This is a genomic window from Sphingobacteriales bacterium, assembly GCA_016699615.1.
Taxonomy (GTDB): Bacteria; Bacteroidota; Bacteroidia; order Chitinophagales; family JADIYW01; genus JADJSS01.
In genome coordinates, this window is record CP064984.1 from 1,885,343 (window position 1) to 2,000,685 (window position 115,343).

Annotated in this window: 115 protein-coding genes, 6 tRNA genes and 2 pseudogenes (2 of these 123 running past the window's edge); 82 read left to right on the plus strand and 41 right to left on the minus strand. The window is 29.7% G+C overall.

Features of this window, described 5'->3' with window-relative positions; all coding sequences use genetic code 11:
- A protein-coding gene (locus IPK18_08935) for a zinc-binding dehydrogenase (GenBank protein QQR97018.1) crosses the window boundary here: on the plus strand, positions 1–8 show its final stretch. Its footprint begins 1,006 nt before the window's first position; the window shows 8 of its 1,014 coding nt (coding positions 1,007–1,014); its start codon lies beyond the left edge, outside the window; the stop codon is at positions 6–8.
- 120 nt (positions 9–128) lie between these two features.
- On the opposite strand, the gene IPK18_08940 is transcribed toward IPK18_08935, so the two are convergent.
- Positions 129–950, minus strand: a complete 822-nt coding sequence (locus IPK18_08940; protein ID QQR97019.1) for a helix-turn-helix transcriptional regulator — start codon at positions 948–950, stop codon at positions 129–131.
- A gap of 116 nt (positions 951–1,066) precedes the next feature.
- Here IPK18_08940 and IPK18_08945 point away from each other — a divergent pair, with 116 nt between their 5' ends.
- The 4 genes from IPK18_08945 to dctP all read left to right on the plus strand — a co-directional run bounded on the left by IPK18_08945 (position 1,067) and on the right by dctP (position 4,352).
- Entirely contained in the window at positions 1,067–1,633 is a 567-nt protein-coding gene (locus IPK18_08945; GenBank protein ID QQR99321.1) for a sugar O-acetyltransferase, read from the plus strand.
- Positions 1,634–1,645: 12 nt separating this feature from the next.
- Positions 1,646–2,125 (plus strand): hypothetical protein, encoded by a 480-nt coding sequence (locus IPK18_08950; GenBank protein QQR97020.1) that lies wholly within the window; start codon positions 1,646–1,648, stop codon positions 2,123–2,125.
- A gap of 18 nt (positions 2,126–2,143) precedes the next feature.
- Positions 2,144–3,196, plus strand: a complete 1,053-nt coding sequence (locus tag IPK18_08955; protein QQR97021.1) for an alpha/beta hydrolase — start codon at positions 2,144–2,146, stop codon at positions 3,194–3,196.
- Between the two features lie 277 nt (positions 3,197–3,473).
- Entirely contained in the window at positions 3,474–4,352 is an 879-nt protein-coding gene (gene dctP / locus IPK18_08960) for a TRAP transporter substrate-binding protein DctP (protein ID QQR99322.1), read from the plus strand.
- An 81-nt stretch (positions 4,353–4,433) separates the two neighbouring features.
- Here the strand turns inward: dctP and IPK18_08965 are convergent, their stop codons facing one another.
- Positions 4,434–4,934 (minus strand): hypothetical protein, encoded by a 501-nt coding sequence (locus IPK18_08965; protein QQR97022.1) that lies wholly within the window; start codon positions 4,932–4,934, stop codon positions 4,434–4,436.
- A gap of 139 nt (positions 4,935–5,073) precedes the next feature.
- Here IPK18_08965 and IPK18_08970 point away from each other — a divergent pair, with 139 nt between their 5' ends.
- The 10 genes and pseudogenes from IPK18_08970 (at position 5,074) to IPK18_09015 (ending at position 12,877) form a co-directional block, all read left to right on the plus strand.
- Positions 5,074–5,907, plus strand: coding sequence for an SDR family NAD(P)-dependent oxidoreductase (locus tag IPK18_08970; GenBank protein ID QQR97023.1), 834 nt, complete (start codon positions 5,074–5,076; stop codon positions 5,905–5,907).
- A gap of 91 nt (positions 5,908–5,998) precedes the next feature.
- A pseudogene (locus IPK18_08975) lies at positions 5,999–6,821 on the plus strand (SDR family NAD(P)-dependent oxidoreductase).
- Between the two features lie 48 nt (positions 6,822–6,869).
- On the plus strand, positions 6,870–7,643 hold the full coding sequence (locus IPK18_08980; GenBank protein ID QQR97024.1) for a helix-turn-helix transcriptional regulator: 774 nt from the start codon (positions 6,870–6,872) through the stop codon (positions 7,641–7,643).
- A 69-nt stretch (positions 7,644–7,712) separates the two neighbouring features.
- Positions 7,713–7,955 (plus strand): DUF4918 family protein, encoded by a 243-nt coding sequence (locus IPK18_08985; protein QQR97025.1) that lies wholly within the window; start codon positions 7,713–7,715, stop codon positions 7,953–7,955.
- The gene (locus IPK18_08990; protein QQR97026.1) at positions 7,955–8,512 is read left to right on the plus strand and encodes a DUF488 domain-containing protein; all 558 of its coding nucleotides are present in this window, start codon (positions 7,955–7,957) and stop codon (positions 8,510–8,512) included. Before IPK18_08985 ends, IPK18_08990 begins: the two co-directional genes overlap by 1 nt.
- A 6-nt stretch (positions 8,513–8,518) precedes the next feature.
- Positions 8,519–8,968: a nuclear transport factor 2 family protein gene (locus IPK18_08995; GenBank protein QQR97027.1), complete on the plus strand. Its 450-nt coding sequence runs from the start codon at positions 8,519–8,521 to the stop codon at positions 8,966–8,968.
- A gap of 185 nt (positions 8,969–9,153) precedes the next feature.
- A tRNA-Asp gene (locus IPK18_09000) sits at positions 9,154–9,230 on the plus strand.
- 170 nt (positions 9,231–9,400) lie between these two features.
- Positions 9,401–10,510 carry a DNA-protecting protein DprA gene (dprA, locus tag IPK18_09005; GenBank protein ID QQR97028.1) on the plus strand — a complete coding sequence of 370 codons (1,110 nt, stop codon included), beginning with the start codon at positions 9,401–9,403 and terminating at the stop codon, positions 10,508–10,510.
- A 59-nt stretch (positions 10,511–10,569) separates the two neighbouring features.
- Entirely contained in the window at positions 10,570–11,571 is a 1,002-nt protein-coding gene (locus tag IPK18_09010; GenBank protein ID QQR97029.1) for an NTP transferase domain-containing protein, read from the plus strand.
- Between the two features lies 1 nt (position 11,572).
- Positions 11,573–12,877: a ribonuclease H-like domain-containing protein gene (locus IPK18_09015; protein QQR97030.1), complete on the plus strand. Its 1,305-nt coding sequence runs from the start codon at positions 11,573–11,575 to the stop codon at positions 12,875–12,877.
- Here the strand turns inward: IPK18_09015 and IPK18_09020 are convergent.
- Positions 12,874–13,365, minus strand: coding sequence for a hypothetical protein (locus IPK18_09020; GenBank protein QQR97031.1), 492 nt, complete (start codon positions 13,363–13,365; stop codon positions 12,874–12,876). The genes IPK18_09015 and IPK18_09020 overlap by 4 nt on opposite strands.
- A gap of 69 nt (positions 13,366–13,434) precedes the next feature.
- On the opposite strand from IPK18_09020, the gene IPK18_09025 reads away from it, so the two are divergent.
- The 7 genes from IPK18_09025 (at position 13,435) to IPK18_09055 (ending at position 19,209) form a co-directional block, all read left to right on the plus strand.
- Entirely contained in the window at positions 13,435–14,139 is a 705-nt protein-coding gene (locus tag IPK18_09025) for a geranylgeranylglyceryl/heptaprenylglyceryl phosphate synthase (protein QQR97032.1), read from the plus strand.
- 92 nt (positions 14,140–14,231) lie between these two features.
- Positions 14,232–14,570, plus strand: a complete 339-nt coding sequence (locus IPK18_09030) for an alpha/beta hydrolase (GenBank protein QQR97033.1) — start codon at positions 14,232–14,234, stop codon at positions 14,568–14,570.
- A gap of 17 nt (positions 14,571–14,587) precedes the next feature.
- A complete protein-coding gene (locus IPK18_09035) occupies positions 14,588–15,154 on the plus strand; it encodes an alpha/beta hydrolase (protein QQR97034.1) in 567 nt (188 codons plus the stop codon).
- A gap of 50 nt (positions 15,155–15,204) precedes the next feature.
- Positions 15,205–15,954 carry a hypothetical protein gene (locus tag IPK18_09040; GenBank protein ID QQR97035.1) on the plus strand — a complete coding sequence of 250 codons (750 nt, stop codon included), beginning with the start codon at positions 15,205–15,207 and terminating at the stop codon, positions 15,952–15,954.
- Positions 15,955–16,034: 80 nt separating this feature from the next.
- Entirely contained in the window at positions 16,035–16,550 is a 516-nt protein-coding gene (locus tag IPK18_09045) for a hypothetical protein (GenBank protein QQR97036.1), read from the plus strand.
- 86 nt (positions 16,551–16,636) lie between these two features.
- Entirely contained in the window at positions 16,637–17,818 is a 1,182-nt protein-coding gene (gene hflX, locus IPK18_09050; protein ID QQR97037.1) for a GTPase HflX, read from the plus strand.
- Between the two features lie 26 nt (positions 17,819–17,844).
- The gene (locus tag IPK18_09055; GenBank protein ID QQR97038.1) at positions 17,845–19,209 is read left to right on the plus strand and encodes a hypothetical protein; all 1,365 of its coding nucleotides are present in this window, start codon (positions 17,845–17,847) and stop codon (positions 19,207–19,209) included.
- Here IPK18_09055 and IPK18_09060 read toward each other — a convergent pair.
- Together IPK18_09060 and IPK18_09065 are read right to left on the minus strand one after the other, a co-directional pair.
- Positions 19,199–20,743: a hypothetical protein gene (locus tag IPK18_09060; GenBank protein ID QQR97039.1), complete on the minus strand. Its 1,545-nt coding sequence runs from the start codon at positions 20,741–20,743 to the stop codon at positions 19,199–19,201. The genes IPK18_09055 and IPK18_09060 overlap by 11 nt on opposite strands.
- Positions 20,724–21,905, minus strand: coding sequence for a hypothetical protein (locus IPK18_09065; GenBank protein ID QQR97040.1), 1,182 nt, complete (start codon positions 21,903–21,905; stop codon positions 20,724–20,726). The genes IPK18_09060 and IPK18_09065 overlap by 20 nt, the downstream gene beginning before the upstream one ends.
- 635 nt (positions 21,906–22,540) lie before the next feature.
- Between IPK18_09065 and IPK18_09070 the strand changes: the two genes are divergently transcribed.
- The 4 genes from IPK18_09070 to clpX all read left to right on the plus strand — a co-directional run bounded on the left by IPK18_09070 (position 22,541) and on the right by clpX (position 26,070).
- A tRNA-Leu gene (locus IPK18_09070) sits at positions 22,541–22,623 on the plus strand.
- 70 nt (positions 22,624–22,693) lie between these two features.
- Positions 22,694–24,067, plus strand: a complete 1,374-nt coding sequence (gene tig, locus IPK18_09075) for a trigger factor (GenBank protein ID QQR97041.1) — start codon at positions 22,694–22,696, stop codon at positions 24,065–24,067.
- 7 nt (positions 24,068–24,074) lie between these two features.
- Positions 24,075–24,749 carry an ATP-dependent Clp endopeptidase proteolytic subunit ClpP gene (clpP, locus tag IPK18_09080; protein ID QQR97042.1) on the plus strand — a complete coding sequence of 225 codons (675 nt, stop codon included), beginning with the start codon at positions 24,075–24,077 and terminating at the stop codon, positions 24,747–24,749.
- Positions 24,750–24,825: 76 nt separating this feature from the next.
- Entirely contained in the window at positions 24,826–26,070 is a 1,245-nt protein-coding gene (gene clpX, locus IPK18_09085; GenBank protein QQR97043.1) for an ATP-dependent Clp protease ATP-binding subunit ClpX, read from the plus strand.
- 83 nt (positions 26,071–26,153) lie between these two features.
- Here the strand turns inward: clpX and IPK18_09090 are convergent, their stop codons facing one another.
- The 3 genes from IPK18_09090 to IPK18_09100 all read right to left on the minus strand — a co-directional run bounded on the left by IPK18_09090 (position 26,154) and on the right by IPK18_09100 (position 29,055).
- Positions 26,154–26,492: a heavy-metal-associated domain-containing protein gene (locus IPK18_09090; protein ID QQR97044.1), complete on the minus strand. Its 339-nt coding sequence runs from the start codon at positions 26,490–26,492 to the stop codon at positions 26,154–26,156.
- Between the two features lie 21 nt (positions 26,493–26,513).
- On the minus strand, positions 26,514–26,702 hold the full coding sequence (locus tag IPK18_09095; protein QQR97045.1) for a hypothetical protein: 189 nt from the start codon (positions 26,700–26,702) through the stop codon (positions 26,514–26,516).
- Between the two features lie 148 nt (positions 26,703–26,850).
- Positions 26,851–29,055 (minus strand): TonB-dependent receptor, encoded by a 2,205-nt coding sequence (locus IPK18_09100; GenBank protein QQR97046.1) that lies wholly within the window; start codon positions 29,053–29,055, stop codon positions 26,851–26,853.
- Positions 29,056–29,221: 166 nt separating this feature from the next.
- Between IPK18_09100 and IPK18_09105 the strand changes: the two genes are divergently transcribed.
- Entirely contained in the window at positions 29,222–29,449 is a 228-nt protein-coding gene (locus tag IPK18_09105; protein ID QQR97047.1) for a hypothetical protein, read from the plus strand.
- Positions 29,450–29,700: 251 nt separating this feature from the next.
- On the opposite strand, the gene IPK18_09110 is transcribed toward IPK18_09105, so the two are convergent.
- Entirely contained in the window at positions 29,701–30,360 is a 660-nt protein-coding gene (locus IPK18_09110) for a thioesterase (protein QQR97048.1), read from the minus strand.
- 153 nt (positions 30,361–30,513) lie between these two features.
- Between IPK18_09110 and IPK18_09115 the strand changes: the two genes are divergently transcribed.
- The 8 genes from IPK18_09115 (at position 30,514) to IPK18_09150 (ending at position 37,762) form a co-directional block, all read left to right on the plus strand.
- A complete protein-coding gene (locus IPK18_09115; protein ID QQR97049.1) occupies positions 30,514–31,296 on the plus strand; it encodes a MotA/TolQ/ExbB proton channel family protein in 783 nt (260 codons plus the stop codon).
- 25 nt (positions 31,297–31,321) lie between these two features.
- Positions 31,322–31,963: a biopolymer transporter ExbD gene (locus IPK18_09120; protein ID QQR97050.1), complete on the plus strand. Its 642-nt coding sequence runs from the start codon at positions 31,322–31,324 to the stop codon at positions 31,961–31,963.
- Positions 31,964–31,985: 22 nt separating this feature from the next.
- Positions 31,986–32,558 carry a biopolymer transporter ExbD gene (locus tag IPK18_09125; GenBank protein ID QQR97051.1) on the plus strand — a complete coding sequence of 191 codons (573 nt, stop codon included), beginning with the start codon at positions 31,986–31,988 and terminating at the stop codon, positions 32,556–32,558.
- Between the two features lie 35 nt (positions 32,559–32,593).
- Positions 32,594–33,430: a TonB family protein gene (locus IPK18_09130; protein ID QQR97052.1), complete on the plus strand. Its 837-nt coding sequence runs from the start codon at positions 32,594–32,596 to the stop codon at positions 33,428–33,430.
- A 64-nt stretch (positions 33,431–33,494) separates the two neighbouring features.
- Positions 33,495–33,698: a hypothetical protein gene (locus IPK18_09135; protein QQR97053.1), complete on the plus strand. Its 204-nt coding sequence runs from the start codon at positions 33,495–33,497 to the stop codon at positions 33,696–33,698.
- Positions 33,685–34,551, plus strand: a complete 867-nt coding sequence (locus IPK18_09140; GenBank protein QQR97054.1) for a substrate-binding domain-containing protein — start codon at positions 33,685–33,687, stop codon at positions 34,549–34,551. The genes IPK18_09135 and IPK18_09140 overlap by 14 nt, the downstream gene beginning before the upstream one ends.
- A 79-nt stretch (positions 34,552–34,630) precedes the next feature.
- On the plus strand, positions 34,631–35,890 hold the full coding sequence (locus IPK18_09145; GenBank protein QQR97055.1) for a citrate synthase: 1,260 nt from the start codon (positions 34,631–34,633) through the stop codon (positions 35,888–35,890).
- Positions 35,891–35,959: 69 nt separating this feature from the next.
- A complete protein-coding gene (locus IPK18_09150; protein QQR97056.1) occupies positions 35,960–37,762 on the plus strand; it encodes an ATP-binding cassette domain-containing protein in 1,803 nt (600 codons plus the stop codon).
- Here IPK18_09150 and IPK18_09155 read toward each other — a convergent pair.
- Positions 37,759–40,221 carry a bifunctional UDP-N-acetylmuramoyl-tripeptide:D-alanyl-D-alanine ligase/alanine racemase gene (locus IPK18_09155; protein ID QQR97057.1) on the minus strand — a complete coding sequence of 821 codons (2,463 nt, stop codon included), beginning with the start codon at positions 40,219–40,221 and terminating at the stop codon, positions 37,759–37,761. The genes IPK18_09150 and IPK18_09155 overlap by 4 nt on opposite strands.
- 25 nt (positions 40,222–40,246) lie before the next feature.
- Here IPK18_09155 and IPK18_09160 point away from each other — a divergent pair, with 25 nt between their 5' ends.
- The gene (locus tag IPK18_09160) at positions 40,247–43,372 is read left to right on the plus strand and encodes a UvrD-helicase domain-containing protein (GenBank protein QQR97058.1); all 3,126 of its coding nucleotides are present in this window, start codon (positions 40,247–40,249) and stop codon (positions 43,370–43,372) included.
- Entirely contained in the window at positions 43,369–44,313 is a 945-nt protein-coding gene (locus IPK18_09165; GenBank protein ID QQR97059.1) for an aldose 1-epimerase, read from the plus strand. The genes IPK18_09160 and IPK18_09165 overlap by 4 nt, the downstream gene beginning before the upstream one ends.
- Here IPK18_09165 and IPK18_09170 read toward each other — a convergent pair.
- The 6 genes from IPK18_09170 to IPK18_09195 form a co-directional block, all read right to left on the minus strand.
- Complete coding sequence (locus IPK18_09170; protein ID QQR97060.1) at positions 44,310–44,711, minus strand: ATP-binding protein; 402 nt, start codon at positions 44,709–44,711, stop codon at positions 44,310–44,312. The two genes, IPK18_09165 and IPK18_09170, sit on opposite strands and share 4 nt — an antisense overlap.
- A gap of 102 nt (positions 44,712–44,813) precedes the next feature.
- Positions 44,814–45,890 (minus strand): glycosyltransferase family 4 protein, encoded by a 1,077-nt coding sequence (locus tag IPK18_09175; protein ID QQR97061.1) that lies wholly within the window; start codon positions 45,888–45,890, stop codon positions 44,814–44,816.
- Between the two features lie 6 nt (positions 45,891–45,896).
- On the minus strand, positions 45,897–46,415 hold the full coding sequence (locus tag IPK18_09180; protein QQR97062.1) for a gamma carbonic anhydrase family protein: 519 nt from the start codon (positions 46,413–46,415) through the stop codon (positions 45,897–45,899).
- Positions 46,416–46,602: 187 nt separating this feature from the next.
- On the minus strand, positions 46,603–46,839 hold the full coding sequence (locus tag IPK18_09185; protein ID QQR97063.1) for a type II toxin-antitoxin system RelE/ParE family toxin: 237 nt from the start codon (positions 46,837–46,839) through the stop codon (positions 46,603–46,605).
- Positions 46,840–46,842: 3 nt separating this feature from the next.
- Positions 46,843–47,073, minus strand: a complete 231-nt coding sequence (locus IPK18_09190) for a hypothetical protein (GenBank protein QQR97064.1) — start codon at positions 47,071–47,073, stop codon at positions 46,843–46,845.
- A gap of 36 nt (positions 47,074–47,109) precedes the next feature.
- Entirely contained in the window at positions 47,110–47,505 is a 396-nt protein-coding gene (locus tag IPK18_09195; protein QQR97065.1) for a helix-turn-helix transcriptional regulator, read from the minus strand.
- A 105-nt stretch (positions 47,506–47,610) separates the two neighbouring features.
- Here IPK18_09195 and IPK18_09200 point away from each other — a divergent pair, with 105 nt between their 5' ends.
- The 4 genes from IPK18_09200 to IPK18_09215 all read left to right on the plus strand — a co-directional run bounded on the left by IPK18_09200 (position 47,611) and on the right by IPK18_09215 (position 49,508).
- Positions 47,611–48,150, plus strand: a complete 540-nt coding sequence (locus tag IPK18_09200; protein QQR97066.1) for a hypothetical protein — start codon at positions 47,611–47,613, stop codon at positions 48,148–48,150.
- A gap of 20 nt (positions 48,151–48,170) precedes the next feature.
- Positions 48,171–48,437 carry a hypothetical protein gene (locus tag IPK18_09205; protein ID QQR97067.1) on the plus strand — a complete coding sequence of 89 codons (267 nt, stop codon included), beginning with the start codon at positions 48,171–48,173 and terminating at the stop codon, positions 48,435–48,437.
- A gap of 19 nt (positions 48,438–48,456) precedes the next feature.
- The gene (locus IPK18_09210) at positions 48,457–48,618 is read left to right on the plus strand and encodes a hypothetical protein (GenBank protein QQR97068.1); all 162 of its coding nucleotides are present in this window, start codon (positions 48,457–48,459) and stop codon (positions 48,616–48,618) included.
- A gap of 185 nt (positions 48,619–48,803) precedes the next feature.
- Complete coding sequence (locus tag IPK18_09215; GenBank protein ID QQR97069.1) at positions 48,804–49,508, plus strand: hypothetical protein; 705 nt, start codon at positions 48,804–48,806, stop codon at positions 49,506–49,508.
- Positions 49,509–49,552: 44 nt separating this feature from the next.
- On the opposite strand, the gene IPK18_09220 is transcribed toward IPK18_09215, so the two are convergent.
- Positions 49,553–50,443 (minus strand): DMT family transporter, encoded by an 891-nt coding sequence (locus IPK18_09220; GenBank protein QQR97070.1) that lies wholly within the window; start codon positions 50,441–50,443, stop codon positions 49,553–49,555.
- Positions 50,444–50,566: 123 nt separating this feature from the next.
- Here IPK18_09220 and IPK18_09225 point away from each other — a divergent pair, with 123 nt between their 5' ends.
- From IPK18_09225 to rnpA, 4 genes are all read left to right on the plus strand, one after another.
- Positions 50,567–51,883: a hypothetical protein gene (locus IPK18_09225; GenBank protein QQR97071.1), complete on the plus strand. Its 1,317-nt coding sequence runs from the start codon at positions 50,567–50,569 to the stop codon at positions 51,881–51,883.
- An 18-nt stretch (positions 51,884–51,901) separates the two neighbouring features.
- On the plus strand, positions 51,902–52,888 hold the full coding sequence (locus IPK18_09230; protein QQR97072.1) for a glycosyltransferase family 4 protein: 987 nt from the start codon (positions 51,902–51,904) through the stop codon (positions 52,886–52,888).
- A 93-nt stretch (positions 52,889–52,981) separates the two neighbouring features.
- Positions 52,982–53,137: a 50S ribosomal protein L34 gene (rpmH, locus tag IPK18_09235; GenBank protein ID QQR97073.1), complete on the plus strand. Its 156-nt coding sequence runs from the start codon at positions 52,982–52,984 to the stop codon at positions 53,135–53,137.
- Positions 53,134–53,532 (plus strand): ribonuclease P protein component, encoded by a 399-nt coding sequence (gene rnpA / locus IPK18_09240; protein QQR99323.1) that lies wholly within the window; start codon positions 53,134–53,136, stop codon positions 53,530–53,532. The genes rpmH and rnpA overlap by 4 nt, the downstream gene beginning before the upstream one ends.
- Before the next feature lies 1 nt (position 53,533).
- On the opposite strand, the gene IPK18_09245 is transcribed toward rnpA, so the two are convergent.
- The 5 genes from IPK18_09245 to gltB all read right to left on the minus strand — a co-directional run bounded on the left by IPK18_09245 (position 53,534) and on the right by gltB (position 61,612).
- Positions 53,534–53,677, minus strand: coding sequence for a hypothetical protein (locus IPK18_09245; protein ID QQR97074.1), 144 nt, complete (start codon positions 53,675–53,677; stop codon positions 53,534–53,536).
- Positions 53,674–55,251: a sodium-dependent transporter gene (locus IPK18_09250; GenBank protein QQR97075.1), complete on the minus strand. Its 1,578-nt coding sequence runs from the start codon at positions 55,249–55,251 to the stop codon at positions 53,674–53,676. Before IPK18_09250 ends, IPK18_09245 begins: the two co-directional genes overlap by 4 nt.
- Positions 55,252–55,318: 67 nt before the next feature.
- Positions 55,319–55,768, minus strand: a complete 450-nt coding sequence (locus IPK18_09255) for a GatB/YqeY domain-containing protein (protein QQR97076.1) — start codon at positions 55,766–55,768, stop codon at positions 55,319–55,321.
- Positions 55,769–55,935: 167 nt separating this feature from the next.
- A complete protein-coding gene (locus tag IPK18_09260; protein ID QQR97077.1) occupies positions 55,936–56,970 on the minus strand; it encodes a hypothetical protein in 1,035 nt (344 codons plus the stop codon).
- Between the two features lie 106 nt (positions 56,971–57,076).
- Positions 57,077–61,612 carry a glutamate synthase large subunit gene (gene gltB / locus IPK18_09265; protein ID QQR97078.1) on the minus strand — a complete coding sequence of 1,512 codons (4,536 nt, stop codon included), beginning with the start codon at positions 61,610–61,612 and terminating at the stop codon, positions 57,077–57,079.
- Positions 61,613–62,153: 541 nt separating this feature from the next.
- Here gltB and IPK18_09270 point away from each other — a divergent pair.
- From IPK18_09270 to IPK18_09300, 7 genes are all read left to right on the plus strand, one after another.
- Positions 62,154–62,453 (plus strand): outer membrane beta-barrel protein, encoded by a 300-nt coding sequence (locus IPK18_09270; protein ID QQR97079.1) that lies wholly within the window; start codon positions 62,154–62,156, stop codon positions 62,451–62,453.
- Entirely contained in the window at positions 62,441–63,289 is an 849-nt protein-coding gene (locus tag IPK18_09275; protein ID QQR97080.1) for an outer membrane beta-barrel protein, read from the plus strand. The genes IPK18_09270 and IPK18_09275 overlap by 13 nt, the downstream gene beginning before the upstream one ends.
- Before the next feature lie 17 nt (positions 63,290–63,306).
- The gene (locus tag IPK18_09280) at positions 63,307–63,645 is read left to right on the plus strand and encodes a P-II family nitrogen regulator (GenBank protein QQR97081.1); all 339 of its coding nucleotides are present in this window, start codon (positions 63,307–63,309) and stop codon (positions 63,643–63,645) included.
- Positions 63,646–63,664: 19 nt separating this feature from the next.
- A complete protein-coding gene (gene amt / locus IPK18_09285) occupies positions 63,665–64,954 on the plus strand; it encodes an ammonium transporter (protein ID QQR97082.1) in 1,290 nt (429 codons plus the stop codon).
- Between the two features lie 435 nt (positions 64,955–65,389).
- A complete protein-coding gene (locus tag IPK18_09290) occupies positions 65,390–67,735 on the plus strand; it encodes a PDZ domain-containing protein (protein ID QQR97083.1) in 2,346 nt (781 codons plus the stop codon).
- A 35-nt stretch (positions 67,736–67,770) separates the two neighbouring features.
- Positions 67,771–68,352 (plus strand): hypothetical protein, encoded by a 582-nt coding sequence (locus IPK18_09295; GenBank protein QQR97084.1) that lies wholly within the window; start codon positions 67,771–67,773, stop codon positions 68,350–68,352.
- A gap of 199 nt (positions 68,353–68,551) precedes the next feature.
- Complete coding sequence (locus IPK18_09300; GenBank protein QQR97085.1) at positions 68,552–69,910, plus strand: hypothetical protein; 1,359 nt, start codon at positions 68,552–68,554, stop codon at positions 69,908–69,910.
- 12 nt (positions 69,911–69,922) lie between these two features.
- Here IPK18_09300 and uvrA read toward each other — a convergent pair whose 3' ends face one another.
- On the minus strand, positions 69,923–72,805 hold the full coding sequence (uvrA, locus tag IPK18_09305) for an excinuclease ABC subunit UvrA (protein ID QQR97086.1): 2,883 nt from the start codon (positions 72,803–72,805) through the stop codon (positions 69,923–69,925).
- A gap of 122 nt (positions 72,806–72,927) precedes the next feature.
- Between uvrA and IPK18_09310 the strand changes: the two genes are divergently transcribed.
- Entirely contained in the window at positions 72,928–73,575 is a 648-nt protein-coding gene (locus IPK18_09310) for a dienelactone hydrolase family protein (protein QQR97087.1), read from the plus strand.
- A 67-nt stretch (positions 73,576–73,642) separates the two neighbouring features.
- Complete coding sequence (locus IPK18_09315) at positions 73,643–74,473, plus strand: septal ring lytic transglycosylase RlpA family protein (GenBank protein QQR97088.1); 831 nt, start codon at positions 73,643–73,645, stop codon at positions 74,471–74,473.
- On the opposite strand, the gene IPK18_09320 is transcribed toward IPK18_09315, so the two are convergent.
- The 4 genes from IPK18_09320 to IPK18_09335 all read right to left on the minus strand — a co-directional run bounded on the left by IPK18_09320 (position 74,470) and on the right by IPK18_09335 (position 78,239).
- Positions 74,470–74,802: a hypothetical protein gene (locus IPK18_09320; protein ID QQR97089.1), complete on the minus strand. Its 333-nt coding sequence runs from the start codon at positions 74,800–74,802 to the stop codon at positions 74,470–74,472. The two genes, IPK18_09315 and IPK18_09320, sit on opposite strands and share 4 nt — an antisense overlap.
- A 69-nt stretch (positions 74,803–74,871) precedes the next feature.
- Positions 74,872–76,290 (minus strand): amidase, encoded by a 1,419-nt coding sequence (locus tag IPK18_09325; protein QQR97090.1) that lies wholly within the window; start codon positions 76,288–76,290, stop codon positions 74,872–74,874.
- Positions 76,287–77,192, minus strand: a complete 906-nt coding sequence (locus IPK18_09330; GenBank protein QQR97091.1) for a bile acid:sodium symporter family protein — start codon at positions 77,190–77,192, stop codon at positions 76,287–76,289. The genes IPK18_09325 and IPK18_09330 overlap by 4 nt, the downstream gene beginning before the upstream one ends.
- A gap of 9 nt (positions 77,193–77,201) precedes the next feature.
- Positions 77,202–78,239: a TauD/TfdA family dioxygenase gene (locus IPK18_09335; GenBank protein QQR97092.1), complete on the minus strand. Its 1,038-nt coding sequence runs from the start codon at positions 78,237–78,239 to the stop codon at positions 77,202–77,204.
- 51 nt (positions 78,240–78,290) lie between these two features.
- On the opposite strand from IPK18_09335, the gene IPK18_09340 reads away from it, so the two are divergent.
- From IPK18_09340 to priA, 4 genes are all read left to right on the plus strand, one after another.
- Positions 78,291–78,854 carry a GNAT family N-acetyltransferase gene (locus tag IPK18_09340; protein QQR97093.1) on the plus strand — a complete coding sequence of 188 codons (564 nt, stop codon included), beginning with the start codon at positions 78,291–78,293 and terminating at the stop codon, positions 78,852–78,854.
- 76 nt (positions 78,855–78,930) lie between these two features.
- Positions 78,931–81,051, plus strand: coding sequence for a methionine--tRNA ligase (gene metG / locus IPK18_09345; protein QQR99324.1), 2,121 nt, complete (start codon positions 78,931–78,933; stop codon positions 81,049–81,051).
- A 30-nt stretch (positions 81,052–81,081) separates the two neighbouring features.
- Entirely contained in the window at positions 81,082–82,521 is a 1,440-nt protein-coding gene (locus IPK18_09350) for a DEAD/DEAH box helicase family protein (protein ID QQR97094.1), read from the plus strand.
- A gap of 20 nt (positions 82,522–82,541) precedes the next feature.
- Complete coding sequence (gene priA, locus IPK18_09355; protein ID QQR97095.1) at positions 82,542–83,519, plus strand: primosomal protein N'; 978 nt, start codon at positions 82,542–82,544, stop codon at positions 83,517–83,519.
- On the opposite strand, the gene IPK18_09360 is transcribed toward priA, so the two are convergent.
- Positions 83,520–85,136 (minus strand): hypothetical protein, encoded by a 1,617-nt coding sequence (locus tag IPK18_09360; GenBank protein ID QQR97096.1) that lies wholly within the window; start codon positions 85,134–85,136, stop codon positions 83,520–83,522.
- Positions 85,137–85,219: 83 nt separating this feature from the next.
- Between IPK18_09360 and IPK18_09365 the strand changes: the two genes are divergently transcribed.
- Positions 85,220–85,660: a YiiD C-terminal domain-containing protein gene (locus tag IPK18_09365; protein QQR99325.1), complete on the plus strand. Its 441-nt coding sequence runs from the start codon at positions 85,220–85,222 to the stop codon at positions 85,658–85,660.
- A 49-nt stretch (positions 85,661–85,709) separates the two neighbouring features.
- On the plus strand, positions 85,710–86,468 hold the full coding sequence (locus IPK18_09370; protein ID QQR97097.1) for a hypothetical protein: 759 nt from the start codon (positions 85,710–85,712) through the stop codon (positions 86,466–86,468).
- Here IPK18_09370 and IPK18_09375 read toward each other — a convergent pair.
- Complete coding sequence (locus tag IPK18_09375; protein ID QQR97098.1) at positions 86,465–86,893, minus strand: nucleoside deaminase; 429 nt, start codon at positions 86,891–86,893, stop codon at positions 86,465–86,467. The two genes, IPK18_09370 and IPK18_09375, sit on opposite strands and share 4 nt — an antisense overlap.
- 53 nt (positions 86,894–86,946) lie before the next feature.
- Between IPK18_09375 and IPK18_09380 the strand changes: the two genes are divergently transcribed.
- The 3 genes from IPK18_09380 to IPK18_09390 are packed head-to-tail and all read left to right on the plus strand — an operon-like array spanning position 86,947 to position 89,671.
- Positions 86,947–87,525: a TolC family protein gene (locus IPK18_09380; protein QQR97099.1), complete on the plus strand. Its 579-nt coding sequence runs from the start codon at positions 86,947–86,949 to the stop codon at positions 87,523–87,525.
- Between the two features lie 15 nt (positions 87,526–87,540).
- Positions 87,541–88,365, plus strand: coding sequence for a TolC family protein (locus IPK18_09385; GenBank protein QQR97100.1), 825 nt, complete (start codon positions 87,541–87,543; stop codon positions 88,363–88,365).
- A gap of 1 nt (position 88,366) precedes the next feature.
- Positions 88,367–89,671, plus strand: a complete 1,305-nt coding sequence (locus IPK18_09390; GenBank protein QQR97101.1) for an efflux RND transporter periplasmic adaptor subunit — start codon at positions 88,367–88,369, stop codon at positions 89,669–89,671.
- Positions 89,672–90,224: 553 nt separating this feature from the next.
- Here IPK18_09390 and IPK18_09395 read toward each other — a convergent pair.
- Together IPK18_09395 and IPK18_09400 are read right to left on the minus strand one after the other, a co-directional pair.
- On the minus strand, positions 90,225–90,806 hold the full coding sequence (locus IPK18_09395) for a YceI family protein (GenBank protein ID QQR97102.1): 582 nt from the start codon (positions 90,804–90,806) through the stop codon (positions 90,225–90,227).
- 101 nt (positions 90,807–90,907) lie between these two features.
- Positions 90,908–91,603 (minus strand): methyltransferase, encoded by a 696-nt coding sequence (locus IPK18_09400; GenBank protein ID QQR97103.1) that lies wholly within the window; start codon positions 91,601–91,603, stop codon positions 90,908–90,910.
- An 85-nt stretch (positions 91,604–91,688) separates the two neighbouring features.
- On the opposite strand from IPK18_09400, the pseudogene IPK18_09405 reads away from it, so the two are divergent.
- The 6 genes and pseudogenes from IPK18_09405 to IPK18_09430 all read left to right on the plus strand — a co-directional run bounded on the left by IPK18_09405 (position 91,689) and on the right by IPK18_09430 (position 97,478).
- Positions 91,689–93,444, plus strand: a pseudogene (locus IPK18_09405) (long-chain fatty acid--CoA ligase).
- A gap of 10 nt (positions 93,445–93,454) precedes the next feature.
- Positions 93,455–95,218 (plus strand): long-chain fatty acid--CoA ligase, encoded by a 1,764-nt coding sequence (locus tag IPK18_09410; protein QQR97104.1) that lies wholly within the window; start codon positions 93,455–93,457, stop codon positions 95,216–95,218.
- Positions 95,219–95,377: 159 nt separating this feature from the next.
- Positions 95,378–95,536 (plus strand): hypothetical protein, encoded by a 159-nt coding sequence (locus IPK18_09415; protein ID QQR97105.1) that lies wholly within the window; start codon positions 95,378–95,380, stop codon positions 95,534–95,536.
- On the plus strand, positions 95,529–96,137 hold the full coding sequence (locus IPK18_09420) for a hypothetical protein (protein ID QQR97106.1): 609 nt from the start codon (positions 95,529–95,531) through the stop codon (positions 96,135–96,137). Before IPK18_09415 ends, IPK18_09420 begins: the two co-directional genes overlap by 8 nt.
- On the plus strand, positions 96,130–96,438 hold the full coding sequence (locus tag IPK18_09425; protein QQR97107.1) for a hypothetical protein: 309 nt from the start codon (positions 96,130–96,132) through the stop codon (positions 96,436–96,438). Before IPK18_09420 ends, IPK18_09425 begins: the two co-directional genes overlap by 8 nt.
- Positions 96,435–97,478: a hypothetical protein gene (locus IPK18_09430; GenBank protein ID QQR97108.1), complete on the plus strand. Its 1,044-nt coding sequence runs from the start codon at positions 96,435–96,437 to the stop codon at positions 97,476–97,478. The genes IPK18_09425 and IPK18_09430 overlap by 4 nt, the downstream gene beginning before the upstream one ends.
- Positions 97,479–97,484: 6 nt before the next feature.
- Here IPK18_09430 and IPK18_09435 read toward each other — a convergent pair whose 3' ends face one another.
- The 4 genes from IPK18_09435 to mltG are packed head-to-tail and all read right to left on the minus strand — an operon-like array spanning position 97,485 to position 99,841.
- Positions 97,485–98,063 carry a YihY/virulence factor BrkB family protein gene (locus IPK18_09435; protein QQR97109.1) on the minus strand — a complete coding sequence of 193 codons (579 nt, stop codon included), beginning with the start codon at positions 98,061–98,063 and terminating at the stop codon, positions 97,485–97,487.
- Positions 98,033–98,422 (minus strand): YihY/virulence factor BrkB family protein, encoded by a 390-nt coding sequence (locus tag IPK18_09440; GenBank protein ID QQR97110.1) that lies wholly within the window; start codon positions 98,420–98,422, stop codon positions 98,033–98,035. The genes IPK18_09435 and IPK18_09440 overlap by 31 nt, the downstream gene beginning before the upstream one ends.
- 7 nt (positions 98,423–98,429) lie before the next feature.
- Positions 98,430–98,834, minus strand: coding sequence for an acyl-CoA thioesterase (locus tag IPK18_09445; protein QQR97111.1), 405 nt, complete (start codon positions 98,832–98,834; stop codon positions 98,430–98,432).
- Positions 98,834–99,841 (minus strand): endolytic transglycosylase MltG, encoded by a 1,008-nt coding sequence (mltG, locus tag IPK18_09450; GenBank protein ID QQR97112.1) that lies wholly within the window; start codon positions 99,839–99,841, stop codon positions 98,834–98,836. Before mltG ends, IPK18_09445 begins: the two co-directional genes overlap by 1 nt.
- 154 nt (positions 99,842–99,995) lie before the next feature.
- Between mltG and IPK18_09455 the strand changes: the two genes are divergently transcribed.
- The gene (locus tag IPK18_09455; GenBank protein QQR97113.1) at positions 99,996–100,760 is read left to right on the plus strand and encodes a DUF3943 domain-containing protein; all 765 of its coding nucleotides are present in this window, start codon (positions 99,996–99,998) and stop codon (positions 100,758–100,760) included.
- A 20-nt stretch (positions 100,761–100,780) separates the two neighbouring features.
- Here the strand turns inward: IPK18_09455 and purD are convergent, their stop codons facing one another.
- Positions 100,781–102,049 carry a phosphoribosylamine--glycine ligase gene (gene purD, locus IPK18_09460; GenBank protein ID QQR97114.1) on the minus strand — a complete coding sequence of 423 codons (1,269 nt, stop codon included), beginning with the start codon at positions 102,047–102,049 and terminating at the stop codon, positions 100,781–100,783.
- Positions 102,050–102,164: 115 nt separating this feature from the next.
- Here purD and IPK18_09465 point away from each other — a divergent pair, with 115 nt between their 5' ends.
- From IPK18_09465 to IPK18_09475, 3 genes are read left to right on the plus strand one after another with little or no spacing between them, the layout of a single operon-like run.
- Positions 102,165–102,569 (plus strand): hypothetical protein, encoded by a 405-nt coding sequence (locus IPK18_09465; protein QQR97115.1) that lies wholly within the window; start codon positions 102,165–102,167, stop codon positions 102,567–102,569.
- A 60-nt stretch (positions 102,570–102,629) separates the two neighbouring features.
- The gene (locus IPK18_09470) at positions 102,630–103,592 is read left to right on the plus strand and encodes a DUF898 domain-containing protein (protein QQR97116.1); all 963 of its coding nucleotides are present in this window, start codon (positions 102,630–102,632) and stop codon (positions 103,590–103,592) included.
- Between the two features lies 1 nt (position 103,593).
- A complete protein-coding gene (locus tag IPK18_09475) occupies positions 103,594–104,679 on the plus strand; it encodes a M48 family metallopeptidase (protein QQR97117.1) in 1,086 nt (361 codons plus the stop codon).
- A 27-nt stretch (positions 104,680–104,706) separates the two neighbouring features.
- Here the strand turns inward: IPK18_09475 and IPK18_09480 are convergent, their stop codons facing one another.
- Positions 104,707–105,696, minus strand: a complete 990-nt coding sequence (locus tag IPK18_09480) for a cation transporter (protein QQR97118.1) — start codon at positions 105,694–105,696, stop codon at positions 104,707–104,709.
- A 7-nt stretch (positions 105,697–105,703) separates the two neighbouring features.
- Positions 105,704–106,678: a polyprenyl synthetase family protein gene (locus IPK18_09485; GenBank protein ID QQR97119.1), complete on the minus strand. Its 975-nt coding sequence runs from the start codon at positions 106,676–106,678 to the stop codon at positions 105,704–105,706.
- Between the two features lie 66 nt (positions 106,679–106,744).
- On the opposite strand from IPK18_09485, the gene IPK18_09490 reads away from it, so the two are divergent.
- The gene (locus IPK18_09490; GenBank protein QQR97120.1) at positions 106,745–106,933 is read left to right on the plus strand and encodes a hypothetical protein; all 189 of its coding nucleotides are present in this window, start codon (positions 106,745–106,747) and stop codon (positions 106,931–106,933) included.
- Between the two features lie 2 nt (positions 106,934–106,935).
- A complete protein-coding gene (locus IPK18_09495) occupies positions 106,936–107,580 on the plus strand; it encodes a prolyl oligopeptidase family serine peptidase (GenBank protein ID QQR97121.1) in 645 nt (214 codons plus the stop codon).
- Here the strand turns inward: IPK18_09495 and deoD are convergent.
- From deoD to IPK18_09510, 3 genes are read right to left on the minus strand one after another with little or no spacing between them, the layout of a single operon-like run.
- Entirely contained in the window at positions 107,575–108,273 is a 699-nt protein-coding gene (deoD, locus tag IPK18_09500) for a purine-nucleoside phosphorylase (protein ID QQR97122.1), read from the minus strand. The two genes, IPK18_09495 and deoD, sit on opposite strands and share 6 nt — an antisense overlap.
- 3 nt (positions 108,274–108,276) lie before the next feature.
- Positions 108,277–108,939: a deoxyribose-phosphate aldolase gene (deoC, locus tag IPK18_09505; protein QQR97123.1), complete on the minus strand. Its 663-nt coding sequence runs from the start codon at positions 108,937–108,939 to the stop codon at positions 108,277–108,279.
- Positions 108,930–110,408, minus strand: coding sequence for an HTTM domain-containing protein (locus IPK18_09510; GenBank protein QQR97124.1), 1,479 nt, complete (start codon positions 110,406–110,408; stop codon positions 108,930–108,932). Before IPK18_09510 ends, deoC begins: the two co-directional genes overlap by 10 nt.
- Before the next feature lie 80 nt (positions 110,409–110,488).
- Between IPK18_09510 and IPK18_09515 the strand changes: the two genes are divergently transcribed.
- From IPK18_09515 to tuf, 7 genes are all read left to right on the plus strand, one after another.
- A complete protein-coding gene (locus tag IPK18_09515; GenBank protein ID QQR97125.1) occupies positions 110,489–112,450 on the plus strand; it encodes a hypothetical protein in 1,962 nt (653 codons plus the stop codon).
- Between the two features lie 6 nt (positions 112,451–112,456).
- Entirely contained in the window at positions 112,457–113,818 is a 1,362-nt protein-coding gene (locus IPK18_09520; protein QQR97126.1) for a 2-oxo acid dehydrogenase subunit E2, read from the plus strand.
- 205 nt (positions 113,819–114,023) lie between these two features.
- A tRNA-Thr gene (locus IPK18_09525) sits at positions 114,024–114,097 on the plus strand.
- Between the two features lie 48 nt (positions 114,098–114,145).
- Positions 114,146–114,227 (plus strand) — tRNA-Tyr (locus tag IPK18_09530).
- A 65-nt stretch (positions 114,228–114,292) separates the two neighbouring features.
- Positions 114,293–114,365: transfer RNA gene (locus IPK18_09535), tRNA-Gly, on the plus strand.
- Positions 114,366–114,407: 42 nt separating this feature from the next.
- Positions 114,408–114,479: transfer RNA gene (locus IPK18_09540), tRNA-Thr, on the plus strand.
- A gap of 62 nt (positions 114,480–114,541) precedes the next feature.
- Positions 114,542–115,343: the 5' portion of an elongation factor Tu gene (gene tuf / locus IPK18_09545; GenBank protein ID QQR97127.1), read on the plus strand. It continues 386 nt past the right edge of the window; the window shows 802 of its 1,188 coding nt (coding positions 1–802); it begins with the start codon at positions 114,542–114,544; its stop codon lies beyond the right edge, outside the window.

Consider the following 115,343-nt stretch of genomic DNA (forward strand, 5'->3'; position numbering starts at 1 on the left):
TGGAGTAATGGTGTTGTTTTTAAGTAACACTAATCAAATTCCTTATGGCTTTTTTAGAGGCGTTTAATTGAATTATTATGCCACAAATACACGAGTAAAATCATTCGGGAATTTGTGACACTTCAATACTAACTCAATCTTTCCCGATACTCTTTCGGTGTCATACCTATTAGTTTTTTTACATAATGTGTAAAGAATGAACGACTCGAAAAATTCATTTCATCGGCTATTTCCGAAATATTAAAGTTGTTATTCTGTAATAGTAAAACTATCCTATCTTTCGCACTTCGTTGAATCCATTCTGAAGCTGTTGTATTTGAATTTTGTTTACAAATAAAATTCAAATACTTAGCGGTTATGTGTAGTTGATCAGCATAAAATTGCACTTCCCGTTCCTGCATACAATGCACTAAAATTAAATTTTGAAAACGTTCGTACAAAGTCCCAGTTTGCACGGTTCGTTTTCTTCTTTGGTAAGCATTTGAGAAAATATTCCACATTTGAAATAAGAATAAATTCATTTCTAGTCGCAACACATCTTCATAAAAAAGATGTTTGCTTTCTAAATAACAATCGTTTAGCCGATTGAAATTTTTGAGCACCGTAACCTTGTCACTCGGCTTGTTCATTTTCTGAATAGGATTATCGCGAGAATACAGTTGAACGTCAATACTCCAGTTTCTGTCTGGTATATTATCCATTAAAAATTGCTTTTCTACCAACAAAACACTTGCTTCAAAATCCTTTGAAAATGAAATTTCCTTAACATCACTTTCTGCAAACCAAAATACAAAACCACCTTTTAAACATTCATATTTTCTGTCTTTAAATATAAATTCGAGTTTGCCTTTATGGCAGTAAATATGTGTTTGATAGAATGTTAGAAATTGCCTTGGCAAATCTTTTAATCTACCGACATCCATCAAGATAATTCGTTGCTTGCTTTCCATTTGAATTTAAATAATCATTGCGGTGCAAAATAGGTGATATTTGACATTATTATAGAAATATGTGTAACAAATGTAGCAAATTATCACTTTATCTTTGTAATAGAAAAATTTTAATGATGGAAACACAGAGCATAAACATATTTCAAAGGCTTTTAAATGGCGAAGCTGTTTCGTTTGGTGATAAAGATTATTTCCACATCGGAAATGCGTGTAACGAAACACGTAAGTTGTTAGTGCAATTGAACAGCGAAACAGATTTAGGAGAAATCAGGAAACTGTTAAGCCAAATTACAGGCTCTGAAATAGCAGATACTACAACCGTTTTCCCACCCTTTCAAATCAACTACGGAAAGAATACCAAAATCGGGAAGAATGTGTTTGTCAATTTCGATTGTACCATTCTCGATTTAGGAGGTGTTACCATTGAAGACAACGTAATGCTTGCCCCAAAAGTGAGTTTGCTTTCCGAAGGACACCCAGTTTCTCCCAAAGAACGTCAAACCTTGACAACAGGGAAAATTCACATCAAAAAAAATGCTTGGATTGGTGCTAATGCCACCATTTTACAAGGGGTTACTATTGGCGAAAATGTGGTTGTTGCAGCAGGAGCAGTCGTTTCTAAAGACGTTCCTGACAATGTCATTGTTGGCGGAATTCCTGCGAAAATTATTAAAGAAATTTAAAAATAATTTACAATGAAAACTCTACTTTTTACACTAATGAGTTTTTTGTGTTTGAGTATCTCGGCTTGTTCAAAAAATGATGGTAACTTAACTAATAATCCAACGGTAACAAACCCAACAGATAGCACCAATACATCAGAATCAATGAATTTAATAATCACCATCAATAACACGGCATTCACGGCGACATTACTAGATAATGCTTCTGCAAAAGCCTTTAAAGCACTCTTGCCCATGACGCTTACTATGAATGAGTTGAACAATAATGAAAAATATGCCGATTTGCCTAATAGTTTACCTACAAACGCAAGTAATCCGGGAATCATTCAAAATGGCGATTTAATGCTTTACGGCAACAATGTTTTGGTATTGTTTTACAAAACGTTTTCAACATCCTATTCCTACACCAAAATTGGGAAAATAGATAATACGGAGGGCTTAACAACTGCTTTAGGCACAGGCAATCCAACAGTAAAATTTGAATTAGAATAATCTTTAAAATAGTTTATAATGAAACATATAATCACAACCCTTGCATTGGTGTTCTTCTTTATGGGAACTACCTTTAGTCAGGCTCAACAATCAAAATCGAAAGAATCAAACAAAATGGAAAATATTGACCATTATACATTTCAACTCAATGAAAAAGTAACACGCAAAAAAGTAAACTTCAAAAACCGCTATGGTATTATTTTAGTTGGCGATTTGTACACCCCAAAAAATATAGGCGAACAAAAACTTCCCGCATTAGTGATATGCGGACCTTTCGGAACAGTAAAAGAACAATCATCAGGATTGTATGCCAACGAATTGGCAACAAGAGGATTTATAGTATTGGCTTTCGACCCTTCTTATACTGGAGAAAGCAGCGGGGAACCAAGAAACATTGCATCGCCCGACATTAGTACAGAAGATTTTAGTGCTGCCGTAGATTTTATTGGATTACAAAATGAAGTCGATAGAAATAAAATCGGAATTATCGGAATTTGTGGTTTTGGAGGTTTCGCCTTAAATGCTACCGCTGTAGATAAACGCGTAAAAGCCGTTGCTACTACCAGTATGTATGACATTTCACGTGTGAATGCCGAGGGCTATTTCGGTTCGATGACACCCGAACAACGCACAAAAATTCTGGAAGAAATGAGCTTGCAACGTTGGGAAGATGCAAAAAACGGTACACCAAAATATCCGGAAAATGGATTAGGGCAGACCAATGAAAAATCACCACAATTTGTAAGGGAATATTATGATTATTACAAAACAGATAGAGGTTTTCACGAACGTTCATTAAACTCCAATGGAGCTTGGACTGCCACTAATGCAATGTCCTTTATGAATATGCCATTGCTGACCTATATCAAAGAAATAGCACCAAGACCAATACTGTTAATTGCAGGCGAAAATGCACATTCACGATATATGAGCGAGGACACCTATAAAAACGCAACCGAGCCAAAGGAGCTACTGATTATTCCTAATGCTGTCCACGTAGATTTATACGATAAAATGAATAAAATTCCTTTTGATAAATTAGAATCTTTCTTTAAAGAGAATTTGAAGTAAAATTTAATACTTAAATATTGTCACTAATGCACGAATAAAAATAATTCATGTATTCGTGGCAAAATAAAAAATGAAAATTTAAATTTGAATACGGCTTCGCTATATAATTTTTAAACCTAAAAAAACTTACCTTATTCAAAATGAAATATTTCCTCACTTAATTTTGTTCATTTTTCTTAATATCTTTTTCTCAAGCTCAAAAAACATTGAAATACAGCGACCACGAATCGCCAAATGAAATGAGAACTTTGTTCTTGAAAAATGTTTTTTTCCTGCGATTGAAAAAGAGTCAAAAGGACGAATAAAGACCGATGCGTATTGGAATGGTGAACTTTCTATTTCTTATGATGCTTTAAAGAAAATTGGCGAAGGCGATACGATTGATATAACAACAATTGTTCCAGAATATGCAGCAAAAGAGTTGCCTCGTCTGCAAATTTTTAAAAGTTTTTTGGTAGGACCAAGTGGCAAAAAACAAGTATCATTCTTTAGAAAAATGTTTGAAACAGTTCCTGAATTCACAACAGAACTTCAGCAAAACAATGTGGTTCCGATATTTCTTTCCACAGGATATGGCGTTGGTTTTTTCAGTAAAAATCAAATCGACTCACTATCGGATTTAAAAAATAAAACTTGGCGAACTGCAAGTTTTTGGCATAGAGATTATCTTAAAAAATTTGGTTCCATACCTGTTTCAATTCCCTGGGGACCAGAAGTATATAAAGCATTTGAAGAAAACAGATTAGATGGTTTAATGGTAAACATAGATGGTGCTTATCAATTAAAAGTGTATGAACAAGCTCCGTATCTTCTGACATCAAAAAAGCTCTGGTTAGGACATCTTTATATTGTATCCATCAACAAAAATATTTGGGAAAGGTTAGAGCAAATAGATAAAGATGCCATACTAAGAGCTGCTGCGAAGTCCTATAAAAAATTGGGCAAAATAATGGATGAAAGCTACAAGGAACAATTAGTAAAATTGGCAGAAAAAGGTGTAAAATATAGAGTACTTTCAAAGAAAGAAGTAAAGGATTTTGAGAACAATATTCAATACAATTTGATACAACAAGATTGGATAAAAGAACAAGAATTAAAAAGTGTAAATGATTTGAATAGCATTTTAGAAAAAATGAAAAACATGTTAAGAAAATAGTTGAAATTAGACGCTAACAATTTTGTAAGCTATTTATATTTTCCACGAATATACAAATTTAATTCAATCAAATAGTTGAGCTTATTCAATTTTATATTCTTTTACCAATTCAAAATAGGCTGCGTTTCTTTTTGAATTATAGGTATCAAAAATTAACAGTATTAATACTAATAAAATAAACGCAATAGAAAATCCTTTCCAATAGTAGCTTTTTGTAAATACAGTTATCCAAATAAGTATAGTTGTGATAGTAGCAAATGCAATAAAAGCATAACGAAAGGTAACGTTCATTACCTTTTCCATTCTTATAATTTCTGATTCTTTCAATACAAGTTCTGTTTCCGATTGTCTTGTTGATAATTGTGCAATCTTTTGATTGTTGAATTTTAAAGCAGAGAAACCACCTACGACTAAAATAATACCAACGATAAACAAACCTGTGCCAAAACCTTTTGATATGGGATTTTCAAAAAATTTCAACCAAAGTAAAAGTCCAACTAATAGAAAAATGATTCCTATTGAAACAAAATAAGGTACTCCTAATTTCTCTCCATTATAATATTGATAGATATGTTGTAACATGGTTATATTTTTTTAGTTTCAAATTTAATTAATTTGCTTCAAATACACCTATGATTTTTATTAATACATTCGTGTCATTATTATATTAAATCAATCAGATAAAAATAACTTATTTATATTTGAAATAAGAAAGCAACAAATGAATAATGATAACAACAAAATATTTTTAGTTACTGGTGGCACATCTGGCGTAGGAAAAGCAACTGCCATTAGCTTAGTGCAACAAAATAATAAAGTTGTTATTATTGGTCGCAATGCACAAAATTGCGAAGCAACAATAGAAGAAATTGCACGACGAACAGGCAACAATAAAACAGAATATTTATTGGCAGATTTATCCTTAAAAACTTCTGTAAAAAAGGTTGCTGAAGATTTTAAAAACAAATACGACAATTTACATGTACTAGCCAATTGCGTAGGTGCTATGTTTTCAGAAATGCAATTTACTACCGAAAATATAGAAAGCAGTTTTGCTATCAACTACATGAGTCATTTTTGGCTAACCACCAACTTGTTAGATATTTTAAAAGCTAATCATCCTGCTCGCATTATTACCATTGGTGGCAATGCGCTATTTTTAAAAAATGCCAAATTAGATTTCGACAACCTACAATACACCAATAATTTCAATGGATTAAAAGCAGCAGCAAATGCCATGTATGCTAGATTATTTTTCACATTAGAATTAGCAAAAAGATTAGAAGGCACTAAGCTTACTGCTAATATCTTTAACTCTGGTCCAATTAAATCTAATCTAATGGCAAATGCACCATGGTATTTAAAAATAGCAACAAAATTATTCAAACCATCCGAAAAAGATGTTTGCGATATTGCAAGTTATTTAGCAACAACACATGAAGTAGAAAATGTATCTGGTTTATTTTTTAAAGAAGATAAAAAGATGATTTCATTTAACGAAAAATTGGACAGTAACATTGGAAATAGATTATGGGAAATGAGTGAGCAGTTATAAATTTGAACTGCTGAGCAAAATAAATTGAACTTGTAAGCAAAATCTATTAAAACAACACACCATAACTTTGTACTATTAAAAATAAAAAAAAATGGAAACAAAAGTTATTTTAATCACAGGAGCATCTTCTGGAATTGGCAGAGAAACAGCTATCTATTTAGCAAAAAACAACTATAAAGTATATGGCGTTGCTCGTCGTGTAGATAAGTTGGAAGAATTAAATAAGTTAGGTATTCAAACTATAGCAATGGATGTTACAGATGAAGCATCCATAAAAAATACTATTGATACTATCATCCAAAAAGAAGGAAAAATAGATGTTTTAGTAAACAACGCAGGTTATGGCGAATATGGTGCATTTGAAGATGTTTCAATAGAAAATGCGAAATACCAAATGGAAGTAAACGTATTTGGTTTGGCAAGAATTACGCAATTAGTTTTGCCTTATATGCGACAACAAAAAAGTGGTAGCATTATAAATGTATCTTCGGTTGGCGGAAAAGTTTCTAATCCTATGGGAAGTTGGTACCACGCAAGTAAATTTGCAGTAGAAGCATTAAGCGATAGCCTTCGCTTAGAAGTAAAACCATTTGGCATTAACGTAGTAGTGATAGAACCAGGTGGCATAAAAAGCGAATGGGGCAGCATTGCTTTTAGTAAAATGGTAGAAGCTTCTAAAGATTCTGCTTATTCAGAATATGCTAATAAAATGTACAACTTTGTAAAAAATATGGAGCAAAACAACAGCGCACCAGAGCCAATAGTTATTGCTGAATTAATTAAAAAAGCGATAGAATCAAAAATCCAAAAGCACGTTACGTAAAGGTGCTATGGCAAAACCAATACTTTTTATGAAATGGTTGTTAAGCGATGCCATGTTTGATAAATTAATCATGAATACATTCTATAAATAATTTGAGATGATGATTCAAAATAATCAAAGTTTTCTCGTAAGCAATATCTTGTTTAGTTGTGATAAAGCCAAAAAATATTCTGATGAGCAAGTTGTTCCTTACCATGTTTTAGGATATATAGTTTCTGGTAAATTAGAAATGAATTTTTCCAATACTAAGATTATTGCAGAAGTTGGCGATATTGCACTTATCAGAAAAAATGAATTGGTAAAAGTATTGAAAATTCCAGCTGAAAATGGACAACCATTCAAAGCCATCAATATTATTTTTAGCGATGAAATTTTGCGCAATTATGCATTGGCTCAAAAAATTTCTGTACAAGAAAAATACACAGGAGAACCAATTATAGATTTAAGTAATAATCGTTTTATCAGAGCATTTTGGAATTCTTTATTTCCTTATTTCGATGAGCCTAATAAGTTCAGCGAAAAAATGGCAGACATCAAAACCAATGAAGCTATTGAATTATTATTATCCAGCAATCCTGATATAAAAAATATTTTGTTTGATTTGAGTGAACCATATAAAATAGATTTGGAAAAATATATGGTTACAAATTTCACCTTCAATATTTCTATTGCAGAATTTGCGAGATTAACAGGACGCAGTATCTCAACTTTTAAAAGAGATTTTAAAAAAGTATTCGATGACACGCCAGAAAAATGGCTACTCAACAAACGATTAGAAGAAGCAAAATTTTTACTTCAAGAAAAAAATCAAAAACCTACAGAAGTATATTATCATGTAGGCTTCGAAAATTTTTCTCATTTTTCTAAAGCATTTAAAAATAGATTTGGTACAAATGCATCAAAATTTGGTTAGACAGATAAATAACATCATTCGTAGAATAACTTACCATAAAAAATGTAAATTTATTTGTAACATAAAATAATGAAAAACATTGCAGAAAGAATAATTACATTCAACAAGCAAATTAAAATTGATTTAGATACTTCTGAAATATATGTCTTAGGAAAGAAAAATGAAGATTTTATTACAAAAATAAATTCTGAAATTAAGCTATTTGATAGAATATGTATCTTAGAACATCCAAGGTATATTCAGCAGTATAAATCAAAAGAAAAACAATTGTATATTGATAAATATATTCTAACATTTGAAGGCAAATTATAATGCAAGAAAAACAGAAAACAATATATACTATTGGCCATTCAATACATAGCATTGAGCAATTTCTTGCCATGCTAAAATCTTTTGGTATAATGATGTTAGTAGATATTAGAAGTCTGCCTGGTTCACGAAAATTTCCGCAATTCGATAAAGAAAACTTACAAATTATTTTACCAGAAAATGACATTCAGTACCTTCATCTATTAAGTTTAGGTGGAAGACAGAAAGTAAAAAAAGATTCTAAAAATACAAGATGGCGCAATGATTCTTTTAGAGGATATGCTGACTATATGGAAACCGATAATTTTAAAAATGCAATTATAGAATTAGAACAAATTGCACAACAACAAGCTACTGCATATATGTGTGCTGAGGTACTTTGGTGGCGTTGTCATCGTTCTATGGTTTCCGATTATCTAAAAACTAAAGGCTGGACAGTTTTACATATTATGAGCGTTGCAAAATCAGAAGAACATCGTTATACTGCTCCAGCCAGAATTGTAGATAGCGATGTAGTTTATTATGATGAAAATTTATTCGATTCTAAAAATATTAAATAACTAAAAATGAATACAGAAATCACAAACAACTTAAATAACGAAAGAGAAATTCGTACAATAATTGACCTTTACGCAAATTATGCAGATACAAAACAAACAGATAAACAGGTAGCATTATTTGCTGATGATTATAAAATTGAAATTTACTATGATTCAACTTCTGATACACCAATACAGACAATAATAGGTAAAGAAAATTTAAAACAATTGTTTATAGATAGTTTATCGCCATTTCCTAAAACAATGCATTTTAATGGACAAAGCCTTATTGATATTAATTCTGATACCGAAGCTGAAGGAATTGTCTATTGTAGAGCATATCATTATAGCAAAATCGATGATACAGAAAAACTTATGATTGCACCAATTAGATATGAAGATATATACAAAAAAATAGATAATAAATGGTATTTCTTGAATAGAAAACTAAAAGTACAATGGATAGAAAACAGATAAATATATTCATGATACATGAGTCATTAATAAAAATATAATATCTGTTGAGTATTTCTATTTTATTGCTTTAAATAGATAATTTACCAAAGTAAATTTTATTTTCTTTAATTTTTAAAAATATCTAATGATTTGTTTTTTGAATTCAAAAATTGTTTTATATTTGCACTCGCTTTTAAGCAAAGCACGGTTCGGTAGTTCAGTTGGTTAGAATACATGCCTGTCACGCATGGGGTCGCGGGTTCGAGTCCCGTCCGGACCGCCAAAATTTGGAAACGCAGCAATTTTTGTTGCGTTTTTTTATTTAATAATTTACACCAATAAAAAAACATCTAAATTATTCATTTTGAATATGTTTTGAGCGTAGTTAATTTATTTCCTATATTTTTTACATAAAAATTTATGGATTTTTTGATTTTTTACGTCATTATACTGATGAGAGATGATTTATTATATGCGCTAGCACTGTACCAAACTGCAAACATAGGAACAAAGATTACACAGCAATTATTAACACACTTTGGTACTTTACCCAAAATATTCGAGGCATCATTCCAAAAATTGATACATGTAAAAGGATTTGCTGAAAAGTCTGCAACTGACTTTTTGAAAAATAAAACAGAAGCATTAAAAAGAGCAGAGAAAGAGATAAAGTTTATTGAGAAAAATAATATAGATGTCCTATTTTTTGATGACAATGAATATCCTACAAGGTTAAAAGAATGTCACGATGCGCCTTTTTTATTGTTTAGTAAAGGAGTTTATGATTTTAATACGCATAAAGTATTAAGTGTAGTTGGAACTAGGCATGCTACAGAATATGGTAGAAAAATTACCAATCAAATTATTGAAGAACTTGCAGCATTGGATGTATGTATTGTAAGTGGTTTGGCACTTGGAATAGATAGCGTTGCACACCAAAGTGCTGTAAAATATGAACTTCAAAATATTGCAGTATTAGGACATGGTTTAGATATTATCTATCCAAGTGTGAATAAAAATTTGGCAAATAAAATAATAGAAAATGGTGCTTTGCTTACAGATTTTTTTTCAGAAACCTTGCCCAATAAGCAACATTTTCCACGTAGAAATAGAATTGTAGCAGGTATGGCTGATGCTGTGTTGGTAGTAGAATCAGCAGAAAAAGGTGGCGCTTTGATTACAGCAGAAATTGCAAATTCTTATAATAAAGAAGTATTTGCAGTGCCAGGAAATATTGATAACACATATTCTGTTGGATGCAATGCGATAATCAAACAAAATAAAGCGCAATTAGTTACAAATGCAACAGATATTATTACATTATTAAATTGGGATATTGACTTTAAAAAACCAACTGAACATAAACAAACACAGTTGTTTATACAATTAAATGATGATGAAGAAAGTATATATCAACTTATACAAACACATAAAAAAATACATATTGATACAATACTGTCTAATATAAATAAAAGCATTAGTTATGTATCTAATATTTTACTACAATTAGAGCTAAAAGACTTAATAAAACCATTACCAGGAAAACATTATACCACAGTATAATTTTTTTAATACAATAGGAATCAAAATTTCTATATATTTATACGATATATTTTGATAGTATGATTGCAATAATTCCAGTAGCAGGCATTGGCACACAGCTGAGACCACATACATATTCTCAACCTAAGTCTTTAATTCCGGTTGCAGGAAAACCAATTTTAGGATACATTATAGAGCAATTAAAAGCAGTAAATATTAATGATTTTGTATTTGTGATTGGATATTTAGGCGAGAAAATTAAAGAATATGTCGAAGCAAATTATCCTGATATAAATAAAAAATATGTAGTACAAGAAAGTAGAGAAGGTTTGGGACAGGCAATTTGGCTTACAAAAAATAGCATTCCAAAAGATAGTGAAGTTATTATTGTACTTGGCGATACAATAATTGATGCTAACATAAATACAATCTTAGAATCAGAGAATTCTGTTTTGGCAGTAAAAAGAGTAGAAGATCCACGCAAATTTGGTGTAGCACAGATAGATGAAAGCAATAGAATAATTCAAGTAGCAGAGAAACCAAAAATACCAAAGAGCAATATGGCGTTGGTAGGTTTGTACAAGATAAAAGAATATGCAAGTTTGATAAGTGTATTAGAAGAAAATATTAAACAAAAAAATAAATCAAACAACGAATATTTGCTTACAGATGGCATACAACAACTAATAGCTAAGCATAATGTAGTTTTTGAAGCATTTAAAGTAGATAATTGGTATGATTGCGGACAAAAAGAAGTATTACTTCAAACGAATGCACTTTTGCTAAAACGCAACAAGAAAAAGAGTGTAAAAAATCTAAAAAATGTACATAATACAATTATTGTAGAACCAGTGATTATTGGAAAAGACACAATAATATCAGATTCAATTATTGGGCCAAATGTAACAATTGGAAATAATGCCGTAATTAGAAATAGCATTATCAAAGATTCGATAATTGGAGACTATACCAATTTGAAAAGTATTATGTTACATCAATCATTAATAGGAAATGATACAGACATAAAAGGCGCATCACAGTGTTTAAATATTGGAGATAATACAGAATTAGATTTGAGATAATATGTTTGCTGTAATAGATATTGAAACCACAGGCGGAAATCCAAGTGCAGAAAAAATAATTGAAATAGCAATTCTAATTTTTGATGGGAATAAAATTATACAAGAATATAGCACATTAGTTAATCCAGAAAAAACAATAAGTCCATTTATCTCAACATTTACAGGTATTACCAATCATATGGTAAAAGATGCACCAAAGTTTGAAGAAATTGCACAAACAGTTTTAGAAATTACGCATGGTCATATTTTTGTAGCACACAATGTAAAGTTTGATTATAATTTTATAAAACATGAGTTTAAACAAATAGATATAGAATATTCTCGAAGAACTTTAGATACAGTTTTGTTGAGTAGAAAAACATTTCCTCAATTTCGCTCACATAGTCTAGGAAATATTTGTAGAGATTTAGGTATTTCTATAGACAATAGGCATCGTGCGCTTGGAGATGCAAAGGCAACTGTAGAATTGCTCAAAAAAATAATAGCACAGTATAATGATAATTTTTTAGAAGAAGTAGTTCAAGACGATATAAAGAAACTCAATCTTCCACCAAATTTATCGCCAAAAGCAATAGAAAATTTATCAGAAGAAGCTGGCGTTATTTTTTTTCTAAATCAACAAAACGATATAATTGCTGTACATGCAGCAAAAAATATTAAAGAGTATCTATTTAAAATGTACAAGGAAAAATCTTTCGATAGATATAAAAAATTATTACACCAAGAAACACATGATATAAGTTTTGAAATAACAGGAAACGATTTGTTGGCAAATCTCTTGACAGAAAATTACATTCAAAAACATATACCTAGATACAATAAAGTACAAAAGCATTATAGTTTTAATGTTGGAATGTATATTGATATAGACGAAGAAGGTTATTATAAATTGTCTGTTAAAGTATTAGATGAAGAAGAAGAACCAATCATAAAATTTACATCAAAACTGAAAGCCGAACGTATGCTCAATCAAATTTTAAATGCATCACGATTAGGACCAATTTTTAAGAAAATAGATTCGAGATTTCATTACAATCAAAGATTAGAAGAAATATTAGCAAAATACAAATACCCACATCAACGATTTTTTATTTTTCTACATGGAAGAAGTGGACAAGAAAAATGTGCCATAAATATTGTGGATGGCAATCTAATCGGATATACCTTTTTCGAGCCTAGTTATATACAAAATGTTGAGGAATTAGTAGATTCTTTAAGACCTATTCAAGAATATAGCAATACCAAAAAAGATATAATTACTTACATTAGAAAGCAAGAAAAATATATACAGATTGTCCCTTATTAATACCCACTATCTTTAGAAAATTTGCTTCTAGCAGCACGCATCAAAAGCCAAATTATTCTAAATTGCATTAAAACTATCATCACTAAAACAGAAATAAAACTGATGAGCGTCAAGTTTTTTATCCAAAGTAATGAGTCTACACTAAGGTTGCTAGCGAGTGGAAAGCTTATATTTGGATTGAAATTAATAGAATAATCATCAATATTCTCAATATATAAATTGAATTCTCTTAATATAAAATAGGCGAATGGTAAGTTGAGTAATAATAGTAATATCTTAGCAAAAATGTTATTGAAAAAAAATGAAGTAGTAGGATACATTATCCATTTTAGATAAACAATGGCAACTACCAAACTAAAATATAAAGTATAAAAATAGGTTACGTCTATTTTATTTTGAACAGAAAATAAGATTATATAAGCAATAATTCCAGCCATTATAAACCACAGAATATCTAAAGCAAAAGTGTATTTGAAATTTTTAAACATAATCAGGTTTATAATTTATATTATCTGTTTTCAAAAATACAAGAAAAATCATATCTTCAAGCTAATTTTATGCAAAGTAAGAACATATATCAATTATTTAACCAGCAAAAAAAACAAATTGCAGTATTAATTGATCCTGATAAAGCACAACGCAATAATATTTTTTCTTTTATTAGTAATATAGATGAGTATGTAGACTACTATTTTGTTGGTGGTAGCTTACTATCTGAGCAAAATACAGAAAAAACTATACTCGAAATAAAAAAACACACAGCAAAGCCAATAGTTATTTTTCCAGGAAATGGCATGCAAATTTCTACACACGCTGATGCAATTTTATTATTAAGTTTAATATCAGGCAGAAATCCAGAATTACTAATTGGACACCATGTGCAATATGCATCTATACTACAACAAAGCAACTTAGAAATTATTCCAACAGGATATCTTTTAATTGATGGTGGCATTACAACTACTGTAAGTTATATGAGCAATACAACACCAATACCACAACATAAACCAGAAATTGCGGCACTAACAGCTTTGGCAGGCACACAGTTAGGTTTGTCTTGTATGTATTTAGAAGCAGGAAGTGGTGCTTTAGTTCCAGTATCTACAGATACAATAGCAACAGTAAAGTCGCAAATAAATGTTCCATTAATTGTTGGTGGAGGCATTAGAAATAAAGCACAAATACAAGCTGCATTTGATGCAGGCGCAGATATTGTAGTAATAGGCACTGCAATAGAAGAAGGCAAAAACTTATTTGCTTAGAATAGATGCAAATTTATCAGAAACACAATTAATTATGTATATTTAATATCTAAACGATGTGTCTTAGAAAACGTAATTAATCAAAAATAAATATGAAAAAAATAATAAGATTAATTTTTATTCTATTGCTAATAATTGCAGTTGCATTTATGGCATTAATCAAAAAAGATATTCCTGTTGAAGAACTGATTCCAAAGTACACCAACCAAAATTCTCAGTTTATAGATATTGATGGAATGAAAGTACATTATAGAATTGAAGGAGATGGAAAACCTATTGTTTTGATACATGGCACTGGCTCGTGCTTGCAAACTTGGGATATTTGGACAGACTCTTTGAAAAAGAATTTTAAAGTAATTAGAGTAGATATGCCTGGCTTTGGACTTACTGACCACGACCAGACAAGGATTATAGTATACAATCTTATGTAGATTTCTTAAACAAGTTTATGACTAATATACATGTCGATACCTTTGTAATTGCTGGAAATTCACTTGGTGGACAGATAGCTTGGAATTATGCCCACACATTTCCGCAAAAAATATCAAAAATGATTTTAATTGATGCAGCTGGTTTTATGGATAAAAATAATGGAAGCAAATCATTAGTATTTAGCTTGGCAAAAGAAAAGTGGATAGCAAATTCTTTAAAAAAACTAGATACAAAATTAATGGTCAACAATACATTAAAAGAAGTGTATTTTGATGATTCGAAAATAAACGAACAAACCAAGCAAATGTACTATGATATGAGCATGAGAACAGGAAACAGACAAGCATTTATTGATAGAGTACAAACGATAAAAACAGATATATCAAAAGATTTATCTGTTTTGCAAATTCCTACTTTAATACTTTGGGGAAATGAAGACGTATTGATAAATGTGGCAATGGTAGATTCATTTAAAGTCATTTCAGATAATAAAATAATTATATATGATAAGGTAGGTCATTCTCCACAAGAAGAAATTCCAACACGCTCTGTGCAAGATGCCTTAGTGTTTATAAATAATTAGACTTACAAAACTGGTACAAAATTTGTATATTTGTTACACAAAATTGAATTATGCATAAAAAATACTTATTTTTTGGACTAATTGCACTAAGCAAAATCACAATGGCAGAACAAACTGTGACAAAATCTGATATTCAGACTACAGCAGATAATATTGCTATCCAATTACAAATTCCAAAGGAACAAAGAAGTAATTTTACAACAGAGTATACGAATAAAAGTATCGCATTGCAAGATGTAATGCAACAAAATATCTCTGCACAAGACAAAGCAACAAAAGCAAAAGTAATACTAAATCAGAGTAATCAAAATTTAAAACAAAGCACACCATCAACGCAGATATCGAAATATAATTCGTATTTTAATAAAAATACAACATTAACTGCAAGTGTAACAAATACAAAGACACCTACATCTAAAAGTAATACGACTACATCTACAAATACGTCTACTCCAAATACATACACTAAAAACGCTGAGTATAATAAATTGCCTGCAGACCATCAAGAAGTTGTAGATAATATGGCAATACAATTAGCTTTGGATAATAACCAATTTCAAAAAATATCTAAAGATTATCTTTCTTTCTTCAATGGTACAGAAAGTATCGCAAAAAGTGCTTCGGGAAATATCCTAAAAGCAAAAAAAGACTTTGATGTATTGGTAGATAAGACAAATACTAGTGTAAAAGCTTACTTGAGTGATGAACAATACAATCAATTTACAACATTACTAAAATCTGGAAAATTAGGAAAAGATACTACACCAAGAGTTGGTACTAGCAATCAAGCACAACTGTAAACTCAAATACGAACACAACAACTTCGGTTAATAATAATGCGAATTTATCTCAAATAAAATCAGCAAACACATTAGCAGAATTGAAAAAATCATTAGGATTAACTGATGCGCAATACACAAAAGCATTGGCTATTGCTAAAAAATACGATGCAGAAATTGCAGCAATTGCTACATCGTATCCAAATAATATTGACCAACAAAAAGCAGCTCTAGACAAAAGAACTCCATTATATGTTAATCAATTTAAGTCAGCACTTACAGCAACACAAGCAAATACATTTTTTGGCGTATTAGTAGCTCAAGTAAATATCCTTACAGGTAAAAATATAACTCCAGAATATCAAGCATTGATTAATACAATGAAAACAAAATACGGTATGAGTGATGTACAAGTAATGCAAACAATGGTTGTGCTTACAGAAGCAAAAGTAAAATCCGATGCTAACAGTAACTTAAATAAAAATAATGCAACAGTACAAAAGCAAGAAAGTGACAAAATTGTTGCAGAAATTGATAGTAAACTAAAAGGTATATTAACAGCAGATCAATACAGCAAAGTTAAAACGGATATTATCAGTGCTATAAACAAGAAATAATCATTGATTCTATGAACTTGGGATAAATGCGTATCAAGAATGATACGCATTTTTTATTTATCAAACTTTAATTAGTACTTTTGTATATGATTGAAACCAATCCAGAATATATAGAACGAGCAGTGCTTATTGCAATTATTAGAGACAACCAAACCGTACACTTAATAGATGAATATTTAGATGAGTTGGCATTTTTAGCAGAAACTGCTGGCGCAGTTACCGTAAAAAGATTTACACAAAAATTACAACATCCAGATGTAAGATATTTTGTAGGTTCAGGAAAATTAGAAGAAATAAAAATATATAATGAACTTGAAGAGGTAAACACAGTAATTATTGATGATGAAATTTCTCCTGCACAACAGCGAAATTTAGAAGCAGAACTTAAATGCAAAATTATTGATAGAACAGGTTTGATATTAGATATTTTTGCACAAAGAGCCAAAACTGCACAAGCGAGAACACAAGTAGAATTGGCACAGTTACAATATCTTTTACCAAGACTAAAAGGACTTTGGACACACCTAGAAAGACAACGTGGAGGTATTGGAATGCGTGGTCCAGGTGAAAAAGAAATAGAAACAGATAGAAGGGTAATTCATGATAAAATTGCAAAACTAAAATTAGATTTATCTATACTTGATAAGCAAGAAGAAACTCGAAGAAAAACAAGAGGAGAGTTGATACGCGTAGCATTAGTTGGATATACCAACGTAGGAAAATCTACCATAATGAATGCAATGAGCAAAAGTGATGTGCTTGCAGAAAATAAACTTTTTGCAACATTAGACACTACAGTACGCAAAGTTGTGATTGATAATATTCCATTTTTATTGAGTGATACTGTTGGTTTTATTAGAAAATTGCCACACCATCTAATTGAAAGTTTTAAATCTACACTTGATGAAGCAAAAGAATCAGATATTATAATACATGTTGTAGATGCATCGCACGATAATTTTAGAGACCACATTAATGTAGTAAATGAAACGCTAACAGAATTGGGCGTAACGGAGCAACCAAGATTAATTGTTTTTAATAAAATGGATTTGTACAGACAAAAACATTTTGATAAATATTTACCAGAAGATATCAAGAAAGAGCTGTCTGAAGAATTTGAAAAAAATATGACAAGTGCAATGAACACAAATTGTGTTTTTGTTGCAGCTACCGAAAAAGAAAGAATGGATGATTTTAGAAATACATTGGTGTTAATGGTTCAGGATATGTATCATAAACGTTATCCATATAAAAGTAATTTCTATTGAGAAGTTTATTAATATATATTATAATATTGATTGTTTTATTAGTATGTTATAATGTATTTGATATAATTCATTTTCCAGCTCAAGGTGCACATTTGTGGCGACAAGCTGATTGCCTAGCAATGGTTTGGAATTTTAAACAATCAGGCACATCATTCTTTGTTCCAGAAATGTATAATTTATTATCAATAGATGGAAAAGGTGTGGCCGAATTTCCAATATTCTATTACATTGCAGCAAAATTTCCTAATCCAGAATTAGTACTTAGAACACTACATAGCATTATGTTATTTGTTGCAGGATATCGTTTTTTTCAATTAGCAAAATATTTTTTACAGAGCAATTTTTATTCAATAAGTGCAGTCGTGCTTGTTTTTACATCACCATTAATTATTTTTTATGGTATAAATTTTCTAAGCGATGTGCCAGCTTTTTCTTGTTGTATTATTGGGTTGAGTTTCTATTTTTCAAATCATACAAGCAAACATAAGTTTATGTTATGTATTTTGTTTCTGAGTTTAGCAACACTACTCAAAGCATCTTATTTCTTGTATTTGTTTGGGATAATATTGTACGAATATAAAGAAAGAAAGTTTAAAAATTATAATTATATCATCTTGTTTATTTTAATATGTCTGCCAATTATTTGGTATTTATATGCATTTTATATTAATAGCAAATTTGGCAACACCTATTATTTTTTATCAAGCAAACCAATCTATTCTATGTCATTGTATGATATTGGTTTGGCTATTTGGCGCATCACAGTTTCATGGTCAAAAACATATTTTTGGCGACCAACAAGTGTTTTAGTTATTTTATTTGCAATCATCTTTTTGATTAAATCACCAAAAAATGAACTTAAGCAAATCACATTATTTACATTGATAATTACAATATTGTTTGTGTTGTTATTCATGCAAAAACTCATCATTCATGAGTATTATTATGCGTTTTTCTACACTTTTATTTTGTTTGCAATTATTGCTTTGTTTTTACACCTTAAAAATTTTGAACAACAGCAATTAATAAAATTTGTAGTTATTGTGTTTTTAGTGATAAATGTTTTTTATTGCAAATACTACATAATAGAAAAACAACAAGCACAAAGAATAGACAAGATTTTATTTAGCAAAGCATTTCAAGAATATTTGAACAACAACGATTGTGATGATTTTAAAACTGTTTTCTGTTTTGATGATATCAGCTTGAACCAACAATTGTATGCTATCAAAAGAAAAGGTTTCACTCAATATAATGATTGGAAAAAAGAATTAAACAATAATAAAATAGATTTTGTTTTATTGCAAACAAAAAATGTAAATAAATTAAATTTTAATGTAAGTGATAAGGAAAAATATGTCTACAGAAACTACACACTAATTAAAATGTAAGATATTTTAAACTCAAGAAATCTTTTGCAGAAAATGTATATGCATCAGATGCAACAATAGCTTCGTCAAGATTTTTTATTAATTCATTTTTGTACTTACTATCATTTCTTACATAAAAAAATAAATTATAATAGCCACGCATAGATGCTAGTGTACCAACATATTCATGTCTCTTTTCTTGTTGTATAATGTTGTACAAAATGCCCATAGTGCCTTTGTCAGTTTGCACATAATCTGGGTCACTCGAAAATGATACCAAAACAATTAAGTCAGCATTCACTTCATCAAAATATTTTTTATCTATTTTGTTTTTAGAAAGATGCACATCAGCTAAGCCTTGCACATCTATAAATGTAGATTTTCCAAGATATGGAATTACGCCAGCATCACCCAACATTACTTTCAAATCTTTCTTGCCAATATTTCCAATAGCTTTGCCAGTTTTTATATGTCCTTTTTGCATGGCAAAAGAAAATAATGCATTGTTTTTAATAGAAGATATTTCTACAATATTATGTGCGAAGATGCCTTTTATTGTTATTAATACCAAGAATATTAGCATCACAATAGAAATATGTTTCTTCTTTTTTTCATCATTAATATGTTGGAAAACTACAATTAATGCAAAGACAAAAACTGGATAGAATAGTTGAAACCCAAATCTGTTTGCATAGTTCATTAAAAGTGCAGAAGTGCCATAAAAAAAATAATAAATAAAGATTGATAACAACGCAACGTACTTAAATAACTTATGCGATTTTGATATATAATACACAGCAACAAACGTAATTAAATATTGCCAAATCGTCAATGAATTGTAGATTAAACCAAGTACACCTAAGTTATTGCCCACAGATTTGTGATAAAAAGAAAGTGGCAATGGCAATCCAAAATATTTGTATCTAACAATAAAATAGACAACACCTATGCTTCCAAATAAAATCAATATTGGATAATAGATTTTATCTTTTCTAATGATTAAAATATATAAAAATATGAATAAGGAAATTACAGCACCTTCTGGTCTTGTAAGTGGAAGTAATAATGCGAATAACCAAAGTTTACTTTGCGTAGCTTTGCTGATTTCTGGTTTATTGAGTGCAACAAAAACTTCTAGCAATAACCAAAACCAAAATATTGTTTCTAAGCAAGCATAAATATGTACATGCGTTTGCCAATTGGCAACAAAAAGTAAAATTGCTAATAATGCATAGTTTTTATTTTCTATACTTATATAAATTCTTCTGATGATGAGTATGAAAAATATAAATGTAACAAACTTAAAAAACAACTGTGGTTGAATGCCTAATATTGGTGGAAACACAGAAAGTATCATATATGTAAAACTCGTGTATGCTTCAATTAAATTGTGGTCTGCATTGTAATTCCAAATACCATAGTTAATCAAATTGTAACCATATCTAAAACATATATAAGCATCATCTACTGTAGTTTGCACAAACAGAAAAAAACCAATTACAATAGAAAGTAAAATTGGTAGTATTAATAGGTATTTATTTTGTGCTATTTTCATTTTCTAATAAATCTTTTTTATAGATAATATATTCTTTTCTGTTTGGTAGTTGTAGCTTTTCCCAACCAAGATTTGGATAATTATTGATGAAATTATTCCATGTACTATCTTCGTAAAATCTGTAATCTTTCAATATTACATCTGAGATATACATCATTCCAATATCTTGTTGATGCATCAAGCTATCAAATGTTTGGTTCTTTAAAAATTGAATGCAAATTTTAAAATGATCATTCATGTAAATGGGTAAAATTTCACTCACCAAAAATGTTGTTGGTTTTTTTATGTTCAAGTCTCTCACAGCTTTAATATAAGGCACATAGTTTGGTTGTTCGTATTGATGAAAACTATTGTATCTAGGATATTCTTTTAATTTCGGCGTTTTCCAAAGCATGAAAAATACCAGAATCATACATAAAACTGAATACAAAACATTGCTTTCAATTTTTTCAAAGTGCAATAATATTGGCTGAATTAAAATATAAATCAAATAATAGTAGAATGCTAATTGCAATATATAATAATGTTCTCTTGGAAAAATGATTACTGATGCCACAATTGATGGTCCAATTAATATCAATGCACATAATGTAAAAACACCTTGTTTGTAGATGATTTTTTTTAAAGCAATGAGGTATTCTTTAATACCAATTTTAATAATTGCAAATGAGAATATAATTGACAGAAAAATATAGATATAGTAAGAATTAAAATCGTACAAGCGCTTTGGAAAAAATAACTCAGTTCCAAATTTTAATGTCTGTGAAATATATGAGTTTATATTTTCAGTAATATGTTTCTTTAGCTCATCAGGATTTGCTTTGTACATATCACCAACACTTTGGCTATTTCCAAACTTATTTTTGAAGATTTCTTCCCAATGAATAAAAGGTAATCTATCTTGTTTGTTCCATTTTATGGTATTAAATGTATAATGTTGTCCCATTGCATAATACATACGACCACCATACATTGGAGAATGCCAAACTCTAATTAATAAAGCTATGGTAAGTACCATAAATATCAGCACTAAATATTCTCTTTTTGAGAATATTGATTGAATAGAAATATTGTTTTTATATTTCTGATATAGTATAGATATAATACCTAAAATGAAAAACGCATAACTACTCATCATAAATTCTGGACGAACGAATGCCATAAACAACGAAAAGAATCCAGTAAATACAAAAATCTTTGTATATTCTTTGGTATAATAATTTATAAAAATGAAATAGATAAAAATAATGAACAAAGAATAGTGCGAAATTCTTGGCCACCAATCGAAAGCCATATTAAAGCTGGAAAACAATAAACACCACGATAAATAGCTGGCAATAAAAAAAGGCACATTTTTACTACGTAGAAAAAAATACAGACCAACACTTGGCACCCACGATAAAGAAATAATGGCAAAGTGATGCAAGTCAATATAATCTTGGATAAAAAGATGGAAAAACTTGTAGGTAAGTGTGTAAAATGGCGCAAAAGAACCTAAAAGATTCTTGAATTTATACAAGACTCTTTGCATATACACTGTTTCATCTGCCATAGATATATCCAGATATAATGCATAATCTCTAAAAAATAAATATAGACAACACAAAGAAAATACCAAGAAAATAGCATCGGCTATCCTTTTTCTATTCATTATTAATACAGATTATTAAACAAAGATAAGAAAAAGGACTTTGGTAAATAATATTTTATGTAAGCATTAGATAACAAACATGCTACCAAAAAAATGAAAAATTAATATAAATATCAAAAAATGAGTTGTATCTTTGCACTTCAAAAGCGGGTGTGGCGAAATTGGTAGACGCACTAGACTTAGGATCTAGCGGGCAACCATGGGGGTTCGAGTCCCTCCACCCGTACCAAATCAAAATGTTGAATGGTAGATAGATGTCTATTATTCAACATTTTAAATTTTTAAGACAATTCAATATAATGAACATTACCAAAAAAAACACAGACGAAGTAAATGCAATTTTACAAGTAGAAATTAGTAAAGAAGATTATCTACCAGCAGTTGATAAGGCACTACAAGATTATAGAAAAAAAGCTACACTAAAAGGATTCAGAGTAGGGCATGTTCCTATCAATCTTATTAAAAAAATGTATGGTAATGCTATTCTATTTGAAGAAATTAATAAAACAACTAGCCAAGCATTAAACAAATATATAACTGAAGAAAAACTAGATATTCTAGGACAACCATTGCCAACTGAAAAAAACAATGAAGTTCAAATTGATATCTACAATCCAAGTGATGTAACTTTTGACTTTGAAATTGGACTAGCTCCAGATTTTTCATTGCCTGATTTAAAATCAATCAATATTACAAACAAAAAGATTGAAGTATCTGAAGAAACTGTAGACAAAGAAATTAATGATATTGCTCAAAGATATGGCGATGCAGAAACACCAGAAGATGCAACAGTACAAGATAAAGATATTCTGACAATTGATATTAACGAGTTAGATGGCGATAATATCAAAGAAAATGGTCTGCAAAATACAACTGTCATCAATGAAGATATGATTGTGGACAAAACTATTAGAAAAAAACTAGCTAAAATGAAAGTTGGTAGTAGTTTTAAAGCTGATATTTTTAAATTATTAGATAGAGATAGAGAGCAAATTATTCATCATATACTTGGTGTGAAAAACGAAGGAAATCATAATCATGATGATATTACTGACAATTACGAAGTAACTATAACTAAAATTTCTAGGATCAAAAAAGCAGAAATAGGACAAGCATTATTTGATAAAGTTTATGGCGAAGGTGTTGTCGCATCAGAAGAAGAGTTTAGAAATAAGATAAAACAAGAGATAGTTGGTTATGTAGAGCAAACACAGCAAAATGGTTTGAAAGATAGTGTCTACAAAAACCTTATTGACACAACGACAATACAACTACCTGAAGCATTTTTAAAGAAATTTATCAAAGCAAGTAATGAGAAGCCTATCAGCGATGAGCAGATAGATACAGAATTTCCAGGTTTTGAAAAAGGACTAAAATGGAACTTAATTACAGCAAAAATAGCTAAAGATAACGACATCAAAATTGAGTTTGATGAAGTAAAAGCACATTCAAAAGAGCAAATCCGCAAACAATTTGGAATGTATGCTGGACCATCTGGCATAGATGACAAAACCTTAGACATGCTTAATGATAATATGCTTAAAAAAGATGAGCATGTCAGAAAGTCATATGATTCTGCATTGGAACAAAAATTGTTTGATTATTTATTATCTCAAGTGAAAATTACAGATGAAGTAATTACATTTGAAGATTTTATTAATCAATCAAAATAACTAAAATATGAATTTAGGTAATGAATTTAGAAAGTATGCCACACAGCATCATGGCTTATCAAGTGTATATGTAGATCAATTTATTGATACTAATATCACCAACCTTACACCAAACATCATTGAAGAAAGACCAATGAATGTAGCAGCATTAGATGTTTTTTCCAGATTAATGATGGACAGAATTATCTTTATGGGCACAGCAATCGATGATTACGTTTCAAACATCATCATGGCTCAATTATTATTTCTTCAATCAACAGACAAAACACGTGATGTACAAATTTACATCAATTCACCAGGTGGAAGTGTTTATGCTGGATTAGGAATTTACGATACTATGCAATACATTCAGCCAGATGTAGCAACTGTTTGTACAGGTATGGCAGCATCTATGGCAGCAGTATTATTGTGTGCTGGTGCAAAAGGAAAGCGTTCTGCGCTAAAGCACTCAAGAGTAATGATTCATCAACCAATGGGCGGCGCACAAGGTCAAGCATCAGAAATTGAAATCACATACAAACAAATTACAATTCTTAAAAAAGAATTATACAACATCATATCTGAGCATTCAGGACAACCATTTGATAAAGTAGAGAAAGATAGCGATAGAGATTATTGGATGATTGCAGATGAAGCCAAAGAATATGGTATGATTGACGAAGTATTAATAAGAAAAAAATAGTACAACAAAAAATCTATGTTTGATATAGTTGCATGTAACGTGCAACTATATTATTTTTATACACATCTATTCTAATATGTCAAAACAACAAAAAGATACTGGATCCAATTGCAGCTTTTGTGGGAAACCAAAAAGTGAGGTGAAAATTTTAATTGCAGGATTGAATGCATATATCTGTGATAATTGTGCAGAATTGGCAAATAATATTGCAATAGAAGAATTGGCTATACAAAACAAAACAATAAAGCCATTTTTAGTAAGCAAACCAAAAGATTTAAAATCATCTTTAGATAGTTATATCATTGGACAAGAAGAAGCTAAAAAGGTAATTGCCGTTGCTGTATATAATCACTACAAAAGATTGAACCAGAAAAAAACTAATGATGATGTAGAAGTTGAAAAATCTAATATCTTATTAGTAGGACAAACAGGTACAGGAAAAACACTAATAGCGAAAACAATAGCAAAACAACTTAATGTACCATTTGCAATCGTAGATGCAACCACATTTACAGAAGCTGGCTATGTAGGCGAAGATGTTGAAAGTATATTATCAAGATTATTGCAAAACTGCGATTTTAACGTAGAACAAGCAGAACGTGGAATTGTATATATTGATGAAATTGACAAAATTACACGCAAAAGCGATAATCCATCAATTACAAGAGATGTAGGTGGCGAAGGTGTACAACAAGCATTGTTAAAATTATTGGAAGGTACAGAAGTATTGGTGCCACCACACGGCGGAAGAAAACATCCTGAGCAAAAACTAATAAAAGTAGATACCAGAAATATATTATTTATCTGTGGTGGTTCTTTTGATGGTATAGATAAAATAATTGCCAAACGTTCTAATACATCATCTATTGGTTTTAAAAATGCAGATGAGCATGAAAGCATAAGCCAAGCAGAACAAAATTATTTACAATACGTCAATCATCAAGATATTAAAACATTTGGACTAATACCAGAATTATTAGGAAGATTGCCAGTATTGGTACACTTAAATCCATTGGATAGAGCTGCGTTGAAATCTATTTTATTAGAACCAAAAAATGCATTAATTAAACAATATAAAAAACTTTTTGAGTTAGAAGATATTGAATTAATCATTGAAGATGAAGCTATTGAACTTATTGTAGATAAAGCATTAGAGTACAAATTGGGTGCACGTGGTTTGCGTACTATTTGCGAAATCGTATTTACAGAAGCCATGTACGATTTGCCTTCTGAAAAAGATGTAAAAACATTTACATTAAATAAAGCATATGTCGAAACTAAAATTAATAAGTCTACATTCTCAAAACTTAAAGTAGCATAACAAAAATAAGATATATCTAAACTAAAAAAGACCGCAAGTAATTCTTGCGGTCTTTTGTTTATGTATGTCAATCCAAATAGAAATTATTTTTCGCTTTCTCTTGGATATTGACAACATTGGTGTAGATTTCCATAAGTAGTATCACTAGCTTTTACATGTTCAGTATCATAGCCAGATTTTGCAACATTTGTTTCAATCTGTTCTAGAGTTATTTTGCTAGGAGAATATTTGACAAATAATGTCTTTGTTTCTTTATTCCATTGTGCAGTTTTTACACCTTTTTGCCAAGCAGCTAGCTCTATGGTTTTCTTACACATTTCGCAATTGCCACTTACTTTTATTGTAGCTTCAGCAAGGCTGTCTTTCGCTATTGAGATATTTAATCCAAATAGCATTAGAAATATTAATGATAATGTTTTCATTTTTTAATTTTTTTTTAGTGATTAATGATCGTGAGAATGAGTTTCTGTGCTGTCTGCTGTTGCATTAGTTGTATTAGCTGTACTGTCTTTTTTGCAACAAGATTTGTGTTCTTTGTCTTTGTCGCAATGTCCATCACCTTCTTTCATTCCTTTTTTGCAGCATTTGTCACCTTTGTCACATTCGCCTTCTTTCATTTCTTTTTGCAACATTTGTCACCTTTGTCACCTTTGTCACATTTTCCTTTACATGCTACTGTAGTTGTAAATATTGCAATTACAATTAATAATACGATTGATAAAAATTTTAAAGATTTCATTTTTTGTTTTTTTTAGTTGATTAATAATATGATAAATAAAGTTACATAAATATTCTAAAACCGCTGTATAGCGAATATCCTGAAATAGGTGCCCATACTTGGTAAGTATCAAAATTAGTGCCAGTAGGTGTACCAATTATTGGATTTTTTTGTTTGAAGTTAGTTACGTTTTCGCAACCAATAAAAAATTCTGCTTTCTTAAACATAGCCAACATTTGTAGATTTAGTAAAGCATATTTTTGTGTATAACGATTGCCAGCATCGCCTGCAAAGCTATTCGGTAGCCTACTTTTACCAAATACAGGAATTATTACATCAAATTGTAATTTCTGATTTGGAATAGTATAGCTTGCAACAAATAAGCCTCTGTGCATAATTTGCAATGGTTTTTGTAACGTAGTTTGATGATAAGTAATACGTACATTTTCCCATTTATATGCCATTTTTAATGTAAAGTTTTTTAATAATTCTAAGTTTAATTCAGTTAATACACTTGTCGCATTAGATTTTCCATCAAGATTATAAAATGTTGCAATTCCATCAGCATTATCAATATCTACAATTGTTTGGTTTTGGAAATCTGTTCTAAAAACATCTATTGAAAGACTTTGATCTTTATTTAAAAGTTTGAATTTTTGTTGTAAAGAGATTCCGTAGTTCCAAGCATTTTCTAAATCTAATTTTTCTCTAATAGTGAGTGTTCTAGAACTTGCCATTAATGATTGATTTTCGTTCAAAGCATTTGGTATTCTAAAACCTCTTCCTGCTGCAACACGTAAAACAGTATTTGATTTTTTGTCTAGTACAAATCGTGCATGTACTCTTGGATTAGCTTGTATTTTTGCAAATGTTGGATAGTCTAAACGCATGCCACCAATAATAGTAATTCTATCTTTGTGTTTAAATGTATATTCTGCAAATAAACCTGGAATAATCTGTTTGTATTGATTGGTATTTGTATTATATGTTTCTTTAAGAAAGTCTAATATAATGCCACCACCAGTTACGAATAAATGTGCTTCACTTTTTATATTTGTTTGATATAATATATTTCCAGTAAATGTGCCTTGCTGTGCTTTATAATCTGTGTTGCCAAATAGTGCATCTTCATGATGATAAACACCAGAAAACTGTGTGCCAATACTTGCATCATTCTTTTTGAGCATAAAACCTGTTTTGGCAAATGCTTCAGCACGTTTAGTATTTATTTTAACAGCATAAACATTTGGATCATTATCTTTCCAATTCACATCGTTTTGTCCAGATATTCTGTTTTCGCTCATTACTTTTATAAAGTATTTTCCTTCTACGTTTTTGTCTGGGCGATGCAAATCCCATTGTTGCATAAAATTGTATTGTTTTATTTTAGGCATATCTAAGAAACCATCATCATTTCTATCCATCATCAATGGTCTAAATGCACCATTAAATGCTAAAGATGTAGCCAGATGTTCTTTTATTTTATGATGTATAAGTAAGTTTGCTTCTATTCGTCCATCACTATTCCCAAATAAATCAAAATATATTTTATTGGGTTGATTAAATGCGTTTTTTAGTTCTAATGATAATGAACCAGGTATGCCTTCATAACTATTTTTTACTGATGGAATACCTTTTGAAATAGAAATTGATTGAATCCAAGGTGATGGCATTTGGTCTAATGCAAATGCATAACTATAACGACGCATGAATGGTATGCCTTCAATCAAATTTTGAACATACAAGCCACTTAATCCTAATAGTTTTATTTCTTTAGCACCACTTACTGCATCTGTGTAGCCAACATCTATGGAAGCATTTGTTTGGAAGCTCTCAGATAAATTACAACATGCTGCTTTTTTAAATTCAGTATAGGTTATTTTCTCCATCTTCATTGTTTCCAATGTAGATACATAATTGCTAAGTTTTTTCGTTTTTATTTCTACACCACTTAATACATTTTCTTCTTTTAGATGAATCATTACAGAAGTGTCTTTTTCGCCAATTTTTATACTGTCTTGTACATAACCTACGTATGTAACAATTAGAAATGCTGGCAATTTTACTGAGCTTTTATCTAATTCGCCTTCGCCATTAAAATCAGAAATAACTCCAATATTTGTGTTTTGCCAATAGATGTTTGCACCAATTAATGGCTCATGGTCTTTGCTGCTGCGTACATTAATTTTTATTGTTGATGTTTCATTTGCTTGTGTGTATACATTTATACAAATTAGGGCAAATAAAACTGAGATTTTACTTTTCATATTTAATATTTAAGTGATAATTAATTGATTGTTGTTTTGAAAAACTAAGTCAATTAGCTAACATCTAAATATTTGTAAGTCTGTTGGTTTTAATTGCAATTGCTGATGCAAATGAAGCTGTTGAAGCTTATTTATAGAGAAACTATTGTTTGTTTTATTATAATAAATGCCATTATTAATAAATGAAATAATTGGTATAAGAATTTCTGAATGGGTATTATTGTTTATTTTAATACTCTTTTCAGTAAAACCATCAATATTAAGTTTGTTGTATGAAAATAAAGTAGTGCAACATTTAGATGAGCTACTTTCTTCTTGGCTACAACAATTATTTTCGGTAGATGTACATGAAGAACAACTATTTGCTTCAAATGCTTTGCTCAAGCAAATATGACTTATAGATACTAACCCTGAAGTCGTAAATAAGAATACAAGCGCAATGAATAATGTCGATATCTTCTGATATACTTTCATGTGTAATTACCATACAAAATTATATAAAAAATTAATAAAGTATGTTTTATAAGCGTTAAAAAAAAATAAAAGATATTAAAATAGACAATAGCTCTTGTAGGGTGAGTTTTTTATTTGTATTTCAAAATCTTCAAAGTATCTTTTAAAATATACATCCAAGCACTATGACTATCATACAAGAAAAAAATGTCCACCATTAAAAGATTTTACATCAATAGTTTTATTGCAATACTGTTGCCACGAGTAAGCACCTTTTTCATCTATACTTTTGTCTTCCATTCCATAAAGCACAGAAATTGGAATATCTAATTTTGGTAATGTATATGAGTGGTAGTTTCGGTTGAACTTTTCTAAACAATGAAAATCATTTCTGATAATGGGTTCATAATAATCTTTCAGTTCTTGATGTTGTAGTAATCCATCAATATTTGCACCAAAATATTTTACAGCATCCCAAAATTCAGCACTACTTTTTTGCGACACTGGTTCATTATATTCATACTGTTCTATACTTTTTCTAGATGCCAAGAAGATATGTTTGGGTACTGGTTTGCCTTCTTTTTGTAGTTTTTGTGCCAATAAAAATGCTATCAATGCACCCATACTTAGACCAATAAACACAAATTCATGATTGTTTTCTAGGTGTTCTTTTAGTGTATTATATGTGTCTTCAATAATTACAGCAATATTATTTTCAAGTGGTTCATGTAATCTATAATTCCTGCCAGGCAATTCATAAACAATAACTTGGTATCTATTTTGTAGTTGTTTTTCAATGCTTTGGAAAGCATATTTATCACCACCAGCATGATGAAATAAAAAAATAGTCATAATTCTAAAATAAAAATCAAATATAATACGTTATAATGGAAAATAGTGATTTTGTTTTTTTTAGAAAAAATATTACCTACAAAAAAAAAATTACTATATATTTACAACCTAATAAAATAAAATCAACATCAACTTAAACTAAAATTGATAATTATGGCTCAGGCACAAACAACAAAAAAATCAGCAGGACTATCAGCGGGGATAGTTGTTCTAATTGCAATGGTAATTAGTAACTTAATTTTTTATTTTGTATTTAGCAAACAATTAGATGATAAAGGACATCCTACAAATTTTATGGGATTAATTTACAAAGGTGGATGGGTAGTGCCATTCTTATTAGGTACATTCTTAGTATCTTTTATCTTCACAATCGAAAGATTATTAACAATCAGCAAAGCAAAAGGAACAGGTTCTATTGAGAACTTCTTAAGAGTAGTAAAATCAAAATTATCAAGCGGAGACATCAATGGTGCAATCTCTGAGTGTGACAAACAAAAAGGTTCAGTAGCAAATGTAGTACAAGCAGGTTTACACAAATATGCTGAAATGTCAAAAAACACAGAATTAGAAGGTGAGAAAAAAGTATTAGCTATTCAACAAGAAATTGAAGAAACTACAAGTTTAGAATTACCTGCATTAGAAAAAAATATGTGGATATTAGCAACTATTGCTTCAGTAGGTACATTATTAGCATTATTTGGTACAGTATTAGGTATGATTAAATCATTCGCAGCATTAGCAGGTGCTGGTGGTGCAGATCCAGAAGCATTAGCAGTAGGTATCTCAGAAGCCTTAATCAATACAGCAATTGGTATCATTACATCAGCAATTGCAATTGTATCATACAACTTATGTACAAATATGATTGATAAATTGACATATGCAATTGATGAAATGGGCTATACTATTGCTCAAACATTTGCATCTAGAAAATAATATCTTTAATTACATAAAATAAATTATGCCAAAAGTAAAAATTCCTAGAAAAAGTACTCACGTGGACATGACAGCCATGTGCGATGTGGCATTTCTTTTATTATCTTTCTTTATCTTAACTGCAAAGTTTGTTCCTGCAGAAATTATAAAAATTGCTCAACCAACTTCAAGAGCTTCAAAAGAAGTAAAAGATGATTTGGTTACTTTTTTAATAGATAGCGAAGGAAAAGTATTTATGAATATATCAAAACCTGAAAAAAGAGAATTGATATTAAATAAACTATTAGAAATAAAAGCAGATAAGTACGCAAATATTCCAATTTCTCTTGCACAAAAAAAACAATTTAAAGACTTAGAAATAATTGGTGTTCCTATGCAAAAGCTACCAAATACAATTGGTATGAAAGCTGATCGCCTAATGGAACTAAGACAAGGTGGTGCATTAGAAGGTATTCCAACAGATTCTACTAACAATCAATTAGCAGACTGGATAATGGCTGTTAGATATGTATATGTAGAACAAGATAATATGGAAAAAGCTCCAATAGCAATAAAAGGAGATGGAGAAACAAATATAGATGGTGTAAAACGATTAATCGAAATATTCCGTGAGAATGATGTGTATTCTTACAATCTAATCACAACATTAGAAGGAACAAGAGATTAATCACATAAAAAAATAATAGACAATGGCAGATATAGATACTTCGTCCGGCGGAGGACACGGCAAACATAAAGGCGGTGTCCGCAGTAAAAAACTATCAACCAGAGTAGATTTAACACCAATGGTGGATTTGGCATTCTTGTTGATTTCGTTCTTTATGCTTACTACACAGTTGAGCAAATCAGTGGCTATGGATTTGAACATGCCAAAAAAAGACCCAACTGTAAAGCCTGAGCCAGTTAAAGAATCAAAAGTATTGAACTTAATCTTAGATAAGGACAACAAAGTATGGCACTATGAAGGAACTACAGTTGTAGGTCTAAAAGTAGCTGACTATAGTCCAGGTGAAAAAGGAGTAAGACAAGTAATACTTGATAAACAAAAATTAGTTGATAAAAAATTTGGAAAAGATGAAGATGGTGATACACAAACTATAGTCTTAATCAAAACTACCAAAGAGGCTAATTATAAGAATTTAGTAGATATTTTGGATGAAATGGATATAACTAAAACAAAAATATATTCAATACAAGATATCGCTTCTATTGAACAAGAAGCAATAGACAATGGTGGAACTGTTAAAACTTTTGCACCATAATAAAATAATTTTTTAATTTATACGTTATATTAAGTATGGATAATCAAAAATTTAATAACGCAACATGGGATGACATGGTCTTTGAAGGACACAACAAAGATTATGGTGCCTATGTTCTGCGTCAATTAGTAAACAAGAACACACTAAGAGCGTTTGCTGTTACGTCTGTTGTTTTTCTATTATTTGTAGGTGCTTCTCAATTGAAAGTATTTAAAAATATTGGAAAGAAAAAAGATAAAGAAGTGTTGTTGGAAATGACTGATGTAGAGATTGAAGCTCCACCACCAGTTGAAGAAGCTCCACCGCCGCCGCCACCACCACCACCACCGCCACCAGTTCGTCCAACTATAAAATTAGTTGAGCTTATTGCTAAGAAAGATGAGGAAGTGAACGAGCAAAAAGTAACTAAGCAAGAAGAAATTAAGGAAACTCAAATTTCTACTAAAACGATAGAAGGCGATAAGGAAGCGAAAGCAAGTATAATTATACCAAAAGAGGAAGGTGGAAAAGGTCCTGAGCAACCGCAGCCACAACCAGAGAAACCAAAAGAACCTGTAATCTTAACAAGAGCAGAGGTGATGCCGTCTTTTCCTGGAGGTCCAGCTGAGTTGATGAAGTATTTAAGTAAAAATATTAATTATCCATCTTTAGCAAGAGAAAATGGCTTAGAAGGAAAAGTAATTGTAAACTTTTATGTGGATACTGATGGTGCAATAAAAAATCCAACAATTGTAAAAGATCCAGTTGGTGGAGGATGTGCCGAAGAAGCATTGAGAGTAATAAAAGCTATGCCAAAATGGAGTCCTGGACTGCAAAATGGTATGCCAGCAAAAGTATATTATACTTTGCCAGTTACATTCAAATTACAATAATAATAATAATTTTTAAGATTTTAGTCCAACCATTGTGTTGGACTTTTTTATTACATTTATGAATATGGATTTTTTAAAACAATCAGGTCAAATCCTAAGAATGTCAATTGGAGTTGCCTATGTGATTTTAGGATTAATATTGATGTTTTTTAAAATAAATCTCTTTGGATTACCTACTAAAACAAAAATAATATTTTCTGTGTTAATAATCGCATATGGTTTGTTTAGATTGTATAGAGCAATAAAATTTAAAAATGAAGAATATTAAAGGAACGATTTTGTATTTTATGATGTTTGCAATGCTTGTTGCATCATGTAAGCAAAAGAAGAAAGATGAAAATTTAGAAGGCGAACTTAAAATATATGCTGACACAAATCTTGCTGTATTATTAGATCAGTTTATTCCAGTTTTTGAAAATATCTATCCAAATATTCAAATAAAATTTGTGTACAAATATGAAGATGAAATATTACAAGACTATTTTGATAATAAAACAGATAATATTATTCTGAGCAGAAGACTGTCTGAGAATGAAGTAGCTTATGCCAACCAACACAAAGCCTCAGAATCATCTCAATTTACATTTGCATATGATGCCATTGCTGTTTTTACAAATAAGAACAATCAAGATTCTATATTTAATACTTCAAAATATACTACCTATCAGATGGTTTTTGATAATAGTAAATCAGGAATTGCAAAAGTTGTTATGCCAGATACTATCCAGAAAGTAGCTGCCAATTTAATTCAGAATTTTAAAGATATGCAATCATTCATTGTAACAAATCAAGCAATTGGGTTTGTGCAGTTTAGTAATATTTCAAATAAAAATATTAGAGAAACTAATGATTTTTACAATCAATATAAATTATTAAAAGTAAAATCAGGGCAAGATGTATTTGAACTCAACCAAGAAGCAATATTTCAAAGTTCTTATCCATTTATGCGACAACTTACTATAATTTCTACACAAAGCATGACATCTAAGCAGAAATTGTTTTCAAGATTTCTTTTCAAATCAAGAGCATCAAAATTAATTTTACACCATGGAATAGTGCCAGCCAAAATTCCATCAATAGAAATTAATATGATTGATAGAAATTTTCAAGTTGAGCCATAAAAATATATCAGATTGTAATAATATCTTAACTCATTTTTTCAAGAATTGTTGTATTTTTATCAAAAGTAATTGAATCATTATGTCAGAAGAAAAAATCACATTGAACATCGGTGGCAAAGAAACAATTTGTCCAGTAATAGTTGGTACAGAAAATGAGCCAGCAATTGATATTAGTAATTTAAGACAAGATACAGGCTTTGTAACACTGGATTTTGGATACAAGAATACAGGCGCAACTACTAGTAAAATTACATTTCTTGATGGAGAAGAAGGTATTTTAAGATACAGAGGCTACGATATTTCAGAACTAGCAGAAAAATCAAACTTTGTTGAAGTAACATATTTATTATTGTATGGAGAATTACCAACAGCAGCTCAATTAAAATCTTTTGAAGAAGAATTGAAAAAGAATTCTGACATACCAGAAGAAATAGGAAATATAATAAAAGCTATGCCAAAAGGCACACATCCAATGGCACAGTTAGCAGCAGCAACAATAGCACTATCTGGTGTATTTGGAAAAGATGCTGCAAAAACTACAAATGAAAACTTAATTAATATCTTAGCTAAATTCCCAGTCATTGTTGCAATGGTAATGAGAAATTCGCAAGGAAAAGATTTTGTTAACAATGATAAATCTTTAGGATATGTTGAGAATTTCTTAAACATGGCTTTTGGCACAATGCCTTCTGCAGCAGTTGTAGATGCTATGGATAAATTATTAATATTACACGCTGATCATGAACAAAATTGTTCTACATCAACTGTGCGTATGGTAGGTTCATCAAATGCAAATATCTATGCATCAGTAAGTGGTGGCATTGCAGCACTTTGGGGACCATTACATGGTGGCGCAAATCAAGCAGTATTAGAGCAACTTGAAGCTATTGAAAAGGATGGTGGCTCTACACAGAAATTTGTGGATATGGCTAAAGACAAAGAATCTGGATTTAGATTAATGGGCTTTGGACATAGAGTGTATAAAAACTTTGATCCAAGAGCAAAAATTATTAAAAAAGCAGCAGATGATGTTTTAAAAGATTTGAATATTGTAGATAAAAAATTAACAATAGCAAGAGAATTAGAACAAGCTGCATTGACTGATGAGTATTTCGTAAAAAGAAATTTATATCCAAATGTAGATTTCTATTCTGGAATAATATATCAAGCAATTGGTTTCCCAACAGATATTTTTACAACATTATTTGCATTAGGTAGATTACCAGGTTGGGTGTCACAATGGAAAGAAATGAAAGAAAATAAAGAACCAATAGGTAGACCAAGACAAATCTATACAGGTGCTGTGCTTAGAACGTATCCTAATATTGAAGAAAGGTAATTTGTACTAACTTTATTAGTCAAGTCGTATTTTTTTAATATTTGCATAGCAATAGATTTGTAATCACATATGAGTAATCAGGAATTAGGTAAAGAGGCGAATAAAATTTCAAAGGATAGATTGTTTTATTCATTAGGTATTTTTAAATATTTAATGCCATATAAAATCTATTTTATAATAGGAATGATAGCATTGGTTTTATCTAGTGCGTCTGTTATGATTTTACCAAAATTAATAGGTGGCTTGGTTGATGTTTCTACAGGCAAATCATTCTATGATATTAAAAATAGGAATACACTAGGATTGTTTTTTATTATCGTATTTATTACGCAAGGTGTCTTATCTTTTCTTAGAATATATCTTTTTGCAAAAGCAAACGAGCCAGCATTAGCAAATATCAGACAAGATTTGTATGATAAAATCATTAGTATGCCAATTCCATTTTTTGAAGAAAGAAGAATTGGCGATCTTACTAGTAGAATTACTAATGATGTCGCAGCATTACAAGATGTTTTATCATTAACATTAGCTGAAACATTTAGACAAATATCAGTTTTAATTATAGGCATAGCAATGTTGTTTTTTACTTCAGTAAAATTGACAATGGTTATGCTAATGTCTATTCCTATTGTAGTTCTAATTGCAGTAATATTTGGTAAGTTTATTCAAAAAAATTCAAGACTTACACAAGAAGCACTAGCTGAAGCAAATGTAATTGCAGAAGAAACTTTCCAATCTATTTCTATGGTAAAAGCATACACCAGCGAAAATTATGAAAGCAATAGATATAAGAAGAAGATAGAAAACACACTGAGATTAGCACTTAAAAATTCATTATACAGAGGCACATTTGTTTCATTCATCATTGTGGCAACTTTTGGTTCAATAATGTTTGTGTTATGGTATGGTTCTGGTTTGGTAGAACAATATCAAAGCAATTCAAGTCAAGGAATGTCAGAAGGAAATTTAGTTTCTTTTTTAATAGTTACTGTGTTTATTGGTGCAGCATTAGGTGGACTGAGTGATGCTTTTGGAAGAATATTAAAAGCATTAGGTTCTTCCGAACGTATCTTAGATATGATAAATGACAAAACAGAAACAGATGCAAATGAATACCAATCAAAAGTTTTGAATGGTGATATTGTATTTAAAGATATAAGCTTTGCATATCCATCAAGAAAAGATATTCTGATATTTGATGCATTAAATTTGGAAATTAACCAAGGTAAAAAAATTGCACTTGTAGGTGCGTCAGGTGCAGGAAAATCAACTATCTTTAATTTATTACTTAGATTTTATCAGCCAGATAGCGGTAATGTATATATAAATAATGTAAGTATAAATGATATTACAGTAAAAGAATTAAGAGGAAATATTGCCATTGTACCACAAGAAGTAATATTGTTTGGTGGAACAATTAGAGAAAATATTTTGTACGGTAAAAAAGATGCTACAGAAACAGAATTGTTAGAAGCAGCAAAAAAGGCAAATGCATGGCAATTTATTAAAAACTTTCCAGAAGGTCTTGATACAATCGTTGGCGAACGTGGCGTAAAATTATCAGGTGGACAAAAACAAAGAATTGCAATTGCACGGGCAATTTTAAAAGATCCAGCAATACTATTGTTAGATGAAGCAACAAGTGCATTAGATGCAGAATCTGAAGTGCTAGTACAAGATGCTTTGAATAATTTAATGGAAAATAGAACAACAATTATTATTGCACATAGACTTTCTACAATAAGAAACGTAGATACTATTTATGTATTAGATAAAGGAAAAATTGTTGAACACGGAACTCATAGCGAGTTGAGCCAATTGGAATCTGGAATGTATAATAATTTGCTTAAACTACAATACCAACTTACCTAGTCTAAAAAATATATTCTTTTTACTCTTGATGAAATTGAGGTCAATAATTCGTAAGGAATTGTGCCAATTTTCTTTGCTTGGTCTATAATAGAAATTTCTTTTCCATAGATTTCTACTTCATCACCTTCTTGTACATCTTCAATATTTGTGATGTCTGCCATGCACATGTCCATGCATACATTACCTATAATTTTTGCACGTTTCCCATTGATAGAAACTTCACCAACACCATTGCCGAATCTTCTATCAAAACCATCAGCGTAGCCAATTGCCAAAACTGCAATTGTAATATCACGATTGGCTACACCTTTTCTAGAATAACCAACAGTATCAAATTGTTTTACATGTTTTATTTGGGCAACTCTTGTTTTTAATCTACTAATTGTTTGTAGTTTGTTTTGCAAAATGCCACTACTGTCTACGCCATACAAACCAATACCTAATCTTACAAAATTAAATTGTGCATCTTTAAAACGAACAATTCCAGCAGAATTTAAAATATGTTTTGGAATCTTTATTTGCAGTGCTTGTTCTATTGATGTACAAATTGCATTAAAAGTATCAATTTGTTGATGCGTAAAATTATCAAAAATCTCATCTTCACTTGCAGAAAGATGCGAAAATATTGTCTTTATCGTGATATTACGATGATTAGAAAGTATGTCTATTAATACATTAATTTCAGTGCTTGGAATGCCTAACCTATTCATTCCTGTTTCTATTTTAAGATGAATACATATTGGCACACCATCAGCTTTTTCTATTAATTTCTCTAAAATTGAAATAGAATATATTTCAGGTTCAAGTTGATATTGTATCATTCTATTAAAATCAACCTTATCAGGATTCATAACCATGATAGGTGTTTTAATGCCGTTTCTTCTAAGCGTCACACCTTCGTCAGTGTACGCAACTGCAAGTATAGACACGCCTTCTTTCTCCAATAAACTTGCCAATTCTATACTACCACTTCCATAAGAAAATGCCTTGACCATGGCAATTATACCAATATTTTTATTTAAAATAGATTTATAAATATTCAAATTATGTGTAAGTGCATTTAGATTTATTTCTAAAATTGTTTCATGTGTTTGTCCAATCAATTCTTTGGTGATATTTTCAAACTCAAATTTTCTTGCACCTTTTACTAAAATAATTTCATTATTAAAGTTTAATGTTGCAATATTATCTAATAAGTTTTCTGTATTGTCAAAAACAAAAACTGTATTTATATATTTTTGCAATATGGCTTTGTATTCAGTAAATATTTTACCTACACCAATTATTTTTTTAAATTGATGTTGCTGACAAATAGAAATTATTTTTTGTATAAAACTTTCTGCGCTTAAGCCACTTTCTTCAAAATCAGAAAGAATAATGGTTTTGCTTTTCTGAGCATCTTGTTGATTTAAGAAATCAATAGCAATTTGTAATGATAGAAAATCTGCTGAATAAGAATCATCAATTATTGTACAATTATTAATACCATATTTGAGTTCTAAACGCATTGGTAAGTTGCGCAACTTTTCTATTCGTTGTTGTATTGTTGTAGTATCATATTCTAAAAGGTACAGACAAACAATACAATGAATACAGTTTTCTACAGATGCTGCATCTTCAAAATGTATATGAAAACTTTGATCAAATATTTTATTTTCTTTGTGATAGATGCAAATATTGTAAAGATTGTTACCTATGTTTTCTTTCTTCCAAGCATAAGTATTATTTCTGTTTTTTAATTTTTCATGCAATTGCTCATATTCAATATGGTAAATTATTACATCAGCATGATTGAACAACTTTAGCTTTTCCTCAATTTTTTCTTCTATGGATATAAAACCAGAATCGTGTGCTGGACCAATGTTAGAAAAAATACCAATATTTGGCTGTATCATTTTTTCTAAGTTTTCCATTTCCATTGTAGATGAAATACCAGCTTCAAAAATTCCTATTTCATGTTCTGTTTCTATATTTAAAATGGACAATGCTACACCAACTTGAGAATTATAACTCTTTGGACTTTTTATTGTCTTTCTATCTTGATGAATTAGTTGATACAACCATTCTTTGATAATTGTTTTGCCATTAGAACCAGTGATTCCAATAGTACGCAAATTAAATTGTACTCTATGAAATGTTGCCAATGATTGTAAGGCATCTAAGCAGTTTTTTACAGTAATGAATTGTGCAGTAGGAAATTTTTCTGCATCAATATTTTCTGAAATAATAAAGCTGCGAACACCTTTTTCATAACAATTTTTTATGTAATGATGACCATTGTTTCGTTCGCCAACAATGCAAAAGAATAAGGTATGTTTGTGTAGATTTGTTCTTGAATCTATAGCAACTTGAGTAATAATATTATCAGAAATAATATTGTTTTCTGTACTTAAAATACTCGCAATTTTAGATAAATGATATTGCACAAGACAAAGATATAAAAGATAATTCTTCTGCATTCAAATATTTTCTTATTTTTAATAAGTGCAATCACAACTTAAAATATATAAAGCATCAGCTGGCTCTGGAAAAACATACACGCTTGCAAAATCTTATGTAAAAATTTTAATAAGAAATCCTAAGCACTACAAAAATATTTTGGCAATTACTTTTACCAAAAAAGCTACTGCTGAAATGAAAAATAGAATTCTACTTTTTCTTCAACAGATAACAGACAACTCAAATAAACAATTGATTGCTGATGTAATAGCTGAGATAAAAAATGAATATAAATTTGATGTCAGTGAAATAATTCATAAGCAAGCTGCAAAAGCTATTCAGTACATATTGCATGATTATTCGCACTTTCAAGTTACAACAATAGATAGTTTCTTTCAACTAATTATTCGCTCATTTGCCAAAGAACTAAAGTTGCCAATAGGTATGCAAATTGAGATTGACACACAATCAGTCTTAGAATATTGCGTTCAAAAATTATTAGAAAGCTACGAGTATGTTGATGAAGATATTTCTGAGTGGTTGTTGCAATATGTGTACAATCAAATAGATAATGAGAAAGGTTGGAATATTGAAAAACAAATAACTGAGTTAGGAAAAGAATTATTAAAAGAAGAATATGTATTGCTGAAAAAAGATATTGAACATACACATAAAATAGATTTTGAACAGTATACAAAAATTGCCAAAGAACAGCAAGAAATTATAAGTGATTATAAGAAATTTGTAAGCACACAAGGAAATTTAGCCAATGAAATTATACAAAAAAACGATATTAATGTAATGCTGTTTTCTTATAAAAATAGTTCTATTGGTTCTTTTGTTGATAAAGCAAAAAATGGCTTTGTAGATTCATTTGCTAGAGTGCAAAAGATGGTAGATGGCGAAATGGCTTTGTTTTCAAAAGATACTATGGATAAATTTCCTGAAGAAGTAGATAGAGTTACAGAAATTTGGCATAATGAATTGCATGATGCAATTAATAGTATCTTAAATTATCATATAAATAACATAAGTAAATATAATACAGCTAACAATATCTTGAAAAATATATATTCGATGGCATTGTTAGATGAATTGGCAAATCAACTTAGTGTATATCGAAATCAAGAGAATATTATTCTAATATCAGATGCATCTTATTTTATTGCAAAAATTGCAGATGAAGAAGCAACACCATTTATATATGAGAAAATGAGTACGTTTATTCAATATATTTTGATAGACGAATTTCAGGATACTTCTGCTTTGCAATGGAAAAGTTTATTGCCAATTATAATTGAGATTTTATCCAAAGGTTATGGTTTAAGTTTAATTGTTGGCGATGCTAAACAAAGCATTTATAGGTGGCGTGGCGGAAAAATGGAATTGATACTACATCAAGTAGATATAGATTTAGAAAATTACAAAGCCTTAAAGCAAGAAATTGTTTTAGAAGATAATTACAGAAGTTGTCCAAAAATTATAGAATTTAATAACTCACTATTCTCATGTATTTCTAATAAATATGAGAATTTACAGTTGCTAAAAGATGCATACTATAAGCACGAACAGAATATAAAAAATACAATATTTGATGGCTATGTAGCATGCAAATGGATAAATAAAAAAGAGGAAGACGTATTTGAAATCTTAATACAAGAACTTAGACAAATTAATCAAAGGTACAATTGGAAAGATGTTGCTATTTTGGTAAGAACAAATGCAGAAGCAGAAAATTTAGCTACTTATTTCCAACAAAATGCAACAGACATACCATTTGTTTCAGCCGAGTCATTTTTAATTAGCAATCATTTAAGTGTACAATTAATTATAGATACATTAGAATGTTTAATATTTAATAATAATTTTTATAAATACAAATTAGATAATGTATTTTCTATTTATTTTGGTATAGAAAATACAGATAAAGTACTTAGAAAAAAAGAACAATTTAATTTTGAAAACTATTGGAACGAAAATAATTTTGATATAATAAACATCAATACATCTACACTTTTAGATACTGTAGAGATGTTGCTGTCTGTTTATAAATTTGATTCTTCAAGCAATATATATATACTTAGATTGCTGGATGATGTGCACCAATACATACAAAATGTAGACAATAATGTATTAGGTTATTTAAGGTATTGGCAAGAAAATAAAAAGAAAATAACCATTCTGCCATCAGACGATACAAACTCAATTCAGATAATGACAATTCATAAAGCCAAAGGCTTAGAGTTCCCAGTTGTAGTTTTGCCATTCGTTAATTGGAATTTGCAACCAAAATCCAATACTATTTTTTGGACTGAAAACGATTCTTTTTTTAATGATAATTCTGCTATTCCATTGTCTTATTCAAGTTCATTAGATGATTCTGAATTTAGTGATGCCTATCAATCAGAAACGCAATTGGCATTTGTAGATAATATCAATAATTTGTACGTAGCATTTACAAGAGCAGAAAAAGAATTGTATATCTATGCAAATTCAATAGCTAAAGATGATAAAAAAACGAAGCAAACAGTAGCTATCGAAATAAAATCTGCGAATGCTTTGTTGTACTATTCTTTGCAACAAGACGAAATACTCAAAAAATATTTTATTGATGAAAGTAATTTTTTATTTGGACACAAATTAGAAATAACAAAATCTGATAAGCTAAGTAAACAAGATGTGTTTAATTTTTCAAATATCTTGCAAAATAATAATTATACTTTGCACTCATCAAGCTATCAAGATGATTTTACACTAAAAGGAGAAATACTACACAACTTGTTAATGTACATCCATGATACAACTATGCTGGGTACACAGTTGGCAATAATAAAACATACATATTCATTGTCTGATGATGATGTAGATTCTTTCAAAAAAATATATGAAAGTGTATATGATTTGTTTCTTAGTCATAAATTTATAAACGATAAGTATGAATATTTTTATGAAAGAGATTTTTATTTTAATAATAAATCGTACAGAGCAGATATTGTAATTAAAACACCAGAATCAATAATTATTATAGATTATAAAACTGGACAAAAAGAACGTAGCCACGAACAACAAATTTTGGTGTATAAAAAAGCTTATGAAAAATTGTATAACCAAAATGTTTTGGCGTATCTATTATACACAGATAATATGCAGTTAATTCTTATCAATCAATGAAACACAAAGCATCAACATATTGTGAAGAAGCTATTCAAATAGTTGAATTAAGCAGCCAAAACTCAACTATCAAAATTGCAATAAATATTGGATGTACATTGTACAGTTGGAAATATAAAGACACAGAAATAATATATTTTAATGACACACTAAAAAACTATCAAACACATAAAAAGTTAGCTGGTGTGCCATTCATGCATCCATGGTCAAATCGATTAGAAAGCGATTTTATTTTTGAGAAAGCATTTACAACAAATGATGCCATTGAAAATATTTTACATCGAGATGCAAATAATTTGCCATTGCATGGTTTGATTTTAAAATCTACTCAATGGAAATTAGAAACACTTAAAGAAGAAGAAAATTATGCAAGTATGCGTGCTGAAATCATTTTTGATGATGAAAATCTGTTGACTATTTTCCCATACAAACACAAAGTGCAATTAGAAATTACATTAGAAAATGATATGGTATCATACTCAGTTCAAGTAGATAGTTTAGATGATAAACCAATGCCTTTGACTTTTGGCTTTCATCCATATTTTAATTTGCAAAATTCAACTGAAAATAAATTAACTATTCCAGATTCAGTGCTTGCATTGGTTGATGATAAAATGATTCCAACTTATCAATTTTTACAAAGTCATTTGTTGTTTGATATTAAAAACAATGTTTTAGATATTGACAATAGAAAAATTGACCACGCATTTATACACACAAATAATGAAGTGAATTATAAATTAGAAACAACACATTATAATGTGGAGTTTATTTTGGATAATGATTATAAAGTTGTACAAATATATTATCCAAATAATGAAGAAAAACCATATATATGCATCGAGCCAATGCTAGCAAAAGCAAATGCATTTAATCATAGTAAGTATTTAGAAACAAAAAGAAATCAGTATACAATTAATTTTAAAATGAGCGCATATTAAATATTAAAATACATATTTACACACGCGCCTTTATTTTCAAAGACGATATCATCAGCTAAGTTTTTCATAATATACACACCACGACCATCTGGATCTAATTTATTTTCAGGCAAAGTTGGGTCGTCTAATTCATCTATATTAAAACCATCGCCTTCGTCTTTCACACATATTTTAATACTCTTCTGATTGATGAACGCACTGAAGTTCACTTTCTTTTTACAATCTAAATTGTTGCCATGTTCTATAGCATTTGTTACAGCTTCTATACAAGCTATCATTACATTGCCATACACACTATCTCTAAGTTGATAATTGTTTTTTATATTATCGATGAGTGTTTCAATCTTTTTGACATTATCCAGCTTAGAGCTGAGTTCAATTTTTGCAATCTCTATCATTAAAATCTACTGTGTTTAATCAAGAATTATATATACGAAAATCACTAAAAATAGTTACAAATAGTTTAAATAAAATTGTTATTATATTTTATTGATGTAAATCTATACAGATTTGCTCAAAATGTCAATATAGGTTTGCGTATTATTTTTTACGGAATAATAATTTTCTACAGACATTCTCGCAGCAATACCAATTCTTTCTCTCAATGCTGCACTATCTATGAGTAATAGTAAATATTTTTTCCAATCAGCAGCATTGTCAGCCAAAAAACCATTTTCGCCATTTTGTATCACAAGCTGATTGGTACCAAAATTTGTTGCCACGCAAGGAATGCTCAAATTCATATAAGCTAAAGCTTTATTGCCACTTTTGCCCAGCACCCATTCTTCTTTTTCTAAAGGATAGACGCCAATATCAATTTTTCGCAAATCATCTAATTCGTTTTCGGCAGTCCAATGAATGTTTTTTATATTTATATTGTTAGTATGGTAAGGTGCATTGCAAATTACTAAAAATTCTATTTTTCTAATTGCTGCTATTTCTGCTATAATTGGTCGAATAATTTCTAAGTATTTTAAAGTAGAATGTGTGCCTGTCCAGCCAATACTTATAATATCTTTTTCAATATGATTTTTTATAGGCAATGATTTTTCGGTGTCGTAAGTAGCTAAAATCACGCTTATGTTTTTATTATATTTAGATACAAAATCTCTTAAAAATGGTGAGCATACAATTACATGATTTGCTTTTTTCATGAGTATAATAGGTTTTTTTCTACCTTTTATTTTATCTATAAATCTTGATGAATCTTGTTGCAAATAAATCATATCATCTATATCATAAATTACTTTTTTGGCAAATAAGCACACTAAATATTCAAAAATAGGCAAACCCAAAGGCGTTACCCAAAGATGAATATACACCACATCATATTTTCGGATAGTCAATAAATCAAAAAATCTTCCGAGATAGCCAAAAAGTGTGTAGGCAATTTTTAAAAACAAAAACCCTTTTTGGTAGATAATTTTCCAAAAATTTAAACTTACAAACGAACGAGTAGTTATGCTAAAACCATTTTGCTGCAAGGCATCATAATATTGTTCGTATTTAAGTCTTTGGCTTGGTGCAGTACCAAAAGGATACGGCGAAAGAAATAATATTTTTTTTGTTTTTTTCAATGAGATTTATAAATCTTTAAACCAACTCGAGTACATCAAATAATTATTAGCTATGCGTTCGTTTTGGTCTTTAAACGTTTCTGCATCAAGTTGTTTTACTTTTTTGGCAGGAACGCCAGCATAAATACTTCCTGCTTCTACTCTTGTGCCTTCCAAAACAACAGCACCAGCTGCAATCAAAGCATTTTTTTCTATATAACAATTATCCATCACAATAGCACCCATGCCTATTAATACATTTTCTTCAATGGTACAGCCATGTACAATGGCATTGTGCCCAATAGAAACATTATCGGCAATAATGGTTTTTGTTTTTTGGTAAGTACAATGTATGGTAGCATTGTCTTGTATATTTACTTTATTGCCAATTATAATGCTATTCACATCGCCACGTAGCACAGCATTAAACCAAATACTGCAATCGTTGTTCATGGTTACGTCACCTACAATAGTAGCATTGGGAGCAATAAAACAATTTTCGCCAAATTTTGGCATAATGTTATTGCATGGTATTATTAACGACATTTTTTATAAATTTATAGTATGATAGAGTCCAAAATACAAAAAACTTTTATTCTAAAGATATTCATTCTTAGTTTATGCTTTTTGCTAATGAGTTGTGCCGCACAAAAAGCCAAAAAATGTGGTTGCCCAACTTTCGGCGATAAAAAGAAAAAAAAACGCAGTGATTTGTATGAAATAAACCTAAAAATTAATGTAGAGAAGTGTATTTATTTATGTTAAAACAGAATTGGTAAATAATTTTTCTATTCTTTAATGATGGTTCGAATGTTCCAATTTTAGAATTTCTAATCAGCACATCTGTTGAGGAAATTATTTCTCTAATAATTTTTTTTGCTAATTTTAAATTTACTTGGTTTTTGTAGTAGTTGAAAATTATTTCAATTTGATTTTCAGAAAAATGTGACCAAATAATTTTATATTCCAATTTTTAATATTTTGCTAAAAGTTCAGATGTAGTTTTATAGTTACCATTTTCAAAGTCTTTTTCTGATTGAGAAACTCTACTATTTAATTCTTTAATGGTTAAAGGTTTGAAATTTTTTTGCAACTCATCAATTTGATTTTTCTTTAAAATTTTCTCCAATTTTAAGATAAGTTCTTCACTTTGTAGATTTAAGAATGATTGAACAAATTGTATTTCTCTTGTTTGAATACCCATTTTTCTAAATATTTATCAATATTAAAATTAAATATTTTATTTCAAATTATGATGTGTTTCTTTACTTAATAATTCAACTGTTTTAATTAGAGTTTCATTTTGTTGTTGTAAAAAAATAAGTTGTTGTTTCTGAAATTCTATTTGTTGAAGTAGTATTTCTTTATTCTCTTCATGTAGATTTTCTATATGAGCATAAAACTTTGCATGATTTTCTACATTAAATACTTGTTTCTCATGGCTTATTACATTTTCCAAAGGCACATCTAATAATTGAGCAATTTTTTCTAATCTATCAATAGTAATTTTTGTTGTACCATTTTCAATTTTGCTATAAGCATTTTGAGAAATATCTAATTGATCAGCCATATATTGTTGAGTAAAGTTTCTAAATTCTCTAATTTTTTTTATTCGTAATGCTGACTCTACACTCATAAGTAAAAGTTTATAGCTCAAATATAGCTAAAATGTATAAATTATAGCCACACGTAGTTGTACAAATATACTAAAAAATAGTTCTTTGTTCTATAATTATAAAATATGATAAAGAAATTAAATTTTATGATATTATTAATGACATTCTTATTAATATCATGTTCAAAAAATGAAGGTGTAAACACAAATTACCCAAATAACCCAATTATTGATGATACAACTATAATTGACCCTACTCCAGAGAAAAAAGTATTTAACGAATTAACTTTTCTAGATTTTCCAAACTCTTTTTCGGGGTCAGCATATATTAAAAATATAAGATATCAAGGACAATTAATTTTTAAAAAAATATCATACCCAAATAGATATACTGTAACAATTCCTGGAGAGCGTGCAGAAGTTACTTTCGAATATTTAAGAAAAGAAGAAACTTTTCAAGATGTTAAATATTTTTATAAAATATACCCTTCAACTTATAGTCATTATCAAGTTTATGATTTTAGTTATGATAATAGTGGTTTTATAATAAGACATATAAAAAATACGAACAAAATAGAATGTAAAATTCTTTTAGGTAGGTCTAGTGGTAATATTATTATAGAAGGAACTTTTTCTACTACCTTAGATAGTAGATATATTTATTAAAATAAATATTTTTAAAAATTATGGCAATTGTAAAAGAAACATCATCAAGTTCTAATGCTATTAAAGTAAAAATAGTAACAGGCACACCTGACTTATACGTTTATGTAACAGACAATGAATATGAAGCAAAAGATAGTGATAGTATATGGTATTTTAAAGACAAATCAAATGCTACTCCTTTAAAATTTGTTTCAAGTGGAGAAACATTAAAAGTAAGATATGTAAAATCTAAGTATCAAGCAAAATGGTATAACAAAACACACGAACTGCAAGGTAGAATAAAATAAATAACATTATAGTTATACGATGATAAAAAATCTAAAAAAAGATAAAATTTTGTATTGGTTAGGAGCAATACTATTAATGAGTTTTGCATTATTAATGTTTTCAAAAGTTTATGAAGATAGGGTTCCTAAATTGGTAGAAGAAATAAATAATGGGGCAATAGAGCCATACTTACAGCAATAATAACAGTATTTTTATTATCCAGTCAGAGTGCAAATGAAGAACGAGTTGAAAAGGGCAGTAAAATATTTGAAGAAAAACTAAAGATTTATAGTGCTTTTTTAAAGCAACTCAAAGAAATTCTAAAGGATAAAAAAATAAATAAAGATGAAGTTCATGAATTAATTTTTCAATTATCTTTTTTAAAAATGCATTCAAAGGGCGAAAATATAGAGAAGATATCAACAGAGCTTGCAAGCATTATAGATTTATTGTATCAAGAGAAAGATAAAGACCAACCAAGCCCTGTAACTTATCAACAGAATTTATCTAAAAACCTATTTGAAATAGTAGGTGTTTTTCAAGAAGAATTATATGAAGAGAGGAAAGGTGCAACAGAAATTCAAAAACTTACAGACAGCTTAGAAAAAATATTGAAAGAAATGGATGAGTTAATGGAAGGACAAGATATTAATGATGATATACAAACTACTAAGACTGAAAAATGGGCAAAAACTGTTTTTAGTAACTGGGATGAATACTATAATTTTCAAATAAAAGATGAAGTAGAATTAGGTGTATTGAATTTGATTAATTATATTATTAATTTTGTTTCTAAAGAAATAGATATAGCAGAATATGAAGTAAGATATTCACCTACACATGTCTCTTTTTATCTAAAAAATGCAAAAAGGAGAAGTAAAATTTACTTATGGCTAACACCATATAGCAAAAAAGAAGTGAAAATATCAGTTATGAAAGAAGCTATTACAAATAAATTAACCTTATCCGATTGGCAAGAAGGAAAGCGATTAGCATACATTTACATAGCAAATCCTAATGAGTTAAGTGATTCTGTGATTTCTGTAATAAAATCTAGCTATCAAATAATTAAATCAATCAACATTTCATAAGATTTCTTTATTTCAAATTAATAAAATACAATTACTTTATACCATCAGCCTTTCGCTACACTATAAATGCCAGAAAAAATAATGAGCAATCCAATAATGTGTAATGGCATTATATTTTCACCAATAGCAAGTCCAATTAATACAGAAACGATAGGAATAACAAAAGTAGTCATGGTTGCAAATAGTGCATTGGTACGTTGTGTGAGTTTGTTAAAATAAACTTGAGCAATAGCTGTGCCTCCAATTCCAAGTATTGCTAAATACTTTAAGCTATTGAATGCACTATCTGTGTTGATTTGTATTCTCTCAATTGTATCTGAAAAAATAAGATATGGCATGCATATTAAAAAGACAAAACCATATTGCCACATGGCAATTACCAAAGGATGGTCTTTCTGAAAGAAATGTTTAAATAAATTTGCATTAATGCCATAGCAGAACGTAGCTATCAATGGGAGAAAGATATGATAGGAAATAGCTTGTGATTTAATGCCACGTGTTTCTGCTAATATAATTACACATGCACCAAAAAATCCAAGTACTACACCAATTATCTTATTTTTGGACAATGGAACATTGAAAAAAAAACTGCCTAAAAATAATGCAAATATAGGTGTTGTAGAATTTTGAATACCAACAATTGCACTGTCAATTTTGGTTTCTGCTACACAAAAACAAATAGCAGGAAGCATATTGCCAAACAATCCAAGCAAAGGCACATATTTAATTTTATGTTTTTCAATTTTTAATTGTTTTCTGTAGATATATATAAATGGAATAAATGCTAGGAATGCCAAGCACATTCTAAATGCAGCAACTTGCAACGGATGGAATGCTTCTAACCCTTTTTTTATAAAGAAAAATGAAAAACCCCAAATAATTGAAAGGGCAAAAAAAGTAATCCAATCTATAGCTGATATTTTATTGCTAGACATGAGACTGCAAGATAAGTTATACTTATTAAATATTTTTACACCTTATTTAAAAAGTGTGGAAATGATATTTTTTTTAATACACCGAAAAATGATATTTTTTTCTATTTTACATAAAATTTATAAATGGAATTAAATCATATTTTTAGAAGTTTATTAGGCATTGTTGTCCTAACTTCTATTTTGTATCTTTTTAGCAATAATAGAAAAAACATCAATTGGAAATTGGTTATTACAGGTTTGTTTTTACAAATTATCTTTGGATTACTAGTACTTAAAATACCATTTGTACATCAAATGTTTGATGCTGTTGCCAGAGGTTTTGCAAAATTGACCAGTTGTACAGATGCCGGAACAGATTTTTTGTTGCGTTCTTTTGTTTCAGGTAATGTAGAAATTCCAGTAATAAATTTTGCATTTAGAATTTTACCTACTGTTATTTTCTTTTCAGCCTTGTCTTCTTTGTTATACTATTTTGGCATTTTACAGAAAGTAGTCTATTTATTTGCATGGATAATGAAAAAAACCATGCGTTTATCTGGTCCAGAGTCTTTATCTGATGCAGGTAATATTTTTATGGGACAAACAGAAGCGCCATTATTAGTGAAGCCATACATTAAAAAAATGACTAATAGCGAATTGCTATGTTTGATGACTGGTGGTATGGCAACTATTGCTGGTGGCGTATTGGCAGCATATATTGGTTTCTTAGGTGGTGGCGATGAGCAAATGAAAATAATATTTGCTACACACTTATTGTCAGCATCTATCATGAGTGCACCAGCTGCAATTGTAGCCTCAAAAATTTTATTTCCAGAAACAGAATACGATAAGTTAGAAAAAGAATTAGAAATTTCAGATGAACAATTAGCATCAAATGCTTTAGAATCTATTTCAATAGGCACATCAGATGGTATAAAACTAGCAGTAAATGTAGGTGCCATGTTGTTGGTGTTTATTGCATTTATATACATGTTCAACTTATTTTTAAGTGCCATTGGAAGTGTAGAAATAGGACACTATTTATCATTAAATAAAACAATTGCATTAGCAACAGATGGAAGATATTCGGCACTTAGTTTAGAATATATTTTTGGATTAGTATTTGCGCCATTAGCTTGGATAATTGGTGTGGCTAAAGAAGATATTGTTTTAGTAGGAAGATTGCTAGGAGAGAAGACAATCATCAATGAGTTTGTGGCATACGTATCTTTAGGTACCATGAAAACAGAATCTTTGTTTAAAGATGAACGTTCAGTTATTTTAGCAACCTATGCATTATGTGGTTTTTCAAATATTGCATCTATCGGAATACAAATTGGAGGAATTGGCGCAATGGCACCAGAAAGAAGAGGAGATTTGTCAAAACTTGGTGTAAAAGCATTAATAGCTGGCTCAATAGCATGTTTCTACACTGCATGTGTAGTTGGCTTTTTTATATAATATAATATATCTTAAAAATTGAAAGTTGCCATTTGGATTCCAAGATATTATGAAACTAGCGTAAAAGTATATGTAGATAATATCCGCAAATATTTGGAGCAATCAGGTGTTGTATTTGTGGAAGTTAATGAGCATTCAACAATTCCAGATGATGTTGATTTGGTTTGGGATCCAAACTGCACAGGCGCAAAATACCCAAATAGAAGGATTTTATTTTCTGATAAGAAATGGATAATTACATTGCATGGTGCATCAAATTTTAGCTTGCCATTGCATTATACATTTACTACAACCAAGCAAAAAATAGTTGGGTTGTATAAGAATTTAAAAAGACGAATTGCATGGTTTATGTATAAATACAAAGCCACGCACATTATTACTGTTTCAACATTTGCAAAGTCAGAAATTATAGAGCAACTCCATATTGACCCAAAGAAAATTAGCATCATCTATCATGGCTATAACGATGATATATTCAGACAATACAGTGGCGTAAAAAAATATTTTTTTAATGTATCAATCTATCAAAAAGTAAAAAATATAGATAGGTTGATTGAAGCATATAATCAGTTGCCAATAGAAACTAGAATGCCTTTGATTATTGTTTGTCCAAATTATCCAAATGTAGATTTGAAAATTGAGAAACTAACCTTGATAACGCACAAAATTTCTCAAAAAGAAGTAGCAAAATATATGGAAGATGCATATTGTTTTGTATTTCCATCTATAAGAGAGAGTTTTGGATTGCCATTGATTGAGGCATTTGCTTGTGGTGTGCCTGTTATTGCATCAAATACATCAGCATTAAAAGAACTAACAAAAGATGCTGGTATATTAATTGACCCATTTTCTGTGGAGGAAATAAAGAATGCCATGCTAGACATGATGGAAAATAAAGAGTTGAGAGATGCATTTGCAGCAAAAGCTGTAGAAAGAGCCAAAGATTTCTCTTGGCAAAAATCTGCACAATTGCATCTAGAAATATTTAAAAGAATACTAGATTGAAAATGGTTATTTTAATTTAATCTTATTTTCATTCTATTGTTGTGATATTCCAAAAAAATGATTATCTTTGCCAACCTATTAAAATAGATTTTTATGAAAAGGACATTCCAACCATCTAATAGAAAGAGAAAAAACAAGCATGGCTTTAGAGAGCGTATGAGCACTAAAGGTGGTAGAGCTGTTATTAATGCTCGAAGAAGAAAAGGCAGAAAAAAACTTTCTGTATCTGACGAAATGAGAGGTAAATAAGCGCGATAGCTAAGAATATACATACATTTAAGTCATACGAACGCCTGAAAAGTCGCAAAACTATACAGCTACTTTTCAGGCGTAAGTTATTTGTACAAAATCAATACATAAAAATATATTATTGTACAACACTAAATAGCAATACTACATCAAAAGATATTGTAGTGCACCAATTTGCATTTTCTGTTCCAAAAAAGAATTTTTCTAGAGCTGTAGATAGAAATAGAATTAAAAGACAAATGAGAGATATTGTAAGATTGCAAAAAGATTCATTAGTATCTACTCAATCATTTGCATACTTTATTAGCTATACGCACACACAGTTGCCAGATTTTGAACTATTGCAACAAAGTATTAGCACATTATTTCAGAAATTAAATTCAACAATAACTTAGATTACCTAATTTCTAAGTCATTCTCTGAATAAGAATCTGGTTCTGCTTTAGGTGGTGTTTTTAATACTTTTACAAATAATCCTAAAGTAATAATGAATATAATGCTTTGTGTTATAATCATCATGATAAGTGCTGAGTTACTCATATTATTTGCGATTTAAGATTGTTACGTTTTTTACTTGCTTTATATACTAAAAAAGAAATTCCTAAGAATAATGATATTAACAGTATTCTTGAACCAGTCATATACATCATCTGAGATTTTAATTCTGATATGATGCTTGCATCTGTAGCTACGCTTAATTGCTCTTTGATATCAGAAAATACAATTTTATTATACATTTCTGGAATATTACTTGCAAATATTAGTATCAACAAAACTGGTGTTACGAATAACATAATGTATTTAAAAACGATTGGAATTTTTATATCTGCGCCTATGTTTATTTCCTTCCATGCATTGTTGATGCCAAATACCCAAACAAATAATATAGTTTCTAATAAGGCAAAAACAAATAGACTGACATCGCCTGCCCAATAATCATATTCATCAAATACACCATGGTTGAAGAATAAAATAGTAGGTAAGCCAAGTATGAATATGATTAGACCGAAACCAATTGCGGCTTTCTTTTTTGAGAAATTAAATTCATCTTCTAAAAAAGAAACACATGGTGTACCCATTGCCAATGATGAAGTAATGCCTGCGAAGAAAAGTAGACCAAACCACATAACACCTGCAATTGCACCTAAAACTACGCCCCATTTTGTAAATAAAAATGGAAGTGTTTTAAAGCCTAAGCCTAAGCCACCTGATTGTACTAATTCTACAACTCTATCTATACCTAAGTAACCAACACTAATTGGAATAATGATAGATGCACCTAATAATACTTCTACGAATTCATTCATCCAGCCTGCGCTTAATGCATTTAAAGCAATATCATCTTTGCTACGTACATAAGATGCATAACATTGAATAGAACCCATGCCTACTGAAAGTGTAAAGAATATTTGTCCAGCTGCTGCTAGCCAAACTTTTGGACTCCAAATTGTAGAATAATCTGGTGTCCATAAGAAATTTAAGCCTACTGTGCCATCATTTATTGCACCTTTTGTGCCTGCTTGCAATGTGATACCTTGTATGGCTAATAATATTCCAAAAATTATTAATAATGGCATGCCAACTTTGGCTACTTTCTCTACACCACCACTTAAGCCTTTACTTAAAATATAAGTGTTGAGTGTTAAGCATATTAGCCAAGATGTAATTGGAACTACTGGATTTTTTAGACTTACATAATCGCCAAAAAATGTGGCTACTTGGTCTGCTGATTGTCCATTAAATGTGCCTGTAATGGAATTGAAAACATAGGTTATCGTCCAAGATTCCATGTAACAGTAGTATGATGCAATGCTTATATTGCAAAATAAACCAAATACACCTACATATTTCCAAACTGCTTTTTTTGATACGCTATCAAATATAAATGGTGTGCTGTGGTTGCCATATCTGCCTCCGTATCTTCCTAAGCCCCATTCTACAAAAAGTAGTGGTATGCCTAATAATAGGAAGCATGTTAAATATGGTATAATAAATGCGCCACCACCATTTTGTAATGCTTTTACTGGAAACCTAAGAAAATTACCAAACCCAACAGCATTTCCTGCCATTGCCAAAATTAGTCCTACTCGCGAACCCCATGAATCTTTTGCCATAGATTGTATTTTTGTAAGTAAAATACAATTTTTTATTGAATAGAATAATTATTGAGTTAATTTTTTATTAACCTAGTAGAGATTTTACTACAGCAGAGATTCTACCACCTTCAGCTTTTCCTTGTAATTGTTTGGATGCCAAGCCCATTACTTTTCCCATTTCTTTGATAGATGTAACACCCGATTCTGTGATAATTTGCTGTATAGCTTGTGTTAGCTCTTCATCAGAAAGTTGTGCTGGAAGATATGCTTGTAAAATATCCATTTCTTCTTTTTCTTTAGCAGCAAGCTCTGCTCTATTTTCTTTGGAAAAAATATCGAATGATTCTTTACGTTGATTGAATAGCTTTTGTATTACTTTTAATTCTTGCTCTGGTGTAATGATTCCACCACTTCCTTTCTCAGTTTTTGCTAATAGGAATGCAGATTTTATTGCACGAAGTGTGCGTAGTTTTGCTTCATTTTTCTGAAGCATTGCTTCTTTTATTTCGTTGTTTAGGTTACTATCTAAGCTCATAATATGTGTTTTAGTGTTTTGCAAAAATAACAATTCCGATTATAAATTTACTCTATAATCGGAATTGCGTATTTTAAACCAACCAAATGAAAAAATATTGTACTTGCTACTTTATTTTCTTAATGATTAGGTAACAATTTTCATGCCAAATATTTTATTTTCATAAATTATTTTGATTTTTTCCAATCTTTTTCTGTTACTCTTTCTTTTATGATATCTATACTTTCAATTATCATATTCATTATCAATTGATTGGTTATGTTTTGTTGTTCTGTGTGGTCTACAATGGTGTCTAAAACATTATCTGTAATTTGTTTTATGGTGTCTTTGCTTTTTGGACTTGCTATATCTAATGCAATTTTATCTATTACATTAAATGTAACATCACTTACTGCACTGTCAAGCATTTTTTGGAATACTTTACCTAATCCTGGTAAATAACGTAAAGTATCTATTTCTTTGTTTTCTTGTAATGCTTCTACCACTTTTCCATCTAAGTAGGCTCTAAATTCTTCTCTATGTTGTTTGTAAACAATATCTACAGTAGTATTTATTGTTTTGGCAAGAAATTCTATTAATACATCTTCTTTATTTTTAATAACTTCATCAATTATTCTTTCAGATAATGGTATGCCTTTTGACAACTCAACTTGTACCATAGATAATGAATTATTTATTACATTGTCTGATATCTCTTCAACAAGAACAGCTCTGAATCTTTTGTAATAGGCATATATTTTCATTTTTCTAACATCTATTACTCCAATTTTCTGAAGCTTAATAATCATTCCTATAATTCTGAATAATCTAAAGAATTTGAATATGCCTTTCATTGGTATTAGTCCAAATACATCGTACCAATGTATGAATGGATAAAACCACCACAAGTCATATTTTTTTTGTTTTATTGCTCTTCCCCATCTAAATAAAAACTCTATGAGAAAAATAACAACGAAAACTAAATCCCAATTGGCAAAATATGGATGTACTTTGAGTTTGTACCACATGAAAAATGTTGGACTGATGAACTCAATTGCTGATTGGAAGAATGGATATTGAAAAAACCAATCGAAACCAAAGAAGATGAGGTTTTGTATAACTAACCATATCATAAACACATCTAACCAAAATAATCCTAATCTGTCTGAGCTACTTAGTTTTTCTAAGTCTATTTTAAATACTTGTTTTATCTTCTTAAACATCGCTTTGTTTTATATTTAACAAGATAGTAAGATATTTATAAACGTAAATAAAAAAGTCTGCCAAAATTGACAGACTTTTAGATATGTAGAATCGTGTTTTTTGAAACTATATTTTCACACCGAAAGATTCTTTTTTTCTTTCTGCAAGAACTCTTTTATAATCTATTGGCATTACTTTTACAAATTGTTTTTGTGTAATTTCCCAATTGTCTAAAATATTTTTTGCTAAACTACTGTTGCAATATTCTTGATGGTTACTTATCAAGCCTTTTAATGTATCTAAATCGTCTTGTTCTAAACTTTCTAGTTCTATCATTTCTTTGTTTACATTTTTTTCAAATGTTTGGTTAGCATCAAATACATAAGCAATACCACCACTCATTCCTGCTGCAAAGTTTCTGCCTGTTTCACCTAATATTACAGCAATGCCACCAGTCATGTACTCACAACCATGGTCGCCAATTCCTTCAACTACTGTAATAGCACCAGAATTTCTTACACAGAATCTTTCTCCAGCCATTCCATTAATATATGCTTCGCCATTGGTAGCACCATAAAATGCTACGTTTCCAATAATAATATTTTCAGATGCTTTAAAAGTTGCTTTTGATGATGGATAAACTACTAATTTTCCACCAGATAATCCTTTTCCAAAATAGTCATTAGCTTCGCCTTCTAATTCAAAGAATACACCTGGTGCCAAAAATGCACCAAAACTTTGTCCTGCACTTCCAATAAATTTATTATGTATTGTTTTGCTAGGTAATCCTGATCCTTTGTGTAATTTTGAAATTTCATAAGATAACATTGCACCTACTGTTCTATCAGTATTGATGATTGGAAACTCAGCATATACTGGTTTTTTATCATTTAATGCATCTTTAGCAACTTTAATTAATTCATGGTCTAAAATTGGATCGTCTTTTGGATGTAATTGTTTTGTTTGTTTATATAATCCAACGGTTTCGTCTGCAACTTCTTTGTGTAATATTGGTTCTACAGTAAGGTTTTTGTATTTCCAATGTTCAATTCCATCTCTTCTTTTTAGCATTTGAGCTTGTCCTACCATTTCATTTACTGTTCTATAGCCTAACTCAGCCATAATTTCTCTTAATTCTTGTGCTAAGAATGTAAAGTAATTAACGACATGTTGTGGATCTCCAGTAAATCTTTCTCTCAAAATTGGATCTTGAGTAGCAACACCAACAGGACATGTATTTAGGTGGCATTTACGCATCATGATGCAACCCATGACAACTAATGCAGCAGTTGCAATGCCCCATTCTTCTGCACCTAATAAAGTTGCAATTGCAATATCTCTACCTGTACGCATTTGCCCATCTGTTTGTAATGTAACTCTGCTTCTTAAATTATTTTTTACTAGTGTTTGATGTGCTTCAGCCAAACCAAGTTCCCATGGTAATCCAGCATGTTTAATTGATGAAATTGGAGATGCTCCTGTTCCCCCATCATATCCTGAAACAAGAATAACATCTGATTTTGCTTTTGCTACACCAGCTGCAACTGTTCCTACACCAGCTTCTGCAACAAGTTTTACACTTATTCGTGCATTTGGATTTGCATTTTTTAAATCATAGATTAATTGTGCTAAGTCTTCGATTGAATATATGTCGTGATGTGGTGGTGGTGATATTAATCCAACGCCTGGTGTTGAGTGTCTTACTCTTCCAATCCAATCATCTACTTTGTGTCCAGGTAGCTGTCCACCTTCACCTGGTTTTGCTCCTTGAGCCATTTTTATTTGTAATTCATCAGCATTAGCTAAGTAATATGATGTAACACCAAATCTGCCTGATGCAACTTGTTTTATTGCAGAACGTTCCCAATCGCCATTTGCTTTTGGTTCAAATCTTATTTCATCTTCTCCACCTTCTCCACTGTTTGATTTTGCACCCATTCTATTCATAGCTATAGCTAATGTAGAGTGTGCTTCGTATGATATTGAGCCAAATGACATTGCGCCTGATGCAAATCTTTTTAGAATATTCTCAACTGGTTCTACTTCATCAATTGAAATTGGTGCTGCTTTTGAATAATCGAAATCAAATAAACTTCTTACAGTGATTGCTTTTTCTGTTTGATTGTTAATTTGTGATGTGTAATTCTTGAATAATTTATAATCATTCTTTTTGGTAGAATGTTGTAGTAAATGTATTGAATCTGGATTGAATAAATGTGTTTCGCCTCTTCTTTTCCATTGATATTGTCCACCTACTTCTAATCTTGCATTTGGTGCTTCTTTGTCTGGAAATGCTAAAGAGTGTTTTTTTAATGCTTCTTTAGCTATTTCATCAAATCCCATTCCACCAATTCTAGATACAGTGCCATTAAAACATTTTTCAACTACATGTTTGTTTAACCCTACAATCTCAAATATCTGAGAACCATGATATGATTGATAGGTTGAAATACCCATTTTAGAAAATATTTTTAGCAATCCATTACTAGCCGCTTTTATATAGTTTTCTACTAGTTTTTTATCTGTGATATTTAAACTTTTTAGTGTTTCTTTATTTAAATCTATAATTGTTTCGTAAGCTAAATATGGATTTATTGATGATGCACCAAAGCCAATATGTGTTGCAAAATGGTGTACTTCTCTTATATCTCCACTTTCTACAACAAGTGAGCAATCTATTCTTGTTTTTGTTCTTATTAAATGATGATGCACAGCACCTACTGCAAGTAGTGATGGAATTGGTGCATTATCTTTATCTACACCTTTGTCTGATAGTATTAAAATATTATTTCCATTGGCTACAGCTTCTTCTGCTTCGATACAAATTCTTTCTATTGCTCTTTCTAGGCTACCTGCTTTTCCATTTGCTGGAAATAAACAGTGTATAGTTATGATTTTAAAATCTGGGTGTTTGATATACCTTAGTTTAGCTATATCATCATTAGTAAGAATAGGTTGTTTGATATGGATTTGCTTGCAATGATCTTCTGAGGTAGTTAGCAAACTACTAGCTCCACCAAGTGTAGTAAATGTACTCATTACCAATCTTTCTCTAATTGGATCGATAGGTGGATTTGTTACCTGTGCAAATAATTGTTTGAAATAATTTGAAATATTTTGACATTGATCAGAAAGTACAGCTAATGGTGTGTCTGTACCCATAGAGCCAATTGGTTCGTATGCTGTAGTTGCCATCGGTTCTAAAATAACTCTTAAATCTTCTGAAGTATAACCAAATGCTAATTGTTGCTCAAGTAATTCTTTTTTGCTAAGTCTAATTTCTTCTTTGGTAGATTTAGGTAAGTCTTGAAAAGTAATTTTATGCTTGTTTAGCCATTCTCTGTATGGATATTCTGAACAGATTTTTTTCTTTAGTTCTGTATCTTCTATGATTCTACCTTCTTCCATGTTTATAATAAACATTTTTCCAGGTTGTAATCTTCCTTTTTGTACAACTAATTCTTCTTCTGTTGGTAATGCACCAGCTTCTGATGACATAACTACTCTTCCATCGTTGTAGACAACATACCTTGATGGTCTTAGACCATTTCTGTCTAAGGTAGCACCAATGATTTTTCCATCAGTAAAACAAACAGACGCTGGGCCATCCCAAGGCTCCATTATACAATCATGGAATTCGTAGAATGCTTTTTTCCAGTCTTCCATTTGTTCATTATCTTGCCATGCTTCTGGTATAAGCATCATAATAACATGTGGCAATGAACGCCCAGCTAAGTATAATAGTTCTACAACATTATCTAAAGATGCTGAATCTGACTGATCTTGATAGCAAATTGGCATAAACATATCAATCTCTTCATGAGTAAACACATCACACTCTAATAAGTGCTCACGTGTACGCATCCAATTTAGATTTCCTCTTAGTGTATTAATTTCACCATTGTGTGCTATAAACCTAAAAGGTTGTGCTAATCTCCATTTTGGAAATGTGTTTGTAGAAAATCTAGAGTGTACAATTGCTGTAGCTGACTCCATCGTTTCGTCAGATAATTCTACATAGTATTCTCTTACTTGATATGTTGTAAGCTGACCTTTGTAGATAACTGACCTGCAAGATAAATGTGTGTAGTAGAAATGGTCTTTTCCTTCTAGAATATGATTGATTTCTCTTACAGTATGCGCGCGTAGAACATATAGTTTTCGTTCTAGTTCAATATCTTCTTTAAAATCGAAATTTGGTTTGATGAAAATTTGTTCAATATATGGTTCAACTGCTAATGCAGAAGGTCCAATTGTGCTGTTATTTGTTTCAACTTTTCGATAACCTAAGATTGTAAAGTTTAACTTTTTTGCTGATTTTTCTATGTATTCTTTACAAAACGTCCTTTTTTCTTCATTTTTTGGAAAGAAGATTAATCCCGTTCCGTATTGACCAAATTCTGGTAAATCTATATTTATTTTTTTTGCCTCTTTCTTATAAAATTCATGCGGAATTTGCATTAATATACCAGCACCATCGCCAGTATTTATTTCTGAGCCAACAGCACCACGATGCTCCATATTTTCTAGCATTGTAAGCGCATCTTGTATCGTTCGATGTGATTTTTGTCCATTCATGTGAGCTACAAATCCAATGCCGCATGCATCTTTCTCAAACTCTGGTCTGTAAAGACCATCGTAATTTTCGTTATAATTAGTCATTAGCTAAAAAATTTATCCTTAAAAAATAAAAGAACTGTAATATTAACAAATATGGAGATAAATAAATATGATTATCGTTTAAGAAATTCTTATTAATTGTTTATTGTTTTTTATCCTTGCTTGTTAACGTAGGTTGTTTTAAATACATCATAAAGTGTATTGTGACTTTTTTTTTGATGTTAAATTTTTGAATTTTTGTATAGTATTTTTTAATTGAATTGTATGTGAAAATGTTTTTTCTATTTGATGGAGTATTTCACCAAACTGTTTTTTTAGAAGAGATTTCTTTTAATGGCATTTTTTCTCGTTTTTGGTAACATTTTATAAATATTGCATATTTTTTCTTTTTTTGTAATTATTTAATTACTTAAATAACAAATAATCAAAATATTATAAATTATTAAAATGAAATATCTAAAGTATTTTTAATAAAATGTACGTTAAAATTAATTTATGTTAAAAATAACTAAATAATTTTTGTTGTTTGAAAGTAAAAATTGACATAAACTTGCAAATAATTAATAATTTTAAAAATTTGCGTATGAAAAAAACAGTTTTATTATTTGTATTTGGATTATTAATAACCATCCATGCAAACTCAAAAGAAGAAACAGATTCTACAACATTATCAGTAGGAGACAAAATTGACAAATGGCAGACTAAACTACCTTTGAATTTTTCAGGTTCAGTAGATGCCTATGTTCAAACAAACTTTATTCCAAAACAAACTAACACTGTGCTAAATGAAGCTTTTCCAACCAAAGCAAACTCATTTGAATTGGGCATGATTAATTTTATGCTATCAAAAGAAATTAAAAAATTGGGTTTATGGCTGACATAGGCTTTGGACCAAGAGCTGAGGCTGCAAACAACACATTGTATGCAAACTCTATTATTGCTATCAAACAGTTGTATATGTCTTATGCACCAGCTGATTGGGTAAAATTCACACTAGGTAACTTTAGTACATTCTTTGGATATGAGTTAATTGAACCACAAAATAACTTCCATTATTCAACTTCATTAGCATTTCAAAATGGACCATTCTATCACACAGGTTTGAAAGCAAACTTTACAAAAGGAAAATTTAATTTCTTAACAGGATTCTTTAATGATACAGATACTAAATCTGATAATGATAGAAATAAATATGCTGGTGCTCAAGTAGGATACACTGGCGATAAAGTGAGTGGCTACTTAAACTGGGTAGGTGGTAATGAAACAAATGCACATGATACACTATCTCCATTTAAAAATTACAAATCATCATTAGGATTTACAGGTTTAGCTACTTTAGGTAAAGAAAGCAAAGGTTCAATGGCTTTAGATTTTGCTTGGCATAGATTTAGACAAAAATTAGCAAAAGGCGATGATGCATCAAGTGTACAATATTTTACCACATATTTATATGGAAAATACAATCTTAAAGACAATGTAGGATTGGGATTGAGATTAGGATATGCAAATAACAATGATTATGCAATGCCATATGTAGCTGGTGCTGCTAAAAACTTTGTAGATGTTACTTTAACAAGTAGCATTACAATAAGTGACTTCTTAATTGTAAAACCAGAATTTAGATTAGACTATGCAGATGAGAAAGTATTCTTAGATAGAAAAGGAAATGGAAGCAATTTACAGTACAGACTTCTAATGGCAACCATATTTACATTCTAAAAATTAAAATAATATTTATGAAAAAAATAGAAGCAATAATAAGAGCAACAAAATTTGAAAGTTTGAAAGAAGAACTTTCAAAAATAAATATTAATTTCTTTACCTATTACGAAGTACGTGGATTTGGTATAGAAAAAGGCAAGCCAATATCTTACAGAGGTGCAGTATATGATATGGGTTACATAGCAAGGTATAAAATTGAGTTATTGATAGATGATTCAAAAGTAGATGAAGTAATGACTTGTATTGCAAATACTGCAAGAACAGGACAAGTAGGTGATGGTAAAGTGTTTGTCTACGATATAGAAAAAATTATACGTATCAGAACTGGAGAATCAGACGAAAAAGCAGTTTAATTAATTAAAAAAAGATATTATGGAACCAACTAATATAAAAGAAATAACAGAAAGTGTAAGTAGTAATCTATTTACAATAAACAACCTTTGGATGATGTTATGTACCGCATTAGTATTTCTAATGCACTTAGGTTTTGCTACAGTAGAATCTGGACTTACACGTTCAAAAAATACAGTAAATATATTGTTTAAAAACTTAATGATTTTAGCAATAGGTTTAATTACATACTATATTGCAGGATTTAATCTAATGTATCCAGGTTTTGAAGACGGAGATGCAGGATTCTTTAAATTTGCAGGATTTGGTATAAGTCTACCAGACGGAGGCACAACATCAGCATACAATCCAGGATATACTTATTGGACAGATTTCTTGTTTCAAGCTATGTTTGCTGCAACAGCAGCAACAATTATTTCAGGTGCTGTAGCAGAAAGAATTAAAGAATCATCATTCTTAGTATTTTCAGCAATATATGTAGCTATATGCTATCCAATAGTAGGTAGCTGGAAATGGGGCGGTGGCTGGTTGCAAGATTTGCAAACACCATTCTATGATTTTGCTGGTTCTACACTTGTGCATTCAGTAGGTGGTTGGGGCGCATTAGTTGCAATTTTCTTACTCGGCCCAAGACTTGGTAAATATGTAAATGGGAAAGCTATTCCAATTCCAGGACACAATATTCCATTAGTTATGATTGGTGTAATGTTACTTTGGTTAGGCTGGTTTGGTTTTAATGGTGGTTCAGTATTGAGTGCAGATCCAGGTTTAGTTTCTTTAGTATTAGTAACTACTACCTTAGCAGCCGCAACTGGTATAATTGTAGCTGATATTGTATCATATGCATTTACAAAAAGTCACGATTTAACAATGGCATTGAATGGATGTCTAGCTGGATTAGTAGCTATTACAGCTGGTGCAGACCAAATGTCACCATTAGAAGCAATTATTATTGGTGGAATTGGTGGCGCTTTAGTAGTATTAGGTGTATTCTTATTTGAAAAATTAAAATTAGATGATCCAGTTGGAGCACTTTCAGTACACTTAGTTTGTGGAGTTTGGGGTACACTTGCAGTAGGTATTTTCGGAGCATTAGCAAGTCCAGCTCAATTTGTTTCTCAATTAATTGGTGTTGGAGCAGTTGCTGTGTTTTGTATAGTATTTTCGGCCGTATTTTTATTGATTATTAAATACACATTAGGTTTAAGAATACCAGCAGAACAGGAAATACAAGGAATGGATACAACAGAGCATGGAATGGTTGCTTATCCAAACTTTGTAGTAAATCCAGCTGATGGTACAAACATGTAGAATAGTTTTAAATAAGATTTCTTATTACTAGCTATTATGTGAGGAGGTTGTCTTTTTAGACAACCTCTTTTGTTTTTTACTAAATGTACAATCAATAATAATTATTTGATTTAAACTTGTATTGGAATTTATTTGAATTTAAGATAAAAAAATAGTTTATATTATATATTCAATTTAACTACAAGCAATAGATATCTAATAAAATGAAAATTACTAAAATTTGGGTATAATTATTGTATTATAATTTCATAACTTTATTATAAAATAGAATTACTAGAAATAAACCAACTATGAAAAAAACAATTGCTATACTTTTAATCTTTCTAAGTTGATTTGCAACAGCATATAGTTAGGTTATTTTTGGGTTTGAATATTATACCAATAAAGTAAACTCTTGAAATATAAAATAATCCATTAAATTATAATACAAGTTAGATGATAAAAATAAAACATACACAAATGACTAAAAAATATTGGATAATAATATTACTACTTGTTACTAATTTATCTTTTGCACAGGAAATAAAAGATAAAACAAAATATTATGTAAGTGATATTGAAAATTTCAACAACTATTCAGCAAGACGCTGGAGTTTATTAGACAAAAGCCAGTTAAAAATAATTGCAAAAGCACTTAGTATAAAAACAGATGAAGCAGAAAAAATAATTGAAAGTACAAACTATCGCAATCATCCAACAAATAAATTAAATACAGATGTAGCTTATATCATGTATAAAGTTTGTGAGTTGATAGGTTATAGTGATGGTGGTTTTAAGTACACCAGCTCAAATGATATTTTATATTTGATGTATGTACCTAATGAACTAAACACACATTTACCACCTGATAAATTAGCGACAAACGGAAAAGGCTTTTTCCAAGTGACCAATAAACTATCTGTTTCTACCACTCCATTATCTAATGAATATTACAAACCATCAATTTCTTTAAAAAATGAAAACTATTCTTTTGGATTTAGATTCGGACCAAAAAATTCAGATTCATTAGTGGTTCTAAAAGTAATTAAATCGAGCCCTGCTGAAAAAGCTGGTATTAAAACCAATGATGTTATCATAGAATTTAATGGACAAAATATTAAAAACAAAACAAGATTAGAAGCAGCACAAATTTTTAAAGAAAGTGCTTTTACCAATAATTCATTTAAAGTTTTACGCAACAATAGTATTCAAACAATTACCGTTGACAAAGTGAATGTGAAAACCATAGAATTTGTTTGTATTTCATCTGACTGTGATAATGGCGAATGCATTATCGAAAACATAAATGGCTACACTATTAAAGGTAATTGCAAAGATGGAAATATAATTGGTAATGCAAAATTTATTGCAGAAGATGGATTTGAATTTTATGAAGGATCTGTTGAAAAACGAAATAATTCTTTTAATAAGTACAATTATGTTACGAATGGTTTTGGAAAAGAAAAATTCAGAAACGGCGATAGTTTTGAAGGCAATTATGTAAATGGGAAAAAAGAAGGTAACGGAATATATACGTATGCAAATGGAACACAAAAAAAAGGAATTTGGAAAGCCGATAAATATTTCGACGATATAAGCATTGGTTTTGCAAACGAAAGATTTAGAGTAGAAAACAATAGAGTTTATTTACATCATTTAAAATTGGATTTTAAATCTAAAATGGTAGAAATAACGAATGAAGAAAAACAGAGAATAGGAAAAATGTATAATATTTCGGATGCAGATTTGGATAAACTGTTTGCCTTGTGCGATATGAAATATAAGCCAGTACACTTAAATACGCCTCAAAAAATCAGAGCTATTATAGATAAAAATGAAAAGCAATATCCGTATGAAGCATATCGTGTAGTGCACTTTTATGGTATTGATGAAGAAGTCTACAACATCATTTATTTGCCCACTGCATATAATATTTGGTTACCAGAGGGTGTAAAATTTGATGTACAAGATGGATTGTATTTTTGCGTACCAGCTGCTTTAACTAGCGGCATAAATTATTATAGCTATGAAAACAATCTAGCAATACTAAAAGGAATAGAAGAAGATAAAATTAGAGAGAAAGAACAACAGCTATTAGCTGAAGAACATGCAGAATGGGCTAGTAAAAATAAATGGAAAGGCGCCGTGATAATTCAATACAAAAATGAAGATGCTACAGAAGTTTCAAATAAATACAAATATAATGCTATTACTATTTTTGGTCCACCAGATAGAGAAGTAGATGATATCGATTTAAATGATCTATTAGATAAATATGAATTTTATTACAAAAAATTTGGTTTTGAATATATTGGTATTAAATTTCATAAAAACATGGATGAATCTGGTGCTGAAGACTTAGCGAATGCACTTACTAACACACATAGATATTCGGTAAATACAAATTTCAATTACACACTACCAGAAAGGAAACCCAAATCTACAGGACCATCTTATGCAGAATTAAAAGCAGCAACTGATGCAGCATACAAAGAAGCACAAGAAGCATCTAAAGTAATAATGGAAGATAAAACGTATGAAAAATCTGAAATGCGCCAAAAAGCAGTGACTGATATTTTTGCAGGTAAGGATATTATTGAGGAAGCAACGCAAGTGCAAGTGGTAGATATTTCTACATCAGATAAATATTATACACAAAACAAAAAATTTATTGGTAAAATAGGAACTGTTGAAGCAACACTTATCGATAATGGCGATGAAACTTATTATGGCACTATCCAATTTCCGAACGAAAAATATTCTACTATATTTTATAAAGTGAAAGTAAAAATCATAAAATAAAAATCTAACTATTTTAAAAACTATAAATATAAAATATGAAAAAACTACTTTTATACATGTGCATAATATTGTCATATGTTGCACACGCTCAAGAAAAAGTTAATATTACCTACAAATTCATTTTTATAAATTCTAACAAAGGATTTACTTACGATACAAAGCTTGTACTAGAACGCAATGGAAAGAAATTTGGAGAAAGTAAAGTTAAAGATCAGGAGAAACTAAATGAAGTTACTTTTACTATACCAAAAGGAAATGCAACTTTAAAAGCTACACTTTATGCATTTAATAAAGGAACATGGCAAGCTCGTATTGTTAAAAATAATTATGGATTTGATTGTATATATGAAAAAAATAGAAATTGGGATGAAAATGCAACAATTAAAATAACAGTTGATATTTACAAACAAGAAGTAATTATTGATGATAGTTATATAAGCCAAGATGAAGCAGACGATGATGAAAACATAGATTATGCTGCGGAAAAAGAAAAAATAAATAGTTACAAATCTAACATAGATGTATATAATTTGGAAAAATCAACCACACCTAATAGTAACAATTCTAATACAAATAGTACAAATAAAAAAGCTCAAGGTGGAAAAAGAATAAAGTAATATTTGTTTTAAAGTAGTTTTAAAATATAAAATAAATTATAATAAATTCCCTTTTTTTTATTTTAAGCAAATATTTATATTCTATTTTAATTGAATTTATAAAGTTTAAAATATAAATACTTTAACAGAAAAAGTTGTATTATTTTGGTATAATATTTGTAATTTTAAAAATCTAATTCATTGTTAAATACATTATAAAATGAAAAAACTACTAGTGTTATTAGCGTGCATAATATTGTCATACACAGTACACGCACAAGGAAATGTAAATGTTACTTTCAAATTTATTTTTATAAATTCTAAAGCTGGATTCACATATGATTCTAAATTAGTATTAGAACGCAATGGTGTAAAAGTTGGAGAAAGCAAAATTAAAAATCAAGAATTACTAAATGAAGCTACATTTTCTATACCAAAAGACAATGCAACTTTAAAAGCAACTATCTACGCATTATACAATGGGAAATGGGAAGCACGTACAAAAAATAATGGCTATTCATTTGATTGTGTCTATGAAAAAAATAAAAATTGGGATAAAAATGAAAGCATTAAAATAACAGTTGATATTGAAAAAAATGATATTATAATAGATGAAAACGCATCAACAAATAACAATACATACAGCAATAATTCTAGTAATGATAACCTGAGCAAGGCAGCAAAAGAAAGGTTAGAAATGCAAAAACAAATGAATAGTTCTAACAATACTTCTACAACAACTACTAGCAATAATTATAACAGTCAAACAGCATTACAAAAATTAAATAAATATCTAAAAACATTTGATAATGGATATTATGGTTATTTAGAAGTTGTGGGCAATAAAATTTATACTAGATTTAAATCTGGCGAATATTGCGAAGCAAATATTAATGATTTGGATAAAGCTGTTGAAGTAATGAGTGGCACAAAAGTAGCTGTGAAATGCAAAAGTGGAAATTGTGTGTTTTCAACATATACAAATTCCAAACACGAGCAAATGTCATTCTCACAAAATACATCATTCAATACACAAGAATTAATTACATTATTAAATAATGCATTAGCAGAATGTAAAAATAAACCTACATCAACCACCACAAATAATGTAAAACAAACTACAGAAACCAACAAAAAAACTACTGATGATGACGATGATTATTGGGAAGAGTTTGCATATTTAATGGGATATTCTGAAGGCGAAGATTCTAATACAGAATCAAAAGTAAATGGTTCAGGAAATTACCAAACAGCATTAGATAATCTAAATAAATATTTATTAGAGTTTAATAGAGATATTTATAGAAATATAAAAGTAGAGAATGGTAATGTAAATTTTACTTATAATACTTACTCAACTGTCTACACTACATCAATAAGTATTGCAGATTTAAAGAAAGCAACTGTAGTAAAAGTGAGTAATGAGAATAAAGTAAAAATAATGTGCAGTGGCGCAAGCAATTGTTTTTCTGGTGGTTGGAATCCAAAATCAGACCATTTTCAATTCTTTCCATTAAAACCAACTACTGATGTTTCTAAGATAAAAACCTTAATAGAAGATTTTATAAAAGCATTATAAAATAGAATAAATTTATTTAGTTTGTTTTTTTAAGCTATCAATTTCCTCTTTCAGAAATTTTCCAGTAATGCTATTTTTATTTTTCGTAATGACTTCTGGTGTGCCAGTTGCAACTACATAGCCACCAGCATTTCCACCTTCAGGACCAATATCTATAACATAGTCAGCAATTTTTACAACATCTAAATTATGTTCTATAATGACTACAGTATTGCCTTTGTCTACCAATTTTTGCAAAACATCTAACAATACTTTGATGTCCTGAAAATGCAAACCTGTAGTAGGTTCATCTAATATGTAAAAAGTATTTCCAGTATCTTTTTTACTCAGCTCTTCTGATATTTTTACACGCTGTGCCTCGCCACCACTCAATGTTGTAGAAGATTGTCCTAATCTAATATAGCCAAGTCCAACATCATTCAATGTTTTTAATTTTCTATAGATTTGTGGTATATGTTCAAAGAAAGTTACAGCATCTTCTACAGGCATTTCCAATACATCGTAGATAGATTTTCCTTTGTATTTTACTTCTAATGTTTCTCTGTTATATCTTTTTCCTAAGCATCTCGGACATTCTACATACACATCAGGCAAAAAATTCATTTCTATTAATTTCATTCCACCACCTTGGCATTCTTCACAACGACCACCTTGTACATTAAAAGAAAAACGACCAGGTTTAAAACCACGTATTTGACTGTCTGGCAAGCTCGAAAATAAATTTCTTATAGCATCAAAAACACCAATATATGTTGCAGGATTACTTCTTGGTGTGCGTCCAATTGGCGATTGATCTATTTCTATTACTTTATCAATATGTTCCAATCCACTTATACTTTTATATGGCATAGGCTGATATGGTGTTCTATAAAAATGCTGATTCAAAATTCTATACAAAGTATCATACACCAAAGTAGATTTGCCAGAGCCAGAAACGCCAGTAATTGTTGTAAGTGTACCCAAAGGTATTTTTATAGCTATGTTTTTTAAATTATTGCCAGATGCACCTTTTAGTTCAATAAAATTGCCATTACCATTTCTTCTTTCCTTCGGAATTTCAATTTGTATCGTATTATTTAAATAGCCAGCAGTAATTGTTTTTTGTTTAATAAAATCTTTTGGTTTGCCCTGAGCAATAATTTTTCCACCATGTTCGCCAGCAGCAGGACCTAAATCAATAATATAATCTGATGCCAGCATGATATCCTTGTCATGCTCAACTACCAACACAGTATTGCCAATAGATGCCAAGTTTCTAAGTGATGTAATCAGTTTATGATTGTCTCGTTGATGCAATCCAATACTCGGCTCATCCAATATATAAGTTATGCCCATCAATTGCGAACCAATTTGTGATGCCAAACGTATACGCTGTGATTCACCACCTGAAAGTGTGCCTGTTGGTCTATCAATATTCAAATAGTTTAAGCCTACATCTAATAAAAAGCCAATTCTATCTTTCAATTCTTTCAAAATATCTTTTGCTATCATCAATTGGTTGCCATTTAGTTTTTTGTCTAAATGTGTTATCCAATCATACAATTCAGCAATATCTAAGGTAGAAATATCAGCTATGTTTTTTTTGTCAATTTTAAACCACAGTGCTTCCTTTTTTAATCTTGTACCATGGCAAGTACTACATTCCACTTCTGATATATATTGTTCTGCCCAATTCAAAAGTGAGTTGCTTGGATTGCTGTCTTCTATTGTTTTTTTAATTTGTTGAAATACACCATCAAAAGTTAAACTCCAATGAGTAGCATCAGTTTTTCGGTCTTTATTTTCTTTAGCTTCAATCTTAATTTTATCATCACTACCATACAATAAGATTTGCAACAATTCATCTGGGAAATTCTTAATTGGTGTGTTGTAATTTACTTTGTATTTTTTTAGATAATAATCAATCATCTTAAATACATAAGTGTCACGCACTTCACCCAAAGGTACTATGCCAACTTCTGCTATAGATTTATTTTTGTCAGGAATTATCTTATTCAAATCCGGCTCTTTCAAAACCCCCAAACCACGACAAGCTGGACACTCACCATACGGTGAATTAAATGAAAATGTATTTGGAGATGGAACTTCATAAGAAATGCCAGTGTCAATACACATTAGTGTCTTGCTAAATGTACTAATAGCTTTAGTGTCTAAATTTTCAATAAACACAAGTCCATCGCCTAATTTTAAAGCATCTTGTATCGATTTTCTAATTCTTTGTAATTCCTTTTCTTGTACAGTCAGTCTATCAATAACAACTTCAATATCATGAATTTTATACCTATCCACTTGCATTTTAGGTACTATCTCTTGAGTTTCGCCATTTATTCTTACTCTCAAATAACCTTTCTTTCTTATTTCTTCAAACAATTCTCTGTAATGACCTTTTCTACCACGCACAACTGGCGCAAGTATTGCAATCTTTTGGTTAGATAAATTTTTTAGGATATGTTGAATAATTTGTTCTTCAGAAAATTGCACCATTTTTTTCCCACTGTTGTAAGAATAAGCTTCTCCAGCTCTGGCAAAAAGCAATCGTAAAAAATCATATATTTCTGTTGTTGTACCTACTGTACTTCTTGGGTTTCTATTTGTGGTTTTTTGCTCTATAGATATTACAGGCGACAATCCTGATATCTTTTCAACATCTGGTCTTTCTACATTGCCAACAAAATTTTTTAGGTATGTAGAAAAACTATCCAAATATCTTCGCTGTCCTTCTGCAAAAATTGTATCAAATGCTAAAGAAGATTTTCCACTTCCACTCAATCCAGTAATCACTACAAATTGGTTTCTTGGTATTTGTACATCAATATTTTTTAAATTATGTACTTTGGCACCCAAAACATTGATATGTGTAAGCTCTTCTTGTTCGATTTGTGGTAATTGATGCATGGTAGCAAATGTACTATGAAATAGCGAAATTTTATAAATCTAATCTGTATTTGAGGATTTGCTTAACAATAGATGTAAATAATTAACAATTTTTGTCCATCATTTTTTTATAATTTTAAATTATGAAAGCTAATGTACATCATTTGCCAATTACAAAACATGCAAGAGTTTATACTTATGGAAATAATATAGACAAAGCAGATGTAGTTTGGTTGGTAGCTCATGGTTATGGTTATCTGTCAGAAAAATTTATTCAAAGATTCTCAGATTTAGATGCAGATAAGCATTTTGTTATTGCCCCAGAAGCGTTAAATAGATTTTATTTGAATGGACTTTCTGGAAAAGTAGGTGCATCGTGGATGACTACTGAAGATAGAGAAAATGAGATTTTAGACTATATGCAATACTTAGATAATGTTTTTCTTACATTTAATTTACATAAGGTCAGAAAATTGGTAGTTTTAGGATTTTCACAAGGTGGTTCTACAGTTGCAAGGTGGTTTTTGAATACAAAACATCCTATCGAGACATTAGTATTTTGGGGAAGTTCTATTCCAGATGAAGTTTTAAACTCAGAGAAAATTCACACAGCAAAAATTTTCACATTGATTGGTGATGAAGATGAATTTGTACAAAAAGATACTTTGGACACAATTATGAAAAAATATAATAATGTAAATTTAAAGTTTTCACATATTTTTTACAAAGGCGGACATAAAATTCTAACTCAACCTTTAATGCAACTAATTGACAAGTTAAAACTAAGCTAACACTTGCCACGTAATTTTGCACTGAACAAAAAACCAAAAATTGTTCTATTATTAAATATAGTAAGTTATGAAAAATATAATCACTCTATTTATTCTTTGTCTAATTGTTACTTTGCATGTGTTTGCTAATAACACAACATATGGTATTGCTTCATACTATGGAACGTACTTTCATGGAAGACCAACTGCAAGTGGCGAAAAATACGATCAATATAAATTAACTGCAGCACATAAAACATTGCCATTAGGTACAATAGTAAAAGTAACCAATACTCAAAATGACAAATCTGTTATATTAAAAGTAAATGACAGAGGACCATATATAAAAGGTAGAATTATTGATGTGTCTACAAAAGCAGCAGAATTATTGGGTTTTAGAAATAAAGGTACTACTTATGTGAAAGTTGAAGTTGTGAATGAAGATGAAAATAATGAAGATGAACTTGTTGCAGAATTTAAAAATAAAGAAGTAAATAATACGGCATCTACTTATACTGAACAAGAAAAACTATCTTGGAAAGATATTCCAACAGTAGATGATAAACAAAAAGAAAATCTTCCCAAAGATAACAGTGATAAAAAAGAAGATGTTTCAAATAACAGTAATAATGATGCTATTCATAGAAATTATTATGACATGGCAACATTACTAGACAAAACTAATGTAGGAATGTATGGTATCGATTTAGGTAAATTCTACAACCTAGATGAAATTATAAATCTAATAAAGAAACTACAAGCTGAGCATAAACAACCATTATTCTATGAAGAGATTGAGGTTGAAGGACAAAAAGCAATGAAATTGACGATTGGTAAATTCCAAAATAGAGCTTACGCAGATGCATTTAAGCTAAAACTAAATAATGAATTTAGTCAGTGTGAGGTTGTAAAATACTAATCTTCAAAGATTAAATACAAACCCAATACAATTACAGTAATACCTAAAGAAGTAAATCCATATAAGATTAATCCTCTCATTTCTGGAAGAACGCCAATAAGTGTAAGAATACAACTAAGCATACATAAAAATGCACCAATTCCTGCTGCAATAAAACCTAAAGTCTGTCTTTTCTCAATTTTAGATTTTTTATAAGTACTTAAAATTTCCTTAGCTTCGTTCTCATTTACCTTTTTATATTGCATTAAATCTTGCAATATCAGTTGGTCGCTAAGTTCTCTACTATTCCAATCTTCAAAGTGTTGAGAATATGATGAAATATTTTCCATATCAATTAATGATTATTAAATCTAAAATTAATCATTAGTTTACATTAAAACAAAAAAATTGAGTAGAAATTAATTTTTTTTAGAAAAATAATTTAATGTATAAAATGGATTTGATGCTTCTAATTCAAATGCCACTTCAAGCAATGTCTTTTCATCACCAACTTTAGATGCTAACTGAACACCAATTGGCAATCCATCTTTGCTAATGCCTAATGGCAAAGAAATTGCAGGCGCGCCAGTAATATTTTGTGTGGTTGTAAAATTCACATATGCATTTAGTTTCATAATTATTTCTAATGAGTCTACGTCAGTACCAAAATGACCAATTTTAGGAGCTGGATGTGATAATGTTGGACTCAGCAAAAGGTCATACTCGTTTAAAATTGTATGATATTCATGTGTGTGATTTTTTAAATGTTTAATACTACTAAACGCACGCAAAGAAAGCAAAGGGAAAATTGTACCTAATTCTTTTGTGAATTTTGCAGTTTTAAGATGATTAAAAGACAATCCATTAGACATATATTCTGTAATAAAAGTACCAAACGCCAGAAAAGACCAATACACCAAAAAATCTCTTGTTACTTTATGCTCAAATGGATTATTAATATACTCAACATGATGCCCAAGTGCTTCTAACATTTTTCCAGTATTCAAAACTGTATCTACAACATCTGTGTGGCTATCTACACCAGTTGACGAGTGCGTGAACATACCAATTTTCAATCTCTTTTTCCCAGCATATTCTATCAAACCAATAGGATTTAATTTTGAATTATGATGGTATTTTTCTAATCCAGCAATATATCTCGCACTATCTCTCACAGTTCTACTTAAAATGCCATCTTGGGCAATATCAATTGGCGCTACTTCAGAGATTGACATTATATTTCTGCCTCTTGATGGTTTTAAGCCAACTAAGCCACAACATGATGCAGGAATTCTAATAGAGCCACCACCATCTGATGCATGAGCAAATGGCACAACGCCAGCTGCAACCAATGCTGCAGAACCAGCAGATGAACCACCAGTTGAATGCGCAGTATTCCAAGGATTTCTTGTTTCTCCATGTTGCAAAGTTTCGCCACATGGTAGCAACCCAAACTCAGAAGTAGATGTTTTTCCTAATATAATACTACCTGTGATAGCTAAAATTTGGTCTACTATTTTGTCATTTTTTACGGCAGGTTTTGTTTTGAAGGCAGCTGAACCTTTGTAACTTGGAATGCCTTTTACATCATTCAAATCTTTTATAAACGTAGGTACGCCAGCAAAAATACCACTATTTGTTTTGGTAGAATTTTCAATTGCATGCGTAAAACAAGGTGTTACAATTGCATTCAGTTGTTTGTCTATTTCTTTAGCACGTTCAATAGCACATGTTACAGCTTCTTTTGATGTAAATTCTTTCTTTTCTATTCTTTGAGCTACAGCAGTAGCATCTAAATCGCCTAAAATTCCAATATCAAATGCGTGCAATTCTTTCATATACTTTTTTTAGTTGCTTTATTTTTCCAATAATATGCTAATGCCATACCAGCAAATATATGCCAAATTCCCCACCATGCTGTAATCAAAGCCATTCCACCCAAACCACCAAAGAATGTAAAAATTAATATTAAACCTAATCCTACATTGTGAATGCCTGTTTCTATAGAAATTGCTTTGCAATCTTCGTATGGAAGTCGCATCAACTTGCCAATATAAAATCCTGAGAAAAACCCAATAATATCTTGTATGAAAACAATAAATAAAACATAGTGTATATGTTTTAAGAAAATTTGAAAATTAGCCTTTATTGCAAAAAATAAAAATGCTATAAATATTAGTAATGCAACTCTTTTTACATGTTTTTTAATTTTATTGGTAAATGCCGGAAATTTATAATTAAATGCAATGCCAATAAGCATTGGTACTAATAGTAGTATAGATACATTTTTTAGCATTTCAAAAAAATCTATTCGTATGTCTTTCATTAAATGAGCTGTATTGGTATCCAAACTAGCATAAAATGAGAATAATAGTGGTGTAGTTAATGGTGCTATTATTGTAGAGAAAGCAGTAAGGCTTACAGAAAGTGCTACATTGCCTTTTGCAGTATGTGTAATGAAATTTGAAATAGTACCACCAGGACAAGCAGAAACCAAAATCATACCTAATGCAATACTTGGATGTGGCTGAATAAGCTTAACAAGAATAAAAGTAAGTATTGGAAATACAATGTATTGAGAAAGCGCACCAGCTAACGCAGCTTTTGGATTTTTTAATAGTTGTGTAAAGTCTTCTTTTTTTAAATCTAAAGCAATGCTAAACATGATAAAGCCTAAGCAAAAACTTAGCAACCAGAAGTTTTCTGAGAAATTTACGATTATATTATCTATTTCACTCAATGAATGTTCCTATGATGTCCAACAAACCATTACTTCTCTATCACCATAATATGGCAATCTACCATGTGAAGTAGAAAAATTATCAATACAAATAATATCACCTTTTTTCCAAGCATAGATGGATAGATTTTGCCAAATTACATCTTGTATATGTTGCACATAAGCTGTAGGTATTTCTGAGCCATCGCCAAATGTTACATGCATACTTTGTTCAAATGGATTCAGTTTTTTCTTTTTATACCAAGTCATTAAATCTAAAAATAGATTGGTTTTAAAAGTATCCCATCTTTTTTGTCGTTTATGTATATATTCATATTCTATGGCAGCTGCATCAATATGAAATACTTGAGTGTGGTTAAACCAAACCATTTCATTAGAAATTGGATGTTGTTTAAACGCACTGCTTTTATTGGTCATTCTCAAGCCATCATTTTCTTTCCATTCACAAATAATATCATGTTCTTTACATTTTGATTCTACCAACTTTTTATCATCAGTATGAAACATATCATACCAACTTTTTAGTTGAAATCCAGATCTTGATTTTGAATTTGGAGATGCATAATTTCTGATGTGTTGCACGCCTTTTTGTTCAAATTCTCTTCTTATTTCTGGATTGATATTTTGATATACTTTTCTAAAATCGCAAATTGGTGTTTCGCCACCAAATGGTGGTGCTGTGTGGCAATAAAAGAATAATCTTCGTGGTGCAGATGGTAAAAAACTCATTTCGCAATGTTGCATAATTGGATAATGTGGAGGCAACTCGCTTGCAGAAAAAACATAATCTGTTTTTTTGTCTCTTGGCGAAGTTCCCATGTAATCATTTTTTAAATCATTATCTACAGCCATTGCTATTTGCTCAAAATGTGTAGGTGATTGTACATCAAATCCACGAAATAAAACCGCACCATATTTTGTAATATTAGCATCAATTTGCTGTTTGTTTTCTTGTATCCAATCATTTAGATACTTCAAAGAAGCATTTTGCTGTGGTTGTATTACTAGTGGTAGTGAAAGCTTATTGTCTAAAAAAGATTGATTCATAAGTAATTAAATATAGATAAATTTAATTAAATTTTTTTATTTTACAGATAAATGATAAAAAAATCCATAGCAAGAGATTGTGTTCAAATTCAAGATAAAATATGTTTAAAACCATATCAAAAAGGATACGAAGAAGCTTTTTTTCAGTTAGTTCGGAAGAATTTTGATAGACTACAAAATCATTTTCCTTCATTGCTCAAAAAAAATGAATCAATAGAGAATACAAAAATATATATTGATGAAAAAATAAAACTGTGGAATAAATGTCAAGAGTTTGCTTACATGATTTTTAATGAACAAGAAATTATAGGACATTTTAATATTAAAGACATTGACTGGAAAAAAAAGACAGTAGAGTTAGCTTATTGGATTGATAGTGATAGTGAAAATAAAGGTATTGTTACCAATATTGTAAAAAATAGAATAAACTTTATTTTTAGTGAATTAGATATAATTAAAATTATTGCAAGATGTCATGTAGAAAATATGCAGAGTGAAAAAATTATGCAAAAATGTGGTATGCATTACGAAGGTACAGTACACAATCTTTATAAAAATTATCAAAATATAAGTGTAGATACATATTTATATAGCATAGAAAATAATATAAAATAGAATTATTATATAATATAAGTACGCAATTATATAATCAAAAAAATGCAACTATATTCTTTATATTTGCAACATGAAAATGCCAAAAAGACATACAATAACAGCAGCTTTACCTTATGCCAATGGTCCATTACATATTGGTCATTTAGCTGGTGCTTATATTGCCGCAGATATTTATGCAAGATATTTAAGACTAAAAAATGAAGATGTGATTTTTGTCTGCGGAAGTGATGAACATGGAGCAGCAATTACCATCAAAGCAAAAAAAGAAAATAAAACACCAAAAGAAATTATTGACCAATACCACGAAATAATTAAAAACAGTTTTGAAAAATTTGGAATTGCATTTGATATCTATCATAGAACATCAGAGCCAATTCATCATGATACTTCACAAGAAATCTTTAGAGTATTAAACAATAAAAATGCATTTGATATTATCGAAAGCGAACAGTATTATGATGTAGATGCCAATCAGTTTTTAGCAGATAGATATATTATTGGCACTTGCCCAAAATGTGGCAACGAAAATGCTTATGGTGATCAATGTGAGAAATGTGGCAGTACATTAAATCCAACAGATTTAATCAACCCAAGATCTACACTAACAAACTCAACACCAATTTTAAAAAAGACAAAGCATTGGTATTTGAAATTAGACCAACAACAAGATGAAATAAAAAAATGGTTGGAAGATGTAAGTGAAAAGTATAATTGGAAAGCACATGTAATTGGACAATGTAAAAGCTGGATAAATGATGGCTTGCGACCAAGAGCAATGACACGCGATTTAGATTGGGGAATTCCTGTGCCAGAAGAATTAGATGGTAGCAAAGGCAAAGTTTTATACGTTTGGCTCGATGCACCAATTGGATATATTTCTGCTACAAAACAATTGTTTACTGAAATAGAAGAAAATAATTTTAAGTTCGCTTATCCAAATAATTTTTCAGATAAAATAAAAAACAAATCTAAAGATGAATGGAAAAATTATTGGCAAGATGAAAATACACAGTTGACGCATTTTATTGGGAAAGATAATATCGTATTTCATTGCATTACATTTCCTGCCATTCTTAAAACAACAGCGCAATACATTTTGCCACAAAATGTACCAGCAAATGAATTTATGAATTTGGAAGGAAATAAAATTTCTACATCCAGAAATTGGGCAGTTTGGCTACATGAGTATTTAGAAGAATTTCCAAATAAAGAAGATGAATTGAGATATTGTTTGATAGCAAATATGCCAGAAAACAAAGACGCAGAATTTACTTGGCAAGATTTTCAAGACAGAGTAAATAATGAATTGGTGGCTACTTATGGAAATTTTGTAAACAGAGTTGTTACTTTAATTCATAAATATTATGAAGGGAAAATTGACCATGCTTTTAGACAAACCATGCATCAAGATGATTCTATTTTATACAAAACAATTATAGAAACGGAACAAGCAATAGGTAAAAATATTGAACAATTTAAGTTTAAAGATGCATTGCAAGAATTAATGTCATTCGCAAGAAGTGGAAATAAATTTTTAGCAGATACAGAACCTTGGAAATTAGTAAAAACAGAACCCGACAAAACAAAAGATATTTTAGCAGTTGCATTAGATTGGGTATATGCATTGGCAGTATTATCAAAACCATTGTTGCCAAAAACAGCAGAAAAAATATTTCAAATGTTGAATGCAAATGTGCAAGATAATAATCCATTTAATTATCAATTAAATGGTGATGCATTAAATCCAACACAATTATTATTTGAAAAAATAACAGACGATCAAGTGCAATTCCAAGTAAATAAATTACAGCAATCATTGAATCAAGTTCAAAATAATAACGACACAAAAGAAAATTCTCAATTCTCAGATCTCAAGTCTGAAATTACTTATGATGATTTTGCGAAAATGGATATCAGAACAGGAATTATTGTAGAAGCAGAAAAAGTTCCCAAAGCTGATAAATTATTAAAATTATTAGTAGATATTGGAATTGAGCAAAGAACTATTGTATCAGGCATTGCAGAGCATTTTGCACCAGAAAATATTGTAGGACAAAAAGTAAGTGTGCTCGTAAATTTAGCACCACGAAAATTGCGTGGCATAGAAAGCAATGGAATGATATTAATGGCAGAAGATGAAAATGGCAAATTATATTTTGTAGAGGCAAACACAAATGCAGGCATGGAAATTAGATAATTATTGATGGAGCAACTGATACAATATAATATGTATGTTGAAGTAGTACTGCCATTAGCCTTACCAAAAAATTATACATACGCTGTTCCCACACATTTAGAAGAAAATATTAAAGTAGGAAAACGTGTAGAAATTCAATTTGGGAAATACAAAATATACTCAGCAATTATATTAAATATTTTAGACGAACCACCAAAAGAATATATACCAAAAGAAATTGTTGCAGTAATAGACGAACATGAAATTGTAAGCACTACACAACTTGAGTTTTGGAAATGGATAGCACAATATTATATGTGTACATTAGGTGATGTAATGCAAGCATCATTGCCAGCTTATCTAAAACTAGACAGCGAAACTATTTATGTAAGTAATAAAGAAATAAATTATCAAGATGTAGAATTGAGTGATGATGCATTTTTAGTATGCGAAGCATTTGAGTTTCAAGAAAAGCTAAAGCAAAAAGACATACAAAACATACTTCAGAAAAAAACGACATACAAAGTCATCAAAGAATTAATACAACATAAATTATTATATATTGAAGAAAAAGTTGAAGAAAAATACAAACCCAAAATCGAATCTTTTATTCAATGGTCAGCAGAATTTAAACCAATATCAAAACGTGCAGAAGCATTTGATTTAGTAAAAAAAGCAGCCAAGCAAGAGCAAATATTATTAGCTTATATAGAATTAAGTAAAACATCAGAACTTGTAAATAGAAAAATATTATTGGAAAGAAGTAACGCAAACTATGCTGCACTAAATGCCATGATAGATAAAAAAATATTTGATATAAAAGAATTACAAGTAGATAGAATTGAGATAGACAATGACGAAAAAAATCAATTTACATTAAGCACAGTACAACAAGATGCACTAATAAAAATACAAGAACATTTTGCTGAACAAAAAACAGTATTGTTGCATGGTGTTACATCAAGTGGGAAAACATTAATATATACTCAATTAATAAAACAATTAGAAAATAAAGAAGGACAAACATTATTTCTATTGCCAGAAATTGCACTAACCACACAATTAATACAAAGATTAAAAAATTGGCTAGGTAATATTGCAGTCTATCATTCAAAATTAAGCAATACAGAAAGAGTAGAAATTTGGAATAAAGTTTTAAATAATGAAATAAAAATTATTGTTGGAGCACGTTCTGCGTTGTTGTTGCCATTTCAAAAATTAGATTTAATAATTGTTGATGAAGAACATGATGCATCCTACAAACAACAAGAGCCAAACCCACGTTACCACGCCAGAGATGCAGCTTTGTATTTAGCAAAAATGCATCAAGCAAATATCGTTTTAGGTTCAGCAACACCAAGCTTCGAATCTTATTTCAATTGCAAACAATCTAAATATGAATTAGTAGAACTAACATGTAGATACAATAATGTACCATTGCCAAATATTCAATTTGTTGATTTAAAACAAGCACAAAAGACAAACAAATAGTTAGTGGAATTACATTCGCATTGAGAAATAAAATAATTGAAACACTAAATGCACAAAAGCAAGTGATATTATTTCAAAACAGACGTGGCTACGCACCATTTCTAAGTTGTAAAATCTGCGATTGGATACCAATGTGCAAAAATTGTGATATTACATTGACATATCATAAATATACAAACGACTTGCGTTGCCATTATTGTGGATACACAGAAACACATACAAGTATTTGCAAAGCATGTGGTAGCAACGAAATGCAACAAAAAGGCATAGGCACAGAAAGAATAGAAGAAGATTTAAAAGCTATTTTTCCAGAGGCAAAAATAGGAAGAATGGACTATGATACAGTGAAAAACAAACACGGACATGAGAAAATTATCCATGCATTCCAAAACAAAGAATTTGATATTTTAGTAGGCACACAAATGGTCACCAAAGGTTTAGATTTTGAACATGTACAATTAGTTGGTGTGCTCAATGCAGATAATCTTTTGTATTTTCCAGACTTTAGAGCAATAGAAAAAACCTATCAATTACTTACACAAGTAAGCGGAAGAGCAGGCAGAAAAGATATTGTAGGCACAGTCATGATTCAGATAAGCAATATCATGCATCCAATAATTAATGAAATTAAAAATCAAAATTTCAATACATTTTATAACGCACAAATTCAAGAAAGAAAAGAATTTTTGTATCCACCTTATTCAAGATTAATAAAAATTACACTCAAGCATAAAGAAATAAATACAGCAGATAGTGCAGCCAATTATTTGGTAGTACAATTAAAAAATAAATTTGGCAATTGGATAAAAGGTCCAGTAAAACCAATATTTCAGAAGATAAATAATTTATACATCAGAGAAATATTAATCAAAATTCCAAGAGCACATTTTGCCCAATTACACACTATAAAAAATGAGTTAAATCATCACATACAGTCATTGAATCAATATCAAAAATATAAAAACTGTATTGTAATAAAAGATGTAGATGTATTGTAATTAGAAATCACTATATCTATTGAAGATATTTGTACGAAGTGCTACGCCAAAATAATTATAGTTTTGTTTAGCATAGTCATTTTTAATATTTCTATAGTTATATACTAATTCTAAGCCTAAGTTTATCTTAGGATTTAATAAATAACCACCACGCAATTCAATATTTGTAATGTTTGTTTTAATGCCTTGTAAAAATTTATTGCCATATGCTTCATTCAAATCTGCAGCAATAATAAAGTCAGAAACAAAGATATTGCTACCATTATGTTCTGCAATGCCATCCAAACCTTTGCGTGCAAATTGTACTTTTGCACTTGCTTGCCAATGTTTATGCCAATAAGATATAATAGTAATATTTTCCCAAAAATTTGCACCTAATGGATGTGTTAATGATTGATTGAAATGCGTATAATTTTGTGCAGGCACTTTGTGTGCAAACACATACGGACGCACCACATTCATTTCAGTCAAGAAATCTAAATGTTTTACTTTAAATAAGTCGTAAGACTTAAATCCAATTTGAGCAGCAACTTTAGTTCTATAAAAACCACGTCCACGTCTGGCTTTTGCCACGTCCATGTCATCCAATACAATTTGTACATAAATGTCATTTTTTGTTGAAGGTTTGAATTTTAAGTTTAATCCAAGCACTACGTTATCAGGTGAGCCTAAAGCAAACTCAACAGGACGTACAAATAAATTTGGAATTAAATATGAAAATTCTATACCACGCACTCTACTAGAATCTTCATGAAACCAAGTAACGCCTTCAAAAAAACCAAACTGAAACCATTTTGCAACATCTACACTCAAATAATGGAATGAACCATATTTTGTTTTAAAATTATTGCGATTGTTGTCAACATTAAAGCCATTCACTTCGCCATATCTCATAAAATTTAGAAGGTAGGTGTATTTTATTCTCCAAAAGTTTGTAGATAATTTCACATATGGATAGTTAGATGCATTGTCGCCTATAAAAAATGTTCGATAACCATCGCCCCAAAAGTTTTTGTCATTACCAACCTGTAGATTAAAATGTTTGTTTGGACTAAATGAAATATAGCCAGAAAGTTGTTGTGAGCGCAAAGTATTTCCTTTAAAATCTACACCACGATAGCCAGTAAGCGCACCATATGTTTTTGCATAAGATGTAATTTGTGGTAAGAAATTTTCAAGCACACCTTGATAAGTAAAAGATAAAGATAGTTTTTTACCTAAATCAAAATTTGCTTGCGCACCATAACCAATTGTATATGCTAATTCTTTATCATTAATATTATATCCAACTTGCATATCTACAATTGGATTGATAGATAAATAAACATTTCTTTTTTTCTTTGCTCTAAAAGAAATCATATCACCACTTGTTAGTCCAAATTTGAAACCAGCTTGCAAAGAATCAGGCATGCCTAGTTCATTTAATGTGTCAATAGAAACATCATTAAGTTCGCTTTGTAAATAAGGTTTGATGGCAGTATGCAATCTTTTATCTTCTGAGATAAAACGTTGAACTCTATTGTTCCAATCAAAATTTAATGGTAAATTCTGTTGCTGGGCGTGTATTCCAAAATAGCAAAAAACTAAAACAATAATAAGTGCGAAATGCTTTGTCATATATGAAACGTCTAAGATAAATATTTATATTTTGATATTATACAAAGTACAGAATTACTTTTATATTTAATCAAATTTTTATGATGAATTTAAGAAAATCAACCAAATTAATCAATCTTTATCCACCATATTTAGGTGCTGGCATTTCTATAAAAGAAATAAATGAAAATTATACAAGCATTACAGTGCAAATGAAGATGCACTTTTGGAACAGAAATTTGGTAGGCACACATTTTGGTGGCTCATTGTACAGCATGTGCGATCCATTTTATATGTTTATTTTGATGGAGCATTTGGGCAAAGGTTATATAGTTTGGGACAAGGCAGCATCTATAGAATTTAAAAAACCAGGTTTGAAAGCTGTGTATGCAACTTTTTCTATCAGTGAGGCAGAAATACAACAAATTAAAGAAAAAGTAGATATTGAAGGCAAAGGCAATTTTACATTTTATACAGAAGTGGTTAATGATGCAAACGAAACGATAGCAAAAGTGGAGAAAGTAGTTTATGTCAGAATAAAATAATATATAACCAATATAAAATCATAACTTTAATCTAGAAAATTATATTATTATGGAAAATACATCTCTAAAAACTCAAGCTACTAAAGAAGTAGATGAAATAATTCAACATGGCTATGAAACAGACTCAGCAGGATATATTACCGAAGCATTTGAAATATTTAAGAGTAATGCATTAAATTATATATTGTATACATTGTTGTATTTAGTAGTTTCATCATTAATGAGTAAGAATCAATCACTACAGTTTGTTGTGTCTGTATTGTTAGTTCCATTGGGCTTTGGTGCATTTATTGTTGCAAACAAAATCTTAAAAAACCAGACATACACATTCAAAAATTTCTTTGATGGATATGATAGGTTTTTAGATATTATTATATATTATATTGTACAGCTTTTAGTTGTATTATTTCTTGTAATTCCTATTGTTGCTATACCATTTGCCATATATTGGTTAATTTTTGGAATATCAAGCATACAAAATCCAATAGGTAGTGGGTTAATATTTTTAGTATTATTTATGGTTTTTGTCTTTTTTATTGCAATCGCCATTGGTGTTTTGCTAATATTTGCACCTAATTTACTTTGGTTCAAAAATATGCGTGCAATAGATGCATTAATGAATAGCGCAAAAATCATAAAAATTAAATTACCAAACTGGATAGGTTTCTTTTTCATGATATTTGGTATAAATATTTTAGGTGCATTAGCACTTGGTGTAGGTTTGTTAGTGTCTATGCCAGTTAGTATGATTGCAGTATATATAGCTTATGAACGTGTAGTTGGAACAGAAACAATGATAGAAGATTAAAATTTATTCTTTCTTTTTTGCTTAAAAAATTGACTAACCATTTGGCTAGCATCTTGTTGTATAGATGCATCATCTAAAAGTATATATTCAGTATTATTTTTGTTGCTTGATGTGTCTTTTGTGGCAAATACTACTCTTTTTATCTGCGCATGCGCAATAGCAGCTTTGCACATAGCACATGGTTCCAAGCTTACATACAATGTGGCTTGACTAAGATATTTGCTACCAATATAATGACAGGCAGCAGTTATTGCTATCATTTCTGCATGTGCCGTTGGGTCTTGTAGCATTTCTACTTGGTTGTTGCCTTTTCCTATTATTTTGCCATCAACAACAACGAGCGCAGCAACAGGCACTTCATCTTTTAGTCCAATTGCATTTGCTATTTTTAAGGTTTCTTCAATAAAATATTTATCAGAATGCATTTGCAATACTATTTTTAATATACCTTTGCTAAATTAATTTTTTAATTTTGCACATGCAAAAAAATATTTTCTTTCTATATTTTATCATTTCTATAGTTTTTGCTAATGCACAAGAAATTTGGGATTGGAATAAATGTATTGAATATGCTTTGGAAAATAACATCCAGCTTAAGTTAGGAAGTATTAATAAACAAGTTGCTGAAATAGAAGTCAAGAAGAATACTTTTAATTACACACCAAACATCAACGCACAATCTAATTATAATTTTAGAATAGGAAAAAACTACAACTATTTTCAAAATGAATATGTTAATCAATTGGTGCATTACCAAGATTATAATTTGAATATTCAACAAAATATTTTTGACGGCTTACTTACAAAAAACCAAATCCAAAAATCTAAAATAGATTTAAAGTCATTAGAATTAGATAATGAAGCATTGAAGACAAATTTGCAAATGCAAATCTTAACAGCATATCTTAATATTTTAAACGCAAAAGAACAATTAACACAAAATAAAACACAACAACAATCTACACTAGAGCAAAAAGCAAGAACCGAAGCTATGATAGAAGCTGGTGCACTGCCAGAAAGTAATCTAATAGACATTCAAGTGCAATTAGCTACATAAGATGCCAATATCACAATGGCAAAAAGTCAACATGATATGGCTTTGCTTACACTCAAAAATATACTTCAAGTGGACTTAAATAAAGATATTGATGTAGTTGTGCCAATTTTAGTAGAAAATGTACAAACTGGAGATATTCCAAAAGCTGCTGATGTATTTGCTGTTGCAGTAGAAAATAGACCAGAAATCTTAACACACGATTTTAGAATACAAAGTGCAAAGAAAAATATTCAAATTGCAAAAGCTAGCAATTATCCTACACTCAATTTTTTAGGCAATATCAATACATTTTATACTAATCAGAATTCTACTTCTGCACAAATGCTTACAGGAAATTATACACCAATTGGTTTTGTAGAAGGTACTTTGCAAAAAGTATTGATACCAGAAACACAATATAATACCATTAAAACAAAATATTTTCCACAACTAAAAAACTTTTTAAATTATAGTTTTGGCGTAGGACTAACAATTCCAATATATAATAAAAATACTGTGCGCTTTGCTGTGCAGCAAGCTACCAAACAAATTGCAATTGCAGAATTAAACAAACAAATATCAACTATTGAGTTGAACAATAATATTCAGCAAGCATATATCAAAACGATTACTGCAGAAGAAAACTATTTTGCCACACAAAAAGCATACTTGGCTTCTCAGCAATCATATGATATTGCAGCAGAAAGAGTAAAAGAAGGAATGTCTACACAATTAGAACTCAACTTAGCAAAAAACACACTTATTGGTGCGCAATCACGTTGGACGCAAGCTAAATATGAGTATTTATTTAATAAAAAATTATTAGAATTTTATCAAGGTAAAAATATATCATTAGAGTAATATGAAAAAAAATAGACTATTATATTTGTTAATTGCATTGACAGCCATTGTTATTATTGTTGCTTTACTTGTAGGTAAAAACAAAAAAAAGAACGAAGCTATTGAAGTAGAAATGCAGAAAATAGGCAAGCAAACTATTGTGCAAACTGTTGCTGCAAGTGGGAAAATCTATCCTGTTGAAGAAGTAAAAATAAGCTCTGATGTATCTGGAGAAATTATTGAATTGTATGTTGCAGAAGGCGATATTGTGCAGCAAGGTCAAATACTAGCAAGAATACAAGCAGAAAGTTATGCTGCGTATGTAGAACAGGCACAAGCAAACTTAAATAATGCTAAAGCAAACGAAGTTACATTACAATCAAGATTAAAAATTGCAGAAGCACAATTGCTAAACGCGAAAACTGCATATGATAGAACTAAAAATTTATATGATAAAAAAATTACATCAAAATCAGATTTAGAACAGGCTGAAACAGCATACAAATCAGCTCAGGCAGAATTTAATGCAGGAAAAGATGGCATAAAAGCAGCACAATACACTACCAAATCTGTTGCTGCATCTATAAAAGATGCAAAAAATAATCTCAATAAAACGACAATCTATGCACCAATGTCTGGTATAGTATCATTGTTGAATGTAAAAAAAGGAGAGAAGGTAGTTGGTACTTTGCAAATGACTGGAACTGAAATGATGCGCATTGCAAATTTTGATCAAATGGAAGTGAGAATTGATGTGAGTGAAAGCGAAATTATTAAAGTAAAAAAAGGAGACATCGCAGACGTTGAAGTAGATGCTTATTTAGATAGAAAGTTTTCTGGATATGTAAGCGAAGTTTCAAATACATCAAAAGGAGCCAGCGGCGCAGTTTTAAGTTCAGACCAATCAACAAATTTTGTAGTAAAAATTATTATTGATAGAAAATCATATGAAGATTTATTTGCTGAGAATAATAAACCATTTTTGCCAGGTATGTCTGCTACAGTAGAAATAAAAACTAAAACAAAAGAAAATGTAATTGCAGTTCCAATTCAAGCAGTAATTGCAAAAGATACTTTGATAAATGGTAGTATAGAAACAAAAGAAGTTGTGTTTATTGAAAATAAAAACACAGCTTTAATGAAATTGATAAAAACAGGTATTCAAAATGATACTTATATTGAAGTTTTAGAAGGTTTGAATGGAAATGAAACTGTAATTTCTGGACCATACAACACCATCAATAAAGAATTAAAAAGTGGCGATAAAATTAAACTAATCACAGAAAAGACAAAACAAGCAGCAGCAACTGAAGAAGATGAAGAATAATTTATCAGCATCTTGTTTTTAATTTTATTTTATTGTTAAGGCAATTTTTTAGCACTTAGTTTCAGCACGTTTTCTTCCTATTTAAACAAATACTACAGTTATTGATGTATGTAACTATAGTATATATCGTAGTATTAAAATCTAGAAATATTTAGTGTATATTAATTGATATATTATTCATTGTTGAGTAAAGAGCATTTGTCTTTAGACTATTTTAATATTATTTTCTTAATTATCAAAAGATAATTAAATTTCTAAGGGAATAATGCTTGTTTATTTATACAAATTTTCGTATATTGCCAACCATATATTTTTATTCTTATGTTTGAGAACTAGTGCTTTATAAATTTTGTATTAGTTTAATAAAATAAAACTGAAAGAATAAAATTAGGGGTAAAATTATTTTTTAGTATACATAAAATTAGACATACAATGAGATGTGACTTTACATAAATAGGTAAATCCTGCTCTTTCGAACAGGATTTACCACAAAAACCATAAAACTATGAAAAACCCATTGTTCCCTCTTGCAAAGAACAATGATGCTGTAAAGTTACAAACTTTCTAAACTAATTCCAAATTCTATTTCATTTTTTATTGCTTTATCACCTAGACTTTCAAAAAATGAAGCAGAACCATATTTAACATCCCATTTTGTTCTATCAATATTCATGTTAGCTTTTGCAACATATTTATTACCTGACTTAGTAAGCGTAGCAGGAAAACTTACTGAATTAGTTATTCCTTTTATCGTTAAATCAGCTTTAATGTTGTAAGTGCCTTTTTTGCTTTTCAGCTTTTCAACCTTAGTTATCTTTACAGACGCAGTTGGATGCTTATCGGTTGCAAAGAAGTCATCATTTTTTAAATGACCGATTAATTTTGCATTAGTTCCTGCATCAGTAATATCTGTACATGTAATTGAGTTCATATCTATTACAAATTCACCTCCAGTTAAAACACCATTTTTTATAAAAAGTTTTCCAGAACTAAAATTTACATTTCCATTATGGCTTCCAATAATTTTACTTCCTTTCCAATCTAATTTGCTAGTTTTTGTGTTTATACCAACTGCTGTTTGTCCAAATGATACTATGCTAATGAAGAATAACGCGCTAAATAATAATTTTTTCATAAGTAAATAATTCGATTTTTATAATTAATTGTATATACAAATATACGACAATTTTTTTAAATGTGAAAGTTAAAAAATGCAAAATTATAAATAATAAGGCTCTAGTAATTGTTTAAATTCGCTTGTGTATTGATTATTAATACCATATATATAGATGTTTTTTCTAGACACTGTTTTATTAACATTTTTGTAATTACAAATACAGTTCTAATCGGTGTTTTTTCTGCTCTATTATATATAGTATAGTTGTTTTTTATGTGCCAAATAGGATGTGTTTGTAAAAATTCTATTATTTCAATGCTTCTGTAATAAGGTAATAAAAGATAAACTTGTGCCTGTTCTGTGCTTATATTATTGCAAATTTCTAGGAAATGAATTAAATCAAAATTTTCATTGTGCCTTGCAATATTATTATGAATATTTTTGGTTGCATATTGTTGCTGATAAAATGGTGGATTGCAAATCAATAAATCATATTTTTTTGTAAAATCATAAGTGAAAAAATCTCCATGTAGCATTTGTACACGATTTGCCCATGCTGTATTTGCCACATTTTCTTTAGCTTGTTGGTATGCATCAGATACAAATTCAATTCCATCAATATATACATTTTCTGTAGATTTTTGTGCACACATCAAACTCAACAATCCAGTTCCTGCACCAATATCTAAAATGTGTTTTGCATTATTATCTATTTCAATCAAAGCACCAAATAAACATGAATCTGTACATACTTTCATGGCACATCTATCTTGATGTATTGTAAATTGTTTGAATTTAAAATAAGTATTAGCCAATTAAATTTTTAAGCTATAAAAGTACATCAATATTTTTTTATGAATTAAGATTATTTTTATATCTTCGGTTTTCCCAATTCAGAAATTGTACACAAGAATATTTGATATTATACAGCATCAACTGCAAACAGCAAACTTGGAAGTTTGTCTAGCAAGAAGAGTAGATAAAAAAAACTGGACAAGTTATTCTACCCAAGATGTAATCAATAATGCAAATTCAGTAAGTACAGCAATGTTGCAACTAGGTTTTGTGAAAGGCGATAAAATTGCAGTTATTGCCACAACAAATAGACCAGAATGGCAATTTATAGATTTGGCTTGTATGCAAATTGGTGTTATTACAGTGCCAATATATCCAACCATTTCTGCTTCTGATTATAGTTATATTTTCAACCATGCAGAAGTTAAGGCACTATTTGTATCTGATAAAATAATTCACAGAAAGATAAGAGAAGTAGCACAGAATACAGAAACCATCCAACATATATTTAGTTTTGATGAAGTAGAAAATGTGAAATGTTGGAAGACATTGCTAGTAGATGCAAACAATACATTAATAGATAATACAAAAGAAAGTATTGCACCAAATGATGTTGCTACAATTATATATACATCAGGCACAACAGGAATACCAAAAGGCGTAATGCTAAGTCATCATAATATTGTATCCAATGTAAAAGATGCCTTACAGATTATTACAGTAGAGCCAAGAGCCAGAACATTAAGTTTTCTTCCTTTGTGTCATGTTTTTGAACGTACTATTAATTATGCATACTTTGCAGCATGTGCATCTATATATTACGCAGATGGTTTAGAATCAATTTCTGATAATTTGATAGATGTAAAACCACACTATTTTACAACTGTACCAAGATTATTGGAAAAAGTATTTGAGAAAATTGTAAAGAAAGGAGAGAAGCTAGAAAACACACAAAAAGAAATATTTTTCTGGGCATTAGAATTAGCAAAAAATGCACCACTTGGCACAAGTAAATCTTTTATTGATACACTTAAATTTTCAATTGCAGATAAATTGATTTTTAATAAATGGCGAACAGCATTAGGTGGAAATATAAAAGCAATTATTTGTGGCTCAGCACCATTGCAACCAAGATTGGCAACAATTTTTACTAACGCAGGCATTCCAGTATTAGAAGGCTATGGACTTACAGAATGCTCACCTGTTGTTAGTGTAATTCCTTTAGAAAAAAATATTTTAGAGCTGGATGTGTTGGTAGAACATTACCGTCATTAGAAGTGAAAATAGAAATAGATGGAGAGATTTTAGTAAAAGACCAAGTGTAATGCTAGGATACTACAAAGATGAACAAGCCACTAAAGAAAGTATTAATGAAGATAATTGGTTGTTAACTGGAGATATTGGAGAATTTACAAAAGAAGGATTTTTAAAAATAACAGATAGAAAAAAAGAATTATTCAAAACATCTGGTGGAAAATATGTGGCACCATCACCATTAGAAAATAAACTAAAAGAATCTTTTTTTATAGAGAATGTAGCAATCATTGGCGATGGCGAGAAATATATTTCAGCAATTATTCAACCAAACTTCGAAGAACTAAACACTTGGGCTAAAAACAATAATATTACAATTGAATCTAATAAAGAATTAATTGAAAATACACAAGTTATACAGTTATATAAAGAAATTATTGCTAATTTTAACACATCGTTTGGAAAAATTGAGCAAGTAAAAGATTTTAGGTTGGTAGATGATACATGGTCTGTAGAAAATGAAATGCTTACAGCAACAATGAAATTAAAACGAAAAAAAATAGCACAACATTATAACATATTAATTCAATCAATTTATAATAATTAAACAAAACAAGATGGAAGTAAAGAGATTATTTGATACCATTTATTATCAGAAGGAAAAATATCCGCAGGCAATGGCATTAGCTTCTTTAAACAAAGGAGAATGGAAGAAACTGAGCACAGATGATATAATCAATGAGGCAAACAAATTAAGTTTAGGTTTATTGCAATTGGGCATTCAGAAAGGAGACAAAGTAGCAACAGTTACATCATCCAATAGAGTAGAATGGAATATCTGCGATATTGCGATTTCGCAAATAGGTGCTATCAATGTACCATTGTATCCAACTATTTCAGAAAATGATTTTAAATATATTCTAAACCATTCAGAAGCTAGAGTATGTTTTGTGTCAGATGAAGAATTGTATAAGAAAGTAAATAGTATTAAAACCGAAGTTCCTAATCTATTAGGAATCTATTCTTTTGATGAAATCCCAAATACACCAAATATTTCAGAAGTATTTAGTCTTAATCCAAATGGTGATATTCAGCAAATCAAAGCAATTGCAGACACCATAGATGAGAATAGTTTAGCAACACTAATCTACACATCAGGCACAACAGGACAACCAAAAGGTGTGATGCTTTCGCACAAAAATGTAATATCAAATGTTGTAACAGTTTTAGCAGAACTACCTATTGAAGCAGGACACGTATCATTAAGTTTCCTACCATTGTGTCACATTTTTGAGCGAATGGTGATTTATACTTATCTAATGTCTGGCGTAAATGTATATTATTCTGATATTGATACATTAGCAGAAAAATTAGGAACTGTAAAGCCACACTTTTTTACTACTGTACCACGTTTATTAGAAAAAGTATATGAGAAAATTGTAAACAAAGGTTTGGCACTTACTGGTCTTAAAAAGAAATTATTCTTTTGGGCATTAGATATGGCAGACAAATACGAATATGATCAAAAACCAACTTTTGCGTTCAAACTTGCAGATAAATTAATTTTCAGCAAATGGAGAGAAGCATTAGGCGGAAGAGTATTAGGAATAGTTACAGGTTCTGCGGCATGTCCATTAAAAATTGCAAGAGTATTTTCAGCAGCAGGTGTTCCAATTAGAGAAGGATACGGACTTACAGAAACTTCTCCAGTTTTAACTTTCAATAGATTCTCTGAAGGCGGAGCAATGTTAGGCACCGTTGGTATGCCAATCAAAGATGTAGAAATAAAAATTGCAGATGATGGTGAAATCTTAGCAAAAGGACCAAATATAATGATGGGCTATTACAAAGAACCAGAAAAAACTGCAGAAGTTTTAAGCGAAGATGGTTGGTTTAGCACTGGCGATGTAGGTACATTTGTTACCAACAACAGAGGAAATAAATTTTTAAAAATTACAGATAGAAAAAAAGAATTATTAAAAACATCTGGCGGAAAATACGTAGCACCAGCACCAATTGAAAGTAAGTTCAGAGAAGATTTCTTTATAGAGCAAATTATGGTTGTTGGAGAAAGTAAAAAATTCGTTTCAGCATTAATTGTTCCAGCATTTCCAGTATTAGAAGAATGGGCAAAAGAAAATGGAATTAATATTTCAAATAGAGAAACATTGATACAAGATTCAAAAGTATTAAACAAAATCCAAAGTATTATTGATGGATTAAATCCAAATTTTAGTCATATTGAGCAAATTAAAAAATTCAAATTATTGCCAAGAGAATGGACAACAGAAACTGGAGAATTAACACCAACAATGAAACTAAAACGTAAAGAAATAAACAGAATATATAGCAAAGAAATTGATGCAATATATAATGATTAATAAAAAATAATAGATATACATTCATTTAAGTCGTTCCTTTTGGAGCGACTTTTTTGTGCATATAAATTTTGCACTTGATTTATACATAGAAAATGTTTACTTTTAATAAACCATATAATGTATTTGTAAACAATTACTTAAATATATAAAACAAAGATTATGAATAAATTTAATTTCCTTTTATTAGACATTCCAACAAGTCCACAAAGATACTTTTCTGACTATGTAGGTATAATCGTATTAATTGCAGTAATAATTTTGATTGCTATTTATGTATTTAGTTTTATAAAAAACAGAATGGAAAAACACAATGATTAAGCATGCTTTTCTATTTGCTGTACTTATCAATGTGTTATTTGCAACAGCAAATATAGCACCACCAACATATCTGAATTCTACTTCTTGGCAGTTTCTAAATGTAGAAAAATATCCAAATGTTCAATTTTATTTTTATCCAAATTTGCCTGATGCAAAAATTGAAAAAATATACCCAAACAAAATCTATACAATAAAAAAAACAGATATTAAAGAAACTATAGATTTTTATAAACATTACGCACGTGTTTGGGCAGAAGATAGCAACCAAAAAATTCTAGGCGATACAACTACTCTATTTTTAGAACATGGATATCAAAAAGAAATTGATATTACTAGAAAAATAGCAGCTAAAATTTATATAGAAAATAATAAGCTAAAAATTACCACAACAAGTTGGTCAAATATAGAATATGAAAACTCGTTAAAGAAAAAAACTGAAAAAGGAAAAAAGAAAAAGAAAAAAAATGAAGTATTAATTTTTTCAGAATCAGATAACCATTTTCCAGAAAATCTATTAATTGTAATTTCCTTATCAAGTTTATTTATTCTTTCCATTAGTCTGCTTTATCTTTATAGAAAGAATAAGATAGTCTATGTTTAAATATTTTTTTTTAACAGTAATAATAGAAATACCAATTTTCTTTATATTTTTTAGAAATCGTATTGTATTTACAATTTGTATCTTATTCTTAGCAAATGCATTTTCATGGCCATTGCTCAATTTGTTATTGCACCATACCAATATTCATTTATTATACTTAGAGTTAGGTGTTACAGTTGTAGAAGCAATCATTATAAGAATATTTCTATTACAAGATTTTAAAAAAGCATTTTTTATTTCTTTGTTGCAGAATAGCATTACCACAGCAATAGGAATTTATATAAATAATATTAAAATATGAGTAATGCATACAAGATAGCATTGTTTTTTGGTGTATTACATGGAATTAATGATTTCATCGCAGGATACTTATTATCAGCGCACACAAGTATAGCAAGTAGTATGAGCATGAATTCTTTTGTCTTTCTGTTGTATGGCATGCTGGCATTTGGACTACAACCACTTGCAGGAATTTTGGTAGATAAACAAAAAAACAATAAATATTTTACTTATGTGTCAATACTATTTTTAGTACTTGCAATATTATTTTGGAATAAAAGTATACTTATTGCAATTATTTGCTCAGGCATAGCATCAGCATTTATACATGTATGCGGTGGCGCAGCTACTTTTTCAGCAGACAAAAACAATACAAGCATCGCTGGTTTATTTACAGCACCAGGCGTTTTAGGATTAATATCAGGAGGAATTTTAGGCACATTTCCTAGTGTGTGGTTTTATATATTAATCATTCCATTGCTGCTGTTGTTCGTCGTTATATTTCAAATAAAGTTGCCATATCTACAATCCAACCAACGCAAAAAGTATAATATAGATTTTGATACACATGATTTTTTAATGATTTTATTGCTGTTGTCAATAGCTATGCGTTCATTACTTTGGAATATTTTTAATCTATATACCGAGAATCAACAAATATGGTTATTAGGTATTGCAATTGCAGCATTTGTAGGAAAATTAATAGGTGGAGTAATTTGCGATAAATACAATTGGAAATATTGGATATACTTATCAAGTATTGTAGCTGTACTATGTTTGCAGTTTGGCAAGAATAATTTATTAATACTATGCATTGGCGTTAGCTGCTTGCAAAGTACTGTGCCTATCACATTAGTATTAATGCAGCATTTCTTATCAAAAATGCCAGCAACAGCAAGTGGTTTAGCATTGGGCATGGCAATAATGCTCGCAGGTTTTCCTATGTTCTTAAATATTTTTATTGCCAATTATACATCATCTATCCTAATGCTAATAATTGTTTCCGTTTTCTTCTATTCGCAGTACAAATCAATAAGTACAATATCAGAAAATAAAGAATAAATGTTTTTATGCTAAGTTGTTAGTGTCTTTTGTTTTTTGTTTCCTTTCTATTTTATTGAGTAAGATGCTGTGGTTGAGTTCAAAACCAAATAGAAGTACTAATGAGTTTATGTTTATCCAAAGCATAATTACAATAATAATACCTAATGAACCATAAAGCATATTGAAATTATTCAAGTAATTAGTATATATACTAAAAATGTATGAAAATAAAATTGAAACAATAGTTGCAAATGTTGCGCCTACTGAAAAGTATCTATATTTATAAGTAGATGATGGACCAAAATAATAGATGAGTGCATAAAGATTAAATGTACTAAAGAAAATAATTCCATTAATTAGAATTCTTATAATAAATTTTATCCAGCTTGATTCAGTGTTGAGCCAATTTAATAAAATACTTATAAATTCTCTACCTTTAATAATTAAAGTAACTGTGAGTATCAATTGAAAACTGATTAGAAATAATATCTTAAATGCAACAATCTTTTTTTGAAAAAAATTGCGTTTTTTAAATGTGTGATTTGTTTTGTCAAACGCTTTTAGAATAGAATTTACACCATTGCTAGAAATAAATAATGCCATAAAAAGTTGATAGAAACTAAACTTCCACTTTTATCAGCACCAACAATATCATTAATGGTTTGTTCCAAAATGCCAAATACATTTGTTGGAATTACATTCTTTAGGTACAACATCAAATTTTGTTGAAAATTTGGAATAGGTACATAAGGAAAAATGGAGAATAAAAAAATGATAGTTGGAAACAAAGCTAGTATAAAAAAAAATGATATGCTTGATGCACGCGTAGTTATATTATCTGCTTTTATTTCTTCTAAGAATTTTTTTACAACATCATATACTGGAACGCCTTCAAATCCTGGAAGTGTAAATGTTTTTATCCAAGGTTTGCTATTTATAGTATGTAAAAATTTCTGTTTCAAAATTATCTTAGAAGAACGGCTCTAAGTGTTGCACTACAAATTCTGGCGTATGGCACCTACGTAAGCTATCCTTTTTTACAAATACAAATTTAAAAAGACTTTCCGTTAATAGTTTCTTATCTTGATTATAAATTTCGCCTTTTACAATAAAAAATTTATTCGGAATCTCTTCAATAATTGTTTTTATATCCATCAGCTCATCGTATCTCGCAGGACGATTGTATTTAATATTCATTTCCACCACAGGCATGGCATAGCCTTTTTCTTCTAATAATTTATAAGAAAAACCATGTTTGCGCATAGCTTCTGTTCTGCCAATTTCAAAAAATTTTGCATAATGTCCATGGTACACAATGCCCATTGCATCACAATCATGGTATCTTACTCTAAGTTGTATCGTTTCTTCAAACATTATTTTATATTATTTGCATTTAGTGCCTGATGGAATTTTTCTGCATTTTTCTCATGAGTTGCCCAATCTGCAGCAAAACTATGATATCCTGAAAAATCATCTTTGGCACAGAAAAATATATAATCATGATGTTCTAAATCTAAACACAAGTCTATGCTTTTTGTTTCAGGCAAACAAATTGGTCCTGGTGGCAAGCCAAGAACATAGTATGTATTGTATGGATGTTCAATTTTGGTGTCTTTATTGTACACACGATTAGATAAACCAAGTTTTTGCTTTGCATATAATACTGTTGGATCTGCTTGTAGTTTCATATTTTTTTTCAATCTATTGTAGTATACGCCAGCTATTCTTGCATATTCATCGTATTTAGATGATTCTTTTTGTACTATAGATGCTAAAATTGTAACTTCGGTTGGCGACAAGCCTAATTTTTCTGCTTTATTTTTTCTATCGTCATTCCAAAATCTAGAATATTCTTTTAGCATTCTTGCCAAAAACTCATCAGTAGAAGTGTTCCAATAAAATTGATAAGTATTTGCCAAGAAAATAGTAAGTATATTATCTTGATTTAATTGTAGTGAATCAAGTATGTTTTGTTGTATAAAAGTTTGATAAAAAGAGGCACTATCAGGTTCCAGCTTTGCACCAAGTTTTGCTGCTAGGTGCGTTAGATTTTTTACATTATTTATAGTTATTTTTAAAGCATCTTGGTTGCCACTTCTCAATTTTTTGACTAATTCAAAATTGCTCATTGGTTTTTCTAGAACATATCTACCAGCTTTTACAAGCGTAGGATAATCTAGCTGTTTGGCAATTTTTTCAAAAGCACTTTTGTTAATGAGTACATTGTTTTTTTCTAAGGAATCTAATACTTGTTGATAGGTAGCATTTGTTGGTATGTATAATGTAGCATCGTTTTTTATGTTATTTCTAAAAAAAAATAAATATGTGCCTATACATATCACACATATGATGGATATTGATATTAAAATAGCTTTCTTCATTTCTAAATGTTATGCAAAGATACATATATTAGAAAGAACTAAATCGTTAATTTATATCAACTTAGATGGTATTATGTCTAATTATAAATTGGTATTTGTAGTAAAAACTAAAGAAATGTTATCTTTTTGCACAATATTTGTATATAATAATCTGATGAGAAAAAATTTGTTACTGATTTTGTATTTGTGTTGTTGTGTCACAAAAATTTACTCACAAAATATATTATCTAATGATGTTAATCTTGATACAGATTCTGTTGCTGCTGTAATAGATACAATAGTATATACAAATCAAGTTGAACTGGATAAAAACCAACCAGATAAGTTCCCAAATTTTAAAAGGTATCCACCAAAATTTGATAGCTTAGAAAATAGATTCACATTAAGAAATGAAACTGCACCATTTGGTAGAAAGTTGATGCGAAGTTCATTATTAATGCTTGGTTATAATGCAGGCATGACAAGCCTTTTGCTAATTTTGCCAGAAGAAGTAAGCAAGTGGAACAAAAAAAATTATAGAAATCAAATTAGAAGAGCATACACAGAACCACCACATTTTGATAAAGATAAATGGTACATCAACTATTTAGGTCATCCATATCAAGGTACCATATATTACAATAGTATGCGCTCACAAGGTGCTACATGGTGGCAATCAGCATTGTTTGGCATAGGTAGCATTGCACTTTGGGAATATACAGTAGAAGCTGGATTTGAGCAACCAAGTATTCAAGATTTAATCGTTACACCAATTGCTGGTGCATTAATTGGCGAATTATTCCATTTTAGTACAATTAGAATGAGTAAAAATGGCTATAAATGGTATGAAAAAACATTTGTAAGTCTATTAAATCCAAGTTTTGCCATCAATAATGGATTTAAGTGGGCAGAAACAAATGAATTGAAGTATAAATTCTAATTTGATTTAGGTACTTAATATTACATATCAAAACCAATATCTTTTCTATAATATTTGTTTTCAAATTGTACTCGTTCAGCAATTGTATTAGCTTTTTTCAATGCATCTTGTATGTTTTTGCCTAATGCTGATGTTGTTAAAACTCTTCCACCACTGCTTATAATGTTACCTTCATTGTCTAATGTAGTTCCAGCATGGAAAATAAACTCATTTTCTTGTTGTTGAAGATTGGTAATTTTCTTTCCTTTTTCAAATGTTTCTGGATAGCCATTTGATGCTAAAACGATAGTAACGCATGCCTGTTCATCAATCTCAAAATCTATTTCATTTAATTTTCCATCTGATAGTTTTAGAAATGTCTCTACTAAATCGCTTTTTATTCTAGGTAGCACAGCTTGAGTTTCAGGATCGCCCATTCTACAATTGTATTCTACAACTTTTGGAATATTGTTTGGCGTAAGCATTATTCCAATATATACAAATCCATTATAGATGATATTGTCTTTCTTAAAGCCATCAATTGTTGGAATAATAATAGTTTTTTCCACAATAGCCATAATATCATCAGTTACAAAAATTGGAGGCGAAATAGCGCCCATTCCACCAGTATTTAGCCCAGTATCGCCTTCGCCAATGCGCTTGTAGTCTTTTGCAATTGGAAGTATTTTGTAACTATCATTATCAGTCAAAACAAATACAGAAAATTCAATGCCATGCATAAATTCTTCGATGACAACAGTATTACTTGCATTACCAAATTTACCATCTAACATAGATTTGAGTTCTGTTTTTGCTTCATCAAGCGTAGAACAAATTAGTACGCCTTTTCCAGCTGCTAAGCCATTTGCTTTAAGTACGTATGGTGCTGTAAGTGTGTCTAAAAATTGAAATCCTTCATCAATATTTTCTATTGTTATTTCTTTGTATTGTGCAGTAGGAATTTTGTGTTTTACTAAGAAATTTTTGCAATATGCTTTGCTACCTTCTAGCATTGCGCCAGCTTTTGATGGTCCAATGATAGCAATATTTTTTAGCATTTCATCACGCACAAAAAAATCATAAATACCATCAACTAATGGTTGTTCTGGACCAACCACCACCATTTTAATGTCATTTTTAATGCAAAAATCTTTTATTTCTTCGAAAGAATCAAGTTTTACATTTTTGGCAATTGCATTAGTTCCAGCATTTCCAGGACTTACATATAACTGAGAGCAGTTTGAACTTTGTAATAGTTTTGAAGCAAAAGCATGCTCACGTCCACCTGAGCCTAACAATAGAATATTCATATTACAAAAATAGAATAAGAAAAGTATTTTTCTTAATTATTTTATAAGTAGATAAAATCAAATTTTTTTATCATTAACTTAGATTGATAAAATGCAATAAGTATAATTTTTTAGTATGAATACTTTTAATACCAAAGAAACCATAAGTGAGGCATTACTTGCATTTAATAAAAAAGCATACAATGCTGGATTAGATTTTAAGATGATAGATTTTTGTAGTGATTGTTTGTGGATTCAAGCAAGTTTTGATTTTATGAGATATGTGAATGTCGATATTGAATTTAGACAAGTACATTATACAAATATTGATAAAAACCAATATTGGACTGATGCTTGGCATGATGACCAATTGATGTTATTGAGCCAAGATGAATTAGAAAATGTTATTGATTTTAAAGATTTAGATATTAATACAGACAAACCATATTTTGGGATTGTTTTTAATATTAATGGATTTGAGAATTTTTATAATACAGGATTAGTAATTTGCGAAGAATTATATATTCAATGGAGAAATTAAATTATTAACAATACACTAAAAATACGAATTCAGTATTTATATTTGTAAAAAAAATATTTTATGGATGAGATAGAACAAAGGAACAATACTCAAATTAAATTTTACGGAACAGGAGGAGAATATTTTGGAATACTCGTTCTAAATATATTACTAACTATAATCACATTAGGTATATATTATCCATGGGCAAAGACAAAGTCGCGTAAATTTTTTACTTCTAATACATATTTTGCAGATTCTCCATTGTCATATCATGGTACAGGTACCGAATTATTCAAAGGATTTATTGTAGTAGTATTGTTCATCATATTATATAATATTATTAATTTTGTTGTGGAGTCAACAGGAAATACGTATATTATAAATATATATGGTATGTTGTCAATGTTATTTATATTTACTTTAATTCCATTATCTATACATGGTTCAATGAAGTATAGAGCATCAAGAACATCATGGAGAAATATATTTTTTACATATGATGGTGATAGGAGAGAATTTGTAATATTATTCTTAAAAAGTATACTTTTTTTTATTATTACTTTTGGATTTTACTTTAGTTGGGCTGAAGTGAATATTAGTAAATATATAATAGAAAAACATGGTTTGGGTAATGTTAAAACTTCTTTTACTGGAAAAGGTGGAGATTTATTTATGATTCACCTAGCTGGATTGATTCTTACAATTTTTACTTTTGGTATTTATAGCTTTTGGTATACAAAAAACATATATAATTACTATATTAATAATACATTTTTGCATCAAGGTGAAAAAACAATAGCAATTGATTCTTCAATATCTGGAGGTGGGATTTTCTCATTGAGCTTTATAAATATGCTTCTAATTATTTTTTCTTTTGGGATAGCAATTCCTTGGGTTATTATTAGAACAATGAATTTCTATATTGATAATATCTATATAGAAGAAAATCTAAACCCAGACGAAATTATTCAAGGAGAAATAGCCTCTAGAGTAAATTCAATTGGAGATGGGATGGTTGATGCATTAGATATTGGATTCTAAAATGCAAAAAATAATATCAGCAATATATTTTGATGGATTTTCTTCAAATCCATATCATGTTGAGTTAAATGTTTCATCTAAATACATAGAAATAATTTTTTGTTTAGATGAAAAAGAAATTGTATTGTGGGAGATTGATAGAATAATTAAATATGAAGAACTAAACACTAATACATATAAATTAAATTATGGAAATATTCCATATCAAAGTATTGAGTTGGATAAAGATAATTATGAATCTTTAGTATTACAAAATAGGAATATCGCAAAAGCTACAAGCCATACATGGTATGAAAAATTCTTGAAGAAAAAAAGCTTAATTTTTGGTCTGTTATTTTGTGTTATTGCGTTCTGTGTTTTTACTTATTTTGTTATTATTCCTGCAATTACACCAATTGCAATAAAAGCCATACCTATGAAAACAGAAGTTTACCTAGGTGAAGTGGTATATAAAAACATGACGAAAGGGTATTCAATAGATTCTCAGAAAACAGAACAAATAAATAGTTTCTGGAAATCTATGAATTATGAGTCAAAATATCCAATAAACATTACTGTTGTTGAAAGTGATATTGTGAATGCATTTGCATTGCCAGGTGGAAGAATTGTGGTATTTGATACTTTGTTAAAGATTTTGGATAATTATAGCCAATTATCAGCATTGCTCTCACATGAATTTATACATATACGGAACAAACATTCTATGAGTTTGATGGTTACAGCATATTCGCAATTTGCAATAATAAGTTTGGTGTTTGGTAATTTAGATGAAAATATTATTGGTGCAATCGCCCAAAATGCAAGTATGTTGAATACATTGAAGTATAGTAGGAATTTAGAACAAGAAGCAGATTTAGATGGAATGATTCTTATGCAAAATGCAAATATAAATACAAATGGCATGTATCAACTTTTTGAGAAATTAGATGAAGTAAATGATGTAGATTCTGAATTATTAAATTATATTTCAACACATCCTGATAATAAAAAGAGAATTGAATATTGTAAGAAATTTGATAAACAGAATAAAGCTAAAATAGATAATCCTAAACTTGATAGTATATTTAAATTAATCCAACAGAACTAATTTTGTAATTCTAAATAAGTAATACAATTATATCTGATGTGCGTGTTTTTGATTTTTGATTACATTTTCTAAATTCCACTCTATTTTTTCAGAAAATGGTGTGGTTCTAACTTTGCAATCTTTTAATAAGCATATTCTACAACTTTCAGGAATACATGGATCTGAATGAATAAATGATTCTAAATTATTTGGAATAGCTTCTTTTATTGCATCTTCAACTAATCTTAATTCTTCATGCGCTTCTATAGTATTGTAGTACCATGGCAAAGTTGTATGACAATCTATATGTATGTTTTCGCCATATTTTATTATTCTAAGATTGTGTATGTCTACCCAAGATTCTCTTCTGTTTTTATTAAGCACATCTATTACCTTTTGTAAAAGAATAAAATCTGCTTTGTCCATAATACCTTCAATAGATGATTGTAAAATCTTAAATCCAGAATACATGATAAAGATACCTACAGCAATTGCTATGGCAACATCTAACCAATAATATTCTGTAAAAAATACCACAGCCAAACCAAGTATTATTGCAAATGATGAGTAAGCATCTGATTTTAGGTGTTCTCCACTGGCTATTAATGTTGCTGATGAAAATTTCTTTCCATTGTATTTTGAATACCATCCAAGTGCATAATTGACTACGCCTGTTATTGCTATCAATATTATACCTATGTCTAAGTGTTCTATTTTGGTTGGGTAAAAAATATTATAAATAGATTTTATAACCATTGCCAATCCAGCAGCAAATATTAAAGCACCTTCAATACTTGCAGAAATAAGTTCAATACGTCCGTGTCCATAAGGATGATCTTCATCCATTGGTTTGGAAGCTATAAATAAACTGTATAATCCAAATCCTCCAGCTAAAACATTAATAATACTTTCTAAAGCATCTGTTAAAATGGCATTTGAATTACTCACTGCAAATGCTAGGAATTTTGCAGCTAGTAATAGTATGCCTATAATTAATGTATAGGTTTGTATTATTATCTTATTTTTTGACGGTTTCATTCAAATATTAGTAATTCCTATTCGTGATATAATTGATTAATTCTATAAATGCATTTTTTGCATCTGATTCTGGCAGTTCCTGAAGCTCATGAAATGCTAATTGTTTGTATTCAAGCATCTTTTTTTCTGTGTATTGTATGCCACCATTTTTCTTAATAAATTGTATTAACTCATTTACTTTTTCTTTGTCTTCGTTATTGTTTTTTACAGTATTGATAATCCATCTTTTGGTTTTGCTATCAGCATTTTGTAATGTATAGATTAAAGGCAAAGTCATTTTCCTCTCTTTGATATCTATGCCTCTTGGTTTGCCAATGTCAGCTTCACCATAATCAAATAAATCATCTTTTATTTGAAATGCAATACCAATTAGCTCGCCAATTTTATGCATTTTTTGAATTAAATATTCATCGTTGCTTACAGAAGCTGCACCTATTTTACATGCTGCAGAAATTAATGATGCTGTTTTGTTTTTTATAATTTCAAAGTAGATATCTTCTTTAATATCTAACTTTCTAGCTTTTTCCATTTGCAAAAGTTCGCCTTCGCTCATGCGTTTTACAGCATCAGAGGTGATATGTAGTAAGTTGTAATTTTTAGTTTCTAATGCATACAGCAATCCTTTAGATAAAAAATAATCGCCAACTAATACTGCAATTTTATTTTTCCATAATGCATTTACAGAAAAAAAACCTCTTCTTTCATATGCGTCATCAACAACATCATCATGTACTAATGTTGCTGTGTGCAATAGTTCTATTAATGATGCACCAACGTATGTATTCTCATTCACTTGTCCAAGCATTTTGGCACATAGAAAAATAAACATTGGTCTTACTTGCTTTCCTTTTCTTTGGTATATATAATAATTTACCTTATCAAGCAATGCTACATGGCTACGCATTACTTCTCTGAATTTCTTTTCAAAAATTTGTAATTCTTGCTCTATTGGTAATTTTATATTATCTACTTCTTGACTCATTAAGATTTGGTAAAAATAATTGATTCGATTGTTTTATCCTACAATAAAAATGAATAGTTTTACAACATGAACAAAATTGATTTAATAATAAGTAATATTTATACTAACAAACAAATCACCTTAGATGTTCATTTTAAAGAAGCTCCACAGAAATTACCTGTTGTTTTGTTTGTTCATGGATTTAAAGGTTTTAAAGATTGGGGACATTTTAATTTAATTGCTCAAGAATTTGTAAAAAAGATTTTGTTTTTGTAAAAATGAATACTTCATGCAATGGAACTACAGCATCAAATTTATTAGATTTTGCTGATTTAGAATCTTTTGGACAAAATAATTTTAGCAAAGAAATAGAAGATGTTGATTGTGTATTGAAATTTATTGAAGATAAGATAGAATTTTATGGTGGCAATCCAAACGAAATTTATTTAATTGGTCATAGTCGTGGTGGAGGAATTGCAGTACTTATGGCACAAAGAAATAATAAAATAAAAAAACTAATTACTTGGGCATCTGTTGCAAGTTTTGATTATTTCTTTAATACAATTGATATTGCGAAATGGAAATCTGATGGAGTGGTTTATACCTACAACTCAAGAACGCAACAAAATATGCCATTGTATTATAATTTTTATGAGAATTATATAGAAAATTATTCCAATCTTAATGTTTTAAAATCTGCTTCTGAATTTGATAAAGATTGGCTAATTGTACACGGTAAGAATGATGAAAGTGTTTCTGTAAGTGCTGCTTATGAACTTAAAAATCAAAATGCAAATACTAAGCTACATATAGTTAAAGATGCTAATCATACATTTGGTGGCAAGCATCCATACACAGAAAAAGAACTACCACAAGAAAGTATAGAATTAATAAATAAAAGTATAGAATTTTTGAAATTATAATGTATTTAATGCCAGAATTGCCATGTCATTGAATGCATTTTGTCTATCATCGGCACTTGAAAAATCTTTGGTAACCAAATTATCACTTATAGTAAAAATACCTAATGCTTTGGCTCTATATTTTGCAGCAATAGTGTACAAAGCTGCGGTTTCCATTTCAATACATAGGACACCATACTCAGCCCATTTTTTATAAGAATCTGGATTGTCATCATAGAATTCATCAGTTGATAGTATGTTTCCCGTTTTGATATTTAGATTCATTTGTTGTGCATTAAGGTAGGTTTTATGCAGTAGGTCAAAATCACAAACAGGAGCAAAATCTGCACCATGAAATTTGTTCCAGTTTACAGCAGAAGTAGTGCAAGCACCAATGGCAACTACAATATCTTTTAATTGTATATTTTCTTGTATTGCACCAGCAGTACCTATTCGAATCAAATTTTTAACATCATATTCTCTAATTAATTCATTAACATATATAGAAATAGATGGAATACCCATGCCTGTACCTTGTACAGAAACTCGTTTGCCTTTGTAGAAACCAGTATAACCAAGCATGCCTCTGATATTGTTATAACATGTGATATTGTCTAAATAATTTTCTGCGACATGTTTGGCACGCAATGGATCGCCAGGCAATAGTACAGTTTCTGCAATGTCTCCTTTATTTGCTGCAATATGTACACTCATTGTTTAATAATTTGAATTTGATATTTTTCCTTGAACAATGTCAACGCCAGAACTTGTGCCAATTCTTGAAACACCTAGGCTAATATATTTCATTGCTGTTTCTGCATCTTTTATACCACCACTGGCTTTGATTTTTAAATTATTTCCTGCAATTTCTTTAAATAATAAAATATCTTCGAATGTTGCGCCACCAGTGCCAAATCCAGTAGATGTTTTAATAAAATCAGCACCAGAGTTTAATACAATTCTAGTTGCAGTTATTTTTTCTTCTCTGGTAAGATAGCATGTTTCTATGATTACTTTTAAAGTATGCTCGCCAATAGATTTTTTAATAGTTGTAATTTCATCTTCTACTTCTTGATATAAGTTGCTTTTTAAAAAGCCTATATTTAATACCATGTCAATTTCATTAGCACCTGTGTGTATTGCCTGTTCGGCTTCGTATAATTTCGATTTTGCTTGCATTGCACCTAATGGAAATCCTACAACAGTTGCAATATTCACATTTGAGTTCGTAAGAATATTCTTACATAAACTAATATAGCATGGATTGATGCATACTGCATAAAAATGATGTTTTATAGCTTCGAAACATAGTTGTTCTATGTCTTTAGTTGTTGCAGTTGCTTTTAGCAATGTGTGGTCAATATATTTAGCTATGTACATTTTTTCTTTTTTGGAAGGCTGATATCAAGGTTTTCTATGGCTTTATAAGTGTATAATTCTTTTTCAATCGGATTCATTATTGTTGAGTTTTTAGAAAATTCTGCTCTATATTCAGCTAAGTAATATCTATGGTAGTCTGATTTAGGAATATTTCTTTTTTCTAATTGTCTGAAGAACCAATATTTTAAAAATACTCTTGAATAGTATATATCCTGTAGTTTAAACATTCTAGCATAACTTAATAAATATCTTTCCTGCCTTTTGGGAATAAAGGAAACTTTATGTTCAGTTCTTGAAATAATATTGTTTGTAAATAAATCATAAAAAAGACCATCGTCTCCTTCGTATTCAATACTTAGCCATCCACATCTTGAAGCAGGATTTGGTGCAAACATCTTCCAATATTGAAATTGAAATGAATTTTCTGCAATTTGAGGTACATCTATTTTCTGCAAAAATCTATTGATTGCACTGCTGTTTCTATCATATAGATGATAAGTATTAGAAATGAATAATAAATTTTTTTGTACAAAAGTGTACAATACAAAAGCGGTGCAAACTATAAAAATATATTGCGTACTTTTTGAAAATATACGTTCGCTAGATTCTTTTAGTTTTATATTTATTTTTTTCCAAAAAGAATTTGGTAGTAATAATAAGGCAACTGCAACACCAGTAATTGAAAAATTTCCTACATCACTAATAAAAAAAATACTAATATGGAAGCCAAGTAAAAATATAATTCCTACATATCTAAGTATGTTATTTTTATAGTTTACAAGAATAAAGATTGGGAACGTGATTTCAAAAAATAAAGTTGCATAGGTAAGTATGGTATATAAGAATTCATTGTTTGTGAAAAATGATGCAAATTTTCCTGGATACCACATTTCTGATGCTAATATTTTTACGGCATAACCTTGTTTCCAAGCATCGCCATATTTTACAATTCCTGTAGAAAAATAGATGAAACAAATTTGAATGATTATTATGAATGAAATTAGCTGATTTACTTTTTTTCTATTGATGATTTTTTGTAGAGAAAAATAATTGTTCAAAGGTAAAAAACATGACCATGTAAGCATTTGGAAAGTGTATTTGTCGAAGCCATTATTGTATCTAGCATAAGCTTGCAATATATTAAAAAAGAAAAATAATAGTAACACAGAAACAATTCTAGTTTGAATTCCTAATGTATATAGAATAGATAAAATAATACTTGAAATCATCCAGAAATATGCAAAACTATCATTTTGTATATAGTCAAAAATAGAAAAAGCATCTTTGCCATTCATAGCTTGCATAATTTCTATTGGAATTAGTCTGTCTTTGCCCCAAAATTCTATTGTGTAAGGAAATTTTATTATGATTAGTGAATATAAAATACTAATGCCCAAAAATATTCTAAAGATTGAAATAGAACGTTCGTCCAAATTTAAGTGATCTGTTTTCTTGGATATAGAATGCATGGAAAACATAAGTTATAATAAAAATACAAAAAATATACTTTAATGCTGTGTAGTATAAAATTAGTTTCTATTTTTATACTATGATGCAATGGATTAAAGATAAGAAATATTATATATTATTTGCTTGCCTTACATTTGTTTTTTATCAATCATCAATTGATAATGAATTTAGCTTAGATGATAAATTTATATTTGCGAATATACCAGCTGAAGGAACATTATTTAAGGATGTGTTTTCAGTATTTGCCAAGCGTTTTGATATATTAGATTATAGACCAGTTGCAATGTTTACATTTGCATTAGAACAATATTTTTTAGGTAGTATAAATCCTAAAATTTCACATGTAATAAATATTGTTATTTATATACTATTGTGTTTGTTAATATATTATGTGCTAAAAAAACTTCCAATAAAAAATGCAAACAAGATTGCTATTATAGCAACTATATTGTTTATCGTACATCCAGTTCATGCAGGTGTGGTTAATAATCTGAAAAGTAGAGACGGATTATTTAGTATGTTATTTATGTTTTTAGCAATTAATGCATACGTTAATTATGAGAATACAAAAGCAAAAAAACACATCATTTTCATAATACTATTCTCACTTATTGGTATTAATGCAAAGAAAGATGCATCGAATATTGTGTTAATACTACCTATGATGGCATTTGTAATATATAATAGAAGTATTTTTAAATCTGCAATTATTTTAATTGGGATATTTGCAATAGCAGGATTGTCAATGCTAATTGTTGATACATTAATACCTTATCCAGAATTGGATAAACATACTACTGTTTTATTTACAGAAAACCCATTGCCATATTTACCTTCAATTTGGAATTATTTAGGATTGGCAGTTTCTACTTATTTTCAGTATCTAAAATTTATTTTCATACCCAAAGGATATTACTTCTATTTTGGATACAATCAAGTTCCTTTAAGGTCATTATTTCATTATATTACTTTATTGCAATTAATTATAGTACTTATTCCATTGTTACTTTCAGTATATTATTACAAAAAGAATAAAATGTTTGCATTTGGTATATTCTTCTTTTACGCTACTTTATTTTATTGTTCCAATTTATATACTGAGGTTCAAGGAATTTTAGCAGATAGATATGTTTTTATCTCAAGTTTAGGTGCATTTATAGCATTTTCTGTTATATTATTGGAAATATTTAATTTTGAAAAACTAAATGAATGGATTCAAAAACAATTTTGGAAAAAGAGTGATGTAAAATATATTATTGCTTCTATTCTAGTGATAATTGTCTTGATGTATTTCCCATTTGTACAACAACGAAATAAAGCATGGCAAAATATACTAACATTGATTGAAACAGATATGCCATATCTCACAGAATCATATGAAGCAAATCGTATTGCATCTACAACATATACAAATAGAGCAATGAGTAACACTGATGTCACACAAAGAGAAAATCAATTTTTAAAAGCATTGCAATATGCCAAACAAGCCAACAAAATATATGATAAAGATATTTACACCAACGAAACTGAAGGAATTGCATATTACGGATTAGGTAAAATATCTGAAGCAGAGAAGCAATTTAAAACAATAATCCAACAATTTGATACAAGTGTTGTAAGTTGGGATTTGTTGGGTGATATTACTTTTAAAAGAAATAATTATGATAGCGCAGCACTTTGCTATGCAAATGTAAATAGATTAGATAAACAAAATGAATCTTTTTATTATAAATATCCAAATGCATTACACTTATCAGGGAAAAAAGATAGTGCATATTTATTTATATTAGGATTAAGTAAAAAATATCCATCATGGCATGTGCCTTACGAAAGTGCGGCATATTTATATTTTTATAATGAAGGTAACCAGTTAAAAGGTATGCAGTTCATGGTTTTAGCATTCGAAAAAGGACTAAGAAATAAAGAAACCTATTATAGTACTTTGAATACATTAGAACAAGGCATGCAAAATCAAGATCCTAATCTGAAAGAAGAATATACAAGCTTATACAAAAAATTAAAGAAAATTGTAATTAATTAAACTACTATGGCAGAGTATAAACTATTGATGCCTAAAATGGGTGAAAGCGTAATAGAAGCAACTATTTTATCTTGGAATAAAACAGTTGGAGATAAAGTTTTAGAAAATGAACTTGTATTAGAAGTTGCCACAGATAAAGTAGATACAGAAATTCTAAGTAATGTATCAGGTACACTGCAAAAAATATTATTTGAAGAAGGCAGTGTAGTTGCAGTAGGAGAAGTATTAGCAATTATAGAAACATCAGATACTAATGTTGAAATTCCTATTCAAGTTGAAAAGAAAGAAGTTCTAGAGAATAAAGAAGCAGAAAAACATATAGAAATATCAATTAAAAATATAAACCAACAAATAGAAACACCCAAAACAGAGAATAAACAACAAGATGTAAATTTTAATTCAAATCAATTTTCACCACTAGTACTAAATATTGCAAGAGTAGAAAATATTCAATTAGAAGAATTAAATACAATAAAAGGAACTGGACTAAATGGAAGAATTACAAAAGAAGACGTTTTAAACTATATTGCACAAAGAAATGTAAAGCAAATCAATAAATCAGAAGAAGAAAAAATTATTCAAATTGAATCAAAAGAAAAAATAAAAATAGACGAAAATATAAATAAAGAAATTAAGCAAACTCAACTTAGCAACAATCTAAACGAAGAAATAGTAGAAATGGATAGAATCAGAAAGATAATATCCAAAAATATGGTAGACTCTAAAAGAATTTCAGCACATGTGTCATCATTTGTTGAATGTGATGTAACAAAAATTGTGAAATGGAGAGAAAAACACAAAGAATCATTCAAGAAAAAGTACGGATTCAATTTAACCTATCTTCCAGTTTTTGTAGAAGCAATTGCACAGTGCATCAAAGAATTTCCAAATATAAATGTATCAATAAAAGAAGATAAAATAATATACAAAAAGGATATAAACATAGGAATTGCAACAGCACTTCCAAATGGAAACCTAATAGTACCAGTAATTAAAAATGCAGATAGAAAAAATATATTAGGCTTAGCATCAGAAATAAATACATTAGCACAAAAAGCAAGAAACAACCAACTAACATCAGATGATATAAGCGATGGTACATATACAGTATCCAATATCGGAACATTCGGAAACATTCTAGGCACACCAATAATATTACAACCACAAGTAGCTATCATGGCATTAGGAATAGCTACAAAAAAGCCAGTTGTAGTAGAAATTGAAGGTGAAGATGTTATTGCAGTCAGACACATGATGTATCTTTCACACACATACGACCATAGAATTGTAGATGGAATGCTAGGAGGTATGTTTGTGAAAAAAGTAGCAGATGTATTGCAAAATTTCGATATAACTCAAGATATATAATGCTTTATGTATTTGAAAAATAGATAAAGCATTTGGGTTTAACCAAAAATGAGAACTTATTTTAGCACGAATAAGGCACTTTTGTTTTAAATAATTATAAACATAAAAATTTTTCCACAAAAAGAGAAAAAAATTAATTTTTATTACTATATTTGCACTCCGAAAATCTGATTCAGATTTCGTAGTTCTTTCAAGTCGAAAAATTGCCAGTGTAGCTCAGTTGGCCAGAGCAGCTGATTTGTAATCAGCGGGTCGGGGGTTCGAATCCCTCCACTGGCTCTAAATTAAGAAGTTTGAAGCATTTATGCCCATGTTCTTAATAGAGTTGGGCAGTTACCAGAGTGGCCAAATGGGGCAGACTGTAAATCTGCTGGTTTTACCTTCGGTGGTTCGAATCCATCACTGCCCACAAAATAGTTCTTTGATTGTATATTATTATCTAATGATTGTAATATACATGTAACTAAAATTATTGCGGAAGTAGCTCAGTTGGTAGAGCATCAGCCTTCCAAGCTGAGGGTCGCGGGTTCGAGTCTCGTCTTCCGCTCTAACTAAAGCTGGTGTAGGCACTTAATCCTAACCATTTCTTGCCGATATAGCTCAGTGGTAGAGCACTTCCTTGGTAAGGAAGAGGTCATGGGTTCAAGTCCCATTATTGGCTCAAGACAACAAAACATAAAATATTTTAATTTTTTATAAAACTATTTTTAAATTTAATACAATATGGCAAAAGAAAAATTCGTAAAAGATAAACCACACGTAAACGTAGGTACTATTGGTCACGTTGACCACGGTAAAACTACTTTAACGGCTGCTATCACAAGTGTGTTAGCATCAAAAGGTTTTGCAGAAAAAAAAGATTATGACTCTATCGACGCTGCTCCAGAAGAGAAAGAGCGTGGTATCACTATCAATACTGCACACGTAGAATATCAAACTACAAACAGACACTACGCACACGTTGACTGTCCAGGTCACGCTGACTACGTAAAAAACATGGTTACTGGTGCTGCTCAAATGGACGGTGCTATTTTAGTATGTGCTGCAACTGATGGCCCAATGCCTCAAACTCGTGAGCACATCTTATTAGCAGGTCAGGTAGGTGTTCCTAAAATGGTAGTATTCTTAAATAAAGTAGACTTAGTTGATGATCCAGAATTATTAGAACTAGTTGAAATGGAAGTTAGAGACTTATTATCTTTCTATAAATTTGATGGTGACAATACGCCAATCATTAAAGGTTCTGCTTTAAAAGCATTACAAGGTGAAGACGAAGGTGTTAAAGCTATCGAAGAATTAATGGAAGCAGTAGATACTTGGATTCCATTACCTCCTCGTCCAGTTGATCAACCATTCTTATTACCAGTTGAAGACGTATTCTCAATCACAGGTCGTGGTACAGTTGCAACAGGTAGAATTGAAAGAGGTATCGTTAAAGTTGGTGAATCAGTAGAAATAGTTGGTCTTCAAGAAAAATCAATGACATCTACAGTTACTGGTGTTGAAATGTTCCGTAAATTATTAG

Coding starts and splice junctions, on each gene's coding strand:
- IPK18_08940 (QQR97019.1), bottom strand. CDS start 950: ATGGAAAGCAAGCAACGAATTATCTTGATGGATGTCGGTAGATTAAAA.
- IPK18_08945 (QQR99321.1), top strand. CDS start 1,067: ATGGAAACACAGAGCATAAACATATTTCAAAGGCTTTTAAATGGCGAA.
- IPK18_08950 (QQR97020.1), top strand. CDS start 1,646: ATGAAAACTCTACTTTTTACACTAATGAGTTTTTTGTGTTTGAGTATC.
- IPK18_08955 (QQR97021.1), top strand. CDS start 2,144: ATGAAACATATAATCACAACCCTTGCATTGGTGTTCTTCTTTATGGGA.
- IPK18_08965 (QQR97022.1), bottom strand. CDS start 4,934: ATGTTACAACATATCTATCAATATTATAATGGAGAGAAATTAGGAGTA.
- IPK18_08970 (QQR97023.1), top strand. CDS start 5,074: ATGAATAATGATAACAACAAAATATTTTTAGTTACTGGTGGCACATCT.
- IPK18_08985 (QQR97025.1), top strand. CDS start 7,713: ATGAAAAACATTGCAGAAAGAATAATTACATTCAACAAGCAAATTAAA.
- IPK18_08990 (QQR97026.1), top strand. CDS start 7,955: ATGCAAGAAAAACAGAAAACAATATATACTATTGGCCATTCAATACAT.
- IPK18_08995 (QQR97027.1), top strand. CDS start 8,519: ATGAATACAGAAATCACAAACAACTTAAATAACGAAAGAGAAATTCGT.
- dprA (QQR97028.1), top strand. CDS start 9,401: ATGAGAGATGATTTATTATATGCGCTAGCACTGTACCAAACTGCAAAC.
- IPK18_09010 (QQR97029.1), top strand. CDS start 10,570: ATGATTGCAATAATTCCAGTAGCAGGCATTGGCACACAGCTGAGACCA.
- IPK18_09015 (QQR97030.1), top strand. CDS start 11,573: ATGTTTGCTGTAATAGATATTGAAACCACAGGCGGAAATCCAAGTGCA.
- IPK18_09020 (QQR97031.1), bottom strand. CDS start 13,365: ATGTTTAAAAATTTCAAATACACTTTTGCTTTAGATATTCTGTGGTTT.
- IPK18_09025 (QQR97032.1), top strand. CDS start 13,435: ATGCAAAGTAAGAACATATATCAATTATTTAACCAGCAAAAAAAACAA.
- IPK18_09030 (QQR97033.1), top strand. CDS start 14,232: ATGAAAAAAATAATAAGATTAATTTTTATTCTATTGCTAATAATTGCA.
- IPK18_09035 (QQR97034.1), top strand. CDS start 14,588: ATGACTAATATACATGTCGATACCTTTGTAATTGCTGGAAATTCACTT.
- IPK18_09040 (QQR97035.1), top strand. CDS start 15,205: ATGCATAAAAAATACTTATTTTTTGGACTAATTGCACTAAGCAAAATC.
- hflX (QQR97037.1), top strand. CDS start 16,637: ATGATTGAAACCAATCCAGAATATATAGAACGAGCAGTGCTTATTGCA.
- IPK18_09060 (QQR97039.1), bottom strand. CDS start 20,743: ATGAAAATAGCACAAAATAAATACCTATTAATACTACCAATTTTACTT.
- IPK18_09065 (QQR97040.1), bottom strand. CDS start 21,905: ATGGCATTCGTTCGTCCAGAATTTATGATGAGTAGTTATGCGTTTTTC.
- tig (QQR97041.1), top strand. CDS start 22,694: ATGAACATTACCAAAAAAAACACAGACGAAGTAAATGCAATTTTACAA.
- clpP (QQR97042.1), top strand. CDS start 24,075: ATGAATTTAGGTAATGAATTTAGAAAGTATGCCACACAGCATCATGGC.
- clpX (QQR97043.1), top strand. CDS start 24,826: ATGTCAAAACAACAAAAAGATACTGGATCCAATTGCAGCTTTTGTGGG.
- IPK18_09090 (QQR97044.1), bottom strand. CDS start 26,492: ATGAAAACATTATCATTAATATTTCTAATGCTATTTGGATTAAATATC.
- IPK18_09095 (QQR97045.1), bottom strand. CDS start 26,702: ATGTTGCAAAAAGAAATGAAAGAAGGCGAATGTGACAAAGGTGACAAA.
- IPK18_09100 (QQR97046.1), bottom strand. CDS start 29,055: ATGAAAAGTAAAATCTCAGTTTTATTTGCCCTAATTTGTATAAATGTA.
- IPK18_09105 (QQR97047.1), top strand. CDS start 29,222: ATGCCATTATTAATAAATGAAATAATTGGTATAAGAATTTCTGAATGG.
- IPK18_09110 (QQR97048.1), bottom strand. CDS start 30,360: ATGACTATTTTTTTATTTCATCATGCTGGTGGTGATAAATATGCTTTC.
- IPK18_09115 (QQR97049.1), top strand. CDS start 30,514: ATGGCTCAGGCACAAACAACAAAAAAATCAGCAGGACTATCAGCGGGG.
- IPK18_09120 (QQR97050.1), top strand. CDS start 31,322: ATGCCAAAAGTAAAAATTCCTAGAAAAAGTACTCACGTGGACATGACA.
- IPK18_09125 (QQR97051.1), top strand. CDS start 31,986: ATGGCAGATATAGATACTTCGTCCGGCGGAGGACACGGCAAACATAAA.
- IPK18_09130 (QQR97052.1), top strand. CDS start 32,594: ATGGATAATCAAAAATTTAATAACGCAACATGGGATGACATGGTCTTT.
- IPK18_09135 (QQR97053.1), top strand. CDS start 33,495: ATGGATTTTTTAAAACAATCAGGTCAAATCCTAAGAATGTCAATTGGA.
- IPK18_09140 (QQR97054.1), top strand. CDS start 33,685: ATGAAGAATATTAAAGGAACGATTTTGTATTTTATGATGTTTGCAATG.
- IPK18_09145 (QQR97055.1), top strand. CDS start 34,631: ATGTCAGAAGAAAAAATCACATTGAACATCGGTGGCAAAGAAACAATT.
- IPK18_09150 (QQR97056.1), top strand. CDS start 35,960: ATGAGTAATCAGGAATTAGGTAAAGAGGCGAATAAAATTTCAAAGGAT.
- IPK18_09155 (QQR97057.1), bottom strand. CDS start 40,221: ATGCAGAAGAATTATCTTTTATATCTTTGTCTTGTGCAATATCATTTA.
- IPK18_09165 (QQR97059.1), top strand. CDS start 43,369: ATGAAACACAAAGCATCAACATATTGTGAAGAAGCTATTCAAATAGTT.
- IPK18_09170 (QQR97060.1), bottom strand. CDS start 44,711: ATGATAGAGATTGCAAAAATTGAACTCAGCTCTAAGCTGGATAATGTC.
- IPK18_09180 (QQR97062.1), bottom strand. CDS start 46,415: ATGTCGTTAATAATACCATGCAATAACATTATGCCAAAATTTGGCGAA.
- IPK18_09190 (QQR97064.1), bottom strand. CDS start 47,073: ATGGGTATTCAAACAAGAGAAATACAATTTGTTCAATCATTCTTAAAT.
- IPK18_09195 (QQR97065.1), bottom strand. CDS start 47,505: ATGAGTGTAGAGTCAGCATTACGAATAAAAAAAATTAGAGAATTTAGA.
- IPK18_09200 (QQR97066.1), top strand. CDS start 47,611: ATGATAAAGAAATTAAATTTTATGATATTATTAATGACATTCTTATTA.
- IPK18_09205 (QQR97067.1), top strand. CDS start 48,171: ATGGCAATTGTAAAAGAAACATCATCAAGTTCTAATGCTATTAAAGTA.
- IPK18_09210 (QQR97068.1), top strand. CDS start 48,457: ATGATAAAAAATCTAAAAAAAGATAAAATTTTGTATTGGTTAGGAGCA.
- IPK18_09215 (QQR97069.1), top strand. CDS start 48,804: ATGCATTCAAAGGGCGAAAATATAGAGAAGATATCAACAGAGCTTGCA.
- IPK18_09220 (QQR97070.1), bottom strand. CDS start 50,443: ATGTCTAGCAATAAAATATCAGCTATAGATTGGATTACTTTTTTTGCC.
- IPK18_09225 (QQR97071.1), top strand. CDS start 50,567: ATGGAATTAAATCATATTTTTAGAAGTTTATTAGGCATTGTTGTCCTA.
- rpmH (QQR97073.1), top strand. CDS start 52,982: ATGAAAAGGACATTCCAACCATCTAATAGAAAGAGAAAAAACAAGCAT.
- IPK18_09245 (QQR97074.1), bottom strand. CDS start 53,677: ATGAGTAACTCAGCACTTATCATGATGATTATAACACAAAGCATTATA.
- IPK18_09250 (QQR97075.1), bottom strand. CDS start 55,251: ATGGCAAAAGATTCATGGGGTTCGCGAGTAGGACTAATTTTGGCAATG.
- IPK18_09255 (QQR97076.1), bottom strand. CDS start 55,768: ATGAGCTTAGATAGTAACCTAAACAACGAAATAAAAGAAGCAATGCTT.
- IPK18_09260 (QQR97077.1), bottom strand. CDS start 56,970: ATGTTTAAGAAGATAAAACAAGTATTTAAAATAGACTTAGAAAAACTA.
- gltB (QQR97078.1), bottom strand. CDS start 61,612: ATGACTAATTATAACGAAAATTACGATGGTCTTTACAGACCAGAGTTT.
- IPK18_09270 (QQR97079.1), top strand. CDS start 62,154: ATGAAAAAAACAGTTTTATTATTTGTATTTGGATTATTAATAACCATC.
- IPK18_09275 (QQR97080.1), top strand. CDS start 62,441: ATGGCTGACATAGGCTTTGGACCAAGAGCTGAGGCTGCAAACAACACA.
- IPK18_09280 (QQR97081.1), top strand. CDS start 63,307: ATGAAAAAAATAGAAGCAATAATAAGAGCAACAAAATTTGAAAGTTTG.
- amt (QQR97082.1), top strand. CDS start 63,665: ATGGAACCAACTAATATAAAAGAAATAACAGAAAGTGTAAGTAGTAAT.
- IPK18_09290 (QQR97083.1), top strand. CDS start 65,390: ATGATAAAAATAAAACATACACAAATGACTAAAAAATATTGGATAATA.
- IPK18_09295 (QQR97084.1), top strand. CDS start 67,771: ATGAAAAAACTACTTTTATACATGTGCATAATATTGTCATATGTTGCA.
- IPK18_09300 (QQR97085.1), top strand. CDS start 68,552: ATGAAAAAACTACTAGTGTTATTAGCGTGCATAATATTGTCATACACA.
- uvrA (QQR97086.1), bottom strand. CDS start 72,805: ATGCATCAATTACCACAAATCGAACAAGAAGAGCTTACACATATCAAT.
- IPK18_09310 (QQR97087.1), top strand. CDS start 72,928: ATGAAAGCTAATGTACATCATTTGCCAATTACAAAACATGCAAGAGTT.
- IPK18_09315 (QQR97088.1), top strand. CDS start 73,643: ATGAAAAATATAATCACTCTATTTATTCTTTGTCTAATTGTTACTTTG.
- IPK18_09320 (QQR97089.1), bottom strand. CDS start 74,802: ATGGAAAATATTTCATCATATTCTCAACACTTTGAAGATTGGAATAGT.
- IPK18_09325 (QQR97090.1), bottom strand. CDS start 76,290: ATGAAAGAATTGCACGCATTTGATATTGGAATTTTAGGCGATTTAGAT.
- IPK18_09335 (QQR97092.1), bottom strand. CDS start 78,239: ATGAATCAATCTTTTTTAGACAATAAGCTTTCACTACCACTAGTAATA.
- IPK18_09340 (QQR97093.1), top strand. CDS start 78,291: ATGATAAAAAAATCCATAGCAAGAGATTGTGTTCAAATTCAAGATAAA.
- metG (QQR99324.1), top strand. CDS start 78,931: ATGCCAAAAAGACATACAATAACAGCAGCTTTACCTTATGCCAATGGT.
- IPK18_09350 (QQR97094.1), top strand. CDS start 81,082: ATGTATGTTGAAGTAGTACTGCCATTAGCCTTACCAAAAAATTATACA.
- IPK18_09360 (QQR97096.1), bottom strand. CDS start 85,136: ATGACAAAGCATTTCGCACTTATTATTGTTTTAGTTTTTTGCTATTTT.
- IPK18_09365 (QQR99325.1), top strand. CDS start 85,220: ATGAATTTAAGAAAATCAACCAAATTAATCAATCTTTATCCACCATAT.
- IPK18_09370 (QQR97097.1), top strand. CDS start 85,710: ATGGAAAATACATCTCTAAAAACTCAAGCTACTAAAGAAGTAGATGAA.
- IPK18_09375 (QQR97098.1), bottom strand. CDS start 86,893: ATGCATTCTGATAAATATTTTATTGAAGAAACCTTAAAAATAGCAAAT.
- IPK18_09380 (QQR97099.1), top strand. CDS start 86,947: ATGCAAAAAAATATTTTCTTTCTATATTTTATCATTTCTATAGTTTTT.
- IPK18_09385 (QQR97100.1), top strand. CDS start 87,541: ATGGCAAAAAGTCAACATGATATGGCTTTGCTTACACTCAAAAATATA.
- IPK18_09390 (QQR97101.1), top strand. CDS start 88,367: ATGAAAAAAAATAGACTATTATATTTGTTAATTGCATTGACAGCCATT.
- IPK18_09395 (QQR97102.1), bottom strand. CDS start 90,806: ATGAAAAAATTATTATTTAGCGCGTTATTCTTCATTAGCATAGTATCA.
- IPK18_09410 (QQR97104.1), top strand. CDS start 93,455: ATGGAAGTAAAGAGATTATTTGATACCATTTATTATCAGAAGGAAAAA.
- IPK18_09415 (QQR97105.1), top strand. CDS start 95,378: ATGAATAAATTTAATTTCCTTTTATTAGACATTCCAACAAGTCCACAA.
- IPK18_09420 (QQR97106.1), top strand. CDS start 95,529: ATGATTAAGCATGCTTTTCTATTTGCTGTACTTATCAATGTGTTATTT.
- IPK18_09425 (QQR97107.1), top strand. CDS start 96,130: ATGTTTAAATATTTTTTTTTAACAGTAATAATAGAAATACCAATTTTC.
- IPK18_09430 (QQR97108.1), top strand. CDS start 96,435: ATGAGTAATGCATACAAGATAGCATTGTTTTTTGGTGTATTACATGGA.
- IPK18_09435 (QQR97109.1), bottom strand. CDS start 98,063: ATGGCATTATTTATTTCTAGCAATGGTGTAAATTCTATTCTAAAAGCG.
- IPK18_09445 (QQR97111.1), bottom strand. CDS start 98,834: ATGTTTGAAGAAACGATACAACTTAGAGTAAGATACCATGATTGTGAT.
- mltG (QQR97112.1), bottom strand. CDS start 99,841: ATGAAGAAAGCTATTTTAATATCAATATCCATCATATGTGTGATATGT.
- IPK18_09455 (QQR97113.1), top strand. CDS start 99,996: ATGAGAAAAAATTTGTTACTGATTTTGTATTTGTGTTGTTGTGTCACA.
- purD (QQR97114.1), bottom strand. CDS start 102,049: ATGAATATTCTATTGTTAGGCTCAGGTGGACGTGAGCATGCTTTTGCT.
- IPK18_09465 (QQR97115.1), top strand. CDS start 102,165: ATGAATACTTTTAATACCAAAGAAACCATAAGTGAGGCATTACTTGCA.
- IPK18_09470 (QQR97116.1), top strand. CDS start 102,630: ATGGATGAGATAGAACAAAGGAACAATACTCAAATTAAATTTTACGGA.
- IPK18_09475 (QQR97117.1), top strand. CDS start 103,594: ATGCAAAAAATAATATCAGCAATATATTTTGATGGATTTTCTTCAAAT.
- IPK18_09480 (QQR97118.1), bottom strand. CDS start 105,696: ATGAAACCGTCAAAAAATAAGATAATAATACAAACCTATACATTAATT.
- IPK18_09485 (QQR97119.1), bottom strand. CDS start 106,678: ATGAGTCAAGAAGTAGATAATATAAAATTACCAATAGAGCAAGAATTA.
- IPK18_09490 (QQR97120.1), top strand. CDS start 106,745: ATGAACAAAATTGATTTAATAATAAGTAATATTTATACTAACAAACAA.
- IPK18_09495 (QQR97121.1), top strand. CDS start 106,936: ATGAATACTTCATGCAATGGAACTACAGCATCAAATTTATTAGATTTT.
- deoD (QQR97122.1), bottom strand. CDS start 108,273: ATGAGTGTACATATTGCAGCAAATAAAGGAGACATTGCAGAAACTGTA.
- deoC (QQR97123.1), bottom strand. CDS start 108,939: ATGTACATAGCTAAATATATTGACCACACATTGCTAAAAGCAACTGCA.
- IPK18_09510 (QQR97124.1), bottom strand. CDS start 110,408: ATGCATTCTATATCCAAGAAAACAGATCACTTAAATTTGGACGAACGT.
- IPK18_09515 (QQR97125.1), top strand. CDS start 110,489: ATGATGCAATGGATTAAAGATAAGAAATATTATATATTATTTGCTTGC.
- IPK18_09520 (QQR97126.1), top strand. CDS start 112,457: ATGGCAGAGTATAAACTATTGATGCCTAAAATGGGTGAAAGCGTAATA.